98 protein-coding genes and 9 pseudogenes (2 of these 107 only partly in view) are annotated in these 114,345 nt (G+C 73.8%); 50 read left to right on the top strand and 57 right to left on the bottom strand.

Going from position 1 to position 114,345, the window contains the following annotated elements:
* A protein-coding gene (locus GEV43_RS38620; protein ID WP_206681578.1) for an AraC family transcriptional regulator crosses the window boundary here: on the top strand, positions 1 to 178 show its 3' end. 623 nt of this gene lie to the left of the window's left edge; only the last 178 of its 801 coding nucleotides appear in the window; its start codon lies off the left edge, out of view; the stop codon is at positions 176 to 178.
* Between the two features lie 12 nt (positions 179 to 190).
* Complete coding sequence (locus GEV43_RS38615; RefSeq protein ID WP_160825612.1) at positions 191 to 829, top strand: CoA pyrophosphatase; 639 nt, start codon at positions 191 to 193, stop codon at positions 827 to 829.
* Between the two features lie 36 nt (positions 830 to 865).
* Here the strand turns inward: GEV43_RS38615 and GEV43_RS38610 are convergent, their stop codons facing one another.
* A complete protein-coding gene (locus GEV43_RS38610; protein WP_160825611.1) occupies positions 866 to 1,627 on the bottom strand; it encodes an SDR family NAD(P)-dependent oxidoreductase in 762 nt (253 codons plus the stop codon).
* 281 nt (positions 1,628 to 1,908) lie between these two features.
* Between GEV43_RS38610 and GEV43_RS55500 the strand changes: the two genes are divergently transcribed.
* Entirely contained in the window at positions 1,909 to 2,580 is a 672-nt protein-coding gene (locus GEV43_RS55500) for an HNH endonuclease family protein (protein ID WP_309240162.1), read from the top strand.
* Here the strand turns inward: GEV43_RS55500 and GEV43_RS38600 are convergent.
* From GEV43_RS38600 to GEV43_RS38590, 3 genes are all read right to left on the bottom strand, one after another.
* The gene (locus GEV43_RS38600; protein ID WP_241684200.1) at positions 2,517 to 2,975 is read right to left on the bottom strand and encodes a MerR family transcriptional regulator; all 459 of its coding nucleotides are present in this window, start codon (positions 2,973 to 2,975) and stop codon (positions 2,517 to 2,519) included. The genes GEV43_RS55500 and GEV43_RS38600 overlap by 64 nt on opposite strands.
* On the bottom strand, positions 2,972 to 4,282 hold the full coding sequence (locus GEV43_RS38595; RefSeq protein WP_160825609.1) for an MFS transporter: 1,311 nt from the start codon (positions 4,280 to 4,282) through the stop codon (positions 2,972 to 2,974). The genes GEV43_RS38600 and GEV43_RS38595 overlap by 4 nt, the downstream gene beginning before the upstream one ends.
* Before the next feature lie 109 nt (positions 4,283 to 4,391).
* Positions 4,392 to 4,889 (bottom strand): HAD domain-containing protein, encoded by a 498-nt coding sequence (locus tag GEV43_RS38590; RefSeq protein ID WP_160825608.1) that lies wholly within the window; start codon positions 4,887 to 4,889, stop codon positions 4,392 to 4,394.
* 136 nt (positions 4,890 to 5,025) lie between these two features.
* On the opposite strand from GEV43_RS38590, the gene GEV43_RS52290 reads away from it, so the two are divergent.
* The gene (locus GEV43_RS52290; RefSeq protein ID WP_160825607.1) at positions 5,026 to 7,425 is read left to right on the top strand and encodes an amino acid permease; all 2,400 of its coding nucleotides are present in this window, start codon (positions 5,026 to 5,028) and stop codon (positions 7,423 to 7,425) included.
* Between the two features lie 206 nt (positions 7,426 to 7,631).
* Here GEV43_RS52290 and GEV43_RS38580 read toward each other — a convergent pair whose 3' ends face one another.
* Positions 7,632 to 8,168 carry a hypothetical protein gene (locus GEV43_RS38580; protein ID WP_375539141.1) on the bottom strand — a complete coding sequence of 179 codons (537 nt, stop codon included), beginning with the start codon at positions 8,166 to 8,168 and terminating at the stop codon, positions 7,632 to 7,634.
* A gap of 13 nt (positions 8,169 to 8,181) precedes the next feature.
* Positions 8,182 to 8,832, bottom strand: coding sequence for a hypothetical protein (locus GEV43_RS52285; protein WP_175250992.1), 651 nt, complete (start codon positions 8,830 to 8,832; stop codon positions 8,182 to 8,184).
* A 167-nt stretch (positions 8,833 to 8,999) separates the two neighbouring features.
* Here GEV43_RS52285 and GEV43_RS52280 point away from each other — a divergent pair, with 167 nt between their 5' ends.
* A complete protein-coding gene (locus GEV43_RS52280; protein ID WP_175250991.1) occupies positions 9,000 to 9,212 on the top strand; it encodes a hypothetical protein in 213 nt (70 codons plus the stop codon).
* 10 nt (positions 9,213 to 9,222) lie between these two features.
* Here GEV43_RS52280 and GEV43_RS52275 read toward each other — a convergent pair whose 3' ends face one another.
* Entirely contained in the window at positions 9,223 to 9,402 is a 180-nt protein-coding gene (locus GEV43_RS52275) for a hypothetical protein (RefSeq protein WP_175250990.1), read from the bottom strand.
* A gap of 157 nt (positions 9,403 to 9,559) precedes the next feature.
* Positions 9,560 to 9,922 (bottom strand): VOC family protein, encoded by a 363-nt coding sequence (locus tag GEV43_RS38570; protein ID WP_160825605.1) that lies wholly within the window; start codon positions 9,920 to 9,922, stop codon positions 9,560 to 9,562.
* Positions 9,923 to 10,147: 225 nt separating this feature from the next.
* On the opposite strand from GEV43_RS38570, the gene GEV43_RS38565 reads away from it, so the two are divergent.
* The 3 genes from GEV43_RS38565 to GEV43_RS38555 all read left to right on the top strand — a co-directional run bounded on the left by GEV43_RS38565 (position 10,148) and on the right by GEV43_RS38555 (position 13,694).
* Positions 10,148 to 11,551: a hypothetical protein gene (locus GEV43_RS38565; RefSeq protein ID WP_160825604.1), complete on the top strand. Its 1,404-nt coding sequence runs from the start codon at positions 10,148 to 10,150 to the stop codon at positions 11,549 to 11,551.
* A 296-nt stretch (positions 11,552 to 11,847) separates the two neighbouring features.
* On the top strand, positions 11,848 to 12,765 hold the full coding sequence (locus GEV43_RS38560; RefSeq protein ID WP_375539128.1) for a helix-turn-helix domain-containing protein: 918 nt from the start codon (positions 11,848 to 11,850) through the stop codon (positions 12,763 to 12,765).
* 110 nt (positions 12,766 to 12,875) lie between these two features.
* Positions 12,876 to 13,694: an SAM-dependent methyltransferase gene (locus GEV43_RS38555; protein ID WP_160825603.1), complete on the top strand. Its 819-nt coding sequence runs from the start codon at positions 12,876 to 12,878 to the stop codon at positions 13,692 to 13,694.
* Between the two features lie 125 nt (positions 13,695 to 13,819).
* On the opposite strand, the gene GEV43_RS38550 is transcribed toward GEV43_RS38555, so the two are convergent.
* Both GEV43_RS38550 and GEV43_RS38545 read right to left on the bottom strand, forming a co-directional pair.
* Positions 13,820 to 14,476: a TetR/AcrR family transcriptional regulator gene (locus tag GEV43_RS38550; protein WP_160825602.1), complete on the bottom strand. Its 657-nt coding sequence runs from the start codon at positions 14,474 to 14,476 to the stop codon at positions 13,820 to 13,822.
* 79 nt (positions 14,477 to 14,555) lie between these two features.
* Complete coding sequence (locus GEV43_RS38545; protein WP_206681577.1) at positions 14,556 to 14,999, bottom strand: PPOX class F420-dependent oxidoreductase; 444 nt, start codon at positions 14,997 to 14,999, stop codon at positions 14,556 to 14,558.
* A gap of 86 nt (positions 15,000 to 15,085) precedes the next feature.
* On the opposite strand from GEV43_RS38545, the gene GEV43_RS38540 reads away from it, so the two are divergent.
* Positions 15,086 to 16,849: a glycoside hydrolase family 15 protein gene (locus GEV43_RS38540; RefSeq protein ID WP_160825601.1), complete on the top strand. Its 1,764-nt coding sequence runs from the start codon at positions 15,086 to 15,088 to the stop codon at positions 16,847 to 16,849.
* A gap of 184 nt (positions 16,850 to 17,033) precedes the next feature.
* A complete protein-coding gene (locus GEV43_RS38535; protein WP_160825600.1) occupies positions 17,034 to 18,164 on the top strand; it encodes an enolase C-terminal domain-like protein in 1,131 nt (376 codons plus the stop codon).
* A gap of 516 nt (positions 18,165 to 18,680) precedes the next feature.
* Here GEV43_RS38535 and GEV43_RS38530 read toward each other — a convergent pair.
* From GEV43_RS38530 to GEV43_RS38515, 5 genes are all read right to left on the bottom strand, one after another.
* Positions 18,681 to 19,187 carry an inorganic diphosphatase gene (locus GEV43_RS38530; RefSeq protein ID WP_160825599.1) on the bottom strand — a complete coding sequence of 169 codons (507 nt, stop codon included), beginning with the start codon at positions 19,185 to 19,187 and terminating at the stop codon, positions 18,681 to 18,683.
* Between the two features lie 166 nt (positions 19,188 to 19,353).
* Positions 19,354 to 20,469 carry a SpoIIE family protein phosphatase gene (locus tag GEV43_RS52270; protein WP_309240161.1) on the bottom strand — a complete coding sequence of 372 codons (1,116 nt, stop codon included), beginning with the start codon at positions 20,467 to 20,469 and terminating at the stop codon, positions 19,354 to 19,356.
* Positions 20,403 to 21,479: a PAS domain-containing protein gene (locus GEV43_RS52265; RefSeq protein ID WP_241684199.1), complete on the bottom strand. Its 1,077-nt coding sequence runs from the start codon at positions 21,477 to 21,479 to the stop codon at positions 20,403 to 20,405. The genes GEV43_RS52270 and GEV43_RS52265 overlap by 67 nt, the downstream gene beginning before the upstream one ends.
* A 388-nt stretch (positions 21,480 to 21,867) precedes the next feature.
* Complete coding sequence (locus GEV43_RS38520) at positions 21,868 to 22,077, bottom strand: hypothetical protein (protein WP_160825598.1); 210 nt, start codon at positions 22,075 to 22,077, stop codon at positions 21,868 to 21,870.
* Positions 22,078 to 22,109: 32 nt separating this feature from the next.
* Complete coding sequence (locus tag GEV43_RS38515; protein ID WP_160825597.1) at positions 22,110 to 23,579, bottom strand: cytochrome b N-terminal domain-containing protein; 1,470 nt, start codon at positions 23,577 to 23,579, stop codon at positions 22,110 to 22,112.
* Positions 23,580 to 23,873: 294 nt separating this feature from the next.
* On the opposite strand from GEV43_RS38515, the pseudogene GEV43_RS52260 reads away from it, so the two are divergent.
* The 4 genes and pseudogenes from GEV43_RS52260 to GEV43_RS38495 all read left to right on the top strand — a co-directional run.
* Positions 23,874 to 27,214 (top strand): annotated as a pseudogene (locus GEV43_RS52260) (amino acid adenylation domain-containing protein); the annotation flags it as partial.
* Positions 27,203 to 27,643: a phosphopantetheine-binding protein gene (locus tag GEV43_RS56695; RefSeq protein WP_375539140.1), complete on the top strand. Its 441-nt coding sequence runs from the start codon at positions 27,203 to 27,205 to the stop codon at positions 27,641 to 27,643. The pseudogene GEV43_RS52260 and the gene GEV43_RS56695, both read left to right, overlap by 12 nt.
* 95 nt (positions 27,644 to 27,738) lie before the next feature.
* Entirely contained in the window at positions 27,739 to 28,485 is a 747-nt protein-coding gene (locus tag GEV43_RS38500) for an SDR family oxidoreductase (RefSeq protein ID WP_160825594.1), read from the top strand.
* Positions 28,486 to 28,573: 88 nt separating this feature from the next.
* Entirely contained in the window at positions 28,574 to 29,386 is an 813-nt protein-coding gene (locus GEV43_RS38495) for an SAM-dependent methyltransferase (protein WP_160825593.1), read from the top strand.
* A gap of 33 nt (positions 29,387 to 29,419) precedes the next feature.
* Here the strand turns inward: GEV43_RS38495 and GEV43_RS38490 are convergent, their stop codons facing one another.
* Positions 29,420 to 29,887 (bottom strand): hypothetical protein, encoded by a 468-nt coding sequence (locus GEV43_RS38490; protein WP_160825592.1) that lies wholly within the window; start codon positions 29,885 to 29,887, stop codon positions 29,420 to 29,422.
* Positions 29,888 to 30,408: 521 nt separating this feature from the next.
* On the opposite strand from GEV43_RS38490, the gene GEV43_RS38485 reads away from it, so the two are divergent.
* Positions 30,409 to 31,389, top strand: coding sequence for a GlxA family transcriptional regulator (locus tag GEV43_RS38485; protein ID WP_160825591.1), 981 nt, complete (start codon positions 30,409 to 30,411; stop codon positions 31,387 to 31,389).
* A 31-nt stretch (positions 31,390 to 31,420) separates the two neighbouring features.
* Here the strand turns inward: GEV43_RS38485 and GEV43_RS38480 are convergent, their stop codons facing one another.
* Both GEV43_RS38480 and GEV43_RS38475 read right to left on the bottom strand, forming a co-directional pair.
* The gene (locus tag GEV43_RS38480) at positions 31,421 to 32,560 is read right to left on the bottom strand and encodes a mandelate racemase/muconate lactonizing enzyme family protein (protein WP_160825590.1); all 1,140 of its coding nucleotides are present in this window, start codon (positions 32,558 to 32,560) and stop codon (positions 31,421 to 31,423) included.
* A 48-nt stretch (positions 32,561 to 32,608) separates the two neighbouring features.
* Complete coding sequence (locus GEV43_RS38475) at positions 32,609 to 33,667, bottom strand: LacI family DNA-binding transcriptional regulator (RefSeq protein ID WP_160825589.1); 1,059 nt, start codon at positions 33,665 to 33,667, stop codon at positions 32,609 to 32,611.
* Positions 33,668 to 33,804: 137 nt separating this feature from the next.
* Here GEV43_RS38475 and GEV43_RS38470 point away from each other — a divergent pair, with 137 nt between their 5' ends.
* From GEV43_RS38470 to GEV43_RS48580, 9 genes are all read left to right on the top strand, one after another.
* Positions 33,805 to 34,674 carry an ABC transporter permease gene (locus GEV43_RS38470; protein WP_160825588.1) on the top strand — a complete coding sequence of 290 codons (870 nt, stop codon included), beginning with the start codon at positions 33,805 to 33,807 and terminating at the stop codon, positions 34,672 to 34,674.
* 265 nt (positions 34,675 to 34,939) lie between these two features.
* Entirely contained in the window at positions 34,940 to 35,959 is a 1,020-nt protein-coding gene (locus GEV43_RS38465; protein ID WP_160825587.1) for an ABC transporter substrate-binding protein, read from the top strand.
* Between the two features lie 34 nt (positions 35,960 to 35,993).
* Positions 35,994 to 36,803, top strand: a complete 810-nt coding sequence (locus tag GEV43_RS38460; protein ID WP_206681576.1) for an ABC transporter ATP-binding protein — start codon at positions 35,994 to 35,996, stop codon at positions 36,801 to 36,803.
* Positions 36,804 to 36,854: 51 nt separating this feature from the next.
* On the top strand, positions 36,855 to 38,006 hold the full coding sequence (locus GEV43_RS38455) for a Gfo/Idh/MocA family protein (protein WP_160825585.1): 1,152 nt from the start codon (positions 36,855 to 36,857) through the stop codon (positions 38,004 to 38,006).
* A gap of 44 nt (positions 38,007 to 38,050) precedes the next feature.
* Positions 38,051 to 39,139, top strand: coding sequence for a dihydrodipicolinate synthase family protein (locus tag GEV43_RS38450; protein WP_194252552.1), 1,089 nt, complete (start codon positions 38,051 to 38,053; stop codon positions 39,137 to 39,139).
* Positions 39,136 to 39,936 (top strand): sugar phosphate isomerase/epimerase, encoded by an 801-nt coding sequence (locus GEV43_RS38445; protein ID WP_160825583.1) that lies wholly within the window; start codon positions 39,136 to 39,138, stop codon positions 39,934 to 39,936. The genes GEV43_RS38450 and GEV43_RS38445 overlap by 4 nt, the downstream gene beginning before the upstream one ends.
* 127 nt (positions 39,937 to 40,063) lie before the next feature.
* Positions 40,064 to 42,154 (top strand): sorbosone dehydrogenase family protein, encoded by a 2,091-nt coding sequence (locus GEV43_RS38440; RefSeq protein ID WP_160825582.1) that lies wholly within the window; start codon positions 40,064 to 40,066, stop codon positions 42,152 to 42,154.
* A gap of 59 nt (positions 42,155 to 42,213) precedes the next feature.
* Positions 42,214 to 42,672 (top strand): hypothetical protein, encoded by a 459-nt coding sequence (locus GEV43_RS48585; RefSeq protein WP_206681575.1) that lies wholly within the window; start codon positions 42,214 to 42,216, stop codon positions 42,670 to 42,672.
* Positions 42,654 to 43,208 carry a LamG-like jellyroll fold domain-containing protein gene (locus GEV43_RS48580; RefSeq protein ID WP_206681574.1) on the top strand — a complete coding sequence of 185 codons (555 nt, stop codon included), beginning with the start codon at positions 42,654 to 42,656 and terminating at the stop codon, positions 43,206 to 43,208. The genes GEV43_RS48585 and GEV43_RS48580 overlap by 19 nt, the downstream gene beginning before the upstream one ends.
* Before the next feature lie 128 nt (positions 43,209 to 43,336).
* Here GEV43_RS48580 and GEV43_RS38430 read toward each other — a convergent pair whose 3' ends face one another.
* Together GEV43_RS38430 and GEV43_RS38425 are read right to left on the bottom strand one after the other, a co-directional pair.
* Complete coding sequence (locus GEV43_RS38430; RefSeq protein WP_160825581.1) at positions 43,337 to 43,798, bottom strand: hypothetical protein; 462 nt, start codon at positions 43,796 to 43,798, stop codon at positions 43,337 to 43,339.
* Between the two features lie 303 nt (positions 43,799 to 44,101).
* Positions 44,102 to 45,376: an acyltransferase gene (locus GEV43_RS38425; protein ID WP_309240159.1), complete on the bottom strand. Its 1,275-nt coding sequence runs from the start codon at positions 45,374 to 45,376 to the stop codon at positions 44,102 to 44,104.
* A 160-nt stretch (positions 45,377 to 45,536) separates the two neighbouring features.
* Here GEV43_RS38425 and GEV43_RS52255 point away from each other — a divergent pair, with 160 nt between their 5' ends.
* Positions 45,537 to 46,181, top strand: a complete 645-nt coding sequence (locus GEV43_RS52255; protein ID WP_206681573.1) for a transglycosylase SLT domain-containing protein — start codon at positions 45,537 to 45,539, stop codon at positions 46,179 to 46,181.
* Positions 46,182 to 46,225: 44 nt separating this feature from the next.
* Here the strand turns inward: GEV43_RS52255 and GEV43_RS38415 are convergent, their stop codons facing one another.
* Positions 46,226 to 47,758 carry a CdaR family transcriptional regulator gene (locus tag GEV43_RS38415; protein WP_160826090.1) on the bottom strand — a complete coding sequence of 511 codons (1,533 nt, stop codon included), beginning with the start codon at positions 47,756 to 47,758 and terminating at the stop codon, positions 46,226 to 46,228.
* Between the two features lie 115 nt (positions 47,759 to 47,873).
* Between GEV43_RS38415 and GEV43_RS56690 the strand changes: the two are divergent.
* The 7 genes and pseudogenes from GEV43_RS56690 to GEV43_RS52240 all read left to right on the top strand — a co-directional run.
* Positions 47,874 to 48,299: pseudogene (locus tag GEV43_RS56690) on the top strand (DUF917 family protein); the annotation flags it as partial.
* Between the two features lie 74 nt (positions 48,300 to 48,373).
* Positions 48,374 to 49,030, top strand: coding sequence for a DUF917 family protein (locus GEV43_RS38410; protein WP_160825580.1), 657 nt, complete (start codon positions 48,374 to 48,376; stop codon positions 49,028 to 49,030).
* Positions 49,027 to 50,454, top strand: coding sequence for a hydantoinase/oxoprolinase N-terminal domain-containing protein (locus GEV43_RS38405; RefSeq protein ID WP_160825579.1), 1,428 nt, complete (start codon positions 49,027 to 49,029; stop codon positions 50,452 to 50,454). The genes GEV43_RS38410 and GEV43_RS38405 overlap by 4 nt, the downstream gene beginning before the upstream one ends.
* Positions 50,455 to 50,524: 70 nt before the next feature.
* The gene (locus GEV43_RS38400; RefSeq protein WP_160825578.1) at positions 50,525 to 51,994 is read left to right on the top strand and encodes a cytosine permease; all 1,470 of its coding nucleotides are present in this window, start codon (positions 50,525 to 50,527) and stop codon (positions 51,992 to 51,994) included.
* Positions 51,995 to 52,020: 26 nt separating this feature from the next.
* Positions 52,021 to 52,227, top strand: a pseudogene (locus tag GEV43_RS53445) (hydantoinase/oxoprolinase N-terminal domain-containing protein); the annotation flags it as partial.
* A gap of 74 nt (positions 52,228 to 52,301) precedes the next feature.
* Positions 52,302 to 53,597: a hydantoinase/oxoprolinase family protein gene (locus GEV43_RS38395; RefSeq protein WP_254715900.1), complete on the top strand. Its 1,296-nt coding sequence runs from the start codon at positions 52,302 to 52,304 to the stop codon at positions 53,595 to 53,597.
* A gap of 25 nt (positions 53,598 to 53,622) precedes the next feature.
* A pseudogene (locus GEV43_RS52240) lies at positions 53,623 to 54,557 on the top strand (DUF917 domain-containing protein); the annotation flags it as partial.
* A gap of 159 nt (positions 54,558 to 54,716) precedes the next feature.
* Here the strand turns inward: GEV43_RS52240 and GEV43_RS38385 are convergent.
* The 3 genes from GEV43_RS38385 to GEV43_RS38375 form a co-directional block, all read right to left on the bottom strand.
* A complete protein-coding gene (locus tag GEV43_RS38385; protein WP_160825577.1) occupies positions 54,717 to 55,160 on the bottom strand; it encodes a protein-tyrosine phosphatase family protein in 444 nt (147 codons plus the stop codon).
* Complete coding sequence (locus GEV43_RS38380; RefSeq protein WP_309240157.1) at positions 55,157 to 55,705, bottom strand: CGNR zinc finger domain-containing protein; 549 nt, start codon at positions 55,703 to 55,705, stop codon at positions 55,157 to 55,159. Before GEV43_RS38380 ends, GEV43_RS38385 begins: the two co-directional genes overlap by 4 nt.
* A gap of 352 nt (positions 55,706 to 56,057) precedes the next feature.
* Entirely contained in the window at positions 56,058 to 57,944 is a 1,887-nt protein-coding gene (locus tag GEV43_RS38375; RefSeq protein WP_160825575.1) for a hypothetical protein, read from the bottom strand.
* A 243-nt stretch (positions 57,945 to 58,187) separates the two neighbouring features.
* Here GEV43_RS38375 and GEV43_RS38370 point away from each other — a divergent pair, with 243 nt between their 5' ends.
* Positions 58,188 to 58,544, top strand: coding sequence for a PadR family transcriptional regulator (locus GEV43_RS38370; RefSeq protein WP_160825574.1), 357 nt, complete (start codon positions 58,188 to 58,190; stop codon positions 58,542 to 58,544).
* A gap of 1 nt (position 58,545) precedes the next feature.
* The gene (locus GEV43_RS38365; protein ID WP_160825573.1) at positions 58,546 to 59,478 is read left to right on the top strand and encodes an HD domain-containing protein; all 933 of its coding nucleotides are present in this window, start codon (positions 58,546 to 58,548) and stop codon (positions 59,476 to 59,478) included.
* Positions 59,479 to 59,537: 59 nt separating this feature from the next.
* Here the strand turns inward: GEV43_RS38365 and GEV43_RS38360 are convergent, their stop codons facing one another.
* Entirely contained in the window at positions 59,538 to 60,164 is a 627-nt protein-coding gene (locus GEV43_RS38360) for a YbaK/EbsC family protein (protein WP_309240156.1), read from the bottom strand.
* The gene (locus tag GEV43_RS38355) at positions 60,154 to 60,456 is read right to left on the bottom strand and encodes a helix-turn-helix transcriptional regulator (RefSeq protein ID WP_160825572.1); all 303 of its coding nucleotides are present in this window, start codon (positions 60,454 to 60,456) and stop codon (positions 60,154 to 60,156) included. Before GEV43_RS38355 ends, GEV43_RS38360 begins: the two co-directional genes overlap by 11 nt.
* Before the next feature lie 249 nt (positions 60,457 to 60,705).
* Here GEV43_RS38355 and GEV43_RS38350 point away from each other — a divergent pair, with 249 nt between their 5' ends.
* Positions 60,706 to 61,113, top strand: a complete 408-nt coding sequence (locus tag GEV43_RS38350) for a hypothetical protein (protein WP_160825571.1) — start codon at positions 60,706 to 60,708, stop codon at positions 61,111 to 61,113.
* A gap of 123 nt (positions 61,114 to 61,236) precedes the next feature.
* Here the strand turns inward: GEV43_RS38350 and GEV43_RS38345 are convergent, their stop codons facing one another.
* Positions 61,237 to 62,616: an FAD-dependent monooxygenase gene (locus GEV43_RS38345; RefSeq protein ID WP_160825570.1), complete on the bottom strand. Its 1,380-nt coding sequence runs from the start codon at positions 62,614 to 62,616 to the stop codon at positions 61,237 to 61,239.
* 211 nt (positions 62,617 to 62,827) lie between these two features.
* On the opposite strand from GEV43_RS38345, the gene GEV43_RS38340 reads away from it, so the two are divergent.
* Together GEV43_RS38340 and GEV43_RS38335 are read left to right on the top strand one after the other, a co-directional pair.
* A complete protein-coding gene (locus GEV43_RS38340) occupies positions 62,828 to 63,757 on the top strand; it encodes a 5'-3' exonuclease (RefSeq protein WP_160825569.1) in 930 nt (309 codons plus the stop codon).
* A gap of 620 nt (positions 63,758 to 64,377) precedes the next feature.
* Complete coding sequence (locus tag GEV43_RS38335; RefSeq protein WP_309240155.1) at positions 64,378 to 65,136, top strand: Crp/Fnr family transcriptional regulator; 759 nt, start codon at positions 64,378 to 64,380, stop codon at positions 65,134 to 65,136.
* A 40-nt stretch (positions 65,137 to 65,176) separates the two neighbouring features.
* On the opposite strand, the gene GEV43_RS38330 is transcribed toward GEV43_RS38335, so the two are convergent.
* Entirely contained in the window at positions 65,177 to 65,545 is a 369-nt protein-coding gene (locus GEV43_RS38330) for a co-chaperone YbbN (protein ID WP_160825568.1), read from the bottom strand.
* Between the two features lie 152 nt (positions 65,546 to 65,697).
* Here GEV43_RS38330 and GEV43_RS54260 point away from each other — a divergent pair, with 152 nt between their 5' ends.
* A complete protein-coding gene (locus tag GEV43_RS54260) occupies positions 65,698 to 67,161 on the top strand; it encodes an aminotransferase class I/II-fold pyridoxal phosphate-dependent enzyme (protein WP_160825567.1) in 1,464 nt (487 codons plus the stop codon).
* Positions 67,162 to 67,376: 215 nt separating this feature from the next.
* Here the strand turns inward: GEV43_RS54260 and GEV43_RS38320 are convergent, their stop codons facing one another.
* From GEV43_RS38320 to GEV43_RS38290, 7 genes and pseudogenes are all read right to left on the bottom strand, one after another.
* Positions 67,377 to 68,393, bottom strand: a complete 1,017-nt coding sequence (locus tag GEV43_RS38320) for an SDR family oxidoreductase (protein WP_160825566.1) — start codon at positions 68,391 to 68,393, stop codon at positions 67,377 to 67,379.
* A gap of 111 nt (positions 68,394 to 68,504) precedes the next feature.
* A pseudogene (locus tag GEV43_RS38315) lies at positions 68,505 to 71,269 on the bottom strand (DEAD/DEAH box helicase).
* Positions 71,270 to 71,344: 75 nt separating this feature from the next.
* Complete coding sequence (tatC, locus tag GEV43_RS38310; protein ID WP_160825565.1) at positions 71,345 to 72,229, bottom strand: twin-arginine translocase subunit TatC; 885 nt, start codon at positions 72,227 to 72,229, stop codon at positions 71,345 to 71,347.
* A 64-nt stretch (positions 72,230 to 72,293) separates the two neighbouring features.
* The gene (gene tatA / locus GEV43_RS38305) at positions 72,294 to 72,689 is read right to left on the bottom strand and encodes a Sec-independent protein translocase subunit TatA (RefSeq protein ID WP_160825564.1); all 396 of its coding nucleotides are present in this window, start codon (positions 72,687 to 72,689) and stop codon (positions 72,294 to 72,296) included.
* 27 nt (positions 72,690 to 72,716) lie between these two features.
* Positions 72,717 to 72,938: a hypothetical protein gene (locus GEV43_RS38300; protein ID WP_309240154.1), complete on the bottom strand. Its 222-nt coding sequence runs from the start codon at positions 72,936 to 72,938 to the stop codon at positions 72,717 to 72,719.
* Positions 72,939 to 72,961: 23 nt separating this feature from the next.
* Entirely contained in the window at positions 72,962 to 74,020 is a 1,059-nt protein-coding gene (locus GEV43_RS38295; RefSeq protein ID WP_160825562.1) for a YafY family protein, read from the bottom strand.
* A gap of 5 nt (positions 74,021 to 74,025) precedes the next feature.
* On the bottom strand, positions 74,026 to 75,108 hold the full coding sequence (locus tag GEV43_RS38290) for a YafY family protein (RefSeq protein ID WP_160825561.1): 1,083 nt from the start codon (positions 75,106 to 75,108) through the stop codon (positions 74,026 to 74,028).
* 73 nt (positions 75,109 to 75,181) lie between these two features.
* Here GEV43_RS38290 and GEV43_RS38285 point away from each other — a divergent pair, with 73 nt between their 5' ends.
* Entirely contained in the window at positions 75,182 to 76,264 is a 1,083-nt protein-coding gene (locus GEV43_RS38285) for a DUF3866 family protein (RefSeq protein WP_160825560.1), read from the top strand.
* Between the two features lie 50 nt (positions 76,265 to 76,314).
* Here the strand turns inward: GEV43_RS38285 and GEV43_RS38280 are convergent, their stop codons facing one another.
* From GEV43_RS38280 to GEV43_RS38225, 12 genes and pseudogenes are all read right to left on the bottom strand, one after another.
* A complete protein-coding gene (locus GEV43_RS38280; RefSeq protein ID WP_160825559.1) occupies positions 76,315 to 76,839 on the bottom strand; it encodes a DUF3291 domain-containing protein in 525 nt (174 codons plus the stop codon).
* Between the two features lie 33 nt (positions 76,840 to 76,872).
* Entirely contained in the window at positions 76,873 to 77,526 is a 654-nt protein-coding gene (locus GEV43_RS38275) for a metalloregulator ArsR/SmtB family transcription factor (protein WP_160825558.1), read from the bottom strand.
* Between the two features lie 123 nt (positions 77,527 to 77,649).
* Entirely contained in the window at positions 77,650 to 78,129 is a 480-nt protein-coding gene (locus GEV43_RS55495; RefSeq protein WP_160825557.1) for an FKBP-type peptidyl-prolyl cis-trans isomerase, read from the bottom strand.
* Positions 78,060 to 78,581, bottom strand: coding sequence for an FKBP-type peptidyl-prolyl cis-trans isomerase (locus tag GEV43_RS38265; protein WP_160825556.1), 522 nt, complete (start codon positions 78,579 to 78,581; stop codon positions 78,060 to 78,062). The genes GEV43_RS55495 and GEV43_RS38265 overlap by 70 nt, the downstream gene beginning before the upstream one ends.
* Positions 78,582 to 78,766: 185 nt before the next feature.
* A pseudogene (pafA, locus tag GEV43_RS38260) lies at positions 78,767 to 80,123 on the bottom strand (Pup--protein ligase).
* Positions 80,124 to 80,326: 203 nt separating this feature from the next.
* A complete protein-coding gene (prcA, locus tag GEV43_RS38255) occupies positions 80,327 to 81,070 on the bottom strand; it encodes a proteasome subunit alpha (protein ID WP_160826087.1) in 744 nt (247 codons plus the stop codon).
* Positions 81,071 to 81,091: 21 nt separating this feature from the next.
* A complete protein-coding gene (gene prcB / locus GEV43_RS38250) occupies positions 81,092 to 81,958 on the bottom strand; it encodes a proteasome subunit beta (RefSeq protein ID WP_175251116.1) in 867 nt (288 codons plus the stop codon).
* A 257-nt stretch (positions 81,959 to 82,215) separates the two neighbouring features.
* The gene (locus GEV43_RS38245; protein WP_160825554.1) at positions 82,216 to 82,425 is read right to left on the bottom strand and encodes a ubiquitin-like protein Pup; all 210 of its coding nucleotides are present in this window, start codon (positions 82,423 to 82,425) and stop codon (positions 82,216 to 82,218) included.
* A gap of 206 nt (positions 82,426 to 82,631) precedes the next feature.
* Positions 82,632 to 84,149, bottom strand: a complete 1,518-nt coding sequence (gene dop, locus GEV43_RS38240; protein ID WP_160825553.1) for a depupylase/deamidase Dop — start codon at positions 84,147 to 84,149, stop codon at positions 82,632 to 82,634.
* 296 nt (positions 84,150 to 84,445) lie between these two features.
* Positions 84,446 to 86,208 (bottom strand): annotated as a pseudogene (arc, locus tag GEV43_RS38235) (proteasome ATPase).
* A gap of 336 nt (positions 86,209 to 86,544) precedes the next feature.
* Positions 86,545 to 87,525 carry a tRNA (adenine-N1)-methyltransferase gene (locus GEV43_RS38230; protein ID WP_175250989.1) on the bottom strand — a complete coding sequence of 327 codons (981 nt, stop codon included), beginning with the start codon at positions 87,523 to 87,525 and terminating at the stop codon, positions 86,545 to 86,547.
* Positions 87,526 to 87,635: 110 nt separating this feature from the next.
* Positions 87,636 to 89,045, bottom strand: coding sequence for a site-2 protease family protein (locus GEV43_RS38225; RefSeq protein ID WP_309240153.1), 1,410 nt, complete (start codon positions 89,043 to 89,045; stop codon positions 87,636 to 87,638).
* An 85-nt stretch (positions 89,046 to 89,130) separates the two neighbouring features.
* Here GEV43_RS38225 and GEV43_RS38220 point away from each other — a divergent pair, with 85 nt between their 5' ends.
* From GEV43_RS38220 to GEV43_RS38200, 5 genes are all read left to right on the top strand, one after another.
* The gene (locus GEV43_RS38220; protein WP_160825552.1) at positions 89,131 to 90,396 is read left to right on the top strand and encodes a PD-(D/E)XK nuclease family protein; all 1,266 of its coding nucleotides are present in this window, start codon (positions 89,131 to 89,133) and stop codon (positions 90,394 to 90,396) included.
* A gap of 125 nt (positions 90,397 to 90,521) precedes the next feature.
* On the top strand, positions 90,522 to 91,739 hold the full coding sequence (locus tag GEV43_RS52220) for a sensor histidine kinase (protein ID WP_160825551.1): 1,218 nt from the start codon (positions 90,522 to 90,524) through the stop codon (positions 91,737 to 91,739).
* 124 nt (positions 91,740 to 91,863) lie between these two features.
* The gene (locus GEV43_RS38210) at positions 91,864 to 92,544 is read left to right on the top strand and encodes a response regulator transcription factor (RefSeq protein ID WP_160825550.1); all 681 of its coding nucleotides are present in this window, start codon (positions 91,864 to 91,866) and stop codon (positions 92,542 to 92,544) included.
* A 416-nt stretch (positions 92,545 to 92,960) separates the two neighbouring features.
* Complete coding sequence (locus GEV43_RS38205; RefSeq protein ID WP_160825549.1) at positions 92,961 to 93,755, top strand: ABC transporter ATP-binding protein; 795 nt, start codon at positions 92,961 to 92,963, stop codon at positions 93,753 to 93,755.
* Complete coding sequence (locus tag GEV43_RS38200) at positions 93,752 to 96,244, top strand: ABC transporter permease (RefSeq protein ID WP_241684197.1); 2,493 nt, start codon at positions 93,752 to 93,754, stop codon at positions 96,242 to 96,244. Before GEV43_RS38205 ends, GEV43_RS38200 begins: the two co-directional genes overlap by 4 nt.
* 78 nt (positions 96,245 to 96,322) lie before the next feature.
* Here GEV43_RS38200 and GEV43_RS47430 read toward each other — a convergent pair whose 3' ends face one another.
* Both GEV43_RS47430 and GEV43_RS38195 read right to left on the bottom strand, forming a co-directional pair.
* Positions 96,323 to 96,856, bottom strand: a complete 534-nt coding sequence (locus GEV43_RS47430; RefSeq protein ID WP_175250988.1) for an MFS transporter — start codon at positions 96,854 to 96,856, stop codon at positions 96,323 to 96,325.
* Positions 96,805 to 97,614, bottom strand: a complete 810-nt coding sequence (locus GEV43_RS38195; RefSeq protein ID WP_175250987.1) for a hypothetical protein — start codon at positions 97,612 to 97,614, stop codon at positions 96,805 to 96,807. Before GEV43_RS38195 ends, GEV43_RS47430 begins: the two co-directional genes overlap by 52 nt.
* A 66-nt stretch (positions 97,615 to 97,680) precedes the next feature.
* Between GEV43_RS38195 and GEV43_RS52215 the strand changes: the two genes are divergently transcribed.
* Entirely contained in the window at positions 97,681 to 98,679 is a 999-nt protein-coding gene (locus tag GEV43_RS52215) for a DUF5937 family protein (protein WP_160825548.1), read from the top strand.
* Positions 98,680 to 98,806: 127 nt separating this feature from the next.
* Here GEV43_RS52215 and GEV43_RS38185 read toward each other — a convergent pair whose 3' ends face one another.
* The 8 genes and pseudogenes from GEV43_RS38185 to metH form a co-directional block, all read right to left on the bottom strand.
* Positions 98,807 to 99,871, bottom strand: a complete 1,065-nt coding sequence (locus tag GEV43_RS38185; RefSeq protein WP_175251113.1) for an ABC transporter ATP-binding protein — start codon at positions 99,869 to 99,871, stop codon at positions 98,807 to 98,809.
* Positions 99,872 to 99,978: 107 nt separating this feature from the next.
* A complete protein-coding gene (locus GEV43_RS38180; protein ID WP_160825546.1) occupies positions 99,979 to 101,109 on the bottom strand; it encodes an ABC transporter ATP-binding protein in 1,131 nt (376 codons plus the stop codon).
* Positions 101,109 to 102,107 (bottom strand): ABC transporter permease, encoded by a 999-nt coding sequence (locus tag GEV43_RS38175; protein WP_164717262.1) that lies wholly within the window; start codon positions 102,105 to 102,107, stop codon positions 101,109 to 101,111. Before GEV43_RS38175 ends, GEV43_RS38180 begins: the two co-directional genes overlap by 1 nt.
* A gap of 90 nt (positions 102,108 to 102,197) precedes the next feature.
* Entirely contained in the window at positions 102,198 to 103,952 is a 1,755-nt protein-coding gene (locus GEV43_RS38170; protein WP_160825545.1) for an ABC transporter substrate-binding protein, read from the bottom strand.
* A 37-nt stretch (positions 103,953 to 103,989) separates the two neighbouring features.
* Positions 103,990 to 104,994 carry an ABC transporter permease gene (locus GEV43_RS38165; RefSeq protein WP_160825544.1) on the bottom strand — a complete coding sequence of 335 codons (1,005 nt, stop codon included), beginning with the start codon at positions 104,992 to 104,994 and terminating at the stop codon, positions 103,990 to 103,992.
* A gap of 529 nt (positions 104,995 to 105,523) precedes the next feature.
* Entirely contained in the window at positions 105,524 to 105,862 is a 339-nt protein-coding gene (locus GEV43_RS38160; protein WP_309240152.1) for a hypothetical protein, read from the bottom strand.
* A gap of 560 nt (positions 105,863 to 106,422) precedes the next feature.
* Positions 106,423 to 107,100: an HAD family phosphatase gene (locus tag GEV43_RS38155; RefSeq protein WP_309240151.1), complete on the bottom strand. Its 678-nt coding sequence runs from the start codon at positions 107,098 to 107,100 to the stop codon at positions 106,423 to 106,425.
* 96 nt (positions 107,101 to 107,196) lie between these two features.
* Positions 107,197 to 110,672: pseudogene (gene metH, locus GEV43_RS38150) on the bottom strand (methionine synthase).
* A gap of 176 nt (positions 110,673 to 110,848) precedes the next feature.
* On the opposite strand from metH, the gene GEV43_RS38145 reads away from it, so the two are divergent.
* The 5 genes and pseudogenes from GEV43_RS38145 to GEV43_RS38125 form a co-directional block, all read left to right on the top strand.
* Positions 110,849 to 111,304, top strand: a complete 456-nt coding sequence (locus tag GEV43_RS38145; RefSeq protein ID WP_160825543.1) for a universal stress protein — start codon at positions 110,849 to 110,851, stop codon at positions 111,302 to 111,304.
* Between the two features lie 181 nt (positions 111,305 to 111,485).
* Positions 111,486 to 112,339, top strand: a pseudogene (locus GEV43_RS38140) (PAC2 family protein).
* 192 nt (positions 112,340 to 112,531) lie between these two features.
* Positions 112,532 to 113,068, top strand: coding sequence for an RNA methyltransferase (locus GEV43_RS38135; RefSeq protein ID WP_160825542.1), 537 nt, complete (start codon positions 112,532 to 112,534; stop codon positions 113,066 to 113,068).
* 153 nt (positions 113,069 to 113,221) lie between these two features.
* Positions 113,222 to 114,223 carry a serine/threonine-protein kinase gene (locus GEV43_RS38130; protein WP_309240150.1) on the top strand — a complete coding sequence of 334 codons (1,002 nt, stop codon included), beginning with the start codon at positions 113,222 to 113,224 and terminating at the stop codon, positions 114,221 to 114,223.
* A protein-coding gene (locus GEV43_RS38125) for a hypothetical protein (protein ID WP_160825541.1) crosses the window boundary here: on the top strand, positions 114,220 to 114,345 show its 5' end (the start). It continues 471 nt past the right edge of the window; 126 of the gene's 597 nt are visible here — the first part of the coding sequence; it begins with the start codon at positions 114,220 to 114,222; its stop codon lies off the right edge, out of view. Before GEV43_RS38130 ends, GEV43_RS38125 begins: the two co-directional genes overlap by 4 nt.

Here is a 114,345-nt window from a genome sequence, read left to right as displayed (position 1 = left end):
CCCGAAGTGGGTGATCCGGCGGTTCCGGATGCTGGAGGCCGCCGGCCGGGCCGCCGCGGGCGGCGCCGACTGGGCCGCCCTCGCGTCCGAGCTGGGGTACGCCGACCAGGCGCACTTCGTCCGCGACTTCACCGCGTCCGTGGGGACCTCCCCGGCGAGGTACGCGCGGGACGCCTGAGATCATCGGACGATGACCGACCGCCTGCCGAGCCACCTGACCGACCTCGCCGCGTTCCGGGAGACGGCCGCCGCGCGGCTCGGCGCGTTCCGGCACACGACCGTGCCGGACGCGCCCGGGATGCGGCGGGCCGGGGTGGTGATCTGCGTCCTGGACCGCGGCGGCGTCCCGTCGGTGATGCTGATCAAGCGGGCGTACCGGGGGCGGAACGCGGGCCAGTGGGGCCTGCCCGGCGGGCGCGCGGAGGAGGGCGAGACCGCCGGCGAGGCGGCGCTGCGGGAGCTGGAGGAGGAGGTCGGGCTGTCGGTGGGGCCCGGCCGGGTGCTCGGCAGGCTGGACGACTTCCCGGCGGCGTCCGGGTTCGCGATCACGCCGGTCGTGGTCGCGCCGGCGAACCCCGGGCCGCCGCGACCGAGCCCGGACGAGGTCCACTCCGTCCACCACGTGAGCCTCGAACGGCTCGCGGCCGACGATACGCCGCACTGGGAGCCGCGGCCCGGCGGGACGCGGATGCTCCAGATGCGGCTCGGCCCCGGCTGGGTCGTGCACGCGCCGACGGGCGCGATGCTGTGGCAGTTCCGCGAGGTGGTGCTGTTCGGCCGGGAGGCGCGGGTCGCCGACTTCGTCCAGCCGGACTGGACCCGCACCTGAGGCGGCCGTACGGGCGGCCGTACGGGTGGCCGCCGGTCAGAACGTGCCGCCGTCCACGACCACCCGCTGGCCCGTGACGTACGAGGCGGCGTCCGAGACCAGGAACCGGACGACGGCCGCGACCTCCTCCGGCGAGCACACGTGCCCGTACGGGGACGAGGCGTCCTGCTCCCTGATGTCCTCGACGCCCATCGTGGCGCGGACGAGGCGGCGCCCCATGTCGGTGTCGACGAGGCCGGGCGCGACGACGTTGACGTGCATGCCGTTGGCGCGCTCCTCCTTGGCGAGGGTGCGCGCGAGCGCCTCCATGGCGGCCTTGCCCATCGCGTACGGGGCGCTGAACGGCGGGAACATGTCGGTGATCACGCTGGAGACGAACACGACGTCGCCCCGTTCGGCGCGGCGGAGCTGGGGCAGCACCGCCTGGCAGACGTGGTGGGCGCCGAGCGCGTGCACGCCGAGGACGCGGGCCAGCTCGGCGGGGTCGGTGTCGGCGACGCTCCGGCCCCGGCTCGCGATCCCGGCGCTGTGCACGAGGATGTCGATCCCGCCGAAGCCGTCCTCCAGGCTCGCCGCGAGGGCGCGGCAGTCGTCGGGCGAGTCCACCGACGCGCGGAACGCGGCGCCCCGCACGCCCGCCGCCTCGATGTCGGCGACGGTCTTGCGCGCGGCCTCCTCGTCGCGGCGGTAGGCGACCGCGACCCGCGCGCCGTCGGCGGCGAGGCCGAGGGCGACGGCGCGGCCGATCCCCCTGCCTCCTCCGGTGACGAGCGCGGCGCGGCCGGCGAGTGAACTCATCGGAACTCCTTCGTCAGGGGCACAGCGGCGCCCCCATCCTGCCGGGCCGCCGGGCCGCGACGTAAGCGGCCCCTGACGCACGTCCCCGGGCCGCCGACCGTCCCCTCCCCCGCCTCCGGCCCGTGCGGCGGGAGCCGGAGCGCGATCGAGCAGGGACGTACGTGACCGTGGCGGACCATTGCCGTTATCGAATTGTGATCTCCGCTTACCTAACGGACATGTCGGGTTTATTTACCTATCTGAGACTGGCGGCCCCTGCTCCCGAGCGAAAAGGAGTCTCCGTGAAGCGCACGGGGATCGTCGCCACCGCTCTCACGTCCACCGCCTCACTCGCCGCCGGGGCCGCCGTCGCCGCGGCCGTCGCGACCACCGCCGTCACCGCCACCGCGACCGCGGCGCACGCCGCGCCGCCGCCTCCGCCCGGCGCGGCCGAGGCCGGCCGGCACCTCACGGCGCTCAAGGTCGCCGCCGAGGGCTCCATGACCGGCTACAGCCGCGAGAAGTTCCCGCACTGGATCACGATCTCCGGCGCCTGCAACACCCGCGAGACCGTCCTCAAGCGCGACGGCACCGGCGTCCGGACCGGGTCGGACTGCGCGCCGACGTCCGGCTCCTGGACCAGCCCGTACGACGGGGCGAGGTGGACCGAGCCCGCCGACCTCGACATCGACCACATGGTGCCGCTCGCCGAGGCGTGGCGGTCCGGCGCGAGCGCCTGGACGACCGCGCGCCGCCAGGCGTTCGCCAACGACCTGGACAGCGCGCAGCTCTGGGCCGTCACCGACAACGTCAACCAGGCGAAGGGCGACAAGGACCCGGCGCTGTGGAAGCCGCCGCTCGCCTCGTTCCGCTGCATGTACGCCCGGTCGTGGATCGACGTGAAGTACCGCTACGGGCTCACCGTCGACTCGTCCGAGAAGTCCGCCCTGTCGGGGCTGCTCGGCGCCTGCTGACCCGCCGGCGCCCCGGCCCCCGGGCCGCCGAGGCGGCCGCGCACGCGGTCCATCTCGGCGGCCAGGCGGTCGCGCAGCCCCGCGAGCGCCTCGATCCGCCGGTCCAGCATCGCGAGCCGCTCGGCGTAGACGTCCAGCAGCGGCGCGCACTCCGGGCCGGCGCCGAGGTCCATGTGCTCCCTCCTCAGGCAGTCGCCGAAGCTCAGCACGTCCTCGGAGCTGAGCCCGGCGCGCAGCAGGCGGGCCACGTTGCGGACGAGGTGGACGGTCTCCGGGTCGTACACGCGGTAGCCGTTGCGGTCGCGCGCGGCCCGGACCAGGCCCTGCTGCTCGTAGTAGCGCAGGGCGCGCGGAGTCACCCCGGCGTACCGCGCCACCTCGCCGATCCGCATCATGACCGCTCCTCACGTTCGGGGCGCGCGCCCTCGTCCGGGCTCCGTTCGCCGTGGCGCAGCGCCACGGCGAACAACACCAGCGCGAGCGCGACGCATCCCGCCGCCGTCGCGGGAACGGCCACGGGCCCGCCCGCGCCGAGCGCCGCGCCGCCGATCCCGCCCGCGACCGAGAACCCGAGGAACATCGCGCTGTTGTTGAGCGCGATCAGCTCGTTCGGGGACCCGTCGTGGCGGCGCAGGAGCCACGCCTGGGTCGCGGGCGCGATCCCCCACGTCACCAGCCCGTACAGCACGAGCAGGACGGCCACGACGGCGACCGGGTACGGCCCGCCGGCCGCGCCGAGGACGGCGATCAGCAGCGGCGCGGCGAACACCCCGGCGAGGAACAGCACCAGCGCCCGTACGGGCCCGAGCGCGTCCACCGCGCGGCCTCCCGCGAGCGCCCCGGCGATCCCGGCGGCCCCGACGCCGGTGATGAGCGGGGCGAGGGCCGCGCCGCGCACGTCCCCGAGGTTCCCGGCGACCTCGCTGATGTAGACGTAGGTCATCATGCCGCCCGCGCCGCTCGGGACCATCGCGAGGAGCGCCGAGGCCGTCGCGACGCCGCGGAGCGGGGCCAGCCGGTCGCGCATCCGCCCCGGCGCGGCCCCGGGCAGGACCGGAAGGCTGGTCAGCAGCCCGAGCGCGGCGACGGCCGCGAGCCCGGCGACGAACAGCATCGTCGCCCGCCAGCCGAGCGCGTCGCCGATCCACGTGCCGAGCGGGACGCCCGCGACGAGCGACGTGGTGAGGCCCGCGCTGACCACGGCGAGGAAGCGGCCCTGCCGCCCCTCGGGCGCGGCGGTCGCGGCGACGGCGAACGCGGCGGGCGACGCGGTCGCGGCGGCGAGGCCGGCGACGATCCGCACGGCGAGCAGGAGCCCGTACGAGGGGACGGCCGCCGCCGCGAGGTTGGCGACGGCGAAGACGGCCGCCGCGCCGGCCAGCACCGCGCGGCGCGGCAGCCGCGCGGTGAGGAACGCGGCGAACGGCGCGCCCAGCGCGTACGCCAGCGCGAACGCGGTGACGAGCTGCCCGCTCGCCGCGACCGGGACGCCGAGGTCCCTGGAGATCTCGGGCAGGATCCCGGCGATGACCAGGTCGTCGGTGCCGAACGCGAACGCCAGCAGGAACAGCGTGAGCAGCCAGAACGGCAGGGCCCGCCCCTGGTGCGCGGCTCCGGCGGTTGCGGGCCCGGCGGGCGCGGGCGGGATGGCCGGGACTGTGGTGCGCGCCGCCGAGCGGGCGCGCGTCGTACGAGGTGCCATGCCGCGGACGCTAAGAGGTTGCCGTTAGCGTCAAGGTCAAGGCGGCGGGCGCGGCGTCGCGGCGGCCCGGGGCGGCGGGCGGCGCGCGGGCGCCGCGGCGGGCGGCGGGTCAGGGGCGGGCGGCGAGCCAGTCGGCGGCGGTCCGGATGTGCTCCTCGGTGAGCCCGGCGAGCGGGTCGATCGAGACGAGGAGATGGTCGCCGATCCCGGGCTCGGCCGCGACGCACTCGGTGGCGTCGGGCTCGTCCTCGAACCAGACGAACGGGCGGCCCTCCGTCCACGACGCCACGTGCCGGGCCTTCCACGCGCCGAGCGTGCGGCCCTCCTCGACTCCGGGGAACTGCGGGATGGGCACGAACGGCAGGCGCGGCAGCCCGACCCGGGGGGCGATCCACTCGTTGGCGTTGTCGCACCAGTAGCTGGCCCAGGCGAGCTCGGCGCCCGCGGCCTCGGCGAGGTCGAGCAGCATCCGGCCGTGCGCGGCGTTCAGCCACAGCCGGAACGCCACCCCGTTGGGCGAGCACCGGTGCCGCCGGTAGCCGCGATGGGGCCGTTCGAACGGATTGAGGACACCGTCAACGTCGAGCAGTACCAGCGGCGAGCCCATACCGGGACCGTACGGCATGAAGGGCCCGCGTTACAGCTCCCTCGTTTCGGGCAGCGTTTTGACACGTTTGGGGCCCCCGCCCCACACTGCTTCGGGCTCGGCACGGGAACCCACCGTGGAAAGGCGGTAACGACGCGTGAGCGAACGGGACCTGCGGACGGCTCCGGCCGTCGGCGCGGCGCACGTGGACGCGGGAGACGACGGCTACGACAAGTCGCTGCGCACCCGCCACGTCAACATGATCGCCATCGGCGGCGCGATCGGCACGGGGCTGTTCCTCGGCGCGGGCGGGCGGCTGGCGAGCGCGGGCCCGTCCCTCGCCATCGCGTACGCGGTGTGCGGGTTCTTCGCGTTCATGGTGGTGCGGGCGCTCGGCGAGCTGGTCCTGCACCGGCCCTCGTCGGGGTCGTTCGTGTCGTACTCGCGGGAGTTCATGGGCGAGAAGGGCGCGTTCGTCGCCGGGTGGATGCACTTCCTCAACTGGTCGACGACCGGGATCGTCGACATCACGGCGATCGCGCTGTACCTGCACTACTGGAAGGCGTTCGCGCCGGTCCCGCAGTGGCTGCTGGCGCTGGTCGCGCTCGCCGTCGTGCTGACCGTCAACCTGGTCTCGGTGCGGTTCTTCGGCGAGCTGGAGTTCTGGTTCTCGATCGTCAAGGTCGGCGCGCTCGTCGCGTTCATGCTCGTCGGGATCGGGGTGCTCGCCACCGGCCACCACGTCGCCGGGCACGCCTCCGGGCCCGGCCTCGTCCTGGACAGCGGCGGGATCTTCCCCAAGGGCGTCCTGCCGATGCTGGTCGTCGTGCAGGGCGTCGTGTTCGCGTACGCCTCGACGGAGCTGGTCGGCGTCGCCGCCGGGGAGACCGAGAACCCCGAGAAGGTCATGCCGAAGGCCATCAACTCGATCGTGTGGCGGATCCTGGTCTTCTACGTCGGGTCGGTCGTCCTGCTGGCGATGCTGCTGCCGTGGAACGCCTACAAGGACGGCGAGAGCCCGTTCGTCACGGTCCTGTCGGGGCTCGGGGTGCCCGCGGCGGGCGACATCATGAACCTCATCGTCCTCACCGCCGCCCTGTCGAGCCTGAACTCCGGGCTCTACTCGACGGGCCGCATCCTGCGCTCGCTCGGCGCGGCCGGGTCGGCGCCGCGCTTCACCACGTCGATGAGCCGGTCGCACGTCCCGTACGGCGGGATCCTGCTGACCTCGGGCTTCTGCGTCCTCGGCGTCGGGCTGAACTACTGGGTGCCGAAGGACGCGTTCGAGATCGTGCTGAACTTCGCGGCGGTCGCCATCCTCGCGACCTGGGCGATGATCATGATCTCGCACCTGCTGTTCGTCCGGCACGCGCGCGCCGGGCGGGTCGCGCGGCCCGCGTACCGGCTGCCCGGCTCGCCGGTGACCGAGCTGGTCACCCTGGTGTTCCTCGCCTCCGTCGTCGTGCTGATGTGGTTCGACCACGACGGCGCGGGCCACATGACCGTGACGGCCGTCCCGGCGATCGTCGCCGCGCTGGTCGCCGGCTGGTTCTGCGTGCGCCGCCGCGTCCTCGCCGTCCGCCTCGCCCGCGAGGAGGCCGCCGGAGGCCCGCCCGTCGGGCCGGACGGCCGGGGCCGGACGCGCCGGAGCGCTGACGGGGACGCCCGCCGCACCGGACTGTCACCCGGCCGCCGTAGGGTGGGCGGGATGGAGGACGAACTCACCCTGATGGCGGTGCACGCCCACCCCGACGACGAGGTGCTGGGCACGGGCGGCGTGCTCGCGCGCGCCGCGGCCGAGGGCATCCGCACCGTTCTGGTCACCTGCACCAACGGCGACGCCGGCGACGACTCGGGCGGCCTGAAACCCGGCGACGAGGGCCACGACGCGGCCGAGGTGGCCCGGCGGCGGCTCGCCGAGCTCCACGAGTCGGTCCAGCTCCTCGGCATCACCGATCTGGAGGTGCTCGGCTACCGCGACTCGGGGATGGTCGGCTGGGCCACCAACGAGCACCCCGAGGCGTTCGCCAACGTCCCGGTCGACGCGGCCGCCGGGCGGCTCGCCGCGCTCATGGAAAAGTACCGCCCGCAGGTCGTCGTCACCTACGACGAGAACGGCGGCTACGGGCACCCCGACCACATCCAGGCGCACCGGATCACGATGGCCGCCGCCGAGAGCACCGGCATTCCCGACAAGCTCTACCACGCGGCGATGCCGCGCAGCGGGGTGCGGCGGATGTTCGAGTACGCGGTGTCGTCCGGCATCGACCTCGGCTTCGACCCGGAGGAGGAGATCGGCGACCCGGCCGAGTTCGGCACGCCGGACGAGCTGATCACCACCGTGGTCGACGTCTCGCCCTACGTCGACCGCAAGCGCAAGGCCCTCCAGGCCCACGCCAGCCAGGGCGAGAACATCTTCCTGCTGCGCCTGCCCGAGGAGATCCAGGAGCTGGTCTTCGGCAGCGAGTCGTTCGTCCGCGTCCACAACCGCGCCGGCGCCCCCGACCGCGAAGACGACCTCTTCACCGCCCTGCGCCCACCCACCGCGCGCTCCTGACCCCGCCGCAAGCCGCCCCCTCAGCGACCCGCGAACGCCACGCCCTGCTTCCAGCGGCCTCAGCTACCGCGCGAGTGCGTTGACTGTCCGGGGGAGGCAAGGCCGAAGGCGAGCCTCCCCCGGACAGATCGCGAAGCGATGCAGCACTCGCAGAGCCACGGTCAGGTCGTGAGCCGCCAGGCGAGCGGCGTGGGCCGGAGCTTCAATCAACACAGTGACGCACGGTAGTGGTCGAGGATGTCCTGGCGGAGGAGGTGGCCGAAGCCCGCGCGTTCGAGGCGGAGGGCGACGGCGGCGGGGGTCTGGCCGAGACGGGTGGCGGCGGCCTGGAGGTTCCAGTCGCTCGCGGCCAGGCGTGTGAGCAGGTAGCCGCGGCGGACCTGGGCCTCCGACAGCCGGAACGTCTTGAGGTAGGCGATCCGCCCGTCCGCGCCGGTGATCACTTCGCCGATGTGGTTCTCGCGGCGCAGCGCGAACGACGGGAGGAACCGTCCGAGCTCGAAGCCGTTCAGGTGCTGGACGGTCGAGAGGGTGCCCGCGTCGTCGAAGAGCCGTCCCGCCATCACCTCGTCGTGGAACGCGGCCCATTCGGCCTCCACGCGGGCGGCCTGGGCGCGCAGGTCGTCCAGCGAACGCACCGAGCGGTCGTCGATCCCGGCCGTGAGGACGGGCGTGTGCAGGGTCAGCAGGCCGTACTGGTAGACGAGTTCGCCGAAGAAGTCCTCGACGAACGTCGCGTGCAGCGCGCGGTAGTCGTCAGCCGCGCAGCTCGCCGAGCCCGGCGCGGCCCTCGGCGAAGCGGGCGAGCTCGACCAGGGCCGGGAGCGAAGCGGGCGAGCTCGACCAGGGCCGGGAGGTCGTCGGCGGCGCGGATGCCCGCCGTCGGGACGGCCGGGTCGAGGCGGCGCACGTCGAAGCCGTCCGCGTCGTACACCGGGTTGAGGTGGGTGATCGCGACGCGGCGGTCCGGCCCGACAGCCACAGCGGCGTGTACGCGCCCGGCGCGGCGAGCGCTTCGAGCAGGTGGTGGCAGGCGAGCGCGACCGCGAGGGGACGGCGCCGCTTCTGCCCCGATCCGTACGTCGAGTGGCTGTCGTCCAGCACGGCGGTGACCTTGCCCCACGTGCCCGCGCGGGCCCCGGCGACGCGGCGCGCGGCCGTTCGGAACGCCCCGGTCGGCTCGGCGCGGCGGGCGGCCCGCTCGTCCAGGGAGAGGGACAGCGCGTACGAGGCGAGCCGGGTCGGCGGCAGCGCGGCGAGATCGGCGCGGTCGCGGACCACGCCCGCCTCGTGCCGGGCCCCCGCGCCCTGGAGGCGGAGCCGTTCGAGGCGGGTCATCCGGGGCCCGATGCGCTCCAGGAACGCCGCGCGCGGCACCCCGTGCTTGGCGGCGAACCTCTCGGCCACCGTGAACGGCAGGTCGTACAGGGCGGCCTGCTCGTAGTGGGCGCGGCGCCACGTCTCGAACAGCGGCGTCGCGAACCGGGTCCGCCCGGCGGGGCCGAACAGGAACGCGCCGAGCTCGCCGCCGAGCGGCAGGTGCGCGTGCCGGGCGGCGGCCTTGAGCGCGGTACTTGACCGCGTCGAACGCGGGGTCGCGGCGGGACGCGAGCCAGTCCCGCGTGATCGCGCGGGTGCGGCGCAGGTCGCCGAACAGCCGGTACACGCGCTGCCGCGGCAGCAGCTCCAGCCGCCGCGCGATCAGCCGCCCCTCGCGGCGCCGCTCCTCGACGTCCACGGCGGACGCGTGGACGAGCAGGTTCCGGACGATCGCGGCGGCGTTGTGATCGTTGATGTTCAGCGCAAGCGCCGCCGCGTACAGGCCGCGGTAGTTCTCCAGCATGTACGCGTGCAGGAAGCCGAGCGAGACCCGCTGGCCGTCCGCGCCGTCGTGGAACTCCCGCTGCCCGTGATCGCGGCGTTCACGAACATCAGCACGTCCTCGCACGCGACCAGGTCGGCGAGGGTCTCGGTCATGGCGGCCCCACGGGTCGGCGGAAGGGTCCGGGGCCGGCCGGGGGATGGGGGCGCGAACAGCGAATCATCGCTGGAAAGGCGGGTTCCGGAAGTCGCACCGGAGTCCCGCGGCCGGCCCCGGCACCGCAACACCGCCGATCTCCGCGCCGCCTCCCGATTACGGCCGGTACGTGCCGAAGTACCAGTCGTTGCCCTCGGGGTCGCGGGCGGCGTACTCGCGCGACCCGTACGGCTGGTCGGTCAGGCCCATCGTGATCTCCGCGCCGGCGGCCCTCGCCCGTTCGAAGTGGGCGTCGGGGTCGTCCACCGCGACGTACAGGCCGGCGCCGCCGCCCTGCGCCTGCGAGATCATGAGGATCCCGGTGTCGTACCGCATCTCGGCGTGCACGATCGCGCCGTCCTCGTTCCGCGAGACCTCGTGCGCCGCGAACCCGAACGCCTTCTCCAGCCACTCCATCGCCTTGGCCGGGTCGCCGTAGTTCACCAGCGGGTAGAAGGTCCGCCTGTCCTCGCGCGCCATATCGTCCTCCCTGGTCAACGAGCCGTCGTGCCGTTCACCCCCACTCTGCCCGGCGCGGCTCGCGGCGGTCTTGGACGAATGTCACCCGCCCCGCCCGGCGACCGCCCGGTCACGAGGAATGCCCGACTTGTGGCACATTTGCCGGGTCCAGTTTCATGATCTCGGCCGCGACCCGGGTCTCCACCCGGCTCCCGGCGCGGCCGGGAACGCGTGCGAGGAGATTTCATGACGCGGCACCTCAAGGTGCTGGCCCGGGCGTGCTCGGCGGCGCTGGTCGCCGCCGCGGCGCTGACCGCGGTGTCGGCGGCCCCCGCCCACGCGGCGGCCCAGCCGGCCCCCACGCTCGACGACTACTACATGCGCCCCGCCAACAACGAGGCGGACCTCGCGGACCGGGTGAAGAAGCTCGACGCGCAGCTTCCGAAGCTCGGCGTGAAGAACATCCTGGCGCAGGCCCCCCGCAAGGGTTCCACCGCCAACGGCAAGGCGTGCAACCCGAAGGCGATCCAGGACACCACGTCCACCCGTCCCGACATCGACTTCAGCTTCTGCTGGGACAAGTCCGACTCGGCCGCCTCCGGCGACTACGAGTGGACGCCGCAGGGCGTGACCACGGTGGCCGACGCGCACCTCAACAAGCTCTGGAACGGCACCCAGCCGTTCATCGCGAGCTGGTACAACTGCGAGCACAAGAACGGCGCCGAGAAGTGCACCGACCATAAGAAGGGCGCCCGGATCTCGTTCGTTGACCCGAACACCGGGAAGTACGCGCACGTGCTCCTGGCGTACCCGTTCATCAACAAATCCGGTAACGCCACTTACATGAGCCTGCGCACCAAGCAGACCGCGGAGGGCAAGTCGCTGCACGTGGGCGGCATGGCCTGGTACGGCAACTACCTCTACGTCGCCGACACGGGCCGCGGACTGCGCGTGTTCGACATGCGCTACATCTTCGACCTGAAGGCCGCCGGAGATAAGGGCGACACCAAGAGCAAATCGAAGATCGGCCGCCAGGACGGCGTCTTCTACGGCCACGGCTACCGCTACGTGATGCCCGAGGTCGGCGCGTACACCAACAACAGCCCGCGGCCCTCCACCGAGGCCGCGCGCTGCAAGAACACCGGCTCGCCGACGACCTCGTACGTCTCGCTCGACCGCAGCGGCATCGACCACCTGATCACCGGCGAGTACTGCGCCGGGCGCACTCCCCCGTCCGGCCACACCGGCGGCCGGGTGGCCGCGTGGCCGCTGAACGGCGACAACGGCAGGCCGAAGCTGAACGCCAAGTGCGTCTCCAACCTGCCCGGGCACTCCACGGTCCCCTGCTGGCACGCCGACGCCGCGTACGCCATGCCGGACGGGGTCGGCAACATCCAGGGGGCGACGCGCTACGGCGGCAACTGGTACCTGAGCCAGAGCCGGGGCAAGTCCGATGCCAGCGCGCTGATCAAGGCCGTCCAGCCCGGCGGCGCGACCGGCGCGCTGAGGGGCGTCGCCCCCGGCCACTACGGCGGGATCGGCACCGAGGACCTGTCGTACTGGCCCGGCTCCGACGCGCACCGCAGCGGCCTGTGGACGCTGACCGAGCACTGGGGCAAGCGCATGGTCTACGTGACCCCGAAGCCGTGACGCCGAAGCCGTGACCCGCACGTCCTGACCGCGGACCGGCGTCCCGCCGGCCCGGCGCGGGCCGTCCCCTCGCGTGGGGCGGCCCGCGCCGCCGTCCGGGCCCCGGCCGGAGCCGCGCGGCACCGAGGACGTTTCCGGAACGGGGGTGTCTGTCCTGTGAGCTGGTGGTTTGTTGCCGGGACTAAAACACCATCACCGGGGCGGGAGGGCCGGTGATGGTGGAACACTGGGTCACGGGCCGCGGACGGAGCGGCGGCGCGCGGCGGCGGGCGATGGTCCGGTTTCTTCTCTCGGGGGTGGCGGTGGAAGCGGTCGAGCCGAAGGGGGACCCGTGGTCGCCGGGGCGGGTGCGCGACCTCGCGCACAGCGGGCCCACGGTGCTGCGGATCCTGCTCGGCGGCCAGCTCCGCAGGCTGAGGGAGGCCAAGGGGATCTCCCGCGAGGACGCCGGGGAGGCCATCCGCGCCTCCGGTTCCAAGATCAGCCGGCTGGAGCTCGGCCGGGTCGGGTTCAAGCGGCGCGACGTCGCCGACCTGCTGACCCTGTACGGCGTGGTCGACGCCGACGAGCGCGAGGCGCTGCTCGGGCTCGCGGTCCAGGCCAGCACGCCCGGCTGGTGGCACCACTACGGCGATGTCCTGCCCGCCTGGTTCGAGGTCTACATCGGGCTGGAGGAGGCCGCGTCCGTCCTGCGGATCCACGAGACGCGGTTCGTCCCCGAGCTGCTCCAGACCGAGGCGTACGCCAGGGCCGCGGCCGCGCTCGGCCACCCCGGCGCCGGGCCGACGGAGATCGACCGCAGGGTGGGCGTGCTGATGCGCCGCCAGCAGATCCTCACCCGCCCCGACCCGCCGCAGCTCTGGGTGGTGCTGGACGAGGCGGTGCTGCACCGCCGCGTCGGCGGCGCGGAGGTCATGCGCGACCAGCTCGCCTCCCTGATCGAGGCGGTGCGGGCCGGGCGGGTGATCCTCCAGATCGTGCCGCCGCGGCACAGCGCGCTCGCCGCGTTCAGCGGGCCGTTCTCGCTGCTGCGGTTCGCCGAGCCGAGCCTGCCCGACATCGTCTTCCTGGAGCAGCTCACCAGCGCGCTCTACCTCGACAAGCCCGCGGACCTGGTCGTCTACAAGAAGAACCTGGACCGGCTGTACGTCAACGCGGCGCCGCCGACCGAGTCCGCCCGCATCCTCACCGGCATCCTCGGCGGACTCGGCTGACTCGGCTGAAGGGTCGGTTTCCTACCGGTTCGTCCCGTGCTTGCAGATCATTGACGGCCGGGCCAGACTGAGCGCGGTACCGCCGAGGAGAACGCGCGAAGGGTGACGCCGTGACCGGCAACACGTCCGTCCCCGGCCAGGAGCCGGAAATCGAGATCGACACCACCGTGGCGCACCCCGCGCGGGTGTGGGACTACTGGCTCGGCGGCAAGGACAACTACCCCGCCGACCAGGACGTGGGCGACCACCTCAACGAGACCATGCCCGAGGTCGTCATCTGGGCGCGCGCCGACCGGGAGTTCCTCGGCCGCGCCGTCCGGCACATGGTCGCCGAGGCGGGCCTGCGGCAGTTCCTCGACATCGGGACCGGCATCCCGACCGCCGACAACACCCACGAGGTCGCGCAGCGGCTCGCGCCCGAGAGCCGCGTCGTCTACGTCGACAACGACCCCGTCGTCCTCGCGCACGCGCGGGCGCTGCTCAACAGCTCGGCCGAGGGCGCGACCGACTACATCGACGCCGACCTGCGCGACCCGGACGCGATCCTGCGGGCCGCGGCGCGGACCCTCGACTTCGACCGGCCGGTGGGGATCACGCTGCTCGGCATCCTGGAGTTCGTCACCACCGACGAGGCGTACACGATCGTCGGCCGGCTCCTGGACGCGGTGCCGTCCGGCAGCCACCTCGCGATCGCCTGCCCCACGGGCGAGGTCAACGGGGACGCGATGCGCAAGGTCATCCAGGACTGGAACGACAGCGGCGCCACCCCGGCCGTCCTGCGCGACGCCGCGCAGCTCACCCGCTTCTTCGACGGCCTCGAACTGCTGGAGCCCGGCCTCGTCTCGCTCCCGCGCTGGCGTCCGGACCCGAACACGCTGTACGCCGACCGGGAGATCGGGTTCTTCTGCGGAGTCGGCCGCAAGCCCTGAGCGTCGCCGCGCGCCCGCCGCACGGGCCCGCGGGATCGGCCCCAAGCCCCGAGCCCCGAGTCGCGGGCCGCGCCGCGCGGTCTCCGGCCCGCGCCTGCCCCGCGCCCGGCGTCGGGCGGGGTGCGTCAGGTGGCGGCGTAGCCGTGCAGGAACGCCCGGACGCCGGCGGCGACGGCCGCGTCGACCTCCTCGTCGGACGGAGCGGCGGCGCGGTAGGACGGGTGGGCCGCGGAGATCAGCAGCAGCAGGTGCAGGGCGGCGCGTTCGGGATCGCCGGGGACGTTCAGCAGGCCGCGGTCGCGCAGGGCGGTCAGGCGTTCGGCCAGGGCCCGGCGCACCCGCAGCGGCCCGTTCTCCTGCCAGGTCTCGATGGCGGCGCGCGGGATGTGCCCGGCCTCGGCGTTGACCTGCCGGGCGAGGGCGAAGTGCTCGGCGTGCTCGGCCGTCGCGCGCGCCGCCCACTCCCTCCCGAAGTCGACCAGGTCGGCCTCCAGGTCGACGACCTTGCGCAGGTGCCGGTCGACGATCGCGATCTGGGCGTCGGCGGCGCGGGTGGCGCTGCTGTGGATGACGGCCTCGAACAGCCCGGCCTTGTCGGCGAAGTGGTTGTAGATCGTCCGGGTGGACACCCCGGCCCTGGCGGCGATCGCGTCGATGCTCGCGCGGGCGTAGCCGTCCTGCGCGAACACGCTCAGCGCGCCGGCGAGGATCGCGCGCCGCTTGTCGGCCAGCCCGCCGCGCGGCGGGGGCTTCGCCGTCGCCGTCTCGTCCTGCGAGGTCATCGCCTCCCGGGCCTCCGTCGTTCGAAGTCGTCGCCGTGCCGGTCGCCGTGCGTCGCCCGCACCCTAGCGAACGGGGCGGTCAGGCCGGCGGCCGGTGCTCGGCCCGGCGGGGGCCGAAGTCGTGGTCGTGGTCGGACCCGATCGGGCGGCCCTCCAGGTTCCAGCTCCACGACACGGTCGGCGTGATCCGCATGTACGGCGCCGCCCCGAACTGTCCCTCCCGCTCCACCAGGTCCGCGGTGCCGTAGATCCGCACGAAGCGCGGCGTCCAGGGGTCGACGGTCACGACGTCGTCGATGACGAGCGCGACCTGCCGGTTCCCGGCCCGCACGTTGCGGTACTTGCGGGTCTTCACCGGGTCGATGCCGCCGACGTAGAAGTACGTGCCGTCGAACTCGAACCCGACCGGCGAGGCGTCCGGCTGGCCGTCCGGGCCGACGGTGGCGATCCGGGCGAGGGGCTGGGTGCGCATGTACGCGATCTCTTCTTCGGTGAAGGACATGCCCCAAGGTACAACGTTCATGGCAACGAGTAAAACGCTGCCTGCAAATCGGCCGCCGTGAACGGGTGGTCCCCGGGCCGGGGCGTCCGCGGAACTATCGTCGTCCCATGCCACCTGTGACTCCCGCCGACGGGCTCTCCGCCGCGTCGACGATGCCGTGGGCCCTGCGCGACTACGCCTTCCTCGGGGACGGCGAACGGGGCGCCGTGGTCGGGCCGCGCGGGGAGGTGGTGTGGCTGTGCGCGCCGCGGTGGGACGGCGACGCGGTGTTCTCCGCGCTCCTCGGCGGGCCCGGCGAGTACCTGGTGCGGCCCGAGGACGACTGGCACGTGTGGGGCGGCTACTACGAGGACGGCACGCTGATCCGCGTCAGCCGGTGGGTCTCCGCCGACGCGGTCATCGAGTGCCGCGACGCGTTCGCCTCGCCCGCCGCGCCCGGACGGCTGGTGCTGCTGCGCCGGATCCGGGCCGTACGGGGCGAGGCGCGGGTGCGGGTGCGGCTCGATCCGCGTCCGGGGTTCGGCGGCCACGCCGTGGACTGGCGGCGCGAGGGCGGGCTCTGGTGCGCCTCCGGCGGCGGCCTGGACGTGCGGTGGGCGGGGGCCGCGGAGGCCCGCCCGGCGCCGGGCGGCGGCCTGCGCACGAGCCTCGCCCTGCGGGAGGGCGGCGCGCACGACCTGGTGCTGGAGGTGTCCGGGGACGGCGGCCCGCCGGGCGTCCTGGAGGCGGCGCCGCTGTGGGAGGCGACCGAGCGGTGGTGGCGCGCCGCGGTGCCGCGCTGCGCCGACCTGCCCGCGGACGCCGACGCCCGGCACGCCTACGCCGTCCTGAACGGGCTGACCAGCGCGGGCGGCGGGATGGTCGCCGCCGCCACGACGGCGCTGCCCGAACGCGCCGACACCGGCCGCAACTACGACTACCGGTACGCCTGGCTGCGCGACCAGGCGTACGCGGGCATCGCCGTCGCCGTGCACGGGCCGCATCCGCTGCTCGACCGGGCGGTGCGCTTCGCGGCGGCGCGCGTGCTGGAGGACGGCGGGAGGCTGCGGCCCGCGTACACGGTGAGCGGCGGCCGGGTCCCGCCGGAACGGAGCCTGTCCCTGCCGGGCTATCCGGGCGGCGGCGACCGGGTCGGCAACCACGCGGGCGAGCAGTTCCAGCTCGACACGTTCGGCGAGGTGCTCCAGCTCTTCGCCGCGGCGGCGGCGCACGACCGCCTGGACGGCGACGCCCGCCGCGCCGTGGACGTCGTCGTGGAGGCGGTGGAGGCCAGCTGGCTGGAGCCGGACGCGGGCGTGTGGGAGCTGGAGAGGCGCTGGTGGGCCCACTCGCGGCTGGCGGTGCTGTGCGGGCTGCGGTCGCTGGCGGGCGTCCTGCCGGGACGGGACGCGCGACGCTGGCTGGAGCTGGCCGACGGCGTCGAACGGGAGACGCGGCGGCGCTGCCTGCGCAAGGACGGCGCGTGGGCGCGCGCGGAGGACGACCAGGGCCCGGACGCCTCGATGCTCGCGCCGCTCGGCCGGGGCGGCCTCCCGGACGGCGACCCGAGCGTGGCGCGCACCCGCCGCCTCATCGCCCGGGAGCTGACGCGGGACGGGTTCGTCTACCGCTTCCACCACGAGGGCAACCCGCTCGGGGAGGCCGAGGGCGCGTTCCTGCTGTGCGGCTTCACGATGGCGATGGCGACCGTCCGCGAGGGCGACGCCCTCGGCGCCTACCGCTGGTTCGAGCGGACCCGTTCGGCGTACGGGCCGGCCGGGCTGTTCGCCGAGGAGTACGACGTCGGGCAGCGGCAGCTCCGCGGCAACCTGCCGCAGGCGTTCGTCCACGCGGCCCTGCTGGAGTCGGTCGCGCGGCTCGCGTCCGCCTGAACGGCGCGTCCCCGCGAAGCGCCCCGCCTGGCGGGCAACGGCAAACCCATGGTCACGGCGGCAGAGGCGGCCGTTTCGGTCGCGCCGTACGAGGTAGTTATCGCCTCGGGACCGCCCGCCGCCCGCCGTGCGCGGCCGGGCCGCAAGCCGAGGAGCCGAGGAGCCGATCGAACGTGACCGACCGATGAGCACCGTGCCCGAGGCGACCGTGGACGGCCTCGACGTGCACGCCTTCACGGTGCCCACGGACGGGCCGGACGGCGCCGAGGAGGACGGCACGCTGCGCTGGGACTCGACGACGATCGTCCTCGCCGTGGCGCGCGGGGGCGGCCGCGCCGGGATCGGCTACACCTACGGGGACGTGTCGCTCGCGGCGTTCGCGGAGTCCGCGCTCGCCCCGGCGGTGCTGGGCGGCGACGCGCTCGCGCCCGCCGCCGCGTGGCACCGGATGTTCGCGGCGATCCGCAACGCGGGACGTCCCGGCGCGGGCGCCATGGCGGTGTCCGCCGTGGACGTCGCGCTGTGGGACCTCAAGGCCCGGCTGCTCGGGCTGCCGCTGTTCCGGACGCTGCCGGCCTTCCACGACCGGGTGCCGGTCTACGGCAGCGGCGGCTTCACCAACTACCCGCTCGACCGGCTCGCGGGCCAGCTCGCCGGCTGGGTCGAGCAGGGCATCGGGCGGGTGAAGCTGAAGGTGTCGCGGTCCCCCGGGGACGACCCGAGGCGGCTGACCGCCGTCCGCGACGCGATCGGCGCGGGCCCGGAGCTGTTCGCCGACGCCAACGGCGCGCTGACCCGCAAGCAGGCGCTGTACTGGGCGCGGCGGCTGGCCGCGGAATGGGACGTGCGCTGGTTCGAGGAGCCGGTCGGCTCGGACGACGTCGAGGGGCTGCGCCTCGTCCGCGACCAGGGGCCGGGGCTGCTGGAAGTCGCGGCCGGGGAGTACGGGACCGTACTGGGAGATTTCACCGGACTGCTCCAGGCTGGCGCGGTGGACTGCCTCCAGGCCGACGTCACCCGCTGCGGCGGCGTCACCGGCCTGCTCCAGGTCGGCGGCCTGTCCGCCGCGCACCGCGTGGACCTGTCGGCGCACTGCGCCCCGGCCGTTTCCGCGCACGCGTTCTGCGCGGTGGAACGGCTCCGCCACCTGGAGTACTTCCACGACCACGTCCGCGTCGAGGACCTGCTCTTCGACGGGACGCTCGCCCCGCTGGGCGGCGCCCTGCGCCCCGACCCGGACCGTCCCGGCCTGGGCCTGGACGTCAAGTGGCCCGACGCCGAGCCCTACCGCGTCCACGGCGACCGCCCAGCCTGACACCCCACCCGACCCCTCCCGATCCCGCCGCCGCAGCACCAGGACGGCGCGGGATCAAGACGGCACGGGACCAGGACGGCGCGACACCAGGACGGCGCGGGACCAAGGCGGCACGGGACCAAGACGGCGCAGCACCAGGATGCCGCGGCACCAAGACGGCGCAGCACCAAGACGGCGCAGCACCAGGACGCCGCGGCACCAGGACGCCGCGGCACCAAGACGGTACGGCACCAGGACGGCGCGGCACCAAGACGGTACGGCACCAGGACGGCGCGCGTGCGCAACGGAGCGCCGGAACACTGGGGCACCCGGACCACAGGACGGCGCGGCGGCGTGTTCGGGAGGGCGCCGGAGCACCGGGACGCCGACACACAGGACGGCGCGGCAACAGGGCGCCGGGGCCATTGGACGCCGGGGCAGGGAAGCGCCGGGACGAGGAAACGTCCGGGGCGGCGGGTGGGTGGGGCGGCTCGGCGGTGGGGGTCGGGCGCTGCCGGGCCCGGGGCGCGGTGTTGGTCAGGTGGGCTCTGAGGGGTGGGAGGCCGCGGTCCTGGCGCGGCCGGCGGACTGGGAGATCTCCTGGTCGGCGACCGTCCGGTCCTGCCAGCCGCGCACGTCGCTGCTCTTCCCCGGTTCGAGGCTCTTGTAGATGTCGAAGAAGTGGCCGATCTCCGCGCGCACGTAGGCGGGCACGTCGTCCAGGTCGCGGACGGCCTCGTAGCGGGGGTCCCGGGCGGGGACGCCGAGGACCTTGGCGTCCGCGCCGCGCTCGTCGTGCATCCAGAAGACCCCGAGGGTGCGGATCGTGACCTGGCAGCCGGGGAACGTGGGCTCCTCCAGCAGGGCCATCGCGTCCAGCGGCTCGCCGTCCTCGGCGAGGGTGCCGGGGATGAAGCCGTAGTCGCACGGATACTGGGTCGAGGTGAACAGCATCCGGTCCAGCCGGATGCGGCCCAGTCCGTGGTCCATCTCGTACTTGTTGCGCGCCCCTCGCGGGATCTCGACCACCATCTCGATCTCCATCGGCACTCCTCCCCCTCACGGCCGGGCGCGGCCACCATGATGTGGCCGGCCCGTAATCACGGTCTCCCCCGCGGAACGGCGTTGAACATGCGTTCGCCCAGGTCTTCGCCGAATTCGATCGGCGGGGCCTGTGCCGTTCGGCCCGGCGACGCGCGGGCCCGCGGGGTCAGCCGCCGTGCGCGGGGGCGTGGACGGCGAGGATGGTCACGTCGTCCGACTGCTCGTATCCGGACAGCATCCGCAGGACGAGGTGGTCGACGAGCCGTTCGGGGTCGGCCGCCTCCTCGGGCGCGAGTTCGGCGGCGGCGGCGACCAGCTCGTCCAGGCCGGTGTCGACGCCGCGGCGGCGGTTCTCCACAAGGCCGTCGGAGTACAGCACGGCGGTGTCGCCGCGGTGGAGGGACACGGGCGCCTGCTGCCGGTGGCTCGGCCAGCCGAGCGGCGTCCCCGGCGGGATGTCGCTCAGCCGGGGCCGTCCGCTCGCGGGCAGCAGGAGCGGCGGCGGATGGCCCGCGCTGCTGTACATGCCCCGGCCCGTCGCGGGGTCGAGGACGAGGTAGGCGAGCGTGGTGAACTGCTCGAAGTCCTCGGTGGCGCTGAACATCCGGTCGAGCCCCGACAGCACGGCCGCGGGGCGCGGGTCGGTGAGCGCGAGCGCCCGCAGCGCGTTGCGGACGCGGCCCATGATCGCCGCGGCCAGCACGCCCTTGCCCATCACGTCGCCGACGACGATGGCCATCCGGTCGTCCGGCAGGGCGAACGTGTCGTACCAGTCGCCGCCGACCTGCACGTGCCGGGTCACCGGGTTGTAGCGGGCGGCGAGGCGCAGCGCCGCCGGCTGCGGGAGCTCGCTCGGCAGCAGACTGCGCTGGAGGTCCTCGGCCGCCTTGTGCTCCCGTTCGAACAGCAGCGCGCGTTCGGCCGCGAGGGCGCACTGGCCCGCGAGGGCCTCCAGGAACACCCGCTCCTCCTCGGTGATCTCCCTCGGCCGGGTGAACGAGAACCGCAGCGCGCCGATCGGCGCGCCCGCCGCCAGCAGCGGCAGGCCCACCCAGGCGCGTTCGGCGGAGTCGGGCGTCTCGCGTTCGTCGCGGCCGAGCTGGAGCCGCAGGCTCGCGGGGCTGTCGGCGAGGAACGGGCGGGCCTCGCGGACCGCGACGGAGATGACGGTCTGGTCGCCGACCGCGATGTCGCCCGGGCCCGCCTGCCGCGCGGTCAGCGCGGCGGCGCCCCCCGACGCCCCGCCCGCCGGGCCGGACTCCGGGCGACCAGCCGGAGCCACAGCTTGTCGTCGTCGAGCAGTGCGACCGCGCAGCGGTCGGCGCCGACGGCGGACTGGCCGACCTCGGTGATCACGTGCACGACCTGCGCGACGGTGAGCGCCTCGGCGAGCATCGAGGTGGCCTGCTGGAGGCGGGAGGTGCGCAGCGCCGCGGCCGAGAGCTGCTCGGTCAGCCGGCCGCGCATCTCCTCGGCCTCGCGCCGGGCGGTGACGTCGGTGTTGGCACCGACCCACTCGACGACCTCGCCCGCCTGCCAGATCGGGACGGCCCGCACCTCGAAGCGCCGCACGCCGCCCGAACGGATCCGCACCCGGCAGTCGGCGTCCAGGGCCGTACGGGTGCGGACGCTCTCCCGCCAGGCCGCCTCGACCCGGGGGCGGTCGTCGCCGTGCACGGCCGCGAGCCAGCCGTCCGCCGCGTACTCCTGGGGCGTCTGCCCGGTGAGGGCGCGCCACTGGGGCGCGTCGCCGCCGACCGCGCCGTCCGCGGTCATCACCCACACGATCGGCGAGGTGGTCTCGACGAGCGACCGGTAGCGCTCGGCCCGGCGCGCGAGGATCTCCTCGGCCGCGCGGTGCTCGGTCACGTCGACGGCGATGAGCGCGGCCCCGGCGGGCGCGCCGTCCGGGCCGTGCACGGGCAGGCACGAGCAGGCCCACGTGCGCGCCCTCCGCTCCCCCGCCGTCGCCCGGACGGGCACCTCCACCTCGGGCAGGGCCCGGCCGTCGTGCAGGGCCGTCAGCAGCGGCGCCTCTAGGGCGTTCGCGGCGCCGGCGTCGAGGACCTCGGCGAGCCGCCGCCCAACGACGGCGTTGTTCCCGCCGGTGCCCGCGCCGCCGCTCCCGCTCAGCATGGCGAGCAGGGTCAGGTTGGCCCGGCGGAACCGCAGCCCGCCGTCCAGGTAGGCGACGCCGAAGGGCGCCCGCGCGAGCAACGTCGTGAACAGGGCGGAATCGACCGCGTCCAGCTCCGCGGCGGGCGGGTTGGACGGGGAAGTGTTGACGCTCATCCTTGCTGCTCCTTGTGCACCCGGTTCCCGCTACGGCTCCGCACCCGTTCAGGGGGAACGCCCCTCCGGAGCACGCTCACCGCACGTACCCGGAGGCGGGACTCGCACACGGACCGGGAGCGGCGCCCGCGCGGCGACGCGGGAGCGCCGGGCCGCCGGGCGCGCCCGGCCGGGCCCTCGGCGCCGATCCCGTCGTCCACACGCGCCTCCCTGCCATCTCCTGACAGGGACCGTTGGCGGTACCTCCGCGGTTCGCCGGCGGGCCCCACCGCCGTCTGCCACGTCAACAGTAACCCCGCCGGGCCCGCGCCGTTCGTTAAGACACGGCGCCGGGCGGCGGGAACGGCGGGCCGGGCGGATGGAACGGCAGGCCGGGGGTGCGGGGCGGTCAGTTCAGGCTGAGGGTGCCGTCGTCCAGCAGGCGGCGCAGGTCCACCGAGGCGAGGTTGAGCGTGTCGGGGAGCGCCGCGCCCGGCGCGGCCGCGTTCCTCGCGGTCGCGCGGGGCTCGGCCGCGCCGGGGCGCGTGTCGCGCCGGGCGCGTTCCTGCGTGCGCTGGAGCATCCGCGCGACGCACCGGTGCAGTCGGTTGTTCCTCATGCCGTCCCGCCTTCCTCCCGGCCGTACGGGCGTCATCGCACCAGCTCGCGGGGTCCGCGCACCGGCTCGTGGATCTCGCTGAAGCCGCCGTCCGGGCTCATCACGACGCGTCCGGTCTCGCGGCCGTGCTCGGCCTCCCGCCGTTCCCGGTCCGCGAGGCCGAGGCAGATCCACCGGGTGACGGCGAACGCCAGCGGCGGCCCGGCGAACACGGCCACGCGGAAGAACCAGGTGACGCCGTACAGCGAGAGGTGGAAGTTGAACGCGATCTGGTCGTTGGCGGCCGCGGCCCACAGCAGGCCATAGAACGTGATCCCGGCAGCGCCCACGGCCGTGCGGTTCGCCGCGTCGCGCGGGCGGTCCAGGACGTGGTACAGGCCCCGGTCGCCGGTGATCCTGCGCTCGATCAGCGGGAAGGCCGCGAGGACGGTGAAGAACGCGCCGGGGACGAGGAGGGCGGGCACCAGCACCGCGAGCGTGAGGGGGTGGCCGGCCACGTCGAACTCCCAGCCCGGCATGATCCGCACCGCGCCGTCCAGGAAGCCCATGTACCAGCCGGGCACCGCCCCGGCGGTGGTGTTGCCCGGCTGGTACGGCCCGTACTGCCAGACCGGGTTGATCTGCGCGAACGCGCCGAACAGCGCCAGCACGCCGCACGTGGCCAGGAAGACGGCCGCCGCCGAGCCCGCCGCGGGCCCGATCCGGAACGGTCCGAGACGCGCCGCCCGCCCGGCGTCCGCGTCCGCCGCGCCGGGGAAGCGGGTGTGGCCGTGCCGCCGGAGGAGGCCGCGCCGCAGGACGAACAGGCCCACCACGGCGACCGGGATCACCAGCACGTGCAGCCAGTAGAAGCGGGTGACGATCTCGTCGCCGGGGATGTCGCCGCCGAACAGCCAGGACGTCAGGTCGGTCCCGACCACCGGGATCGACTGGGTCACGCCCTGGAGCAGCCCGAGGCTCCCGCCCGACAGCATGTCGTCCGGCAGGATCGTGCCGCTCCAGCCCGCCACCATGCCGAGCGGGAGCAGGCCCACCCAGACCAGCCAGTTGAGGCCGCGCGGCCGGCGGAACGCGCCGGTGAAGAACATCCGCAGCAGGTGCAGCGTGATCGCGGCGATGAAGATCAGCGCGGCCCAGTGGTGGACCTGCCGCATCAGCAGCCCGCCCCGGACGTCGAAGCTGATGTCGAGGGTGGAGGCGTACGCCTTGCTCACCGGGACGCCGCGCAGCGGCACGTACGACCCGTCATAGGGGACCCGCGTCATGTCGGGGTCGTAGAAGAAGGTCAGGAACGCGCCGGTGGCGACGAGCACAATGAACGAGTACAGCGCGACCTCGCCGAACAGGAACGACCAGTGGTCGGCCCGCGCGCGCCGCGCCCATCGCTGCCCCGCCGTGGCCGGCGGCCTCCTGCCGGGCGGTCCGACGGCCGCGCTCCGCGGGCCCCGGGCCGCGCCCCTCGGGCCCCGCGCCGTACCGCCTGGGGTTTTTGGTCCACGCATCGTTCGCATCCCCCTCGCCGTGTGCCGACATAAGGAAGACGCCTGCGCTCGGGCAGGTGTGACATGCAGGGGAACGAGATGTCGCTCGCTTCGACGGCCGCAGGACGATAAGCAGGGGAAATGGCGGGCGTGCGTGACACATCCCACGTCGGCGGCGCGTTGTGACAAAGCACACATGAGCGTGTCGGCGGGCGTCGCGTTGGCGGGGCGGCGACCGGACGTGCAGCGTCCCGACCGGAGGGTGAGGGGTTACGGCAATGGGTCAGCGAATTGACCGGGTTTTGAAGTTCGCCCATGTCCCTATTGCGCGGGCAACCAATTTCGCGGTGGGGGCCGCCGGTCGTTCGGTTTTCGGGCGAGGGGCCGTCCGAAAACTGTTGGCCGCGCCATTCGACATCGTGCCTGATCAGCACGGCGAGCAGCCGTTTTGGGGGCACCGACTGGTGGCCGGCGGTCAGGACGGCCCGTTCCGGCGGGAAATGCGGTCGCGTGCCGGCCGAATCAGTGCGGGCACGGATTCCTTCCCAACAGATCACCGGTTACGGGCCGCGGGCAACACCGGTGACCGTTTACGGCCAGCGGGCTGGCCGCCGGTTCGCTGATCATTATAGTTCGGGTGAAGCGCCGCAACCGATCGTGTCAAATCCCCCGCTCCCGATCGTCAAAGTGGCTCCAACGATGAACTCGATTCCAGTTCCGGAAGTGAATCGCTCCCTCCCGCCGCTCGCGGCGGCCGAACGGTCGTTCACGCCGCTGAGCCACCAGCAGGAATGGATGTGGTCCGCCGCCGCGCGCGGTGCCGTCCGGCCCACGCGTACGACGGTCCGGGTCGGCGGGCCGCTCGACGCCGCGGTCCTGCGCCGGGCCGTCACCGAGGTGGTCCGGCGCCACGAGGTGCTGCGCACGACGTGCCGCGAGGACGGCGGACGGGCCTACCAGGTGGTGCACCCGCCGGGGCCGGTCGACCTCACGGAGATCGACCTTGGCGGCGGCGGCGCGGCCCGTGCGGGTTGCGCGGACGGCCCGGTCCGTCCGGACGCCACGGTCCGTCCAGGTGGCGCGGAGCGGTCGGGTGGCGCGGAGCGTTCCGGCTGCGTGGCGCCGGGGCGGCCGTTCGACCTGGCGCGGCTGCCGCTGATGCGCTGGGCGCTGGTACGGCGGGGGCCGGACGAGCACGAGATCGTCGTCACCGGCCATCCGGCGGTCCACGACGGCTGGTCGACCGGCATCCTCCTGACCGAGCTCGCGGCGCTGTACGGCGCGTTCGCGCGGGGCGAGGGGCCGCCGCTGGACGAGCCGCCGCTCCAGTACGGCGACTACGCCGCGTGGCAGCGGGAGGCGGCGGGGTCGAAGGCGATGCGGGCCCAGCTCGCCTACTGGCGGCAACGCCTCGCCGATCCTCCGGCACCGCCGTACCTGCCGGTGCGCGACACGTGCCCGCCCGCCTGCGGCCCACGCCGGGAGACGATCCACGCCGTCCTGCCCGACGAGCTGCGCGCGGCGCTCTCGTGCGTGTGCCACCGGGAGGGGGCGGGCCCGTTCACGGTCGCGTTCGCCGCGTTCGCGGCGCTGCTGCACCGGTACGGCGGCGCGACGGACCTCTGCGCCGCCACGCGGTTCGCGGACCGCAGCGCCCCGGGGACCGAGCGCCTGCTCGGCGCGTTCGGCAACACGGTCGTGCTGCGCTGCGACCTCGGCGGCGACCCTCCGTTCCGGGAGCTGGTCCGGCGGGTGGACGCCGTCGTGCTCGGCGCGGAGGCCAACCGGGAGTTCCCGTTCCCCGAGCTGGCCAGGGTGGTGAACCCCCGCGAGCGCTCCCGCCCGCCGGCGCGGGTGGCGTTCAGCCGGAACGCGAGCCTGCCCTCGCGCGTCGACTTCGCCGGCAGGCCCGCGCGGGTCGCCGAACGCGCCGGGTCGGGCGCGCACGCGGACCTCGACGTGGTCCTGCGGGACGGGGGCGACGGGCTCTCCCTGCTCTGGGAGTACGACGTCGAGGCGTTCGACGCCGCCACCATGCGCCGGATGCTCGGCTGCTACCTCCGCCTGCTGGCGGGCGCGCTCGCCGATCCGGGCGTACGGCTGGCGGACCTGCCGCTGCTCGGCGCGGACCAGCGGCGGCGGATCCTCACGCGGTGGCGCGGCGACACGGCCGCTCCGCCGCCCGAACCTCTCGTGCACGACTCCGTGGAGCGCCGGGCGCGGGCCGTCCCGGACGCGGAGGCCGTCCGCGACGGGGACGGGGCGCTGACGTACGCGCAGCTCGACGGCCGGGCGGACGGGCTGGCCGCGTGCCTGCGGAACCTGGGGGCCGGGCCGGACCGGGTGGTCGGCGTGCTGCTGCCGCGCGGCGCGGCGCTGGTGGTGGCCGAACTCGGCGTGCTGAAGGCGGGCGCGGCGTACCTCCCGCTCGATCCGGACGATCCGCCCGCCCGGCTGACCCGGCTCTGCGCGGACGCGGGCTGCGGGCTCGTCGTGACGACGGCCGAACGCGTGCGCCGGGTCCCGGAGGCGGCGCGGCCCGTGCCTCTGGACCCGTTCGCCTCCGGCTCGTGCCCGACGGCCGCCACCGCGAGAACGGAGCGTGGCGGCGCGTGCTCGCGCAACCTGGCGTACGTGATGTTCACCTCCGGTTCCACGGGACGGCCCAAGGGCGTGATGGTCGAGCACGCGGCCCTGGCGAACTACACCGGCTGGTACAGGCGGGAGTACGGGCTGTCGCCCGGCGACCGGGTCGCCATGGCCAACGCGCCCGGCTTCGACGCCTCGGTCATGGACGTCTGGCCCGCGCTCACCGCCGGGGCGTGCGTGTGCGCCGCGGACGAGGAGACGCGCCTGTCCCGCGGCGGCTCCGGGACTGGCTGCTGGAGCACCGGATCGCGGTGGCGGCGCTGCCTCCGGCGCTCACCGCGCCGCTGCTCGACCTCCCCTGGCCGCGGGACGCGGCGCTGCGCTCGCTCCAGACCGGCGGCGAGGTCTTCCGGCGCCGCCCCGGCCCGTCCGTCCCGTTCACCGTGCGGCTCGCGTACGGCCCGACGGAGGACACGGTGATCGCGACGGCGGGCACCGTGCGGCCCCGCGGGCCGGGCGACCCCGGCGGGCCGGGCGAGCCGCCGCCCGACATCGGCAGGCCGGTGGCGTCCGCCGCCGTCTACATCCTCGACGAGCGGCTCCGGCCCGTCCCGCCGGGCGGCCGGGGCGAGCTGTACCTCGGCGGTCCCGGCGTGGCGCGCGGCTACCTGGGGCGGCCGGGCCTCACCGCCGAACGGTTCGTCCCGGACCCGTTCGGCGGGGAGCCGGGCGGGCGGCTCTACCGCACGGGCGACCTGGCCCGGTTCCTGCCGGACGGCCGGATCGCGTTCCTGGGCCGTACGGACGCGCAGATCAAGCTGCGCGGCAACCGGGTCGAGCCGGGCGAGATCGAGGCCGCGCTGGTCCGGCATCCGGCGGTCGGGCAGGCGCACGTCAGCGTCCGCGACGACGGGCCCGGCGGCGGGCGGCGGCTGGTCGCCCATCTGGCACCGGGCGCGGGCGCGGACGTCCCGTCGCCCACCGACCTGCGCCGGCACCTCGAACGGGAGCTGCCGAAGTTCATGGTCCCCGCCGCGTACGTGCGGGTGGACCGGATGCCGCTCAAGCCCAACGGCAAGATCGACGCCGGCGCGCTGCCGCCGCCCGCCGAGCCGTCCGAGCGGGCCACGCGCGAGCCCCCGGCGACGGACACCGAACGCGTCGTCGCGGGGATCTGGGCGGAGGTGCTGGACCTGCCGGACGTGGGCGTGCGCGACAACTTCTTCGACCTCGGCGGGCACTCCATGCTCGTCCACCGGGTGCGCGACCGGCTCGCGGAGGCGCTCGGGCACGCCCCTCCGCTCCTCGACCTCTTCCGGCACCCGACCGTCCGTTCGCTGGCGGGGCGCATCGACGGCGGCGAGCGCGCGGGCGACGCGTTCCGGCCGGACATGCCGGCGGCCGGGGACCGGCGCGCCGGACGCGCCCGGCTGGGAGCGGTGCGGGCGCGGCGGAACCGGCCGGACGGGCGAGACGGAACGGAGGGCACGCGGTGAGCGGCAGGCGCGGACGCGTCCGGAGGGGGAACGGCAGGAGGCCGTCCCGGACGAGGAGGATCCGCACGGCGGACCTGGCGGGCACGACGGCCCTGGTGACAGGGGCGTCGCGGGGCATCGGGCGGGCCATCGCCGAACGGCTGGCGGCGGACGGCGCCCGCGTCGCCGTCCACTACCGCAGCAGCGAGACGGCGGCCAAGGACACGGTCGCGGCGATCGAACGGGGCGGCGGCCTGGCGTTCGCGGTCCGCGCCGACCTCGGCGGCGACGACGGCCTCGACTCCCTCTTCGCGCAGATCGAGGAACGCGTGGACGCGCTCGACATCGTCGTCAACAACGCCGCCATGCTCAGCGCCGGACGGGAGGACATCGGCCCGGAGGAGTTCGACCGGGTCTTCGCCGTCAACGTCCGGGCGCCGTTCTTCATCGTGCAGCGGGCGCTGGCGCTGATGCCGGACGGAGGGCGCGTCGTCAACATCTCGTCGGGCTCCACGCGGATGGCGCTGGGCGACTTCGCGTACGCCATGTCCAAGGGCGCGATCGACGTCATGGGACGCGTCCTCGCCAACACCGTGGGCGAGCGCGGCATCACCGTCAACACCGTCGCGCCTGGCCTCACCGAGACCGGGATGACGAGCTGGCTGGACGACGGCGCCGCCGAGGCGGTCGGCCGGTTCACCGCGCTCGGCCGGATCGGGCGCGCCGCCGACATCGCCGACGTCGTCGCGTTCCTCGCCTCCGACGACGCGCGCTGGATCACCGGGCAGGTCATCGACGTCAACGGCGGCCTGTGGCTCGGCCTGAAGGGCCCCGGCAACCGCTGGCTCTCCCTCAGGCGCTGACCGGTCCGGGCCCGCGCGGGACGGACGGCGCCCCGGCTCGGCCATGATGGAGGCCGATGATCGTCCCCCCTCGTACGGGAGCAGCCTCATGTCCAACGACGCGCGGCCGGAGATCGACACGAGCGTGCCGCATTCCGCCCGGATCTGGGATTACTGGCTCGGCGGCAAGGAGAACTACCCGGTGGACCGCGAGGCCGGCGACGCGGTCCTGCGCGTGCTCCCCGGCATCGCGGTGTCGGCGAAGCAGGACCGCGCGTTCCTCGGCCGCGCGGTCCGGCACGTGCTCGCCGACGGGATCACGCAGTTCCTCGACCTCGGCACGGGACTGCCGACCGTCGACAACACCCACGAGGTCGCGCAGCGGGTGGACCCCTCCGCGCGCATCGTCTACGTCGACAACGACCCCCTCGTGCTCCTGCACGCCCAGGCGCTGCTGCGCGGCACGCCGGAAGGCGCGTGCGACTACGTCGAGGCCGACATCCGCGACACCGCGGCGGTGCTGGCCGAGGCGTCCCGGACGCTGGACTTCGAGCGCCCGATCGCGCTGATGCTCCTCGGCGTCCTCAACCACATCCTGGACGACGGCGAGGCCGCGCTGATCGTCTCCCGGATCGTGGAACGGCTCGCCCCGGGCAGCCGCCTGGTCATCTCGCACACCTGCGACGCCACCACCGACCAGCTCGACGGCGAGGCCATGCGCCGGGCCGTGCGGACCGTGATGGAACGCGGCGGCACCCCGATCTGCGCCCGTTCGCCCGAACGGATCGAGGCGCTGTTCGCCGGGACGCGGCTGGTGGACCCCGGCGTGGTGTCCTGCTCGCTCTGGCGTCCCGACCCGTCCCCCTGGCCGGAGCCGGAGGTCCCCCACTACGCCGGCGTGGCGATCGTCCCGGCCGCCTGACCCGCGAGCGGCGCGCCGTCCGGCGCGGCGGTGTCAGGCGCCGGTCGTGGACCCGGGGCGGACGATCATCAGGATGGTCACGACCGCCCAGAGCAGGTTGAACACGCCGGTCATCATCGCCAGCCGGGCGGTGGCGCTCCGCTCGACCGGCTCGCCGGCCCCGCCGAGCCCGGCGAGGATCGCGCTCTGGCGCGGCAGGACGAGCAGCGCGAGGACGCCCGCCGCCGCGGCGGTGAGCAGGATCGACGCGACCAGCCACGCGTCGCCGAGGACGCCGAGGCTGCTCGCGGTGGCGAACCCGAACGCCGGGACGGCCAGCCCGAACACCGCGTACACGACGCAGACGCGGTGCAGGAGCCGGACGGACGCCAGGGACGCGGCGTCCGGCCCGTCCGCCATCGCGCGGCGCGCCGCCGCGGGGAACATGCTGGCCGCCACGGTCACCGGCCCGATCGCGATGATGGCCGCCAGCACGTGCAGGACGAGAAAGAACTTCGTCATCGCTCAAACCCCACCCTCAAAACGACCGCCCCGCGCAGACGGCACGGCTCATGCGAGGGGACGGCTCGTGCGGGCGCCACGGCTCGCGCAGGCGCCATGGCTCGTGCGGGGGGTACGGCTCGTGCGGGGGATACGGCTCGCACGGGAGGCACGGCACGCGCAGGCGCCACGGCACGCGCGGAAGGCACGGCACGCGCAGGCGCCACGGCACGCGCGGAAGGCAGGGCTCGTGCGGGGGTACGGCTCTTGCGGGAGGCAAGGGTGCTGCGGGCATGGGGTGCTCCTTTTCTACGTTTGGTCGCGGGCCGGTTTCGGGCGCGCGGCCTCACCGCACGCCGGAACGCGGCGCGCCTGGGGCAGGGGGTCCGAAAAGGCTAGGGCGGGCGTTCGGGCGTTCCCCAGGGGCGGAAACGACAATTTCCAACGGATTCCGGCCAACGGTGCCACGCGGCCGGAACGCGAGGGCCTGATGGCCTGGCCAGCATGTCCGGCGATGGCGGTTTCCTGGCTACTGTGGCGTTATGCACACGGTGGCGGTTCTGGCCCTCGACCAGGTGGTCGCGGCCGACCTGGCGACTCCGATCGAGGTCTTCGGCCGGGTCCGGCTGCCGGACGGCCGCCGGCCGTACCGGGTGCGGGTGTGCGCGGCGGCGCCGCGGGTGGAGAGCGAGGCGTTCGCCCTGACCGCGCCGTACGGTCTGGAGGCCCTGCGCGAGGCCGACACGGTCATCGTGCCCGGCTGCTCGGAGCGGGCCGCGCCTCCCGGGCCGGACGTGCTCGGCGCGCTGCGCGAGGCGGCGGAGGCGGGCACCCGGATCGCGTCCATCTGCGTGGGCGCGTTCACCCTGGCGGCGGCCGGGCTGCTGGACGGGCTGAGCGCGACCACGCACTGGATCGCCGCCGCCCGGCTGGCGGAGCTGTTCCCGCGGGTGGACGTCCGGCCGGACGTGCTGTACGTCGACAACGGCCGGATCCTCACCTCGGCGGGGGCGTCCGCCGGGCTGGACCTGTGCCTGCACATGGTCCGGCGCGACCTCGGGTCGGCGGTGGCGGCGGACGCGGCGCGGCTGTCGGTGGTGCCGCTGGAACGGGAGGGCGGGCAGGCGCAGTTCATCGTGCACACCCGGCCGCCGGTCCCGCGGGGGTCGCTGCTGGAACCCGTCCTCGCGTGGATCGAGGACAACCTCGGCGGCGACCTCACCCTGGCGGCGATGGCCGCGCGCAGCGGCCTGAGCGAGCGGACGTTCAGCCGCCGGTTCCGGGAGCAGACCGGCAGCACGCCGTTGCAGTGGCTGCTGCGCGCCCGGGTGCGGCGGGCGCAGTTCCTGCTGGAGACCACCGACCACGGGGTGGAGCGCATCGCGGCGCAGGCCGGGTTCGGGTCGCCGACCGCGTTCCGCGAACGGTTCAAGCGCGTGGTCGGCGTCACGCCGCAGTCCTACCGCGCGTCGTTCCGCGGCGCCCCGGCGGCACCGCCCGAGCACTCCGCCGCGAACGCCTGAGCGGCAAACCGGTGGCGGCCGGGCGGCGTGCTCAGCGGGACGTCAGGACGTCCACGGACAGGCGGCGGACGGTCTTCTCGTCCACCTCGACGCCCAGGCCGGGGCCGTCCGGAACGCGGGCGACGCCGCCCTCGACCTGGACGGTCGCCGCCGCGTACGGCGACTCGACGAACTGGCGGCCGTTGAGGTCCACGGGCGTCCCGATCCCGTACGCCGCGAACAGGTGCAGGGACGCGGCGAGGCCGACGTCGGAGTCCGTCAGGCCCGAGCCCATCAGCTCGACGCCGCAGTCCTCGGCGAGCCCGCACAGCCGCCGCGACAGGGTGAGCCCGCCGCTGCGCTGCACCTTGGCGATGGCGACGTCGACCGCGTCGAGGCGGACGAACGTCGCGAGGTCGGACGGGTGCCGCAGGCTCTCGTCCAGCGCGACGGGGATCGGGCAGGCGTCCCGCAGGCGGCGCAGCCCGGCGACGTCGTTGGCGGGCAGCGGCTGCTCGAACGCCGTGACGCCGAGGCCGTCCAGGCGGCGGGCCATGCGCAGCGCGGCGTGCGCGGTGTAGCCCTGGTTGCCGTCCACCCACAGCGGCGCGGCGTCGCCCGCGCGGCCGCGCACGGCCGCGACGACGGCGGCGTCGGACGCCTCGTCCCGCAGCCCGACCTTGACCTTGAACGCGCGGTACCCGAGGTCGCGGCCCTCGTCGACGCCGTCCGCGACCTCGTCCGGGGACCCGCCGGACACGACCCAGGCGAGCTCGACCGCCTCGCGGCGGCGGGCGCCCCACAGCGTCCCGAGCGGGACGCCCGCCGCCCGCCCGAGCAGGTCGTTGAGCGCGACGTCCACGGCACTCTTGGCGAGCGGCGCGCCGATGCTGAAGCCGCGGTTGACGGCCCGGCCGAACGCGGCGTTCGCCCCGTCCAGGTCCCAGGCGGGACGGCCGAGGACGGCGGGGGCCAGGTAGCGGTCGACGGTGGTGACGATCGACTCGGCCGTCTCGTACGTCCAGGCGGGGATCGGGGTGGCCTCGCCCCAGCCGTGCGCGCCGTCCGCGCTGACCTTGACGAGCACGCGCAGGCTGGGCCGCCCGGCGACGGCGACGGCGCCGCCGGACACGCCGAACGAGCGGCGCGTCGGCAGCGCGACGCAGAACGTCTCCACCCGGTCGATCCTCATCGAACCTCCTCCAACGACGGGCACCTGCGCGGCGGGCCAGCGGGCGGGTCAGCGGGGCGGGGCGGTGCTGGCGCGCAGGACGACCTCGCCGTCGAAGCGCTCGACCCGGCTGCGGCGGCCGGGCTCGCGGAGCACGAGCCCCATCACGCGCTCGCCCATCGCGCCGAGCGGCAGCGCGACGGTGGTGAGCGGCGGGGTCAGGTCGCGGACGATCGGGATGTCGTCGAACCCGGCGAGCGACATCTCGCCGGGCACGTCCACGCCGTGGTCGCGGAACGCGGCGAGCGCGCCGATGGCCATCACGTCGGTGACGGCGAACACGCAGGTCGGGCGGGACGGCCCGCGCCGCAGCAGCTCGGTCGCCGCCTCGTGCCCGCCGTCGCGGGTGAAGGCGGCCTCGACCACCCGGTCGGCGGGCAGGTCCACGCCCGCGTCGGCGAGCGCGCCGGTGAAGCCGGCCAGCCGGTCGGAGACGGTGGTGAGGGCGCGCGGGCCGCTGAGGACGGCGAAGTCGCGGTGGCCGAGGGCGAGCAGGGCGCGGGCGAGGGCGGCGGCGCCCTCCCGGTTGCGCGGCAGGACGGCGTCGACCTTGAGGCTGCGGTGCCGGCTGAGGACGGCGACGCGTCCGCCGGTGCGCTGGTAGGGGGCCAGCTCGGCGGCCATCGAGGTCTCCCAGTCGCGGTCCTCGAAGCCCGAGCCGATGAGCAGGATCGCGCGGGCCCGCTGGGCGCGCAGCATCGCCACGTACTCGATCTCGCGGAACGGGTCGCGGAACGTGCTGGCCAGCATGACGAGCATCCCGTGCTCGGCGGCGGTGCTCATCACGCCGCGGGCGATCGCGGCGAAGTAGGGGTCGCTGACGTCGTGGCAGATCACGCCGACGGCGTTGCTGGAGGCGCTGGCGAGGGCCTGCGCGTGCGCGTTCGGCGTGTAGCTCAGCTCGGCGGCGGCGGCCAGCACCCGCTCGCGCAGGTCGGACCGCACCTGCGAGGTGCCGTTGAGGACGCGGGAGGCGGTGGCGAGCGAGACTCCGGCCGCCCCGGCGACGTCCTGCAAGGTCACGTACGCCCGGTCCCCGGCGCGGGGGCCCTGCGCCGCCTCGGTCATCGCCGCTCCCTCGATCCGCGGGCCGCGCGGCGGGTCTTCGTGGCAGACCCTCTTGACCGCGCCGCTCCGATGTTCCTACGGTACCCCAGAAAGCGCTTTCTGAAGGCGCTTTCCCAGCACCCGCCCCGGAGGAACCCATGGTGAGTCAGGGCACGACGACCGCGACGCCGGAGACGGACGCGGCGGGAGTGGTCGAGCGCGGCCGTCCCGGCGCGGGCGAGCGGCTCGCGGGCGTTCTGGAACGGACCTGGCGGCCCGTCGCGCTGCTGGCGGCGTGCTTCGCCGCCTGGTGGGCGATCACCGCGTTCAAGCTGGTCGAGGCGTACCTGGTGCCCTCGCCCGGCGCGACGCTGCGGCTGCTCGGCGACAAGTGGGGCTACATCTGGCACCACACGTGGGTGACCACGTACGAGACCCTGCTCGGCTTCGCGATCGCCGTGGTGGTCGGGGTCGCCGCCGCGGTGGTCATGGTGTACTCGCGCACCGTCGAGCGCACCCTCTATCCCGTCCTGCTGTTCGCGCAGGTCATCCCCAAGATCGCGATCGCCCCGCTGTTCGTGGTCTGGCTCGGCTTCGGCATCGGCCCCAAGATCGTCGTGGCGGTGCTGATCGCGTTCTTCCCGGTGGTGATCTCCATGGTCGCCGGGCTGAAGGCGGTGGACCCCGAGATGCTGGAGCTGTCGGCGACGATGGGCGCGAGCCCGATGGCGACGTTCACCAAGATCCGGCTGCCCGCGTCGCTCCCGCACCTGTTCTCCGGCCTGAAGGTCGCGGTGACGCTCGCCGTCACCGGCGCCGTCGTCGGGGAGTTCGTGGGCGCGAACCAGGGGCTCGGCTACGTGATCCTCCAGGCCAACGGCAACCTCGACACCCCGATGCTGTTCGCGGGGCTGCTGGTGATGTCGGCCATCGGCGTCGTGCTGTTCGTCGCGGTGGAGGTCGCCGAGAAGCTGCTGCTCCCGTGGCACGCCAGCCGCCGAGGCGGCTCGGTCACCACCACCTACTGACCGGCGCCGCCGCCCGGCGCCGGCCGCCCCCAACGGCGGCCGCCCCCACCGGCGGCCACCCGCCGGCCGGTCGCCCACCGGCGGCCGCCCCGGCGGCCGTCCCGCCCGGCGGCGGCCCCGCCGCAGACGGCCCCCCGCCCGCGCCCGCCGCTCGACGGCGGCCCGCGCCCTCCGAGTCCCCATCCACGACAGCCGCCCGCCGGTGAGACCGGCGGGGCGGCCCGACCAGCGGCCGAGACCATCCCCCACTTACGGAGGCCGTCCCATGAAACTCCGCACCTTCGCCGCCGCCGTCCTGGCCCCGGCCGTGGCGCTCGCGAGCGCCGCCTGCGGCGGGGACTCAGGCGAGACCACCAGCGCCTCGGGAAAGAAGCTGACCAAGGTCACGCTGACCCTCAACTGGTACCCGTACGGCGAGCACGCGCCGTTCTACTACGGCGAGAAGAAGGGCATCTACGAAGAGCACGGCATCGACCTGGAGATCAAGGCCGGGCAGGGGTCGCAGAAGACCGTGCAGGCGACCGGCGCCGGGCAGACCGACTTCGGCTGGGCCGACACCCCGGCACTGCTCGCGGCCGTGGACAAGGGCATGCCGATCAAGAGCGTCGGGGTCTTCCTCCAGACCACGCCCGCGTCGGTCCAGGCGTTCGCGTCCAAGGGCCTGAAGCGGCCCGCCGACCTGAAGGGCAAGAGGATCGCCGGAACGGCCGGGGACGCGCTGTCGCGCACGTTCCCCGTCTTCCTCAAGCGCAACGGGGTCGCCGAGGGCGACGTCCCGATGCAGAACACCGACCCCGCGGGGAAGATCGCCGCGGTGATGGCGGGCAAGACCGACGGGCTCGTCGGCTTCGCCAACGACCAGGGCCCGACGATGGCGCAGAAGTCCGGCAAGCAGGTGTCGTACCTGCGCTACTCCGACTTCGGGCTGAACTTCTACTCCAACGGCCTCATGGCCGGGGAGCGCAAGCTGCGCGGCGGCGACCTCGCCAAGCGGATGGTCGCCGCGACCAGCGAGGCGTGGGCGGCGGCCGAGGCCGATCCGGCCGGCGCGGTCGCGAGCATGGCCGGGGCGTCCGAGCAGCTCCCGCCGGCGCCGGTGCTGACCGAGCAGTTCAAGACGACGCTGACGCTGCTGCACACCGCGTCGACGCGGGGCAAGGCGCCCGGCGTCAACGCCGAGGACGACTGGAAGCAGACCATCGCGCTGTTCAAGCAGGCCGGGGTGATCGGCAAGGCCGAGGCGCCCTCGAAGTACTGGTCGCCGCAGGCGGCGGCGCGGGGATGACGGCGCGGGAAGGGCGGGACGAGCGATGAGGATCATGAGCAGGCCGGAGCCGGGGACGCGGGGGGCCGGGCGCGAGTCCGCCGTGCGCGTGGAGGACGTGGCCGTCCGTTTCCGCAGCCGCAGGCGCGACGTCACCGCGCTGCGGGACGTGTCGCTGGACGTCGCGATGGGCGAGTTCGTCGCGATCGTCGGCCCGTCCGGGTGCGGGAAGTCGACGCTGCTGAAGCTGGTGGCGGGGCTGCTGAAGCCGTCGTCGGGCACCGTGCGGCTGCGCGGCGAGGACGTCGCGGGGCCGCGCCACGACATCGGGTACGTGTTCCAGCGGGCGGCGCTGCTGGAGTGGCGCAGCGCCCGCCGCAACATCCTGCTCCAGGCGGAGATGCGGCGGATGCCGTCCGGGCGGGCGCGCGAGCGCACCGCCGAGCTGATCGCGATGACCGGGCTGACCGGCTTCGAGGACGCGCTGCCGCACGAGCTGTCGGGCGGCATGCAGCAGCGGGTCGCGCTGTGCCGGGCGCTGCTGCACGAGCCGCCCGTGCTGCTGATGGACGAGCCGTTCGGCGCGCTGGACGCGCTCACCCGCGAGCAGCTCAACATCGAGATGAACCGCATCTGGCGGGAGACGGGCACGACCGTCCTGCTGGTCACGCACTCGGTCGCCGAGGCCGCGTACCTGGCGAACCGGGTCGTGGTGATGAGCGACCGGCCGGGCACGGTCGCCGAGGTCATCGACGTCGGGCTGCCGGCCGAGCGGGACTACGCCGAGACCATGGCGCGCCCCGAGTTCGCGCGCGTGACCAACCGCGTGCGCACGCTGCTCGGGGCGGGCGCGGCGGCCGACTGAGTCCGAACGGTCGGCCGCATCCGAACACACGACAGGCTGGGAAGGAACGGGATGGCACGCAGGTCCATCGGGATCGTCATGAACGGCGTCACCGGGCGGATGGGGTACCGCCAGCACCTCCTCCGCTCGATCCTCGCGATCCGGGAGCAGGGCGGGCTGCGCGCGACGGACGGCACCGTGCTCTGGCCCGAGCCGGTGCTCGTCGGCCGGTCCGAGGCGAAGCTGCGCGACCTCGCCGAACGGCACGGGCTCACCGCCTGGACGACCGACCTCGCGGACGCGCTCGCGCGGCCGGGCGTCGAGGTCTACTTCGACGCGCAGGTCACCGGGGCGAGGGTCGGCGCGATCCGCGCGGCCATCGCGGCGGGCAAGCACGTCTACACCGAGAAGCCGCTCGCGGAGGACCTGGCGGAGGCGCTCGCCCTCGCACGGCTCGCGCGCGACGCGGGGGTGAAGCACGGGGTCGTCCAGGACAAGCTGTTCCTGCCGGGCCTGCTGAAGCTGAAGCGGCTCGTGGACGGCGGGTTCTTCGGGCGGATCCTGTCGGTGCGCGGCGAGTTCGGCTACTGGGTGTTCGAGGGCGACTGGCAGGAGGCGCAGCGCCCGAGCTGGAACTACCGGTCCGAGGACGGCGGCGGCATCATCCTCGACATGTTCTGCCACTGGCGGTACGTGCTGGACGGCGTCGTCGCGCCCGTGCGCTCCGTCCAGGCCCTCGGCGCGACGCACCTGCCGGAGCGGGTGGACGAGGAGGGCAAGCCGTACGCGGCGACGGCCGACGACGCCGCGTACGGGATCTTCGAGCTGGACGGCGGGATCGTCGCGCAGATCAACTCCTCGTGGGCGACCCGCGTGTTCCGCGACGAGCTGGTGGAGTTCCAGGTGGACGGGACGGAGGGGTCGGCGGTCGCCGGGCTGCGGCGCTGCCGGGTGCAGCACCGATCGATGACGCCGAAGCCGGTGTGGAACCCCGACCTGCCCGCCGCCGAGGACTTCCGCGCGCAGTGGCAGGAGGTGCCCGACAACACCGAGTTCGACAACGGCTTCAAGGCGCAGTGGGAGATGTTCCTGCTGCACGTGGCGGACGACGGGCCGTTCCCCTGGGACTTCCACGCCGGGGCGCGCGGCGTCCAGCTCGCCGAGCTCGGGCTGCGAGCGTGGCGCGAGGGCCGCCGCGTCGAGGTCCCGGAGCTGGCGCCGTGAGGCTGGCGCTTCCGGGCGCGGACGGGGCGCCCGCCCCGTACGCGATGGGCGAGCCGCGCGCGTACGGCCCGCCGCCCGGCCCGCCCTCCTCGCGGGTCGCGTACGCCGCCGCGCACGTGGTCCCCGACCCGTTCGGCGGCGGGCTCGACTGGGACGCGACCCTGGCGTTCCGCCGCCACCTGTGGTCGTACGGGCTCGGCGTGGCGGAGGCGATGGACACCGCGCAGCGGGGCATGGGGCTGGACTGGCCCGCGACCCGCGAGCTGATCGCGCGGAGCGGGCGGGAGGCGGCGGCCTGCGGCGGGCGGATCGTCTGCGGCGCGGGCACCGACCAGCTCCCGCCCTGCCCCGCGCCGCTCGGCGGGATCGTCGCGGCGTACGAGGAGCAGCTCGCGGTGGTGGAGGAGGCCGGCGCCGTCCCGGTCCTGATGGCCAGCAGGCACCTGGCCGCCGCCGCGCGCGGGCCGGACGACTACGCCGAGGTGTACGGGCGGCTGCTGCCGCAGGTCCGGCGCCCGGCCGTGCTGCACTGGCTCGGGCCGATGTTCGACCCGGCGCTGGAGGGCTACTGGGGCTCGGCCGACCCGGACGCCGCCGGCGACGCGCTGGTCGAGCTGATCGCCGCGCACGCGGACCGGATCGACGGGGTGAAGATCTCGCTGCTGGACGCGGACAGGGAGATCGCGCTGCGGCGCAGGCTGCCGCCCGGCGTCCGCCTCTACACCGGCGACGACTTCCACTACCCCGAGCTGATCCGGGGCGACGCGTCCGGGCACAGCGACGCTCTGCTCGGGGTGTTCGACCCGATCGCGCCCGCCGCCGCCGCTGCGCTCCAGGCCCTGGACAAGGGCGACACCGCCGCGTACGACGCGATCCTGGCCCCGACCGTCCCGCTCGCCCGGCACCTGTTCGAGGCGCCGACGTTCCACTACAAGACCGGAGTGGTGTTCCTGGCGTGGCTGGCCGGTCATCAGCGGCACTTCCGCATGGTCGGCGGGCTGGAGTCCGCGCGCTCCGTCCCGCACCTGGTGCGCCTGTTCCGGCTCGCGGACGCCGCCGGGCTGCTGCCCGACCCCGGCCTCGCGGCCGACCGGATGCGCGCCTGGCTCACCGTGCAGGGGGTCGCCCCATGATGTTCAGCCTCAACCAGTGGACGACCCGGCACTGGCCGCTGCCGGACCTCGCCGCGGGCTGCGCCGCGGCGGGCGTCGCGGGCGTCGGCCTGTGGCGCGAACCCGTCGCCGAGCACGGGACGGCCCGTACCGCCAAGCTCGTCCGCGACCACGGACTGGCGGTCACGTCCCTGTGCCGGGGCGGCTTCTTCCAGGAGCCGGACGCCCTGGACGACAACCGCCGCGCCGTCGAGGAGGCCGCCGCGCTCGGCGCGCCCGTCCTGGTCCTGGTGAGCGGCGGTCTGCCGCCGGGGTCCCGCGACCTGGACGGCGCGCGGAGCCGCGTCGCGGACGCCCTCGCGGCCCTCGCCCCGTACGCGGGCGAGCACGGCGTCCGCCTCGCGATCGAACCCCTGCACCCGATGTACTGCTCGGACCGGTGCGTGGTCTCCACCCTCGCCCAGGCGCTCGACCTCGCCGCTCCCCTGCCGCCCGAGCAGGTCGGCGTCGTCATCGACACCTACCACCTGTGGTGGGACCCGGCCGCCTGGGACGGCATCGCCCGCGCGGGCGCCGAGGACCGGCTGGCCCTGTTCCAGGTGGCCGACTGGGTGACCCCGCTCCCCGAGGGCGTCCTCACCGGCCGCGGCATGCTCGGCGACGGCTGCGTGGACCTGCGCCGCTTCCGCACCGCCGTGGAAGCGACGGGCTACACGGGCCCAGTCGAAGCAGAGATCTTCAACGACGAACTCTGGACAATGCCCGGCCCGAAAGCCCTCAACCTCACCCTGACCCGCTACAAATCCCACGTCCTCTAACCCGTTCCCACCCGCACCCGGCGATGTCCAGGAGAACCTCGCAGAGCGGAACAGCCATGCCGAGCGCGCTTACTGAAAGCGCTTTCCTGGCATTCGCCCCATCACCCACCCCTTGGAGACGGCTGGAATGACCAGACTGAGATGGTGCCTGCTCGCGACGCTCGCGCTGCTCGGCGCGCTGCTCGCCGCGCCGGCGGCGGACGCGCGGGTGCGCGACGACGCCCCGATCCTCGACCCGATCCCCGACGATCCCGCTCCGTCCGGCCTCGGCCTCGTCCTCAAGGAGGTCGCGCAGCTCCCGAAGTCGGAGCCGTCGGCCCCGCCCACCGACCCGCGGCTGAAGCGGTGGAACCGCATCAACCACGTCGGTGAGGTGCCCGACCGGTCGGGCCGGCTGTACGTGCCCGACCTGAACGGCAACCTGTACCTGCTGGACGGGAAGACCAGGACGCCGCGCGTCTACCTCGACGTCAAGGGCGCCTTCCCCGACTTCTACTCGGCGGCCGGGCTCGGGCAGGGCTTCGGGTTCGTCGCGTTCCACCCGGACTTCAAGCGCAACGGGAAGTTCTACACCGCGCACGTCGAGTCGGGCGAGGCGCTGAAGACCAGGACGCCCGACCTCACGCCGCAGCCGAAGACGGCCTACCACGGCGTGATCGACGAGTGGACGGCCGACGACCCGAGGGCGGGGACGTTCAGCGGGACGCACCGCGAGCTGCTGCGCATCGGATTCTCCGGGCGCGTGCACAACCTCCAGCAGATCGACTTCAACCCCAACGCGCGGCCCGGCTCCGCCGACTACGGCAAGCTGTACCTGTCGGTGGGCGACGGCGGCAACGGCAACGTCGGCGACAACGGCGGCGACCCGCAGAACCTCGGCGTCCCGCAGGGCAAGATCCTGCGCATCGACCCGGCGGGCCGCGACAGCGCGAACGGCCGCTACGGCGTCCCGAAGGACAACCCGTTCGCCGGGCAGGCCGGCCGGGTCGGCGAGATCTACGCGTACGGGATGCGCGACCCGCACCGGTTCAGCTGGGACACCGGCGGCTCCAGGCGGCTGTTCCTCGCGCACATCGGCGAGCACGAGATCGAGTCGATCCACGAGGTGAAGGCGGGCGACAACATCGGCTGGAGCGAGCGCGAGGGCGCGTTCACGTTCCGCAAGGACGACCGCTGCCACCTGTACCCGCTGCCCGCGGACGACGCGAAGCACGGCTACGACTACCCGGTCGCCGCGTACGACCACGACCCGCCCGCCGACTGGGACTGCAAGAGCGACACCGGCCACGCGATCTCCGGCGGCTACGTCTACCGCGGGTCCGCGCTCCAGGCGCTGCGCGGCAAGTACCTGTTCACCGACATCGTGGACGGGCGGCTCCTCTACACCGAGGAGTCGGAGATGAAGCGCGACCCGGCGGGACGGCACCGCGCGCAGATCTACGCCCTCTCCGCGTACGACACGTCCGGCAGGCCGGTCACGATGAAGCAGCTCGCGGGCGACGAGCGCGTGGACCTGCGGTACGGGTCGGACGCCGCCGGTGAGCCGTACCTGCTCGCCAAGGCCAACGGGAAGATCTGGAAGGTCGTCGGCACCAAGAGCGTCGCCGGGTGCCGTCCCGGCCCGGACCGGATCTCGCACGCGACTGGCGCCGCGGCCTGGGCGCCGGTGACGCCGTCCAAGTGGCGGTTCCCGGGCAAGGAGGTCGTCCTCGCGGAGAAGGGCGAGCAGCGTCCGGGGCCGCGCCGGCCGTTCGAGTACGCGGTGCTGAAGAAGGGGCCGGAGCTGGCCTCGGCCCGGATCGACGCGGAGGTGCGGCTCGACACGCCCGTCGCGCAGAAGGACCGCGACGTCATCGTCGTCTTCGGCTACCGGGACGACACGCACTTCTACTACGCGCACCTGTCCACCGACAACTCCGTCTACCCGCACAACGGGATCTTCGTGGTGAACGGCGCGGACCGGCTGCGGATCGACCAGCAGTGGAACGCGAACCGCTCGCACGGCGCGCCGCCGTCGATCACCGACGCGTCCTGGCACCGCGTCCGCGTGACGCACTGCGCGGGCACGGGCGAGATCGCGGTGTACGTGGACGGCGCGAGCCGCCCGGTCATGACGGCCCTCGACGGGACGTTCGGCTCCGGGCGGGTCGGCTTCGGCTCGTTCGACAACATCGGCAGGCTCCGCGACCTCACGGTCCGCGGAACCCCGGCGAACTGACGGCCACTTCCCCGGACGGGCGCCGCACGCGCCCGTCCGGGGACCCGCAAGGAGGACCCATGCCCATCCGCCGCGCCCCCGCCGCCCTAGCGACCGCCCTGCTCACCGCCGCCGCCCTCGCCACAACCACCGCCACACCCGCGGGCGCGGGCGCGACCGCACCCGCCGACGCGGCCGCACTCGCGGGCGCGACCGCACCCGTATCCGCCAACGCCGCCGTCTTCCCGCCGCTGAGGAAGCATCTGATCGCCTCGTACGACTTCGAGCACCCCGTGCGCGGCGACGCGGCGCGCGAACGCGACCTCGGCCGCTCCGGAACGGTCATCGACCTCGTCAACGGCGGCGCCGCGATGCGCGTGCGGGACGGCCGGGGCACGCCGTCCAGCTCGGGCAGCGCACCCCGGACGCGCCGAGCGCCGACGACTGGAAGGCCGGGGTCTACTCCGCGTCCGGCGTCCGGTCGCTGCGCGCCTTCGGGTCCGCGCGCGGCGCCACCGTCATGGGCTGGTTCAAGATGACCGGGACGAACCCGAGCCCCAACTCCAACACCGCGAGGCCGGACGACACGTACAACGCGGTGGGCCTCGCCGGGCTCCTCACGGGCGACTCCGAGGGCCACGCCGTCCGCGCCCTGCTGGAGGTCATCGAGGTGTCGGGCACGCTGCGGGTCGTCGCCCTCGGCCGCAGGCTCGACGGCGGCGCGTCCCAGACGTTCGCGGCGGACGAGGACTGGCGCAGCGTACTGCCGCAGAACACCTGGGTGCACCTCGCGGCCACGTTCGACTACGACACCGGCCGCATGGCCCTCTACAAGAACGGGCGGCCGTTGCCGGGCTTCCTGACGGTCGGCGGCGACCCGTGGAAGCTGGAGGGCGCGCCCGAACCCGACGCCGCGTCCTCCACCGTCCCCCGCGGCATCAAGATCGGCGGTAGCTACCCGCAGAACACGCGCGAGGGCAACCCGTGCAACTGCCGGATGGACGGCCTGATGTTCCTCGACCGCACCATCAGCGACCGCGAGGCCCGCCTCCAGTACCGCTTCGCCGGACGCTGAGCCGAGCGACGCCTTGCAAGCGCCGCCGGCGAACGTCCCCCAGCGAGCCAGACGCCGAACCGGACGGCACCCTACAAGCGGCCCCGGCGAACGTCCCCCAGCAGGCCAGACGCTGAACCGGACGGCCCCTACAAGCGGCTCCGGCGGACGTCCTCCAGCAGGGCGGCCACCTCGCCGATCTGCCGTTTGGGGAAGTGCAGGTGCGCCCAGGAGGCGAGGCCGAACCCGTCGTCGTCGGGCAGGAGGTAGACGTAGTTCTCCCAGGCTCCGGGGCTGGTCCAGCGCCGGAGCCGCCGCCCGTCGAAGGACGGGTGCGCGGCGAGGACCCCGAGCAGCTCCGACGCGTCGTCAACGGGCATCTTCACCCACGCCTGGCCCAGGTAGTAGCCGGAGTGGCGGGCGCGGACCTCCTCGGTCCACGTCCCGTTGGCCGCGATGGACTCGCCGAGGTCCTGGCAGCACCCGCCGGTGGCGAGGCCGAGCGCCCACACCGCGCGGACGAAGGGGACGATCTCCACGTCGATGTCGGCCTCGCCGCCACCGGGCAGCACGAGCCGTTCGCAGTCGTGAACGTTGGGCACCTCACTCATCGCACCGCCTCCAGATGTCGTCATGCCGCCGTACCGTCGTACCGCCGTGCCGCGCGGGGCGCCGCCGTCTCACCGTGCCACCGGTTCGCCGTACCGCCATGGTGTCGTGCCGCCGAGTCGTCGTGCCGCGTTTCGCCGCGTTGCCGTACCCCTAAGGCGGTTCGCAGCGTCGCGGCGTGGTCGGTTCGCCTTGTCGTCGTGCGTGCCGTCCGCCGGGGTGGCGTCCCACTGCCGTGGGCGGCGGTGCTCTGCACATACCCGTTCGGCGGGCGCGTCCGGCGGGCGGGACGCGTCCCGTACGGCTCAGTCCAGCGGCATCGCGACGGGGGCGGGCGGCGGGGCCTGTCGCCCGGACGGCGCGGAACGCGAGAGTCGGCGTCCCAGCCGTTGCGCCGGGGCCTCGATCCAGCGGTGCGCGGCCCAGGACGCCGCCAGCAGGACCACGACGAACACGGCCAGCGCCACCGGATCGTCCCGTCCGGTGGTGCCCGCGAACTGGATCGACACCATCAGCAGCAGCGGGTGCAGGAGGTAGACCGAGAAGCTCACGGTGCCGAGCCCGACCGCCCAGCGCGGGAAGCGCACGTCCCGGAGCCGCCAGCCCGCCGCGAACGTCACGGCGGCCATCGCCACCGCGCCCGTCCAGACCAGCCGGGCCCGCCAGAGCCACGGGCCGGTCGCGTCCGCGCCGGCGTTGAGCGCGCCCGCCGCGAGGACCGCCGCGAGGACGGCGGCGACGGTGAGGGCCGCCGCGCGCCCGGTGACCTGGCGGTGCTCGATCCGGTACACCACGGTGCCGGTGAACATGACCGCGAGGATGGCCAGCCCTTCCCAGGCGCCGATCCTGCTGTTCAGCGCCACGAGCGCGACGGCGAGGACGCCGCCCAGCAGCCCGCCCGCGGCGGTGGGGCCGGAACGGTCCGTCATCGCCGCGGCCAGCGTCGCCGAGAGCGCGGCGGCGGCGACGGCGACCACCGCCTCGGTCCGCCAGGCGCCGGACAGCAGCACCGTGGGCAGCGCACCGCCCGCCACGAGCGCCGCCACGGCGAGCCCGACGGCGGCCCGGCCCGTCCACGCGCGCCCGCCGACCACGAACAGCGCGACGACCAGCAGGTAGAACGCCATCTCGTACGAGAGGGTCCACAGCACGTTCATGGCGTTCGGAACGGCCAGTAGGTCCTGCAACATGGTCAGGTGCGCCAGCACGGCCGTGACCGGGTCGTACCGCTCCAGCCCGGCGCGCAGCCCCCGCAGGCCGAGCAGGAACGGCATGACCGCCAGCAGGCACGCCACCGCCAGCAGCGGGTAGATGCGGAAGAACCGGCCGAGCCAGAACCGGCGGACGCTGCCGTGCCGTTCCAGCGAGGCCGGCACGATGTACCCGCTGACCAGGAAGAACACCAGCACGCCGTACCAGCCGGGGTCGAACACGCCGACCAGCGCCGCCCGCGCGGACGGCAGGTAGGCGTAGCTCGCGTGGTGCAGCGCCACCAGCAGCGCGGCCCAGCCCCGCAGCGCGTCCAGCCACGCGAGCCGGACCGCGGGCGCGGCCGGCGCGTCGGCCGGGGGTGGAGGCACCGCGCCAGACTAGGCCGATCACCACAATCCGGACATAGCGAAACCTGCCCGAATTCGACGCCCTCCGCCGCGCCCCCGCCTGGGCCGTCCGTACGGTGGGAGGACGGGTTGACCGGCGATGGCGTCGGGCGGTGGGATGTGGGGAGCGCGAGGGGGGCCGGTGGCGGAACGGGAACGGCGTTGGGGCTGGATGGCCGTGCCGCTCGCCGCCGTGGCTCTGTGGGCCGTGACGTGCGGGAAGAACGATCCGGACGGGGACGGGCGGTCCGGAAGGCCGGGCGCGTCGGGGTCCCCCACCGCGTCCAAGACCAAGAAGCTCGGCGAACGCGATCCCGCCCGGTTCGCCGGGGACGTCCGCAGGTACGCGAAGAAGGCCGGTGTCAGCGCGCGCCTGCTGATGACGATCCTCTACAACGAGGCCGACAAGCCGCACGACCCGGAGCTGGAACGGGCCTGGCAGAAGTTCAAGCGGGACGCGGCGTTCGGCATCGCCAACATGCACCGGGCCGCGTTCGACGAGGCCAAGCGGGGGCGCTTCGCGGACCGGCGCTGGGAGGAACTGCCCGACGACCCGTCCCTCGCCGTCGAGGCCGCCGCCTGGTACCTGCACGACCTCGCGAGGGCGCTCCCGGCCGCACGGTCCGACGCGTACACCAGGAACGAGCTGCTGGCCATGGGCTACAACGCGGGTGCGGGCAACATGAGGGCGTTCGCGCGGGGCGTCGCGCCCGGCCGCGACGCGCGGTCGTACCTGGAGCGGTTCCGGGAGAACGGGCCCGCCGCCGAGAAGGCGCTGCGTTCCTGAGACGCGGGCGCGCGTGCGCCGCAACGGACCGTCCGGTGGGGCGGTCAGTGGTGGAGCGCGCGGCAGGCGAGTTGGAGGGCGAGGCGCTGCTCGGGGTCGTTGAGGTCGACGGCCAGGAGGGTGGACGCGCGTCGGATCCGGTCGCTGACGGCGTTGCGGTGCAGGTGCAGTTCCTCGGCGGCGCGGGCCGGGGACCCCTGGTGGTCCAGGTACGCCTGGAGGGTCCGCAGCAGGGGCCGGGCGCGGTCGGGGCCGAGCCCGGTGATGGGGGCGAGGAGTTCCTCGGCGGACGCGCGGGCGGCCTCGGAGGCGTACCACTCGCCGAGCATCCGGTCGAGGCCGGCGAGGTCGTGGACGGTGACGGGCCGCCCGCCGCGCGGACCGCCGCGGGCGAGCGCGGTACGGGCCTCGCGGGCGGAGGCGCGCAGCCCGAGCGGGCCCTGGTGCGCGCCGCCGACGCCGCAGCGCAGGTCGGCCCCGGGGAACCGGTCGCGCAGCCCGGCGAGGAGCCGTTCGGTGGTCTCGACGGCGGCGCGCAGCCCGGGGTCGCCGGGCTGGGACCGGATGAGCAGGAGCGCGTCGTCGGCGCGGGCGGAGTTCCAGTGCCCGCCGGTGGTCCGCAGGACGCGCAGCGCGGCGCGGTCGGCCGCGTCGAGCAGGTCGTACCGGTCGGCGCCGTGCAGCGCGGCGGGCTCGACGCGCAGGACGATGTGCCAGCCGTCCACCGGAAGCCCGAGGGCGCGGGCGCGGCTCAGCAGCCGCAGCGCCTGCCCCTCCGGCGCGATCAGCAGTTCCGACAGCAGCAGCGAACGGGACCGGACCGGACTGTCGCCGGTGTCGTCCGCGCGGGCGATGGCACGGGCGGCGAGCCGCACGGCGAGCGCGACGGCGCGATCGAGATGCCCGCCGCTCCGAGGCGCGGCCACGGCCACCTCACCCCCGTGACCATGCGCCACCGCGCCGATCTCGCCCGGCCCGGCCCGCCCTGCCCGCAGAGGAACACCGAGCGCGGCGGTGACAGCGGCGAGGACCCGGCGCGCGTCTCCATCCGCCCCTTCCACGCCGCCCCCACCCTTCGCGGCATCTAGGCCCTGCGTGCTGTGTGCGCCGTGCGTGGTGTCGCCGGCGTTCAGGAGGGCGTCGATCGCTGCGCTGAGGCGGACCAGGGCGTCTTCGGCGTCGCGGCCGATGACGCGGGTGAACGCGCCGGCCAGGGCGGCCAGGTCGAGCGGGCCGGGCAGGACGGGCGGGTCGGCGGCGGCGTGCAGGAGGGCCAGTCCGCCGCGTTCGGCGATCAGCCGGGCCGTGAGCGGGACGGGCGGGACGGTACGGGAGGTGAGCACCAGCGCGGAGCCGCCGACGGCGGTGAGGTCGCGGAGCGCGACGTCCAGGCGGTAGCCGGTGGCGCGCTCGGACGCCGGGCCGGTGAGGATGGCGAGCGAGCCGTCCGGGAGGGCGCTCAGGGACGTCGGGTCCTCGACGAGCCGGGCGCCGCCGACGGGACGGCCGGTGAGCGGTCCGGCCAGCGCGGTCAGGCGGGCGGGCACGCCGGGGGCGGCCAGCAGATCGGCCGGCATGGTCTCCACCCCCGCCAGCGTACCCGTCCTCGGCTGTGCGGCGAGCACAGTGACCTGCGATAACACGTGCCGGGAGCACAGAGAGTGCGGGGCGGGACACGCATAGCCTGGACGCATGCTGCTGGATGACGCCTCGCTGCCCGCGTTCGCGCGCGGGTGCGCCGTGCTGGGCTCGGGCGGCGGCGGGGACGTCGGGCCCGCGCTGTCCGCCGCCGCGCAGGCCGTCGCCGACCACGGCCCGGTGCGCGTCGTCCAGCCGGAGGAACTGCCCGCGGACGGCCTGGTGATGTCCTGCGGCCTCGTCGGGTCGCCGGTCGTCGCGACCGAGCGGATCGGCGGCGACGCCGAGGCGCGCACGCTGCGCGACACCGTCGAGCGGCTGCACGGTGTGCCGGTGGCGGCGCTGATGTCCAGCGAGATCGGCGGTTCCAACGGGTGCAAGGCGGCGTCGTGGGCGGCCGGGCTCGGGCTGCCGCTGGTGGACGCCGACGGGATGGGCCGGGCGTTCCCGCGCATGGACCAGATCGCGATGGAGTCCGCCGGGCTCGCGCCGACGCCGTGCGTGCTGGTGGACGAGCGCGGCCGTACGGTCGTCCTGGAGCACGTGGACGGGCCGTGGCTGGAGCGGCTGACGCGCGGGTGCTGGACGCCTTCGGCGGGCTCGCGGTCGCGAGCGAGTACCCGCTGCGCGCCGGGCAGGTGCGCGAGGCGGCCGTGGCGGGTTCGGTGTCGCGTGCCCTCGCGATCGGGGAGGCGCTGGCCGGGGGCGTGCCCGCCGAGCCGGGCGCGGGCCTGGAACGCCTGGTCACCGGGAGGGTCGTGGCGGTGGAACGGCCCGGCGGCGGCGCGACCGCCGTACTGGTCGAGGGCCTCGGCGGCGACGCCGGGCGGCTGCTGCGGATCGAGGCGCAGAGCGAGTACCTGGCCGCCTACGAGGACGGCCGCGCGCTGGCCCTCGTCCCGGACGTGGTCGCGGTGCTGGACACCCGTACGGCCGCGGCGGTGCAGGTCGACCGGGTCCGCTACGGACTCCGGGTGAGCGTCGTGACGACCCCGTCCGCCCCCGTGTGGCGCACCCCCGCGGGCCACGCCCTAACGGGCCCCACCGCGTTCGGACTGACCGACCCCGGAAAGAGCAGCCCCGACGCGCCCGGAGAGACCGGCCCGGGGAACACCGCCCCCGACGCGCCCAAAGAGACCAGCCCGAAAGAGACCAGCTCCGCCGCGCCCGGGGACGCCGGCTCCAGTGACGTCGGGGAGGGTGGGTCGTGATCGCCGGGATCGACGTCGGGCCCACCAACACCGATGCCGTGCTGCTGGACGGGACAGGAGCCGCTCGCGCGACGGCGAAGGTCCCGTCCGCGCCGGACGACCCGGTCGCGGCGGTGCGCGCCGCGCTGCGCGCCCTGCCCCGTACCGGGGAGCCGGTGTCGCGCGCGGCCGTCGGCCTGCGCGGGCCCGCTCGCGCGGTGGTCGAACGGCGCGGCCTGGCGCGGGTCGGGGTGCTGCGCATCGGCGGGAACGCCGCGCGGGCCGTCCGGCCGCTGTACGGCTGGCCGCCCGACCTGGTCGACGCCGTCCACGCGGGCTCGGCGATCGTCGAGGGCGGCGGCGGGTTCGGGCCGGGCGACTGGACCGCGCTGGACGAGGACGCGGTCGCCCGGTTCGCGGCCGGTCTCGCGGGCCGGGCGGGCGCCGTCGCGATCACCGGCGTGTTCGCCCCGGTGGACGGCGCGCAGGAACGGCGCGCCGCCGAGATCGTCCGGCGCGAGATGGGCGAGGCGCACGTCTCGCTGTCCGGCGAGCTCGGGCCGCTCGGCCTCCTGGAGCGCGAGAACACCGCCGTCCTGAACGGCGCGCTGCACCGGCTCGCCGGGGACCTCGCGGACGGCCTGCGCGCCGCACTCGCCGAGGCGTTCGGCCCGGACCTGACGGTTCTGGTCACGCGCGGCGACGGCAGCGTGATGGGCCTGGACCACCTGCGCCGCCACCCCGGCCTCGGGCTCGGCAGCAGCCTCGCCAGCACGCTGCGCGGCGCGGCCATCCTGACCGGGCGGGACGGCGCGGTCGTCGCGGACGTCGGCGAGCACCGGATCCGCGTCGGCGCGCTCGCCGGCGGCTACCCCCAGCAGGCGTTCGGGGCGCGCATCGGCGGGGTTCCGGTGGGATTCTGGATGCCGGACCTGATCCGGGTTCCGCGCTCGGGCCCGCGCACGCGCGCCGAACTGGCCGAGGCGGTCGACCGGATGCGCCCGTCCGCGGACCGGCTCCCGCTGGTACTGGTCGGCGGCGGGGCAGGCACGTTCGCCGAAGCCCGCGCACACGACCCCAGCCACCCCGACGGCACCGGCCGTTCGAACGGGCTTCTGGAGGTCGCCGGGGGCCTGGACGGGGTGGGGCTGCCGGGGGTCGGGGAGGTTCTGGTGCCCGAGCACGGCGGGGTGGCGGGGGCGATCGGCGCCGCGGCCAGTCCGGTCGGCGGCCAGGCCGAACGGGTCGTGCGCGTGGACACGGGCACCGACCTGGCGGCGGTGCTGGCCGAGGTCCGCGAGGACGCCCGCGCGAGCGCCGTGCGCGCCGGGGCCGACCCGCGCCGGGTGACGGTGTCCGAGGTGTCCCGGACGCCGCTGCCGTACCTGCCCGGCGCCACCCTGCGCCTGCACGCCCGGGCCTCCGGGCCCGCCCATCTCCTCTGACCTCCGGCCGCGCCCCGCCGCGCCCCGGAGACCCGCACGTCCCTGCCAACCCCCCGCCCGAAAGGCCCCGATGTCACAGAGCACCGATGAGGACTTCCCGCTGGAACGGGTCCCGCAGTCCGCTCGCTACACCTGGTTCAACGTGGCCGTCCAGCGCTTCGGGCAGCTCTCGGACCTCACGCAGTTCCTGCTCGGCGCGTCGCTGGGCGCGGGGCTGTCGTTCTGGGGCGCGTTCTGGGCGTTCACGCTCGGCTCGGTGATCCTGGAGGTGGTCTGCGTCTTCGTCGGGATCGCCGGGATGCGCGAGGGCCTGTCCACCTCGGTGCTCGCGCGCTGGACCGGGTTCGGCCGGTACGGGTCGACGCTGATCGGCCTGGTGATCGCGGTGAGCCTGTTCGGGTGGTTCGGGGTCCAGACGGCGGTGTTCGCCCGGGGGCTGCACTCGCTGGCGGGCGGGCCGCCGATGTGGGCCTGGTCGCTGCTGACCGGCCTCGGCGTGACGCTGCTGGTGCTGAAGGGCTTCAAGGCGATGGGCTGGACGGCGTTCGTGACCGTCCCGGCGTTCCTCGGGCTCGCCGGGTGGGCGATGAGCGTGCAGGTCTCCAAGCACAGCCTGGGCGACCTGGTGGCCTCGCCGCCGTTCGGCGAGCACATGTCGATCGCGACGGGCGCGACGATCGTGGCGGGCTCCTACATCGTCGGCGCCGTCACCACGCCCGACATGACGCGTTTCAACCGCAGTACGGGCGACGTCGTCAAGCAGACGCTGGTCGGCATCTCGCTCGGGGAGTACGTGCTCGGCCTCGCGGGCGTGCTGCTGGCGTACGCGGTCAAGACCTCCGACGTGATCGCGATCATCACCGCCTCGTCCGGCGTGGCCGGGGTGATCATCCTGATCTCCGCCACCGTGAAGATCAACAACTGGAACCTGTACTCCGCCGCGCTCGGCCTGATGAACGCGGTGGAGTCGCTGACCGGCGTCCGGCTGAACCGGGTCGCCGTCACCGTCGGCATCGGCGTGCTCGGCAGCCTGCTCGCCGCCGCCGGGATCCTGGACCGCTTCCAGGACTTCCTCACCCTGCTCGGCGTCCTCACCCCGCCGGTCGCGGGGATCATGGTCGCCGAGTACTTCGTCGCCCGGCGCTGGCGGCCCGTGCTGGACGCCTCGCGCGCCCGGGGCGAGCTGCCGGCGACCGAGCCCGGCTGGGTGCCCGCCACCCTGGTGCTGTGGGCGGCCGCCGCCACGGTCGGCTGGCTGTCGGACCACCTCCAGTGGCCCGGCGTCCCCGCCCTGAACTCGCTGCTGCTCGCCGCCCTCGGCTACGTGGCCGCCGCCCGCCTCGGACTCGTCAACGGCACCCGCGAACTCCCCGTCGACCAGCCCGCCCACCCGGCCGCCGCCCTCGAAGCCTCCGCGCCGCCCGATCCTTCCGCGCCGCCCGACCCTTCCGCGCCGTCCGACCCTTCTGCGCCGCCCGAACCGCCGGGACCGGCCGGGCCGTCCGCACCGCCCGGGCCGTCCGCTCCGGCCGCCGGCTGACCACCGTCCATCCAACGAGGAGAACCATGCGCATCGGCATCGACGTCGGCGGGACCAACACCGACGCGGTCCTGCTGGACGGCGACCGCGTGCTCGCCACGGTCAAGTCGCCGACCACCGCGGAGGTGACCGGCGGCGTGGTCGCCGCGATCGGCGCGGTGCTCGGCGCGTCGGGGGTGCCCCCGGCCGCCGTCACCGCCGTCATGATCGGCACCACCCACTTCGTGAACGCCCTGGTCGAGGGCGAGCGGCTGGCGCCGACGGCGGCCGTCCGGCTCGGGCTGCCCGCGACGGCGGCGCTGCCCCGATGGTCGACTGGCCCGGCCGGCTCCGCGCCGCCCTCAGCCCCGACGCGGACGGCCCGGCCGTCCACCTGTGCCACGGCGGCCACGAGTACGACGGCCGGCCGCTGTCGGACCTCGACGAGGACGAACTGCGCGCGACCGCCGCCGCCATCGCCGCGCGCGGCGTCCGCTCGGTCGCGGTGTCGGCGGTGTTCTCGCCGGTCAGCGCCGACGCCGAACGGCGCGCCGGAGAGATCCTCGCGGCCGAGCTCGGGCCGGACGTGCACCTGTCGCTGTCGCACGAGATCGGCCGCGTCGGGCTGCTGCCCCGGGAGAACGCCACGATCGTCAACGCCGCGCTCCGCGACCTCGCCGTCCGGATCGTGGCGGCGTTCGGCCGGGCGCTGGACGAGGCGGGCATCGGCGCGCCGCTGTTCCTGTCGCAGAACGACGGGACCCTGATGGACGTCGAACGGGCCCGCGAGCAGCCGATCGCCACGTTCGCGTCCGGCCCGACCAACTCCATGCGCGGTGCGGCGTACCTGTCGGGCCTGGCGGACTGCGCGGTCGTGGACGTCGGCGGGACGACCGCCGACGTCGGGATCCTCACCGGCGGGTTCCCGCGCGAGGCGTCCGGCGAGGCGGAGATGGGCGGCGTGCGCACCAACTTCCGCATCCCGGACGTGCTGTCGCTCGGCATCGGCGGCGGCTCGCTCGTCGACCTCGACGCCCCGTCCGTCGGCCCCCGCAGCGTCGGCTACCGGCTGACGGAGCGGGCGCTCGTCTTCGGCGGCGACACCCTCACCGCCACCGACCTCGCCGTCGCGGCCGGCCGCGCCGAGATCGGCGACCCTTCGCGGGTCGCCCGCCTCGACCGCGCGCGGGTGGAGGCGGCCCTCGCGCACACGGCCGGACGGATCGCCGAGACCGTCGACCGGATGCGCACCTCGCCCGAGCCGATCCCGGTGGTCGCGGTCGGCGGCGGCAGCGTCCTGATCGACGCGCTGCCCGGCTTCGCCGACGTCCGGCGCCCCGGCCACTACGCCGTCGCGAACGCGATCGGCGCCGCCATCGCGCAGGTCGGCGGGGAGGTCGACCGGGTCTTCCAGGTCCCGCCGGGCCGCCGCGACGCCGTCCTGGACGAGGCGAAGGCCGAGGCCGCCGCCCACGCCGAGCGGGCCGGGGCCCGTCCCGGCACCGTCGACGTCGTCGACGTCGAGGAGGTGCCGCTCGCGTACCTGCCCGGCGGCGCCACCCGCATCCGCGTCAAGGCCGTCGGCGACCTGGACCTGAACCGACTGGAGAACGACCGTGCGTGAGATCGGACCCGACCAGCTGGAGGACATGGCGCGCGGCGCGGGCATCCTCGGCACCGGAGGCGGCGGCGACCCGTACATCGGACGGCTGCTCGCCCAGCAGGCCATCCGCGAGCACGGGCCGGTCACGGTCGTGGACATCGACGAGGTCCCCGCCGACGCCACCGTGATCGCCGTCTCGGCGATGGGTGCCCCACCGTCTCCGTCGAGAAGATCCCGGCGGGCGACGAGGAGGTCAGGGCGCTGCGCGCGCTGGAGCGGACGCTCGGCCGCCGCGCCACGCACCTGATGCCGATCGAGGTCGGCGGCCTGAACTCGATGACCCCGTTCATCGCCGCCGCCCGCACCGGCCTGCCGCTGGTGGACGGCGACGCGATGGGCCGGGCGTTCCCCGAGGCGCAGATGGTGCTGCCCGGCCTGATCGGCGTCACGGTCGCGCCGATGGCCGTCGCCGACGACAAGGGCAACACCCTCGTCCTCCAGACCACGTCGAACCACTGGACCGAACGCCTCGCCCGGACGGCCTGCGTGGAGATGGGCTGCGCGGTCTCGTGCGCCGACACCGTCATGCGCGGCGACCAACTCGCCGCCGGGCTCGTCCCCGCGACGCTCACCCTGGCCGAGGACCTGGGCCGCGCCGTCCGCGAGGCTCGCGCCGCGCACGCCGACCCGGTCGCCGCCGCGGCGGACCTGCTCGGCGGCGTCCCGCTGCTCACCGGCAAGGTCGTGGATGTCAGCCGCCGCACCACGGGCGGCTTCGCCCGCGGCGACGCGCGCCTGGAGGGCCTCGGCGCCGACGCCGGCCGCGTCCTGGACCTGAGCTTCCAGAACGAGCACCTCGTCGCCCGCCGCGACGGCGAGGTGGTCGCGACGACCCCGGACCTGATCTGCGTCCTGGACACCGACGGCGGGGACCCCGTCACCACCGAGAACCTCCGCTACGGCCTGCGCGTCACCGTCCTCGGCGTCCCCTGCGACCCGCGCTGGCTGACCCCGGCCGGCCTGGCCCTGGCGGGCCCCGCTACTTCGGCTACGACCACGACCACGTCCCCCTCCCCCACCGACCTCCCGAGCCGGACGCCGGGGACCCGCGAACCACCGGGCCGGCCGGGGTCGGCGGTGTCAGCCGTTCCGGAAGCGGGTGACCCAGCGGCGCTGCCAGGGGGTCTCGACGGCGCGGGGGTGGTGGTGCTCCCGCGCCCAGGCGACGGCGTCCGCCGGGTCCACCCCGGCCAGGACGGCGAGGCACGCGATCACCGTTCCGGTGCGGCCGACGCCGCCCCCGCACGCGACCTCGACCGCCGCGCCCGCCCGCGCCCGTTCGTGCAGCGCGCGGATGTGCCGTACGGCCCCGTCCCGGTCGCGGGGCAGCAGGAAGTCGGGCCAGTCGATCCACTCATGCGACCAGTGCAGGTCGCCCTCGTGGCGTTCACGGAGGCGCCCCGACCCCAGGTAGAGCCCGAACTCGGGCGCCGGCCCCTCCGGAAGCGGACGGCGCAGCCCCCGGCCGCGGACCCACGAACCGTCCGGAAGCCGGAGCGCGCCCACCAGCGGCGAGGCGCTCACCGGGCCACGCTCCCCATGCGCCGCGCGCGGTGGTTGGCGACATTGAGCCGGTTGCCGCACAGTTCGGGCATGCAGTAGCGGCGGCGTCCCGCCCGGCTGATGTCGACGAACACGCCTCGGCAGTCCGGGGCCGCGCAGGCGCGGAAGCGCTCATGGCCGAGCGCCCGGACGACGCCGAACAGCCCGATGCCGATGAGCGCGGCAAGCTCGTCCGCGAGGGGCGCGTCCGGCGCGGTCGGGACGTACCACTGCCACCCGCCGTCCGCGTCGCGGCGCAGCACCGGAACGAGCCCAGCGCGCCCGGCCAGCACCGCCGCGCCCGCGACGGCCTGCTCCTCCGTCTCGGTCTCCACGATCGCCCGCACTTCCCGCCGCAGGAGAACGACCTGGAAAAGGTCGTCCTCAGTCAGCGCACGCCCGCCCGCCACGGCGTCGGGTCGCAGGTCGTGCTCGCCCAGGAACGCCGCCAGCGCGTCCGGCCCCAGCAGGGCCTCCCCTGCGGCGCCCCGTACGGTCGGCGACGTGTTGACCAGGTCGGTCGCCACCGCCGCCCCCACTCCGTAATCGTTGATAGCTATCTCCAAGCCTTACTCCCACCAAAGTAACCGGAGTGAGAATCTTACACCCATTACCCCCTCTTCAACGGCACTCCCAGGACATACCGCCAACGCCGAGCCGAAATGGCAGACCCATCCGGCGACACAGCAGACGAGCAACCAGTAAGCCGCAACGTTCAGCGGCACTCCCTCCCGGCAACAGACCGTCCGCTGACACAGCACTGAAGCGGCAGGCGCGCCCAGCGGCCAGGGCAACCAAGCACAGTCCGCCCGGCGGCAGAAGCACGCGACGGCACGGCCTACGGCGGCGAGGCGTACGGCGGCGAGGCGTCGGGGACGTTCAGACGAGCGGATCAGGGTCGGCGATGTCGTCGGCGCGATGCGCGGCCGCGATGCCGTCGGCGCGTTGCGGCGCTCGCTCCGCGCGTACGGCCGGGGACTGGGGCGCGGACGCAGCCGGGTCCGGCCTCCTGCCGGGGATGACGGCGAGGGCCGCCGCGAGGCAGGCGAGCGGCAGGGCGGGCAGAACGTAGCGATAGTCGAAATCGGCGGTGGCCACGGGAATGACCAGCAGGGCCGCAGCGGTCAGCCAGGGCAGCAGGATCGCCGCCCCTTCGGTCCTGGAACGGCGTTCGCCGCGCCGCAGGAGCCGAACGGCCGCGCCGGCAAGCCCGATTCCCAGCAGAACGGCCAAGGCCGGGCCGGGCACGTACCAGTGGGCCTGGTAGTGGCGTATCCACCGGGCGTACGGGTTCACGATCCGCGGGCGCGCGGTATCGCCCCCGTAGATGAGGGCGAGCCTCTTCTGGCGCGCGGCGGGCGGCTTGTCGAACGCCCGATTGACGACCGCCGGGAAGTGCAATTGCGCCTCCGTCCAGGTGGTCGGGTACGGAGAACGCCCCGGCGCGAACGTTTTCAACGTGTCCTTGATGACGACCCGCGCATAGTCGAGCGGCTGTGCCGTTATGGCCGTCCAGGCGAACCGTTCCGCCGGAGCGTTGGAATGCGGACCGTAGATTCCGCCGGGCAACCGCCTGAACGGGGAGTCGGGCGTGTACATGGCCGCGTACACCGGGGACGTCACGCGCGGATCGCTGGGCGGCCGCCGCGGACAGAGTACGGCGAGGTCCGGATGCCGTTCGGTGACCTGGGCGCAGTCGGCGAAACTCGCGGTCCGCCCGTACAGCCACACCGCGCCGTGCTTGCTCATCCCGAACTCGCCGTGATTGGCGCGGAACCAGCCCATGTACGCCACGACCGGCATCACAAACGCCCCCACCAGCACCGCGGCCCCCACCAGAGCCCCCGCCCACCGCCCAACACGGCCGCTCGCGCCACTGCCCGCACTCCGGCGCCGGCCCGACTCCCCAAGCCCGCCCACGCCAGCGTTGCTGCGAAGGTGGGCGGGGCCATCGAGCGGGGCGTGGACGGGCGTGTCGAGTGGGCCGTCCGTACGCTGCGCGGTGCGCGTGAACAGTCGTCGCCCCGGCCGGCCGTACACCGCCATCGCGACCAGCACCACGGCGATGAGGGGAACGCCCGCCATCCGAGTCACCGCAGCACACCCCAGCAAGACCCCTGCCACACCTACGCGCACGAGCAGACGTCCCCCGGACGCGGACCGCACAGGAGGCCACAGCAGAACGGCCACCGCCGCCATCACCAGGAACCCGAACAGCTCATCCGACAGCAGCAGATGCTCCAGCAGAAGCTGATTCCCGTCGAACAGAACCGGAACAGCCGCCACCACAGCAAGACACGCAGGCAACCACCCGAGCACCCGCGCCCGCACGCCCCCCGCACCTTCAGGAGACCGCCCCTCAGAGGGCGACGGTGCGAGCGGGCGTGGCCAGCGTGTTCGTGCCGTACGCCAGACCAGCGCGTACACCATCACCCCCGTCAGAACGCCCAGGGCCGCCTGGACGGTCAGGACCGCCGTGAAGCTATGGAAGGGGCGCAACGCCCAGAGCAGCAGCGAGTACCCGCTCGGACGGTTGGGCGATGGGGCGAGCGTCAGCGAACCGTTCAGGTACACGATCGAGTCGCCGGTCCACAGCACGGAGGGATGTCCCGCGATCGCGAGGGCCCGGAGCGCGATCGCGCCGGCCAGCACCACGGCGAAGAGCGCGTGCCGCCATACCCACCGCCCGCCCGCGTTCGCCCATGCGCGCACCGCCGCCCCCGCCGATGCGCCCGCCGATGATCTGGCCGTCGTCTTCCCGTCCACCGCTCCCCCAAGCGTCCGAGGACAGCAAGGAGGATCTTGGCCTGGACGGGAGGCCGTCCACCCCGACACGCCACCCGCGGCGCAGCGGCCCGACAACCCGGCCGCCATATCCCCGCAACAACCCCGATCACGCCCACCGGAACGATCAGCCGCTAGAGCTCGGTAAGCGTCGTCTCACCCGCGCGCCCATGGCCGACGGGCCGCCCCGCACCGCAGCATCGACATATGTCGGATAAGCCACGCATGACGCGTCCGACGCTGGACGTGATCCGAGTCTTCCTCGATGACCCAAACCGGGAGTTCTACGGGCTGGAGCTGCGGGCCGCCACCGGACTGGGAAACGGGACGCTGTACCCGAGGCTCGCCCAGCTCGAAGGCTACGGCTGGCTGGAGAGCCGCTGGGAGTACGCGGCGTCCGACGAACGGGCCGGACGCCCGCCCCGCCGCTACTACCACCTGACCCGCGAGGGCGCCCTACAGGCCCGCGCAGCGGCAGAACGAGCCGGACGCACCAAACGCGCCGGACGCACCCGCCGCGGAAGCGGCCTCCGCGGAAGCGGTCTCCGGACCGAGCCCGAGCCCGGCCCCCAGGGAGCGTGAAATGGACCGCCTCATCGCACCCCTACTCGACAGGCTCGCGGGCCGCCTAGGCGCGAACGACCTCGCACTCGTCCAGCGCGCCTACGCACGCGCCGCCGAACGACACGAGGGGCGCTTCCGGCACAGCGGCGCGCCGTACATCACGCATCCGGTCGAGGTCGCGTCGCTGGTCGCCGCGGCCGGCGGCGATCCCGCCACGGTCTGCGCCGCCCTGCTCCACGACACTCTCGACGAAACGGCGTTCGACGCCGGTCGGCTGCGCGCCGAGTTCGGCGGCGACGTCTCAGAGCTCGTCACGGGCCTCGCCGAGCTGAAAGACGGCGTCCCGGAAGCGGCCGACGACCGCGTCCTGCTCCTCAGGCTCTCCGACCGCCTCCACAACATGCGAACGGTCGAATACCTGGCTCCGCACAAGCAGAGGCAGAAGTCACTGCAAACACTGGAAACGTTCGTACCCCTGGCAAGGCGGCTCGGCCTGGCACCGGTCGCGGCCGAGCTGGAATCCATCGCCCGGAAACGCCTCGCCCCAGGGCCGGAATTCGCCGCCCTGCGCACGCTGGCCCTGATCCTGCCCGCGCAGGCCCGTGGCCGGTATCTCAGGGAGTGGGCCGCCGAACTCGCCGCGCTCCCCACCGGCCACCGCGCCTACGTCCTCGAACTGCTCCGCGGCGTTCCGGCCCTGGCCGTCGTCCTGTGGCGTCCACGGGCCCGCCGCCTCACACGGACGCTGCTGACCACCGTGCTGGCGAGCCGCGCCCGTCCGTGGCTCGCCCTCGCGCCTCCCCTCACCTGGCTCACCTACCAGCTCGCCCGGACGAGCCTCGCGGACGCGCTCGCGTTCGTCCTCAGCGTCCCTCCGGCCCTCTCCGCCCTCATCACCGGCGCCCGAAGGAGACTCGGCCTGGAACGAGACGACGACACCCCCCACGACTGACGTCACCACGCCCCCGAACGTCCAAAACAAAGGCAACGCGGCGCCCCCCGCCCATTCGTTCAGGACGAGGCGACGATGGGGACGACACGCGGATCGGCCAGCCGAACGTAGTCGTCGGTGGCGAGCGCGATCGAACGGTCCAGCCGCGCGGCGTTGAAGAAGAGTTCGGGCGCCCGCAGCAACGCCGGGTCCGCGATGACCTCCAACTGCGGGTGGTACGAGAAAGGCAGAACGGTGCCGCTCACGCTTCCGGCGAGTTCCTCGGCCTTGTCACGGCTCGCGAAGGCGACGTACGTGCCGTCCAGGAGCGTCTTGACCGCCTGGAGGTCCAGGCGGGCGTCACCGGGGACCACGGCCAGCACGTACCGGCTCCGCTTCTTGCCGACCTTGACCATCACGACCAGGCACTTGGCGGCGTGCGCGACGTCGTTCCCGCGCAGGGCGCTGACCAGGTCGGTCCGGCCCTCCGGCGCGTGGTCGATCAGCCGGTAGCGGGCCCCCGCCGCGTCCAGGTCCCCGATCAGCCGCCCGTACAGCCCGAGGTCCGCGTCCACACCCGCACCCGCGCCCACGTCCGCGTCCGACGGCAGGGCCGCACCCGCGCTCGCGCCCGACTCCGCGTCCGACTCCGCGTCCAGGCGCGGTTCCTCGGGCGCTGCGACGACGCCGTCCAGTTCACCACTCACCGCTCAGCAGCTCCTTCGCCTCGGCTATGCGTTCCTCGTCGCGCTGGTAGAACACCCACTGCTTGATCTTCTTGCCGCGCACCAGGCCCGCCTTCGCGAGCACCTTCAGGTGTTCGCCGCACGTCGGCTGGCTCACGCCGAGCTTCTGGGCGATGAACAGCGAGCAGACCCCGTCGCGGACGAGATCGCCGTCGCGCTGGGGCGGGAAGTGCCGTTCGGGGTCGCGCAGCCACTCCAGGATCAGCAGCCGCCGGTCGTTCGCCAGCGCCTTGATCAGTTCTACGTCGAGCACTCAGGGATTATGGCAATTAGCTAATTACCTGTCCAATCGTGAACGGACGCCGAGGTCAAGCCCCTGGGGGCCGGATACGGGTGACAATGACCCGTCCCTCACGCGGAGTCCGGGCCGACCACAGTTTCTCGGCCGGAGCGACACGGGCGCGTCACTGCGTCGCCAGAGCGCCGCCACGCTCCCGGTTGTTACATTTCGCAAACTCGTCACTACAAAAAGTGACGTTAGGTTCTTCTGCTCGGAGGAAACATGCACATCCCCTCACGCGCCCTCTTCACGGCGGCGCTCGCCCTCGGCGCCCTCGCGGCGTCCGTCCCCTCCGCCTCGGCGCAGTCCGCGTCCGTACCGGGCGGCCCGTCCGCGTCCGCCCGGGCGGCCACCACGCAGGCCGACCCGCTCGCGCCCCGCTACGTCTACGGCCGGGTCACCTCCTCGACCATCACCGTCCGCAGCAGGCCCACCACCCATTCCGCCGCCAAGGGCATCTACAAGCGCGGGTACCGGCTCCAGATCGAGTGCTGGACCCGGGGCCAGGCCATCCACGGCGACCGGACCTGGTACAAGCTCGGTCCCCGCAACCAGAACTGGCACGGCGTCGGCTACGTCGCCGGCCACTACGTCCGGCTGCTGGGCGCAAGGCCCGTCCGCTGCCGCTAGCCGTCCGACCGCGGGGGCCTCTGGGGATCGCACGACCCGCGCCACCAGAGGCCCCCGCACCCGCCCCCTCCGCCCGTGGCTCGGTCAGGGGGAACGGGGGACGGAGGGGGCGGAAGGAGGGGCTCAGTCGCGGCGGAGGGACAGTCCGCCGAATCCGCCCGCGGAACTGATCTCGCCCCACCACGCGTCCAGCGCCTCGGCGTCCATGGCCGTCCAGTCGGGTGCGGCGGGCACCTGCGCGTGGCCGAGGCGGCGGCCGAGGTCCACGATCGCGCGGGCGCCGGGCGCACGCGCGGAGTCGTAGGCGGTCCGCAGCTCGTCCCAGGTGGCGGCGGCGCGCCACGCGTCCTCCAAGGCCACGGCGTCCTGGAGCGCCTTGACCGCGCCGCCACCGGTGTGGGGACGGGCGCACGCCGCCGCGTCCCCGGCGAGCAGGAGGCGCCCGGAGGCGAGCGCGGGCAGCGACAGGTCGTAGATCGGCTGGACGTACAGCTCCCCGGGCGGCGTCAGCCGTACGATCCGGGCCCAGTCGGGCGGCAGGTGCTCCTCGACCAGACGCGCGAAGTGCGCCATCAGCTCGCCGGTCACGGAACCGGGCGGAAGCGTGGTCGGGTCCACGAGCCGCGCGGCCGACGGCGGCGGCACCGCGTACAGGCCCCAGTTGACGATGTCGCCGTCCGCGCCTGGAATGCGGAACGCGAGCGCATGGCCCCGCGGGATGCCGATCGTGATGGCGTCCGCGGCGGGCCACGCCGCCGCGAGCGGGCCGTCCAGCAGGGCGGCGGGGAACGTGCCGCGCCACAGCACGTACCCGGCGTACTCGGGACGAACGTCCGGGAACATCGCCCGCCGCACCACCGACCGATACCCGTCCGCCCCGATCACCAGATCGAACCGGCGCTCCTCCCCACCACCCCCGCCCGCGCCGCCGCTCGCGCCAGCACCACCCCCGCCCGCGCCGCCGTCCCCACCGCCGCCCGCGCCCCGGCCGCTCTCGGCCTCCCGGCCGCCGCCCGGGCCGCGTCCGCTCCCAACCTCCCGGCCGCCGCCCGGGCCGCGCCCGCTCCCGGGCTCTCCCCCTCCGCCCGTACGGGTCCTGACCACCGCGCCCCCGGGCTCCGGCACGACCTCGACGACCTCGGCGGAGGAGCGGTAGGTGACGCGCGCGGGGACGCGGGCGCGCAGGCCGCGCCACAGCGAGCCCCAGCGGTACGAGCGGATCACGAACGGCTGCACGGCGAACTCGCGCCCGAGCCCCGGCCCGGCCGAGAACCAGCGGCGCCTCAGGAGCCGTACCCACGGAATGTCGCCGTCCAGGTACCCGGCGGCGACCAGCTCGTCGAAGCGGTCGTCCTGGATGCCGAGGCCGACGCCGCGGTCCTGGAGCCCGCCGGCCGCCCGCTCGTACAGGACGATCTCGTCGGCGCCGCAACGTTCCGCGGCGAGCGCCGCCGCGCAGCCCGCGACGCTGCCGCCGACCACCGCCACCGTGCCGCCGCGCATGGGACCTCCACGCTCCGCGCCGCCGACCCTACGCCGCCGCGCCCGCCGGCGACGGCCCACGGCTCATTCCGGCCACCCCGCCAGGGACGACCCGCAGCTCGCTCCGGCCGCCCCGCCACGAACGGCTCGCGGCTCGTTCCGGCCACGCCGCCGCCGCGCGCGCACGCGTACGGCGGGCGGGGTCCCGCCCGGACGTGCGACGATGTGGGCCATGAGCGGGCTGATGCTGCTGGACACGCCGTCGTTGTACTTCCGCGCCTTCTACGGGGTGCCCGAGTCGGTGACCGCGCCGGACGGGACGCCCGTGAACGCGGTGCGCGGCCTCATCGACATGATCGCCCGGCTGGTCCAGGACCGCTCGCCCGAACGGCTCGTCTGCACGATGGACGCCGACTGGCGGCCCGCGTTCCGCGTGGACGCGCTGCCGTCCTACAAGGCCCACCGCGTCGCCGACGACGGCGGCGACCAGACCCCTGACGCGCTGGAGGCGCAGCTCCCGGTCATCGACGCGGTGCTGGACGCGTTCGGCCTGGCGCGCGCGGGCGTCCCCGGGTACGAGGCCGACGACGTGATCGGGACCCTCGCGGTACGGGGCGCCGCGGACGGACCGGTCGACATCGTGACCGGCGACCGCGACCTGTTCCAGCTCGTGGACGAGCGCGGTCCGGTCCTGGTGCTCTACACCGCGCGCGGCATCCGCAACCTCCAGGTGATGGGCGAGAAGGAGGTCGCGGCCAAGTACGGCATCCCGGGCCGCGGCTACGGCGACTACGCCACGCTGCGCGGCGACCCGAGCGACGGCCTGCCCGGCGTCCCCGGCGTCGGCGACAAGACGGCCGCGGCGCTGGTCACCCGGTTCGGCTCGGTCGACGGGATCCTGGCGGCCCTGGACGCGGGGACGGACGAGGGCTTCCCCGCCGGATCCCGTCGCAAGATGGAGGCGGCGCGCGACTACCTGGCGTCCGCCGAGACGGTCGTACGAGTCGTGACGGACATCGACGCCCCCGAACTGACCGCCCTCGACGACCGACTGCCCACGGGCCCCCGCGACCCGGCGGCCCTCATCGAACTAGCCGACCGCTGGAACCTCAGCAGCCCCGTCAACCGCCTCCTCAACGCCCTGTCCGCGAACTCCCCCTGACCCCGTCCCGCCCTATCCCCACACCACGCGGTCCACTCGGACCGTTCGGACCGGGGTGGGCCGGGCGGAGGTTTCTGACAAGGAGGGGGCTCTATGTGTCAGACGACGCAGACAAGGCGTGCCCGCGGGAGCAGCATCGTGATCAGTGACGGGCTTTGCTGGGTGTGCACACAAGCACGCACATCCAGCCGCGGGAGGCAGCATGACCACCGGGCCGGCCGCGGCGGTCCCGTGAGCGGGCCGGTACCCGTGGCACTGGGCCTCACCGCCCCACTCCCCCCATCTGCCACGGGTGCCGGCTCCCCCGCCGAACCGCGCCCCCACCCACCCCGCCCCGAGCAGGCGCCCCGTCCCGAGCGGGCACCCCATCCCGAGCGGGCACCCCGCCCCGAGCAAGCGCACCGCCCCGAGCGGGCACGCCGCCCCCACCGGGAGGGCCGGCCCGAGCGGGCACCGCACCCCGAGTGGGTGGGGCGTTCTGTGGGGGCGGGGAGTGTCGTTAGTGGGGCGGCACACAGGGCGCGGGGCTTGCCAGGGCCGTGCCCCGAGAGTGCACTGGAATCGTCTCCTCCCCGAAACGCGCGTCCGGTCCTGCGGAGGACGCGCAGAACGGACCCCCGGTGATCGAGAGGACGTCCCCGCCGCGCGGCGGCCGGCCCGCCGTCATGCTGACCGAGACCGCCTTCCCCGCACGGGGGGAGGGGTTCTGGGACGCGCTGGAGCGTCCCGAGCGCACGGCACTGCGGGAGGTGGCGCGCCCGCGCGGGTTCCCGCCGAAGATCCCGCTCTGCTACCAGGGCGAGGAGTCCGACCACATCATCATCATCGAGCGCGGCTGGGCGAAGGTGACCTCGTCCACCGAGGACGGCCACGACGTGGTGCTCGCCGTGCGGGGGCCGGGCGACCTGGTGTGCGAGAGCGCGGTGCTGGGCAGCCGGCACCGGTCGGCGACCGTGACGGCGCTGAGCCCGGTCCGCGCGCTGATCGTTCCGGCGGCCCGCTTCACCGGCTTCCTGGACGCGCATCCGGCGGTCTGGCTGCTGGTCAGCGGCACGTTCGTACGGCGCCTCGACGACGCCGACCGCCGCCTCCAGGCGCACGTGTCGGCGAAGGGCGCGCAGCGGCTGGCCCTGCTCCTCGCCGACCTCGCCGCGCTGTCGGCGCGCCACACCCCGCCCGCGGACGACGGCAGCATCGACATCGCGCCGCCGCTCTCGCAGGAGGAGCTGGGGAGCTGGATGGACGCCTCGCGCGAGACCGTCGCCCGGGCCCTCAACACCCTGCGCCAGCGCGGCCTGGTCCGCACCGGCTGGCGCAAGATCACCGTCGTGGACCTGCCGGGCCTGCGCGCCTTCGCCCAGGACCGCGCCCCCGACTGACCCCACCGCCCGTTCGGCGGCGGCCCGGCCGTCGCGTCCGTCAGGCGCCCGCGCCCTTGTCGGCGACCTGGCGGCGGACCTCCTCCATGTCCAGGCCGCGGGCCTGCGTGATGAGGTCCTCCAGGGCCTGCTCGGGGAGGGCGCCGGGCTCGGAGTACAGCACCACCTTGTCGCGGACGATCGCCAGGGTCGGGATCGAGGTGATGTCGAACGCGGCGGCGAGTTCCTGCTCGGCCTCGGTGTCGACCTTGCTGAACACGATGTCGGAGTGGCGCTCGGACACGCGCTCGTAGACCGGCGCGAACTGCCGGCACGGGCCGCACCAGGACGCCCAGAAGTCGATGAGGACGAAGTCGTTCCCTCCGACGGTGGCGTCGAAGGTGTCCTTGGTGAGCTCGACGGTCGCCATGCTCTCGTTCCCCCTTGCTCGAAGCCTGTGCTCCTGGGAGAACACCGGGAAGGGCCGCATGATTTCCCGCCGTCGCGTCCTGGGGGCCGGGGAGGGCGTGTCGTGGGCCGTTCCTGGTGTTAGGGGTGGCGGGACGTGGGAACCGAGTCCGCATGGATCACTCCGAAGCCCCCGTGCTGGCCGCGCTCGACGCCTACCATCGGGAGGGGCAGACGCCGTTCACGCCGCCCGGCCACAAGCAGGGCCGCGGCGCCGACCCCCGCGTACGGGACGCGCTGGGCGACGCGGTGTTCCGGTCGGACGTGCTGACGTTCTCCGGGCTGGACGACCGCCGCTCCTCCCACGAGGTGCTGGAACGGGCGCAGGAGCTGATGGCCGACGCCGTCCACGCCGAGAACACGTTCTTCTCGACGTGCGGCAGCTCGCTGTCGGTCAAGAGCGCGATGCTGTCGGTGGCGGGCCCCGACGAGGAGCTGCTGGTAGGACGGGACGCGCACAAGTCGGTCGTGTCGGGCCTCATCCTGTCGGGCGTCCATCCCGTGTGGGTGGAGCCGCAGTTCGACGCCGAGAGGCACCTGGCGCATCCGCCGTCGCCCGAGGCGTACGCGCGGGCGCTGGACAAGCACCCGACCGCGCGCGGGGCCCTCGTGACGAGCCCGACGCCGTACGGGACGTGCGCCGGGCTGTCGGCGATCGCCGAGGCGTGCCACCGGACGGGCCGACCGCTGATCGTGGACGAGGCGTGGGGCGCGCACCTGCCGTTCCACCCCGACCTGCCGTCGTGGGCGATGGACGCGGGCGCCGACGTGTGCGTGACGAGCGTCCACAAGATGGGCGCCGGGCTGGAGCAGGGGTCGGTGTTCCACCAGCAGGGCGGGCTGGTCGAGCCGGCGGTCCTGAAGGCACGCGAGGACCTGCTCGGCACCACGAGCCCGTCCGTGCTGATCTACGCGGGCCTGGACGGGTGGCGGCGGCAGATGGTCGAGCACGGCCGCGAACTGCTCGGCGGCGCCCTGGACATCGCGTACGGGCTCCGCGAGAAGATCGCCGGACTGCCCGGCCTGGCGGTGGAACGGGACGCGTTCCTCGCGCCCGGCATGGCGTACGACCTGGACCCGCTCCAGATCGTCATCGACCTGACCGGGCTCGGCGTGTCCGGGTACCGGGCCGCCGACCGGCTGCGCGAGTCCCACCGGATCAACCTGCACCTCGCCGACCACCGGCGGGTCAGCGCCCAGTTGACGTTCGCCGACACCCAGGAGACCGCCGAACGGCTCCTGGACGCGCTGTCCTCCCTGGTCGAGCAGGCGTCCGAACTGCGCGGCGCCCCGGCGGTGCAGGTGCCCGACCCGCCGGAACTGCGGCTGGAGCAGGCGATCAGCCCCCGCGACGCGTTCTTCGGCCCGGCCGAGCAGATCCCGGCGGACGACGCGGTCGGACGGATCAGCGCCGAGATGCTCACGCCGTACCCGCCGGGGATCCCCGCCGTCGTGCCGGGCGAACGGCTCACCCGGCCCATCCTGGACTACCTGCGCAGCGGCGCCGCCGCCGGAATGGTGATCCCCGACGCGGTCGACTCCACCGCCGACACGATCCGCGTCCGCATCCAACGCTGACCCGCCCCGAACACTGATCCGCCCCGAACGCTCACCGGGCCGGACGCTGACCCGGGCGGCCGCAGACCGGACGCCCACCCGGACCGGACGCCCACCCCGGACCGGGCGCCCACCCCGGACCGGGCGCCCACCCCGGACCGGGCGCGCCAATTCAGATCGGACGCCGACCCGGGCCGCCGCGGACCGGACACCGATCCGGGCCGCGGCGCGGGTGGTCAGCGTTTGCGGCGGGCGAGCGCGCCGGCGGCGGCCGCGGCGCCCACGGCCGCGGTCGCGCCGAGGGCCCGGCGGTGCCGGGACGCCCACATCTCCGGGCTGCGCGAGTGCGCCTCGTCGTCGAACGAGCCGTGGGCGCCGTGGTCGGCGCCCTCGCGGCCGTCCTCGGGATGCCACAGGTTCGCGGGCTGCTCGCCCTTGCGGCGGGGGCCGGTCTGCTGGGACGAGTAGCCCGTTCGGGCGAGGTAGCGGTCGAGGAGCGCGGGCGCGATCCGGTTGCCGAGGATGGTGCCGACCGTGCTGGCCCCGACCCAGTACTCGCGGCGCGGGTGCGCGGCGGCGTGCACGAGGGCGTCCGCGGCGACCTCAGGCTGGTAGATCGGCGGAACGGGCTGCGGGTGCCGCGGGAGCCGCGACAGGACCCAGTCGAACTGCGGGGTGTTCACGGCGGGCAGGTGCACCATCGTCATCCGCACGCCCGTGCCCTGGTGCAGCATCTCGCAGCGCAGCGACTCGTAGAACCCCTGGATGGCGTGCTTGGCTCCGCAGTAGGCGGACTGGAGCGGGATCCCGCGCCGGGCGAGGGCCGAGCCGGTCTGCACGATCACGCCCCGGTCGCGGGGCGTCATCCGGTCGAGGGCGGCCTTGGTGCCGTGCACGAACCCGAGGTAGGTGACCTCGGTCGCGCGGCGGAACTCGTCGGGGTCGATGTCGCGGAACTCGGCGAACACGGCGCTGAACGCCACGTTCACCCACACGTCGATCGGGCCGAGCTCCTCCTCCGCGCGGTCGGCGGCGCGCTCGACCTGGGCGTGGTCGGCGACGTCGGTCGGGATCGCCAGGGCGGTCCCGCCCGCCTCGCCGACGTCGCGGGCGGCGGCGTCCAGGCCCTTGCGGCCGCGCGCGAGCAGGGCCACCTTGGCGCCGCGTTCGGCGAACCGCCGCGCCGCCGCGCGGCCGACGCCGCCCGTGGCGCCGGTCACCACGACGACACGGCCGGTGAAGTCGTCAGTCATGATCTCGCCCTACCCGCGAGAACGCGCCTCTATCCGCCGCGCCGGAACGGGCCGCGACGGGCAGCGCCGGGCAGCGCCGGGCAGCGCCGGAACGGGGAGCGCCGGGACGGGTCAGGCGACCGACGAGTAGGCGACGACGCCGCGGCGCATGGAGTCCATCGCCCGGCGGGCCGTCTTGCGGATGTGGCTGTTCGGCGGGGCGGCGTCGGCGACCTGGCCGAGCAGGTCGAGGAGCTGCTTGACGGCCCGGACGAAGTCGCCGGCGGTGAGGTCGGATTCGAGCAGGACCTCGTCGAGGTCCTCCCCCTTGGCCCACCGGTACGCCGTCCACGCGAACCCGAGGTCGGGCTCGCGGAGGAACGAGACGCGGTTGTCCTTCTCGACGGCGTCGAGGTCGCCCCACAGCCGGACCATCGCGGCCAGGGCGTCCTGCGCGGCGCCGGACGGCGTCCGGGCGGGGCGGCCTCCTCGGGCTGCCGCGACTCGTACACCAGGGCGGACACGCAGGCGGCGAGCTCGGCGTGGTCGAGCCGCTCCCACAGCCCGGCGCGCAGCGACTCGGCGGTGAGCAGGTCCAGCTCGTTGTAGATGCGGCCGAGGCGGCGGCCCTCCTCGGTGACCGCGCCGCCGTCGAGGTAGCCGAGCTGCTCCAGCACGGCGCAGACGCGGTCGAACGTGCGGGCGATCACCTGCGAGCGGCCCTCGACGCGGCGGCGGAGCTGCTCGGTCTCGCGTTCGAGGCGGAAGAAGCGCTCGGCCCAGCGGGCGTGGTCCTCGCGCTGGTCGCAGCCGTGCACCGGGTGGCGGCGGAGCCGGGCGCGCAGCTCGGCGATCTCCGCGTCGTCGACGGCGGGGACGTCGCGGCCCCGGCGGCGTTCGCGGGCGTCGTCGGGGACCTTGTTGCGCAGGGTGGAGGCGAGGTCGCGGCGGTGCTGCGGGTTGCGCGGGCTGAACGACTTCGGGATGCGGATCCGCTCCACGGGCTCCACCGGGCGCGGGAAGTCCTGGATCGACAGCCGCTGCACGGAGCGCGTGACGGTCAGGACGAGCGGCGCGGGCCCGTCGGAGCGGCGGCCGATGCCGGGGTCCAGGACGACGGCGAGGCCGGAACGGCGCCCGGACGGGACGAGGATGACGTCACCGGGCCGCAGGTGCTCCAGGGACCGGGCGGCCTCGGCACGGCGGGCCGAGGACCGCTCGCGGGACAGCTCGGCCTCCCGGTCGGACAGCCGGCGGCGCAGCGCCGCGTACTCCATGAAGTCGCCCAGGTGGCACTCGGCGGCCTTGGCGTAGCCTTCGAGGGCCTCCTCGTTCTTGTGCACCTGCCGGGCCAGGCCGACGACGGCGCGGTCGGCCTGGAACTGCGCGAACGACTCCTCCAGCAGCGTGCGGGCGCGTTCGTTGCCGACCGCCCCGACGAGGTTGACGGCCATGTTGTACGAGGGCCGGAAGCTGGAGTTGAGCGGGTAGGTGCGGGTGCTGGCGAGGCCCGCGACCGAGCCGGGGTCGACGCTCGGGCCCCACACCACGACCGCGTGGCCCTCCACGTCGATGCCGCGGCGGCCGGCGCGGCCGGTGAGCTGGGTGTACTCGCCGGGGGTGAGGTCGACGTGCGCCTCGCCGTTCCACTTGTCGAGCTTCTCGATCACGACGGTGCGGGCGGGCATGTTGATGCCGAGCGCGAGGGTCTCGGTGGCGAACACGGCCTTGGTCAGCCCGCGGGTGAACAGCTCCTCGACGATCTCCTTGAACGTCGGCAGCATCCCGGCGTGGTGGGCGGCGACCCCGCGCTCCAGCCCCGCCACGAAGTCGTCGTAGCCGAGGATCCGCAGGTCCTCGCGGGAGATGTCGGACGTGCGCAGGTCGACGTGCGCGCGGATCTCCTCGGCCTCCTCCTTGGAGGTGAGCCTGATCCCGGCGTGCAGGCACTGGAGCACGGCGGCGTCGCAGCCCGCCCGGGAGAAGACGAACGTGATCGCGGGGAGCAGCCCGGCGCGTTCGAGGCGCTCGATGACGTCGGGGCGGGCGGGCGGCCGGTACCGCTGCGGGCGGGGCGCGCGGCGGCGGCCGGTGCGGCGGCCCTGGTTGACCTTGGCGCGCCTGACCTCCTCGACGGCCATGCGGGTGAGCTGCGGGTTCAGCCGGGCCTGCCGGTCGCCGCCCCTGCCGGTGTCGACGAACAGGTCGTACAGCCGGGTCCCGACGAGCATGTGCTGGAACAGCGGGACGGGCCGGTGCTCGTCCACGATCACCGCGGTGTCGCCGCGGACCTCGTGCAGCCACTCGCCGAACTCCTCGGCGTTGCTGACCGTCGCCGACAGCGCCACGATCCGCACCGAGTCGGGGACGTGGATGATCACCTCTTCCCAGACCGCGCCGCGGAACCGGTCGGCGAGGTAGTGCACCTCGTCCATGACCACGAACGCGAGCCCGCCGAGGGTCTGCGACCCGGCGTACAGCATGTTGCGCAGCACCTCGGTCGTCATGACGACGATCGGGGCCTCGCCGTTGACGCTGTTGTCGCCGGTGAGCAGCCCGACCTTCTCGGGCCCGTACCGGCGGACGAGGTCGGCGTACTTCTGGTTGGACAGCGCCTTGATCGGCGTGGTGTAGAAGCACTTGGCGCCGCCGGTGAGGGCCAGGTGGACGGCGAACTCCCCCACCACGGTCTTGCCGGATCCGGTCGGCGCGGCGACCAGGACGCCGCTGCCGCCCTCCAGCGCCCGGCACGCCTCGATCTGGAACCGGTCCAGGTCGAAGTCGTACAGGGTCTGGAAGTCCAGCAGGGCGGGGCCGTTGCCCTCGGTGCGCTTGCGGTACGCCGCGTAGCGCTGCGCCGGGGTCTGCTCGGCCGACATCGCGTCGGGGGTGGTCATGGAATCGAGCCTACGGTTTCGCCCGGCCCGATTCCCAATTCGGGCCGGGGAACCGTGATCCGTTTTTACCGAACGCTATTCGGAACGGGCCCCGGGCGCGGGGTCGCCCTTCTCCAGCTCGGCGTCGATGCGCTCGAGGTCGAGCGGGGCCGCCTCGTCGTCGGCGAGGTCCGCGTACGGGTCGGGGCGGCGGGCCCGGCGCCGGTCGTTCACCATGGCGATCACCACGGCGGCCTCGAACAGCACGAGCGTCGGCACGGCGAGCGCCAGCATCGTGAACGGGTCGGCGCTCGGGGTGGCGACGGCGGCGAACAGGAAGATCAGGAAGATGCTGATCCGCTGGGTCTTCCTCAGCCGCTCGAACGTCAGCACGCCGGCCAGGTTGAGGATCACCACGAGCAGCGGCAGCTCGAACGCCAGCCCGAACACCAGCAGCATCGCGCTGGCGTAGCCGAGGTAGCTGGTGACGGTGACCAGCGGTACCGCGCCGTCGGGGACGAACCCGAGCAGGATGCTGAGGCCCTTGTCGAGCGTGATGTACGACAGCACCGCGCCGGCGAGGAACAGCGGCACCGCCGCGCCCATGAACGTGTAGGTCCAGCGGCGCTCGCGCCGGTACAGGCCCGGGGCGACGAACGCCCAGATCTGGTACAGCCAGATCGGCGAGGAGACCACCACGCCGATCATGAACGCGATCTTCAGGTGCAGGAAGAAGCCCTCGGTGAGCCCGTTGGTCACCAGGGCGCAGCTCTGCCCGCCGGTGACCCGGTGGGCCTCGGGCAGCTTGCAGTAGGGCTTCTGGAGGAACGTCCAGACCGGATCGAAGACGATGAATCCGACGATCGTCCCGGCGGTGAGCCCGAGGATCGCCTTGATCAGCCGGTTGCGCAGCTCACGGAGGTGGTCCATGAGCGGCATCCGGCCGTCGGGGTCGGCCGCCTGCCGTGTCGTCCGCTTCATCGTGGGCATTCTTCAGATCGGGTTCTCGGGGTGGATGACGCCGGTCCGTTCCGGAAGGGGGCGGTCAGGAGGTGGTCTTGCGGTTCCCGTAGTCGGAGACCGGCACGCCCTGGATCGGCTCGCCGGACGGCAGCGCGCCCCGCTGCCGCTGGGCGTCCTGGGCGGACTGGGCGGCGGCCTCGCGCTCCAGCCGGGCGGCCTCCTCGCGGAGCTGCGCGGCCCGGTCGCGGGTCGCGCTGCCGGAGTCGGCCTGGGGGGCGGCCGCGGGGGCGGCGCCGTTGGCGGCCGCGGGGGCGGCCTTGTCGTCCTCGTCATCGCTGCGCAGGCCCTTGGTCTCGGCCTTCAGGATGCGGGCGGACTTGCCCAGCGACCGTGCGAGCTGGGGCAACTTCGCCGATCCGAAGATCAGCACGACGACCAGCAGCACGATGAGCAGCTCGGGGGTCCCGATGTTCGGCATGAGCGAGTCCTCTTCAGCGGTTGGTACTTACGACGATCGTACGCCGTCATCGGGTTCTTGTGACGCGCGCGTGTCCTGGAGGTACCGGAGTTCATCGTTCAGGGCGGATTGTTTCGGTCCAAGCCGCCGGCGGGCCCGCTCCAGTTCACGCCCGAACCGCCGCACGCCGAGGTAGACCTTGAACGAGCAGAACGCCAGGACGGCCAGGCCGACGAAGCCCAACGCCACCGACACCGGAACCCATGCCACGCCAGCCACCGTAGCCGACCCCGTCACGCCATGCCGTACCGGGCGAGCGCCCGCGCGGCGTCGCCGCGGATCGCGGCGGCGAGCCCGGCGGGCGCGACGACGTGCCCCTCGTCGCCGAGCCGCAGCGCGAGGCCCCGCACCCAGCGGGTGTCGGGGGTGCGCAGCACGATCCGCAGCCGCCCCTCCCCCAGCTCCTCGACGCTCTCGCACGGGTAGTAGTCGGCGACCCACCGTCCGCTCGCGGTCAGGTCGAGGGTGACCCGGACGTCGTCCGGGGACGGCCGGAACAGGCCCGCGTCCACGTCGATCGGCTCGGCGGTGTCGGGCACCTCGGCCGCGACGTCCAGCACCGACAGCTCGCTGATCCGGTCGAGGCGGAACAGCCGGACCGCCTCGGCCCGGCGGCACCAGCCCTCCAGGTAGGTGTTGCCCTCCACCACCAGCAGCCGCATCGGGTCGACGTCGCGCTCGGTGTTCTCGTCGCGGGCCGGCACGTAGTAGGCGATGTGGACGCGGCGGCCCGCGCCGATCGCCTGCCGCAGCCGCCCGAGGGTGTCGCCGCGCACGTCGACCTCGACGGCGACCTGGCTGCTGACCGCGGCGGCGGCGCCCGCGGCGGTCTCCAGCTTGGCGATCACCCGGGACAGCGCGTCGCGGTCCTGGAGATCGGGGATGCCCGCCAGCATCCGCAGCGCGACCAGCAGCGCGCTCGCCTCGTCCACCTTGAGCCGCAGCGGCCGGGCGATCGACTCGGCCTCGGTGACGATGATCTCGCCGCCCTCGTAGGACAGGTCGATCGGGCAGTAGGGGTCGGGCGCCCGCAGCTCCACGCACCACAGCAGGTTGAGGTCGTCGATGAGCTGCTTCTCCGACACCCCGAACGCCGCCGCGGCCTGCCCGAGCTCGACCGAGTCGCGGCTCACCACGTACGGCACGAGCGCGAGGAGCCGGGCGAGCCGGTCGGTCGAGTTGGACGCCGCCGCCTTCGCGGAGGCGGCCTTCCCCGCGGCCCTGCCCTTGGCGCCCGCCGCCGCGGCGGGGGGCGCCGCGGCGGCTCCGGGAGGCGTCTCATCGGTGGTCATGTCCGTCATCGTCCCCTCGCCTCGCCGGTCGCTCCGGCCGCCGCCCCACCGGAGGCCGCCCCGCTGGAGGCCGTGGTGCCGCCGGGGACGTCGCAGCCCGCGAGGACGGCCTTGAGCTGCTGGATCACGGCGTCGCGCAGGTCGGGCGGGTCGAGGACCACCACGTCGTCGGCGAACCGCGCGAGGTAGGGCGCGAACCGGTCGACGTCCTGGAACGTCAGCGTCGCCTCGTCCCAGCCGTCCCACTCCGAGGCGTCCGCCGAGCCGGCGGCGCCCGCGGCCACCGGGCGGAGGTCCTTGGCCCAGCGGCGGGGGCCCTGCGCGGCGCCGGCCCGCAGCCGCACCGTCGCGGGGCGCGGCTCGGTGACCGGGCCGCTCCAGTCGAACGCGATGCGCCGCACGTCCACCCCGTCGGGGACGGTCACCGTGCCGGGCCGCCCGTCCTGGACAACCTCGCCGGTGATGCGGCTGAGCCGGAACACCCGCTCCTCGCCCCGGTCGCGGTCGTGGCCGACCACGTACCAGCGCCCGCGCCGGCTGACCACGCCCCACGGCTCCAGATGGCGGCGCGACACCGACGTGCGGCCGATCGCCTGGTAGTCGAACGCGACGGGCCGCCCGTCGCGGACCGCCTCCCACAGCGCCGGGAACGCCGGGTCGCCGGTGTCGACGCGCGGCTCGATCCCGGCGGGCGTCGCCGCGTCGGTCTCGACCCCGGCGGCGCGCAGCTTCAGCAGCGCCCCGGACGCGGCGTCGGCCATGCTGGCGCGCTGCCACACCCGCGCGGCCAGGCCGAGCACGGCCGCCTCGTCGGGCGTCAGGTGGATGTCGGGCAGCTCGTACGCCTGCGGGGGGATCCGGTAGCCGGTCTCCTCTCCCCCGCCGCCCTGCTGGTCGCTGCCGACCTCCAGCGGAACGCCCAGCTCCCGCAGCTCCTCCTTGTCGCGTTCGAACATGCGTTTGAACGCCTCGTCGGAGTCGGGATAGCCGGGCACGGCCCGCCGGATCTGCTCGGCGGTCAGATAGCGCCTGGTGGCGAGCAGGCAGACCACCAGATTGAGCAGGCGCTCGGTCTTGCGCCGCGACACTTCGCCACCACCTCTTTGCTCGGTGAACCTGATCGTCCCCGCACACTGTCGTGGAGGACGCTACCGTTCCGGTGTGATCCGATGGCGCAAAGGCACGGTAGAAAACGTCCGCCGGGAGTGGCCGGGGGCGGTCGAGCTCGACGTCACGATCGGGGGCGACGGCCCGCACCGGGCCCTCGCCTACCCCGCCCTGGTGGGGCGGCCCGAGCCGGGCGACACCGTCCTGCTCAACACTACGGCCTTGGCGATGGGCCTCGGGACGGGCGGCTACGCGATGGTCGTCGCCGTTCCCGACCGGCTGCCGCCCGACCCGTCCGGACCCGGCCATCTGGTCAAGGCCCGCTACACCCCGCTCCAGGCCACCGTCCTCGGCGCCGACGAGCAGGACTCCCCGCACCACGAGCTGCTGCGCGACGCCGACTCGCTCGGCGGCGTCCCCGTGGTCGTCGCCGACCTGCACTCGGCGCTGCCGCCGATCCTGGCGGGCCTGCTCGCCGCCCGGCCCGGCGCCCGCGCGGTCTATGTCATGCCGGACGGCGGCGCGCTGCCCGCCTGGTTCTCGATGTCGATCGCGCACCTCAAGGAGGCGGGGGCGCTCGCCGCGTCCGTGACGGTCGGGCAGGCGTTCGGCGGCGACCTGGAGGCCGTCACGGTCCACACCGGGCTGCTCGCGGCGCGGCTCGTCCTCGGCGCGGACGTCATCGTCCTCGCCCAGGGCCCCGGGAACCTCGGCACCGGCACCAAGTGGGGCTTCTCCGGCGTCTCGGCCGGCGAGGCGATCAACGCCGCGGCCGTGCTGGACGGCCGGCCCGTCGGCTCCCTGCGGGTGAGCGAGGGCGACCTGCGCGAACGGCACCTCGGCGTCTCCCACCACAGCCTCACCGCGTACGGCCGGGTCGCGCTCGCCCGCGCCGAGATCGTGGTGCCCGAGCTGGGCGGGGAGTTCGGCGCCCGCGTCGCGGCCGCCGCCGCGCCGCTCGGCGACCGCCACACCCTGGTCCCCGTCGGCGTCGAGGGCCTGCACGAGGCGCTGCGCGACGCCGAGAAGGAGTGGGGCGTCCGCCTGTCCACCATGGGCCGCCGCCTGGACGCCGACCTCGCCTACTTCCTCGCCGCCGCGGCGGCGGGCCGCCACGCCGCCGCCCTCATCCCCTGACCGGCGAACGCCCCGTCCGGGCAGCCCGCCGCCCCTCCGGGCCGTCCGGGCTATCCGGGCTGAGCGATCTTCTCTGGCTCGCCGGCGGCCCCGGCCCCGGGCTCGCGTGAACGTTCCGCCTCGGCGGCCTCTTCGGCGGTGTAGGCGGAGTTGAAGGTGAACGCCCGGGGCGAGGGGCCCTCGGCCCGCAGGAGCGCGAGCCGTTCGGCGGCCTCCTCGACGGTCGGGACGTGCCCCGCCGGGATCCACCACAGCACGCTGTGCGCCTCGGCGTGCCGCTGGAACCACTCGCGGCGGCGCCGCAGCAGCTCCAGGTGGCCGCTGCGGTAGGCGAAGTCCCACAGCGCCTCGCGGTCCTCCCAGACCGAGAAGTTGATGATCACGTCGTCGCCGAGGGGCCGCAGGCCGGTCGCGTCCGGCCGCCCCTCCTCGGTCAGCCGCCAGACGAAGCCCGGCGCGCCGTCCGCCGCGGCGTTGACCGGGTCGAGCCGCGCCACGAACTCGGCCAGCCGAGGATCGTCCAGGGGGAACCGGAGGGTGGCGACGTTGAACTGCGCGAGATGGGAACCGCTCATGGGCCCCACCCCACCACGGCCCCGACTTCTATGTCAATCCTGATTGTTTTTAGAAGGCACGGCCACGGTGCAGCAGTGCCCCGGCCTCGGATCCATGCGGACGCCGACGTCCGGAACGTCCTCCAGCAGCCCTTCGAGCAGCGCGAGGTTCATTCCGCACACCAGGGGCGGGAACCGTTCGGACAGCGCGTGGAAGGGGCAGTTGCGCATCCGCAGCGTCCCGTCCTCGTCCGGGCGGGGCTCGTAGCCGCGCTCGGCCAGCAGCGCCGCGACCTCCTCCATGCCCGCGGGGGGCGGCTCGGCGCGGAGCGCGCGGCCGCGGCGGCGGGCGGCGGCGCGCAGCTCGTCGTCCAGGCCCGCGGTCTCGGCGGCCTCCGCGAGCAGCCCGGCGGCCGTCCGGTAGTCGCGGGCAGGCAGCGACACGCCCCGTTCGGCGCCGGACCGCCGGTACAGCTTCGCGGGACGGCCCGCGCCCGGCCCCGACCGGCCCGTCAGGCGGCGGCTCGCCGTCTCCAGCAGCCCCGCCGCCACCAGCTTGTCGAGATGGAACGCGGCGAGCGTCCGGCCCACCCCGGCGGCCTCCGCCGCCTCGTTCCGGCCGATCTCGTGGTCGCGCGCCGCCACGTACTCGTACAGCCGCCGCCGCACCGGGTCCTGGAGCAGCGCGATCGCCTCGATGTCCTCCACCCGGACAGTCTAAGAACAACCGCGACCGCTTTTAGAAACCCGCCGACCGGGACGCGGAACGGTGACCCGGCCTGGTGACGCGGTCTGGCGACGCGGTCTGGCGACGCGGTCTGGCGACGCGGGTCAGTGGGCGCCGAGGAGGTCGATGACGAAGACCAGGGTGTCGTCGGCCTTGATGCCCGCTTGGGCGAGGCCCTTGGAGCCGTACCCGAGCGCCGGCGGGACGACCACGAGCATCCGGCTCCCGACGGTCTGGCCGACGAGCGCCTGGTCCCAGCCCTTCATCACCTGTCCGGTGCCGATCTGCGCCGCGTAGGGGCCGCCCGCCGCCCACGAGGAGTTGAACACCTGGCCGTTCCGCCAGAACACGCCCTCGTAGTGCATCGCCAGCAGTTGCCCCTTGCGGACGGCCGGGCCCTTGCCCTTCACGAGCGTCCGCACCTGGAGCGTCTTCGGCGGCTTCGCGCGCGGAACCGTGACGGGCGGCGCCTGCGCGCCCGACCGCGGCCCGACCTTCGGCAGCTTCGGGTCGTTCAGCGGACGGTTCGCGCCCTGCGCGGTCGCGTCGCTCGGATAGACGGTGCGGACGTCGAGGACGTACACCAGGGTGTCGTCGCCGCCGACCTGACGCCCCGAGTCGCCGCTCGCGCCGTACCCGTCCTTCGGGGGATCTTCGCGACGACGCGCGCGCCCGGCCGCGCGCCCTCCAGGGCCTTCTCCAACCCCGGGACGAGCGAGCCCATCGGGAACGCGCCCGGCTGCCCCGACGAGAAGCTGCTGGCCAGCAGCTTCTTGCCGTCCTTGTTCCACCGGTACCCGACGTAGTCGGCGATCACCAGGTCCTTCTTGCGCGCCCGCGGGCCCTTGCCGCCCGTCAGCGTCTTGACCGCCAGCCCGTCCTCGGGCTTGCCCTTCGGGAACGACACCTCGGGCCGGCTGCCGTACGCGCCCTTCACCTTGACCTTCACGTCCTCGCCGCTCGAACACGCGGCCAGCATGAGCGGCGCGGCCAGCACGGCGGCCGCGGGCAGGGCGATGAGACGACGACGGCGCATGCGGATCCTTCGAGGCGGTGAGCGCTACTGGGCGCTCACCCTACCGTTCCGGTGACCCGCCGGTAGCCCCCTGTGCCCGGCGCGTCCGGGCGCCTTTGCGAGAGCTTTCCCATGCCGTCCCACCTGGGATCACAACATCGCGGACGTTCCTGACGGCACCCGGGCGGAGCGGACGGGACCGCCCGTCACATCCCCGCGATGAGCTTGTCGACGCGTTCGTCGACGGAGCGGAACGGGTCTTTGCACAGCACGGTGCGCTGGGCCTGGTCGTTGAGCTTGAGATGGACCCAGTCGACGGTGAAGTCGCGGCGCTTCTCCTGGGCCTTGCGGATGAACTCCCCGCGCAGCCGCGCCCGCGTGGTCTGCGGCGGCACCGACTTGGCCTCGAAGATCGCCAGATCACGGGTCACCCGCTCCACCGACCCCCGCTTCTCCAACAGGTAGTACAACCCCGATCACGATGCACATCGTGATAGGCCAGATCCAGCTGCGCCACCCGCGGCGAGGACAGCGGCAGGTCGTACTTGCGGCGGTACCGCTCGATCAACTTGTACTTGGTCACCCAGTCGATCTCCCGCGACACCATGTCCAGATCCCCGGTCTCCACCGCCCGCAACGTCCGCTCCCACAGATCCAGCACCCGCTTGGACGTCGCATCACCACCCCGCGCGTCCACGAAATCCTTGGCCTTGCCGAAGTACTCCTTCTGAATCTCCAACGACGACGCCTCACGCCCGTTGGCCAACCGCACCTTGCGCCGCCCGGTCATGTCATGACTGACCTCACGGATCGCCCGGATCGGATTCTCCAACGTCAGATCACGCATCACCACCCCGGCCTCGATCATCCGCAACACCAGATCCGTCGCCCCCACCTTCAACAACATCGTGGTCTCACTCATATTCGAGTCACCCACGATCACATGCAGCCGCCGAAACCGCTCGGCGTCGGCGTGCGGCTCGTCCCGCGTGTTGATGATCGGTCGGGAACGCGTCGTCGCGGAGGACACGCCTTCCCAGATGTGCTCGGCCCGCTGCGACACGCAATAGACCGCGCCACGCGGCGTCTGGAGCACCTTCCCGGCACCGCAGATGATCTGCCTGGTCACCAGGTAGGGAATCAGGACGTCGGCCAGCCGCCCGAACTCGCCGTGTCGGCCGACCAGATAGTTCTCGTGGCAGCCGTAGGAGTTGCCGGCCGAGTCGGTGTTGTTCTTGAACAGGTAGATGTCACCGGCGATGCCCTCCTCGCGCAACCGCCGCTCGGCGTCGACCAGCAGCCCCTCCAAGATCCGCTCGCCCGCCTTGTCATGCGTCACCAGATCGACGACGCTGTCGCACTCCGGCGTGGCGTACTCGGGGTGGCTACCCACATCGAGGTAGAGCCGCGCACCGTTGCGCAGGAACACATTGCTGCTACGACCCACGACACCACCCGCCGGAACAGATACCGCGCCACCTCATCAGGCGACAACCGCCGCTGCCCACGGAAGGTACACGTGACCCCGTACTCGTTCTCAAGCCCGAAAATGCGCCTGTCCACACCATGACCCTATGCGGCCGGGCCCCGTCTTGGCAGTCTCTGATGCCCCTGGTTTCAGCGGGACCCATGAGCCTGGCCGTACGGGCATACAGGGCTGACCGGCCGCCCGCCTTTACGTTGTAGATCATTTGGCGGGCCGAGCAAAGGCCCGCCGCGGTCCGCGACCGCGACGGGCCCGCCGGTCAGCTCCCGGACGGCTCCGATCAGCTCCCGGACGGCTTGGACGGCCCCGACGGCTCGGCCGGCTCCGAGGAGTCCTCGCTGGACGGCTCGCCCAGCAGCTCCTCCACCCGCCGCTTCGCCAGCGCCTTGAACAGGCGGTGCTCCCGGTTGCGGTCGAGCACCGCCACCTCCAGCGACTTGGCCTCCAGGCGCCGGTCCGAGTCCTGCGCCTCCAGCGACGCCACCGCGGCGCGCAGCGCCTCCGTCAGCGTCATGCCCTCGCGGTAGCGGTCCTTCAGCGCCTGCGCGACCGCCTCGGCCTGGCCGCCCATCGCCACGTAGCCGTGCTCGTCCGCCACCGACCCGTCGAACGTCAGCCGGTAGATCTGGTCGGTCTCGGCGCTCTCCCCGACCTCGGCGACGACCAGCTCCACCTCGTACGGCTTGTTGGTCTCGGTGAAGATCGTGCCGAGCGACTGCGCGTACACGTTCGCCAGGCCCCGCGCCGTCACGTCGCGGCGGTCGTACTGGTAGCCGTTGATGTCGGCGTAGCGGACGCCGCCGAGCCGCAGATTCTCGAACTCGTTGTACTTGCCCACCGCGGCGAACGCGATCCGGTCGTAGATCTCACTGATCTTGTGCAGGGCGCGCGACGGGTTGTCGGCGACGAACAGGATCCCGTCGTCGTACTGGAGCACGACCACGCTGCGGCCGCGCGCGATCCCCTTGCGCGCGTAGTCGGCCTTGTCCTTCATCTGCTGTTCGGGCGACACATAGAACGGCATGGACACCGGTCAGGATCCCTTCTATCGCAGCGGGGCGGTCGGCCCGCCCGGCGAGTCGTAACGTGCGTCCACCACGGCCCGCGCGATCGCGCCGACCTCGTCCTCGCCAAGGCGGCGGTAGCCGTCCGACGTCACCGACGCCACCACCGGGAAGATCCGCCGGGTCAGGTCGGGGCCGCCCGTCGCCGAGTCGTCGTCGGCCGCGTCGTACAGCGCCTGCACGCACATCACCGCCGCGTCCTCCGCCGAAGCGTCCGCGCGGAACAGCTTCTTCAGGGCGCCGCGCGCGAAGACCGACCCCGATCCGATCGAGTGGAAGTCGCGCTCCTCGTAGCGTCCTCCCGCCGGATCGTAGGAGAAGATCCGGCCCCCGTCGCGTTCCTCGTCGTAGCCCGCGAACAGCGGCACGACCGCGAGGCCCTGCATCGCCATCGGCAGGTTCTGCCGGACCATCGTCGCCAGCCGGTTGGCCTTGCCCTCCACCGACAGCGTGCGGCCCTCGCGCTTCTCGTAGTGCTCGAGCTCCACCTGGAACAGCCGCACCATCTCGACGCCGAGCCCCGCCGTGCCCGCCACGGCGACCGCCGAGAACTCGTCGGCGCGGAACACCTTCTCGATGTCGCGCTGGGCGATCACGTTGCCCGCGGTCGCCCGCCGGTCGCCCGCCATCACCACGCCGCCGGAGAACGTCACCGCGACGATCGTCGTGCCGTGCGGGATCTCGTCCCCCACCGGGGCCGCCGGCGGGGTCCGCCGGCCGGGCAGCAGCTCCGGGGAGTACGCCCCCAGGAACTCCGTGAACGAGGACGTGTCCGGGCTGCCGAACAACCCCGGCAGACGTCCGGTGTGCGAATCGTGGGACGCCACGCGACTCCTTCCCTCCACCATGTCGCCGGCCGACCGCACCGGCGCGGAACCACTAGAACCCTACTGTTCGAGCGCTGTCCGCCGCATGCCGCGGGTACCCGTCCCGATCAGCCCGTGGCGAACCCCGCCCGGACGGCCGACGGCCGCGCTCCGTGGAGCGCGGCCGTCGGCGACTGCTGCGTGCGTATGGCTTGTGGGGGCTCGGCTCGATCGTCACGTTCGCGGTGCCGGGCACGGGCGTCCCCCGCTCGTCCGCCCGGGAGCCCGGCCGGGGAGGGCTACTCTCCGCCCTTCTGGACGTAGCTCCTGACGAACTCCTCGGCGTTCTCCTCCAGCACCTCGTCGATCTCGTCCAGGATCGCGTCGACGTCGTCGGTGAGCTTCTCCTGGCGCTCCTGGACGTCGTCGGTGGTCGCGGCCTCGGTCTCCTCGACCTCTTCGGTGCGACGCGGAGACTGCTTCTGACCGCCGGTGTCCTTCGTGGCCATCCCGTACCTCCACTCTGCCGGTACCCCCAACCCTATCCCCGATCACCGACGGCGAGCGGGTTTCGTCACCCGTTTCACCTGGGCGGGCGCGGGGGCCTGGTGGGGTTATCGCCCGTCCGCGAATCCTCGAAACGGGCGAACCGGTCACAAAGAGCACGGGCCGCAGGGGCGGCGCGGGGCGTCCGCACCGCCCCGCGCCCCTCAGATCAACTGTGGCCGGTGAGGGTGGCGACGAGGTCGGCCGCGGTGCGGCAGCGGTCCAGCAGAGCGCCCACGTGCTGCCTGGTGCCGCGCAGGGGCTCCAGCGTCGGGACGCGCTGGAGGGACTCGCGGCCCGGGACGTCGAAGATGACCGAGTCCCACGACGCGGCGGCGACGGACTCGGCGTACTGGCGCAGGCAGCGGCCCCGGAAGTAGGCGCGGGTGTCCTCGGGCGGGTCCTCGACGGCGGCGTCGACCTCCGCCTCGGTGGCGACGCGGTCGATCCGGTCGCGGTGCACCAGGCGGTTGTAGAGGCCCTTGTCGGGGCGGATGTCGGTGTACTGGAGGTCGACGAGCTGGAGGCGCGGGTGCGACCAGTCGAGGCCGTCGCGCTCGCGGTAGCCCTCCAGCAGGGCGAGCTTGGCGACCCAGTCGAGCTCGCGGCTCAGCTGCATGGGGTCCTCGCCGAGGCGGTGCAGCACCGACTCCCAGCGGTCGAGCACGTCCTTGGTCATCTCGTCGACGTCGGCGCCGAAGCGGTCCTCGACGTACTTGCGGGACTGCTCCAGGTACTCCATCTGGAGCTGGACGGCGGTCATCTTGCGGCCGTCGCGCAGGGTGAGCAGGTGCTTGCAGGACGGGTCGTGGGAGACGGCGCGCAGCGCGGCGACGGGCATGTCGACCGACAGGTCGGCGGTGAGGAACCCGTCCTCGATCATCGCGAGGACCAGCGAGGTCGTGCCGAGCTTGAGGTAGGTCGACACCTCGCTCATGTTGGCGTCGCCGATGATGACGTGCAGGCGCCGGTACTTCTCCGGGTCGGCGTGCGGCTCGTCGCGGGTGTTGATGATGGGCCGCTTGAGGGTGGTCTCCAGCCCGACCTCGACCTCGAAGAAGTCGGCGCGCTGGCTGACCTGGAAGCCGTCGCCGCGCCCGTCGACGCCGATGCCGACGCGGCCGGCGCCGCAGACGACCTGCCGGGAGACGAAGAACGGGGTGAGGTGCCGGACGATGTCGGCGAAGGGCGTCTCGCGCTTCATGAGGTAGTTCTCATGGCAGCCGTACGAGGCGCCCTTGTTGTCGGTGTTGTTCTTGTAGAGCTGGATCGGGTGCGTGCCGGGGACCATGGCGGCCCGGCGCGCGGCGTCGGCCATGACGCGCTCGCCGGCCTTGTCCCAGATGACCGCGTCGCGGGGGTTGGTGGTCTCGGGCGCGGAGTACTCGGGGTGGGCGTGGTCGACGTAGAGCCGGGCGCCGTTGGTGAGGATGACGTTGGCGAGGCCGAGGTCCTCGTCGGTGAGCTGGGTCGGGTCGGCGACCTCGCGGGCGAGGTCGAACCCCCTGGCGTCGCGGAGCGGGTTCTCCTCCTCGAAGTCCCACCGGGCTCTCCGGGCCCGTGCCGCCGATGCCGCGAGGTAGGCGTTGACGACCTGCGAGGAGGTCACCATCGCGTTGGCCCCTGGCTGTCCGGGTACGGAGATGCCGTACTCGGTCTCGATGCCCATCACCCGCCGAACGCTCATATGGTCGAGCCTATCGGGGCCGGGAGGGTGGAGCCATGGGGCTCCTCTCCGTGATGGCGGGGTGTCGGCCCGGGCGGGGCCCTCGCGCGCGTGTCGTTCGCGTGCGGGCCGGGAGCCTGCGGTTCCGCTGCGGCGGGGCGCGCGAGCGGGCGCCGGGGCGTGTCGGGCGGCCGGGTCCGGCCGCGGGGCGCCGCGGAACGCCTGGGGACGCCTCGGAACGCCGCGCGACGTCATGAAACGCCGCGCGGCGGCCACCCGCTCGGGATGGCCGCCGCGTGCCGTCGGCGCGTCGCGCGCTACAGGTACTGGCCCGTGTTGGCGACGGTGTCGATGGAGCGTCCGGCTTCGGCGCCCTGCTTGCCGGAGACGAGCGTGCGGATGTAGACGATCCGCTCGCCCTTCTTGCCGGAGATGCGGGCCCAGTCGTCGGGGTTGGTGGTGTTGGGCAGGTCTTCGTTCTCGCTGAACTCGTCGACGCAGGCGGCGAGCAGGTGGTTGACCCGCAGGCCCTTCTGGCCGGTGTCGAGGAACTGCTTGATGGCCATCTTCTTGGCCCGGTCGACGATGTTCTGGATCATGGCCCCGGAGTTGAAGTCCTTGAAGTACAGGACCTCCTTGTCACCGTTGGCGTAGGTGACCTCCAGGAAGCGGTTCTCCTCGGTCTCGGAGTACATCCGCTCGACGACGCGCTGGATCATCGCGTCGACGGTGGCCGCGTCGGAGCCGTCGTGCTCCTTGACGTCGTCGGGGTGGAGCGGGAGGCCGCTCAGGATGTACTTCGAGAAGATGTCCTTGGCCGCCTCGGCGTCCGGACGCTCGATCTTGATCTTGACGTCCAGCCGGCCCGGCCGCAGGATCGCGGGGTCGATCATGTCCTCGCGGTTGGAGGCGCCGATGACGATGACGTTCTCCAGGCCCTCGACGCCGTCGATCTCGCTGAGCAGCTGCGGGACGATGGTGTTCTCGACGTCGGAGGACACGCCGGAGCCGCGGGTGCGGAAGATGGAGTCCATCTCGTCGAAGAAGACGATCACCGGGGTGCCGGCGGACGCCTTCTCCCTCGCCCGCTGGAAGACCAGGCGGATGTGCCGCTCGGTCTCGCCGACGTACTTGTTGAGGAGCTCGGGGCCCTTGATGTTGAGGAAGAAGCTCTTGCCCTCGGCGCCGGTCTGCTCCGCGACCTTCTTGGCCAGGGAGTTGGCGACGGCCTTGGCGATGAGCGTCTTGCCGCACCCGGGGGCCCGTACAGCAGCACGCCCTTCGGGGGGCGGAGCTGGTGCTCGCGGAACAGGTCCGCGTGCAGGTACGGCAGCTCCACGGCGTCGCGGATCATCTCGATCTGCGATCCGAGGCCGCCGATCTCGTCGTAGGAGATGTCGGGGACCTCTTCGAGGACGAGCTCCTCGACCTCCGCCTTGTGGATCTTCTCGTACGCGTATCCGGACCGCGGTTCGAGCATCAGCGAGTCGCCCGCCCGGAGGGGGACGCCGCGCAGCGGCTCGGCCAGCTTGATCACGCGCTCCTCGTCGGCGTGCGCGATCACCAGGGCCCGTTCACCGTCGTCGAAGAGCTCCTTGAGCATGACGACCTCGCCCTGCTCCTCGAACTCCAGGGCTTCGACGACGTTCAGTGCCTCGTTGAGCATGACCTCTTGGCCACGCTGAAGTTCGTCCACGTCGACGGCCGGGCTGACGTTCACGCGGAGCTTGCGCCCGCCGGTGAAGATGTCGACCGTTCCATCGTCGCGGGTCTCCAGGAAGACCCCGAATCCGGAAGGGGGTTGCGCCAGCCTGTCGACCTCCTCCTTGAGCGCCACGATCTGTTCGCGAGCCTCTTTGAGGGTCGCTACGAGACGCTCGTTCTGACCCGTCACTGCGGCCAGGTTGGCCTGTGCCTCATGGAGGCGTTCTTCAAGAACCCTTACTTGGCGCGGGGATTCCGCGAGCTTCCGGCGCAGCACGGAGATCTCCTCCTCCAAGAAGGACATCTGCGTCTGAAGGTCCTTGACCTCCTTGTCGTGCTGCGCCCTGCGCGCCCCAGCATCGTCACGAGCGGCCACGCCCCGTCACCTCCTCACGAAGAGAGCCGACGACCTACTGAGACCCTACCTATCTGGAGGGCTTCCGTAACCTGCCCATTCGGTACTCGTGTCGTGGCGGGCCTCCCGCGAGGGCGTGCGCGGGCGCGGGCCTGCGGCGGAGCGGGCGGGCTGCGGGTACCGGATGGCATGGAAAACGCCTGTTCCGGGCGGGGCGCGGTGGATGTTCCGGCGCCTCCGGGGCAGGCGGGGGTCCGGTTCGGCGGGGTGGCCGCCGCGTTGTGAATTCGTTGTCACGGCGCGGTCGCCGGGGGCGGGCGGGGGCGTGGCCGCCCGGCCCGCCCGCGGCGATGTGATCTAGAACTCAGCGACGCCGTCGGGCGCGGCGTCCTCGGCGGCGGGCGCGGCGGCCGCGGCACCGGCGGCCTTGGCGGGCGCGGCGGGTTCGGGCTGGGCGCCCTTGGCGGGACGGCGGCGGCGGACGGGCGGGGTGACGCCGTCGGCGAGGCGGCGGGCCGTGACGAGGAACCCGGTGTGGCCGACCATGCGGTGGTCGGGGCGGACGGCGAGCCCCTCGACGTGCCAGGACCTCAGCATGGTCTCGAACGCGTACGGCTCGGCGAACGCGCCGTGGGCGCGCAGGTCCTCCACCACGCGCGACATCTGCGTGGTGGTGGCGATGTAGGCGCAGACCATGCCGCCGGGGATGAGCGCCTTGGCGACCGCGTCGAGGCACTCCCAGGGCGCGAGCATGTCGAGGACGACGCGGTCGACCTCGTCCTCTGCGAGGGAGTCCTCCAGGGCGCCGACGGTGAGGCGCCAGGACGGGTGGGGGCCGCCGAAGAACTTCTCGACGTTGGAACGGGCGACCTCGGCGAAGTCGGGGCGGCGCTCGTACGACGACAGCAGGCCGTGCTCGCCGACGGCGCGCAGCAGGAAGCAGCTCAGGGCGCCGGATCCGGCGCCGGCCTCGACCACGCGGGCGCCGGGGAAGATGTCGGCCATCGCGACGATCTGGGCCGCGTCCTTGGGGTAGACGACGGCCGCGCCGCGCGGCATCCGCACGGCGAAGTCGGCGAGCAGGGGCCGGAAGGCGAGGTACTCGGTGCCGCCGCTGGAGCGGAAGACCGACCCCTCGGGGCTGCCGATGATCGCGTCGTGGGGGATGGAGCCCTTGTGGGAGTGGTAGTCCTTGCCGGGCTGGAGCGTGATCGTGTTGATCCGGCCCTTGGGGTCGGTGAGCTGAACCTGGTCTCCGGGACGGAACGGGCCGTGCGGGATGCGTCCGGTGGAGGGTGCGGGGTCGGTCCGGGTCGGTTCCCGCTGGGGTTCGCTCATGAGCCTCAAGGCTAGCGGCGGCGGAGGCGTCCTCAGGCCGGTGCCGGAGCCGCCTCGGGCCCGTCCGGTAGCCGCCGCGGCCGCGTCGGGAACGCGGGCGGCGGCGGTGGTCAGACGCCCGCGAACGCCCGGTCGACGTCGGCGACGGCGAGGACGCCGTAGACGCGGCCGTCGGGTTCGACGAGCAGGTACTCGGAGGCGGGCGCGCGGCGGAGCGCGACGATGAGCTCCTCGCCGGACAGGTCGGCGGGGAGGGACAGGTCGGGTTCGAGCCCGCGCGACAGGTCGCCGACGGAGACCCAGGGGCGGCGCTGCGCCGGGGTGGCGGTGACGGCCTTCTCGTTGACGAGGCCGAGGGGGCGTCCGTCGTGGTCGACGATGACGATGGCTCCGGCGCGTTCCTCCTGGGCGCGGCGCACGGCCTCGGCGAGCGGGACGTCGGCGGTGACGAGGGTCGCGCGGCGCGCGAGGCGGCGGGCCTGGAGGAGCGGGATGCGGTCGCGGACCCGTTCGGCGCGGATGGCCTGCGTCGCGCCGACCCAGATGAACGAGGCGACGAGCGCGGACCACAGCAGCGCGAGCCAGCCGAAGCCCGCGCCGGAGTCGGTGTCGGTGCCCGCGCCGCGGTCGGTGGCGAGGTAGGCGCCGGCGACGAGGCAGAGGACGGCGACGCCGCGGCCGACCCAGCCGGCGAAGACGGCGCCGTTGCGGGCGCGGCCGGTGACCTTCCAGACGGCGGCGCGGACGAGGCGCCCGCCGTCCAGGGGCAGGCCGGGCAGCAGGTTGAACACGCCGACGAGCAGGTTGGCGAAGGTGAGGGCGTCGACGAGCAGCAGCGCGACGTCCGACAGCGGCAGGACGGCGTGCGCGAGGAGGCCGAGCCCGGCGAGGACCAGGTTGGTGAGCGGCCCGGCGAACGCGATGAGGAACTCGCGGCCGGGCGTGGGCGCCTCGCGCTCGATGGACGTCTCGCCGCCGAGGATGTGCAGCGTGACCGAGCGGACGGGCAGGCCGAGGACGCGGGCCGTGACGGCGTGGCTGAGCTCGTGCACGAACACCGAGCCGTACAGCAGGACGGCGTAGGTGAACGCGACGAGGTAGCTGGCGGGCCGGTCGATGACGCCGTTGACCTGGCCCTCGAACATCACGGTGACGAGGACGGCGACCAGGAACCAGCTCGGGGACACGAAGACGGGGACGCCGAACACGCGCCCCATGGACAGGCCGGGACGCCCCGCGGGACCGCCGCCGTCCCCTCGGCCGCCTCGGCCGGGGCCGCCGGGCCCGTTCCCTGCCGGGCTCGTCCCGCCCGGTCCCGCGCCCTCCGGTCCGCTGCCGTCCGGGCCGGAACGGTCCGGGCCGGGGCCGCCGGGCCCTCCGCCGCCGGGCGCCGTACCGCCCGGGGGCACCCCGGCGGGGCCTTCGGTGGCGGGCACCGCGGCGTCGCGGGGAACGCCGTCGTCGTGGCGCCGGTCGCCGGCGGGCCTGCCGCCCTGGGTCGGAGGTGCGCTGTCTGTCACGTTGTCGATGCTACGGCCCCGGGCCCCCCGCCCGCCGGGGGCGGGGTGCGGGCTTTCGTCGGAGGCGTCGCCTACGCTGCTGCCCATGACGACCACCGAGGCCGGCAGCGAGGCGGGCGCGCAGACCATCGGCAGCGGCGGCGTGGAGGCGACGGGCTCCCTGTCGCCGTCCCGGGCGGGCGACTTCATGACCTGCCCGCTGCTGTACCGGTTCCGGGTGATCGACAAGATCCCCGAGCGGCCCAGCCCGGCGGCGGCCCGCGGCACGCTGGTCCACGCGGTGCTGGAGCGGCTGTACGACCTGCCGACCGGCGACCGCACGGTGGCGGCGGCGCTGGATCTGCTGGGACCGCAGTGGGACCGCCTGCTGGAGGCCGAGCCGGAGCTGGCGACGCTGTTCGAGGACGGCGCCGAGGGCGAGGCCGAACGGGCCGGATGGCTCGACGAGGCGCGGCGGATGGTCGAGCGCTACTTCACGCTGGAGGACCCGACCCGGCTGGAGCCCGCCGACCGCGAGCTGTTCGTGGAGACGGTGCTCGACTCGGGGCTGCGGCTGCGCGGCTTCATCGACCGGGTCGACGTGGCGCCGACGGGCGACGTGCGGATCGTCGACTACAAGACGGGCACGGCCCCGCGCGCCGACTTCGAGGCGCGGGCGCTGTTCCAGATGAAGTTCTACGCGCTGGTGCTGTGGCGGTTGCAGGGCCGCGTGCCGAGGCTGCTCCAGCTCATGTACCTGGGCAACGGCGAGGTGCTGCGCTACGAGCCCGACGAGGCCGACCTGCGGGCGACCCGGCGCAAGGTCGAGGCGCTGTGGGAGGCGATCCGGCGGGCGATGGACACCGGCGAGTGGCGCCCCCGTACGAGCCGCCTGTGCGACTGGTGCGACCACAAGTCCCGCTGCCCGTCGTTCGGGGCACTCCCCCGCCGCTCCCCGTCGTCCCGGTCGTCCGCCCGTCCCCGCCGACCTGGAGACCGCCGCCCGCGAACGCGACGACCTCTAACCCCAGCCCCGCCCCCCTCGAACCACACGGCCCGCCGACCGCCCCACCCCCTGCCCGCGACAAGCGCCGACCGCAAGGGCCGCCGACCGCAAGGGGCGCCGACCGCAAGGGGCGCCGACCGGATAGGACGCCAACCGCCGGGACCGCTCGCCGCACAAAGCGCCGACCACACGGAGCGCCCGCCACGACGGCCGGTTTACGCCGCGGAGCGTAGGGGGCACTGGCCGCACGGGACGCTGAGGGTTCGCTGGCCGGACGGAGCGCTGACCGTGTGGATGGTCTGTCGTGACGGTCGCCGGCCGCGGGGAGGGTCTGGCGCGGGGGCTCTGATTGTGGGGGGGCGCTGAGCGGGAGGGGTGCTGGGCGGGGGGCCGTATGGCCCGTGCGGGTGGAATGGGTCCTCCTTGGGGAGGATCGCAGATCCGCGTTCAGGAGGGCTCGCCACCTGGCACGACCTCCTAGGGTGAGAATTGTGTCACCCCGCATCCGTGGTCTCCACGCATTCCGTGCCTGGCTCCAGGTACGTCCGCAGGTCACCGACGCGCTCATCGCGGCGGGCCTGCTGCTGGTGGGGCTCCCGCAGCACTACCTCCAGGATGCGTCCGACGGCTCGCCGCGGTTCACCGATCCGGACCTGGTCAACGGGCTGCTGGTGGCGGCGGTGACGATGGCGCTGACGTTCCGGCAGCGGTACCCGGTGACGGTGCTGCTGTTCATCATCGCCGGCGAGATCGCCATGGCCGTCCGGGACTACCCGCCCTCGATCCCGGGGGTGGTGGCGTTCCTGGTGGCGGTCTACAGCGTGGCGGTGCACCGGGGGCTGGCGCACAGCGCGCTCGGCGGGATGGTGGCGTTCGTCTACTTCTTCGTGACGCTGGTCGCGATGCCGGGGCACCTGTCGCTGATCGTGATCGTGACCAACTGCGCGCTCGTGGCGGGGGTGTGGGTGCTCGGCCGCAACCTGCGGCTGCGGCGGGCGTACTTCGCGGAGTTGGAGCACCGCGCGGCGCGGCTGGAGCGGGCGCGCGGCACCGACGCGCGCGCGGCGCGGATCGAGGAGCGGTCGCGGATCGCGCGGGAGCTGCACGACGTGGTCGCGCACCACGTGAGCGTGATGACGGTGCAGGCGGGCGCGGCGCGGCGGATCATCGACCGGGACGCGGGCAGCGCGCGGGAGGCGATGTCCACGATCGAGGAGGTCGGCCGTACGGCGCTGAGCGAGATGCGGCGGATCGTCGGGGTGCTGCGCACCGACCGCGACGCCGAGTCCGCGGGGCGCGAGCTGGCGCCGCAGCCCGGCCTCGGCGACCTCGGGGAGCTGCTCGACCACGTCCGGGAGACGGGCCTGGCGGTGCAGCTCTGGATCGAGGGCGAGGCACGGACGCCGTCGCCCGGGGTGGACGTCGCGGCGTTCCGGCTGATCCAGGAGGCGCTGACCAATACCCTCAAGCACGCGGGGTCGCAGGCCCGCGCGTGGGTGCGGCTGTACTACACCGACGCGGACCTGACGGTCGAGATCGAGGACGACGGGCGCGGCACCGCGACGATCATGGCCGACAACGGCGACAATCCGGGGCACGGCCTGGTCGGGATGTACGAGCGGGTCGCGCTGTACGGCGGCGAGCTGAGGATCGGCCCGCGGGTCGGCGGCGGGTTCGGCGTGCGGGCGAGGTTCCCGCTGGAGGCGTAGCGGGCCCTCGGGGCGCGGGTGCGGCCCGGCGGGCATAGATTGGCCATGAGCGGCGCGAGCGAGGAGCGGGAACGATGATCACGAGTGGGGACCGGTTCCCGGCGGGCCGGGGCGGGGCGAGTCGATGACGACCGTGCGGGTGCTGCTCGTGGACGACCAGCCGCTGCTGCGGACGGGCTTCAAGCTCATCCTGGAGGCCGAGCCCGACATCGCGGTGGTCGGCGAGGCGGGCGACGGCGCGGCGGCGGTGGAGATGACCCGCTCGCTGCTGCCGGACGTGGTGCTGATGGACATCCGGATGCCGGGCGTCGACGGGATCGAGGCGACGCGGCGGATCATCCGCGAGGAGGCGGCGTCGCACGACCCGAGGGTGCTGATCCTCACCACGTTCGACCTGGACGAGTACGTGATCGAGGCGGTGCGGGCGGGCGCGAGCGGGTTCCTGCTGAAGGACTCGCCGCCGGAGGACCTGGTGACGGCGATCCGCATCGTCGCGCAGGGCGACGCGATCGTCGCGCCGTCGGTGACGCGGCGGCTGCTCGACAAGTTCGCCACGCGGCTGCCCGCCGTCCGCGACGCGTCGCCGCCGCCCGGCCTGAGCACCCTCACCGAGCGCGAGCGCGAGGTGCTGTCGCACGTCGCGCGGGGCCAGTCGAACGCCGAGATCGCCGCCGAGCTCGTCGTCAGCGAGACGACGGTCAAGACGCACGTCGGCAACGTCCTGGCGAAGCTCGGCCTGCGCGACCGCGTGCAGGCCGTCGTGTACGCGTACGAGACGGGTCTGAGCCGCCCCGGCCAGAGCTGACCCCCCCGCCGCGGGAGCGACACGTCCTCCCGCAGCGACTCCCCCTTCCCCTTCTGGGTGAGCCGGTGGGTTTCGCGTGTCCTCTGCGCGGCCGGGCCCTGAGGCGGCGGGGCGCGTTCCCCCGAGTGGTGACGTGGCGGCCTCGCAGGGTGGACGACGCGGAGGACGGCGGCCGTCCCTGAGGCGGCGGCCGGAACGTCCCTGAGGCGACCCGGACCACAGTCATAGGCCCCCTACTCCAGTAGGACGATCGCGGGTGGGGGCCCTCATGCGGAGGGTGGAGCGGGAATCCGGTCCCCCGGGTGCATCCTTCTGGCATTTCGGACTTCTACTGTTCTGGGTTAGGGATCGCGGCGGGGGAAACCGCGGTCCCCCGTCCACATCTTTCGCGTTCTACCGCAGACAGGGGAGTTCACGTGACGAACACCGCCCCACCGACCGCTGACGCGCACCCCGCGCCCGGGGCGGGCGACTTCGCCGCACGGGCCCATCAGGTCGCCAAGGTCTACGGCCACGGCGACGCCCAGGTCGTCGCCCTCGACGGGGTGACCGTGGGCATCCCCCGCGGCCGCTTCACCGCGATCATGGGCCCGTCCGGGTCCGGCAAGTCCACCCTGATGCACTGCATGGCCGGGCTCGACTCGGTCGACTCGGGCCAGGTGTTCATCGGCGACACGCAGGTCACCGGGCTCAAGGACAAGCACCTGACGCGGCTGCGCCGCGACAAGGTCGGCTTCGTCTTCCAGGCGTTCAACCTGGTGCCGACGCTGACCGCGCTGGAGAACATCACGCTGCCGATGGACATCGCCGGCCGCAAGCCCGACAGGCAGTGGCTCGACCAGGTCATCGACACGGTCGGGCTGCGCCCGCGGCTGAAGCACCGCCCGACGGAGCTGTCGGGCGGGCAGCAGCAGCGCGTCGCGTGCGCGCGGGCCCTGGCCAGCCGGCCGGAGATCATCTTCGCGGACGAGCCGACCGGCAACCTCGACTCGCGCTCGGGCGCCGAGGTGCTCGGGTTCCTGCGCGACTCGGTGCGCCGGATGGGCCAGACGATCGTGATGGTGACGCACGACCCGACGGCGGCGGCGTACGCCGACCAGGTGCTGTTCCTGACCGACGGGCAGATCGTCGACACGATGACCGAGCCGACCGCCGAGCGCGTGCTGGAGCGCATGAAGGGCTTCGAGCTGCCGGGGGTCGGCGCCCGATGATGGGGAAGGTCACGCTCCGCAACCTCGCGGCGCACAAGATCAGGCTCGTCCTGACCGCGGTGGCGGTGATCCTCGGCGTGGCGTTCGTCGCCGGGACGCTCATCTTCACCGACACGATGAACCGGCAGTTCGACGACCTCTTCGACGACATCGGCAAGAACGTCGCGGTGGACGTGCGGGCCCAGAAGGTCGTGGACGCCGACGACGACGGCGCGGCGGCGCGGCCCGTCCCGGCGTCGGTGCTGGAGAAGGTCAAGGCCGTCCCGGGCGTGAAGAACCCGGTCGGCAACGTCAACGGGTACGCGGCGGTCGTCGGCCGGGACGGCAAGCTGATCGGCGGCGGGCAGGGGCCGCCGCAGCTCGGCACCTCCTGGACGCCCGGCAGCGGCACCTACGACATGAAGTCGGGCCGGGCGCCGAACGGGCCGGCCGAGGTGGCGCTCGACACCGGGACGGCCGAGAAGGGCCGGTTCGCGGTCGGCGACACCGTCAAGATCGTGACGGCGGGGCCGCCGCAGCGGATGAGGGTCGTCGGGCTGATCGACATCGGGAACATGATGGGCGCGACCGTCACCGCGTTCGACACCCCGACCGCGCAGCGGCTGCTGCTGAAGCCCGGCTACTTCAGCGACATCGAGATGGGCACGACCGGACCGGGCGAGGCCGAGCTGCGCGACCGCGTGGCGAAGGTGCTGCCGGCCGGGATGGAGGCGGTCACCGGCGAGAAGCTCCGCGAGGAGAGCAAGAGCGACGTCGCCGAGTTCATGGGCTTCTTCCGGACGTTCCTGCTGGTGTTCGCGCTGATCTCGATCTTCGTCGGGGCGTTCATCATCTTCAACACCTTCTCGATGCTGGTCGCGCAGCGCACCCGGGAGCTGGCGCTGCTGCGCGCCATCGGCGCCGGGCGCCCGCAGGTGACGCGGGCGGTGATCGGCGAGGCCGTCGCGGTCGGTTTCGTCGGCTCCACGTTCGGCCTGGCGGCCGGCGCGGGCCTGGCGGCGCTGCTCCAGAGCCAGATGGGCGACGCGTCGCTGGTGTTCACCGCGACGCCGGTGGTCTCGTCGTACGCGATCGGGATCCTCGTCACGGTGGCGTCGGCGTACTTCCCGGCGCGGCGCGCCGCGAAGATCCCGCCGGTCGCGGCGATGCGCGACGACGTGGCGCTGCCGCAGCGGTCGCTGCGGATCCGGGTGGCGCTCGGCGGGCTGCTCGTCCTGATCGGCGCGGCGCTGGTCGGCGTCGGCCTCGGCGGGGGCGGCGGCAACCCGGTCGCCCTGGTCGGCGTCGGCGCGTTCCTGGTGTTCATCGGCATCGCGATGCTCGCGCCGGTGATCAGCGTGCCGGTGGTGCGGGTGCTGTCGGCGCCGTTCGCCAAGGTGCTGGGCACGCCGGGACGGCTCGCGCAGCAGAACGCGCTGCGCAACCCGCGCCGCACCGCCGCGACCGCCGCCGCGCTGATGATCGGCCTCGCGCTGATCACGGTGGTGAACGTGATGGGCGCCTCGATGCGCACCTCGATCGAGTCGCAGGTCGACAAGCAGTTCGGCGCCGACTACCTCATCCAGCCCGACGGCGGCGGAGGCATCGGCGAGGAGGTCGCGAAGAAGGTCGCGGGCACGCCGGGCGTGGACGACGCGACGCCGATGTTCGCGGGCGACGCGAAGATCAACGGCAGGAAGGCGTCGTACATCGCGGGCAGCGCCGCCACGATCAAGTCGGCCGCGAAGCTGGAGGTGAAGTCGGGGACGGCGACGCTAGGCCGCGACGGGATGATGGTCGACGAGGATTCGGCCAAGAAGCAGAAGTGGACGGTCGGGAGCAACGTGCCCGTGCAGTTCACCGACGGCCGGACGCAGATTCTCAAGGTCACCGGGATCTACGCCAAGAGCGACATCATCGGGCCGCGCGTGATCCCCGAGTCGGTGTACCGGGCGCACACCGCCCGCCCCGAGGTCGACGTCGTGATCGTCAACGCGGCGAGCACCGACGCGGCGACCAAGACGGCGATCGAGAGCACCCTGAAGGACTACCCGAACCTCAAGGTGTCCGACCAGGCGGCGCTGAAGAAGGACGCCCGCAAGCAGGTGGACGCGTTCGTGTCGTTCCTGACGATCCTGCTGGTCATGTCGGTGATCATCGCGGCGGTCGGGGTGGTCAACACCCTGGCGCTGTCGGTGATCGAACGGACCCGGGAGATCGGGCTGCTGCGCGCGATCGGCATCAGCCGCCGCCAGCTCCGCCGGATGATCCGGGTCGAGTCGATCGTGATCGCGGTGTTCGGGGCGGTGCTCGGCATGGGCATCGGCGTCGCGTTCGGCGCGGCCGTCCAGCAGTCCCTGAAGGACGACGGGCTGAGCGAGCTGGCCGTGCCGTACGGGACGCTGGTCGCCTACCTGCTCGTCGCCGCGGTCATCGGCGTGCTGGCCGCGCTGTGGCCGGCGTGGCGGGCCGGGCGGATGGACGTCCTGAAGGCCATCTCCAGCGAGTGACCCGGGAACGGGCCCAGGGCTCCCCGCCGCCTCCGCCACACCGGAGCGGCGGGGAGCCCTGCCGCTTCCCCGGACCGTTCACGACGCCTCGCGCGGCTCCACCGTCGCAGGGGCCGGCGCGGGTTCAGGCTCGGGCGCCGGGACGGTCCGGGCGCGCGTGAGCGGGGCGCGGAGGAGCAGCGCGATCACCAGCGTGCACGCGCCCGCGACGGCCAGCGTCCCGCCCACGGGGACGAACTCCGCCACCCCGCCGAGGACGAGCGGGCCCGTTCCCTGCAACGTCATCAGGCCCGTCGACAGCAGGCCGAACGCCTGGCCCCTGCCGTCCTCGGGCAGGGCGTCCACGAAGGGCCGCTGGATCCCCAGCTCGTACGCGAAGCCCGCGCCCGTCAGCAGCATCAGGAGCGCCGCGAGCGCCGCGGGGACGTCCAGCGCCAGCGGCAGCAGCGGCACGCCGAACATCGCCATCAGGGGGACGACGAGCCGTTCCCTGGCGGCGGGGGTGAGGAGCCGGGCGCCCGCGACGTTGCCGAGCAGCATCCCGCCCGCCGAGCAGCCCATCAGCAGCGCCGCCGTCCCCTCCGGGTAGCCGCGCACCGCCGCGTACGGCACGAGGAGGCTCTCCGCGCCCGCCACGAACGCCGGGGGCAGCCACTGCGCCAGCAGCAGCGCGCGGACGGCCGGGTCGGCGAGGAGCCGCACGCTCCCGGTGAAGCTCTCCCCCACCAGCGACCGCGCCTCCGCGCGCGGGGGCGCGGGCAGGTCCGGCAGCCCGAACCGGGCCAGCAGCGCCGCCAGCAGGTGCGCCGCCCCGGCGGCGAGCAGCGCGTGGCGGGGGCCGAGCGCCGCGACCGCGACTCCCCGAACGCCAGCCCGAGAAGCTGCGCCGCCGCCGACGCGATCGTCATCAGCGACCGGCCCAGCACGTACGCGTCGCCGGTGAGGACGTCGGCGACCAGCCGGTTCGACGCGCCCGCGAACAGCGGCGTCGCGCAGGCGATCAGCGCCACCAGCGCCAGCGCCGCCGCGACCGGCGGGTCCAGCAGCGCGAGGACCAGCGCCGCCGCGGCCTCCAGCGCGTACGCGGCGGCGATCAGCCGCCGGGGCCGCATCCGGTCGGCGAGCGCCCCGAGCAGCGCCCCGCCCGCGAGCTGCGGCAGGAAGCCCGCCGCGAACGCCGCCGACGCCAGCAGCGGCGAGCCCGTCCGCCCGTACACCAGGACCGACAGCGCGAGCACCCGCAGCGTGTCCGCCGCGATCGCGACCGTGCGGGTCGCGAACAGCACCCGGAAGCGCGGCTCGGCGAGCGCGTCGCGGTACGTGGCGCGGCGCGGTGCGCGGCCGGGAGCGCCCGGTTCGGTCGTCACCATCCGGCCACTGTGGGGCCCGGGGCCCGCCGGGCGCCAACGTTACGTCCCACGGCGTAGGGTCGGGGCGTGATCCGTTTCGAGGCGGGCGCCGAGGACCTGCTGCACAGCCGGTTCGCGCTGTCGCCGCTGTTCGAGCTCGACGGCCTGCTGCGCGCGCTGTCGGGCGTCGGCTCGCACTCCCTGCCCGCCGCGTGGAGGAGGCGGCTGCTGCCCGCGTACCGGCGGCTGCGGGCGGGCACCGACCTCGACGCCGTCCTCGCGCTCCAGACCCCGCGCACCGGCGCCGCGTTCACCGCCCCTCCCCCGGACGGCCTCGCGCAGAGCGTCGACGGCGACCTCGCCCGCGTCCGCGCCACGCCCCTGGACGTCGCGCGGCGGGAGATCGCCGAGGCCCTCGCCGGGCGCGCGGTCGCCGACCGGCGCGTGCTGGACGTCCTGGAGTCCCCCGACGTCACCGCGCGGGCCGCGGACGCGCTGGAGGCCGCCTGGGACGCGCTGCTCGCCGCCGACTGGCCGCGGCTCCGCGCGCTCTGCGAGAGCGACGTCCTGCACCGCGCCGGGCGGCTCAGCCGCGGCGGCTGGGAGGCCGCCCTCCGCGACCTGCACCCCCGGGTGCGGTGGCGCGACGGCGGGATCGAGCTGCTGCGCACGAAGTCCGGCGCGCGGGTCCCGCTCGGCGGGCGCGGGCTGCTGCTCGTCCCGTCGGTGTTCGTGTGGCCGCACATCGCCGCGTACACCGAGGAGCCGTGGCCGAACGCCCTGATCTATCCGGCCCGCGGCATCGCGGCCCTCTGGGAGGCCGCGCCGCCCGTGCCGCCGGGCGCGCTCGCCGACCTGCTCGGGCGCGCCCGCGCGCGGATCCTGCTGGCCCTGGAGGAGCCCGCCGGAACGACGCGTACCGCGCGGGCCCTCGGCATGGCGCCCGGCGCCGTCGGCGACCATCTCGCCGTCCTGCGCCGGGCGGGGCTGCTGGAGAAGTCGCGGAACGGCCGCGAGGTGCTGTACCGCCGCACGCCGTTGGGCGACGCGCTCGCCCAGACGACGCCCGCCGAGGCCGGCCGCTGAGCGACGGCGGGGCGGCGCGACGGCGGGGCGGCGCGAATACGGGTCGGGCCCGGACCTCGCAGGTCCGGGCCCGTACGGCGCGGGAGGCGCGCCGGGCGCCGCCGTCAGAGGCGGCGGCGCGGTCCGCTCAGCTCTCCGCCGGCGCGTCGTCGGCGGGCGCGGCCGGCGCGGCGGCCGTGCCGGGCGCCACCGCGGCCTTGGCGACCTCGTCGGTCGCGCTGACCGTGGTGTTCTCCGGGAAGTGGCACGCGGCCTGGTGCCCCGGGCTCAGCTCCACCAGCGGCGGCTCCACCTGCTTGCAGATGTCCTGCGCCTTCCAGCAGCGGGTGTGGAACCGGCACGCGGGCGGCGGGTCGAGCGGGCTCGGCACGTCGCCCTGGAGCCGGATCCGGTTGCGCTCGCCCCGCTTGGACGGGTCGGGCACCGGCACCGCCGACAGCAGCGCGTTGGTGTACGGGTGCATCGGCCGCTCGTACAGGTCGGTGCGGTCGGCGATCTCCACCAGCTTGCCGAGGTACATGACCGCGACCCGGTCGGCGATGTGCCGCACCACCGACAGGTCGTGCGCGATCACCACGTACGTCAGGCCGAGCTCGTCCTGGAGGTCCTCCAGCAGGTTGACGACCTGGGCCTGCACCGACACGTCCAGCGCCGACACCGGCTCGTCGGCCACGATCAGCTTCGGCTTGAGCGCGAGCGTGCGCGCGATCCCGATGCGCTGCCGCTGGCCGCCCGAGAACTCGTGCGGATAGCGGTTGTAGTGCTCGGGGTTCAGGCCGACCATCTCCAGGATCTCCTGGACGGCCTTCTTCACCCCGTTCTCGGTCTCGATGCTCTGGAGCCGGAACGGGGCCCCGACGATCGCGCCGACCGTCTTGCGCGGGTTCAGCGACGAGTACGGGTCCTGGAAGATCATCTGGAGGTCGCGGCGGAGCGGCCGGAGCCGCCCCTGCGACATCGAGGTGATGTCGTTGCCCTCGAAGGTGATCTTCCCGAAGCTCGGCGCCAGCAGCCGCATGATCATCCGGCCGGTGGTGGACTTGCCGCAGCCCGACTCGCCCACCACGCCGAGCGTCTCGCCCTTGCGGACCGAGAACGACACCCCGTCGACGGCCTTCACCGCCGCGACCTGGCGGCGCAGGATCCCGGCCGTCACCGGGAAGTGCTTGCCGAGGTTCTCGACCTCCAGCAACGGCTCGCCGGTCGGCTTCGGCGCCGGCTTCCCGGCCGCGGACGCGGCGGTGTCGGCGCCCGAGGCCGCCGTCTTCGATTCGCTCACAGTGTTCCCACCCGTGCTCGTCACAGCTTCGGCGCGATCTCGTCGTTCCAGATCTCCCGGCGTCTTTCCAGCGGGAGATGGCACGCCGCCTTGTGCCCCGGTTCGAGCTCGCGCAGTTCCGGCCGCTCGGTCGTGCTCTTGCCGTCGTTGAGGTCCCGGTAGGCGCACCGGGGGTTGAACGCGCAGCCGTCCGGCACGTTGATCAGGCTCGGCGGCGTCCCCTTGATCGGCAGCAGCCGCTCGGTCCGCTCCCGGTCCAGCCGCGGCATCGAGCCGAGCAGACCCCACGTGTACGGGTGCAGCGGCCGGTGGAACGCGTCGTCCACCGAGGCGTACTCGGCGCAGCGGCCCGCGTACATCACCAGGATGTCGTCCGACAGCTCGGCGACCACGCCCAGGTCGTGGGTGATCATGATGATCGCGGAGTTGAACTCCTGCTGGAGGTCGCGGATCAGGTCGAGGATCTGCGCCTGCACCGTGACGTCCAGCGCGGTGGTCGGCTCGTCGGCGATCAGCAGCTCGGGGTCGCAGGACAGCGCCATCGCGATCATCGCGCGCTGCCGCATGCCGCCGGAGAACTGGTGCGGGTAGTCGTCCACCCGCTGGTCCGGCTTCGGGATGCCGACGCGGCCGAGCATGTCGATCGCGTGCTTGCGCGCGACCTGCTTGGAGACGTCGTTGTGCACCCGGTACGCCTCGATGATCTGGTGGCCCACCGTGTAGAAGGGGTGCATCGCCGACAGCGGGTCCTGGAAGATCATCGCCATCTTCCGGCCGCGCAGCCGCCGCACCTCGTCCGGGCTCGCCTGGACGATCTCCTGGCCGTCCAGCCAGATCTCCCCGGACACCTTCGCGTTGCGCCGGTTGTGCAGGCCGAGGACGCCGAGGCTCGTGACGCTCTTGCCCGAGCCCGACTCGCCCACGATGCCGAGCGTCCGGCCGCGCTCCAGCTGGAACGACAGGCCGTCGACGGACTTGACCAGCCCGTCGTCGGTCGGGAAGTGGATCTTCAGGTCCCGGACCTCCAGGAAGGCCGACGGCGCGCCGCGCCCGCCGCCCTCCTCGCCCGGGACCGCGTTGATCAGCTCGGCGGCCTTCGCGTCGCGCTCGGCCCCGGCCCGCTTGCCCGCAGCGTGCTTGTCCGCCGCCATCAGCTGTGCCTCACCCTCGGGTCGACCACGCCGTACAGGATGTCCACGACCAGGTTGGCGAGGACGATGAACAGCGCGGCGGTCATGGTCGCGCCCAGCACGACCGGCAGGTCGCTCTGGAAGATGCCGTCCAGCGCGAGCTGGCCGAGACCCGGGATGGAGAAGGTCTTCTCGGTGATGATCGCGCCACCGAGCAGCAGCCCGAGGTCCAGGCCGAACACGGTCATGATCGGCGTGAGCGACGCGCGCAGGCCGTGCTTGACCACGACCGTCCGCTCCGGCAGGCCCTTCGCGCGGGCCGTGCGGATGAAGTCCTCGTTCATGGTCTCCAGCATGCCCGCGCGGGTGAGCCGCGCGTACAGCGCCGCGTAGAGGAACGCGAGGCAGATCCACGGCAGCAGGAGGTTGAACGGGTTGTCGCCGAGCCCCCGGTAGTTCACCTCCGGCAGCAGGTTCCAGCTGTGGACCACGAACGCCAGCGACAGCAGGCCGGTGAAGAACACCGGCAGCGACACGCCCGCCAGCGCCACGCTCATCGCGGCCCGGTCGAAGATCGTGCCGCGCTTCAGCGCGGAGATCACGCCGATCGACACGCCGGCCAGGATCCACAGCACCGCGGCGCCGAGCGTGATCATCAGGGTGACCGGCGCGCGGTCGAGGATCTGGTCCAGCACCGACTGGTTGGTCCGGAACGAGTAGCCCAGGCAGGGCGCCGGACAGTCGATCTTCTCGGTGCCGGTGTCGTAGGTGTCGCCCGCGACGATCGACTTGATGTACTTCCCGTACTGGACCGGGACGGGGTCGTCCAGCCCGAACCGGTCCTTGATGGCCGCCAGGGTGGCGGCGTCGGGCTGCCGGCCCGCGAAGCGACCCGCGAGGTCGTCGCTGGTGACTCCCGCGGCCTTCGGCACGAGGAAGAAGATGGCGAACGTCACCGCGCTGATGATGAGGAGCAGCCCCACCGCGCCCAGCAGGCGGCGAACAATGAATGCGACCACAGTGTCCGGCGCGGGCGGCCGCCGGGGGATCGACCCCGGCGGCCGCCCTATGCCTTCACCTGCCTTCTCTCAGGTAGTGCGGAACCGCGCTCAGCCGGTGACGCCGAGGTTGGCGTAGTCGTACATGCCGTAGCCCTGGTGGAAGTACACGTTCGTCAGGTTCGGCGGACGGACCAGCAGCGACTTGGCGTAGACGTTCGGCAGGATGTACGCCTGGTCCCGGATGCGGGCGTCGATCTGGTTGTAGACCTTGGCGCGCTGCGCCGGGTCCGCGATCGCCGTCACGTCGGTCCACATCTTGTTGATCTGCGGGTCGTCGATCTCGGCGTTGTTGGCGTTGCCCGTGGGCACGATCGCCTTGACGTCGGAGATCGGCTGGAGGTAGCCGTAGCCGGTGCTCCAGTCGGGCTGCCAGCCGTAGGTGCCGATGCCGACGTTCTCCTTGGCGACGAACTTCGGCGCGCCGAGCTGCTCGTTGGTGTAGGTGCCCGACGGGTAGCCCTTGAGCTCCAGCTTGATGCCGACCTTGTCGAGGGCCTGCTTCAGCGCCTCGGCGGTCGCCTTCTCCTTCGGCCGGTCGCTGCGGAAGGTCATGACCGTGGAGAACCCGTTCGGCTTGCCGCACTTGGCGAGGGCGGCCTTGGCCTGCGTCGGGTCGCCGGTGAAGTTCGGGTCGGCCTTGGTGAACATGTCCGTGCCCTTGTCGCGGCCGGGGATGGCCGGGGGCTGGATGGACGTGGCCATCACGCCGCCGACCTCACCGCCGTAGGCGCGGTACATCGCCGAGCGGTCGGCCGCGTACACGATCGCCCTGCGGCAGTCGACGTTCGGGATGTTCTTGGTGTTGATCGGCAGGTACCAGTGGAAGCCCGCGACCGGGTTGTCGGCGTTGGCCTTCAGCTTCGGCTTGGTCAGGATCTCCTGCCGCGCCGCGGCCTGGACGCCCGAGCCCGGCAGGTCGACCTGCACCGTGCCCGCGAGCAGGCGGCTGTCGATCTCCTCGGCCTTCAGCCCGGACTGGACCTCGATCTTGTCCGGGAGCTGCTTGCGGTTGGGGTCGGTCGACGGGTCCCAGTTGGAGTTGCGGACGAGCGTGCCGCCCTTCTTCGCCTGGTAGTCCGCCTCCAGCTTGTACGGGCCGCTGGACACCGGGTGCATGCCGTAGCGCACGCCCTTGTCCTTGTCGGCCGGCACCGGGGCGGTCTGCCCGCTGAAGCCGACGACCTGGTCGAACTCGCTGAAGGGCCGCTTCAGCTTGAACACGACCGTGTAGTCGTCGGGGGTCTCGACGCCCTTGAAGGCGTCGAGGTTCTTGTCCTTGAACGGGCCCTTGTAGCCCTCGGCGGCCAGGAGCTGCGAGAAGTAGGACGGGCCGTTGTGCAGGACGCCGCGGTCGAAGGTGCGCGCGACCGCGTACTTGATGTCCTTGGCCTTGATCTCGGTGCCGTCCTCGTACTTGACGCCGCGCTTGAGCTTGTAGGTCCAGGTCTTCTGGCCGTCGCTCGGAACGCCCTTGGCCTCGGCCAGGTCGGGGACCATCTCGGTCCCGGCGATGCCCGGCTTGGACGAGTAGGTCATCAGGGTGCGGGAGAACAGCCTGACGAAGTTGAGGCCGTAGGCGTAGTAGATGTTGGCCGGGTCCAGCGACTCGAAGTCGTCCGGCTGGGCCATCTTGAGCACGCCGCCCTTGTGGTCGGACGGGTTCGCGACGGCGGTGGCGCCGGCGTTGAACTTGCCGCTGCCGCCCTTGTCGTCGCCGTCGTCGCCACCACCGCAGGCGGACAGCCCCAGGCTCAGTGCGACGAACCCGGCCGTCGCGCCTGTCACCACCTTGGGAGATCTCATCAGTTCCCTTTCGCTAATACCGGACGTTCGCCGGGGGTCAACGGGCTCGTGGGTCCAGGGCGTCGCGCAGGCCGTCGCCGAACAGGTTGAAGGCGAGGACCGTGACGAAGATCGCGAGACCGGGGACGATCACGAAGTGAGGAGCGACCGAGTACAGCTCGGTGGCCTGCGACAGCATCCCGCCCCACGAGGGGTCGGGCGGGTTGATGCCGACGCCGAGGAACGACAGGGCGGCCTCGAAGAGGATGTTGGTCGGGATGAGCAGCGTGGAGTACACCAGGATCGGCGCGACCAGGTTCGGCAGGATCTCCTTGAACAGGATGTAGGAGTTGCGGGCGCCCATGCTGCGGGCCGCGTCCACGAACTCCCGCTCCCGCAGCGACAGCGTCTGCCCGCGGATGATCCGGCCGATGTAGGGCCAGTTGAAGAAGCCGATGATGAACACCAGGATCGCGATGCGGAGGTTGTTGCCCTCCAGCCCCCACAGGTCGTTCGGGATGACGCCGACCAGCGAGATCGCGAACAGCACCAGGGGGAAGGCGAGGAAGACGTCCATCGTGCGGGCGATCAGGGTGTCGACCCACCCGCCGAAGTAGCCGGCGATGATCCCCATCACGGTGCCGATCACGACCGAGACCAGGGTCGCGAGGACGCCGATGAGGATCGAGACCCGCGCGCCGTACAGGATGCGGCTGAACAGGTCGCGGCCGTTGATGGGCTCGATGCCGAAGATGTGGTCGGCGCTCACGCCGCCGAACGGCTTGGTGGGGCTGCCCAGCGTCGCGTCCACCAGGTTCTGGTGGAACTCGTTCGGCGGGCTGCCGAACCAGCCCGCGAGCAGCGGGGTCACGCCCGGCAGGGACACGATGATCAGGAGCAGGACGACGAAGCCGCCGCCGATGGCCACCTTGTCGCGCCGCAGCCGCATCCACGCGATCTGCCCGAGGGATCGTCCCTCGATCGCCTTGCGACCGACGCCCTCAAGGACGGCGTCCGGCTGTGCTTCGGAATCCGAGCCGGACACCTCGATCGGTGCGGTCACGCTCCGTACCTCCTACCCCTTCGGCCACGCTGCCGCCGGCGCAACGCCAGGCGGCCGCGGAGATCGTCCGCTCCCCCGTGCCCGTTACGCCGCGTTTGCTGGAGGGAAACCTAGTACTTCGGGCACGACTGTCCATCCGTGAAGCGACTCTCGCCAGTACCCGTTTCTGACTTGTGATCTCGTCGTCATCTTGGGCACACGTGATACGGACAACACATCGGACAAAGCGCCCGAATAGTACGTAGGCGGACGGGGTGCTCGGCAAGCCGAAACCGGTCTAGACCAGGAACCTTTACCGGACTGAGTCCGTTCTGAGACCGATCATCCGCAGGTCAGCGAGGTTCCGCGCACAAAAGACGGGCCGGGACGCCCCCCGCCTCGCGCGGAGAGGTCCCGGCCCGCGGCATGGCCGGAAAGGTGCGCGGCGGCCCCGCCGGCCGCCGCGCCGCTCGTCTGGAGGTCACCGCCGAGCGGCCGCCGGACGGCCGTCCCGCGGCCGGTCACGGACGCGCCGGTCAGTGAACGCCGGTCACTGGATCCCGCGGTCGCGGAGGATCTTCTCGATCTCCGCGAGGTCCGGGTCCATGCCCGCGGGCGCGCCCTGCCCGATCTCGCCCTGGGACCCGCCGCCGCCCTTGCGCTTGGCGGCCTTCGGCTCCTTCGGCGCGGGCGCGGCCTTGCCGCCCTTGCCCGCGCCCGGGTCGCGGCGGCTCAGCATCGCGCCGGACGTCAGGTACAGCAGCACCGCGAGGCCCGCGACCGTCACGCCCGCCCACTTCACGGGGCTGAACGCCAGGTCGACGAAGAACTCGGTCACCCCCGTCATCGCGGCGGCGACCGGGACCAGCGACCACGCCGCGCCGCGCATCCCGGACGCCGCGCCCTTGCGGCGGTAGACCCCCCAGCTGGCGAACAGCCCCAGCAGGGTGACCCCAGGCTGATCGCGAAAATGACTCCGTCGCTCATGCCGGCCCCTCAATCCGTACGATGCTGCTCCCATGGTCAGCTGCTCCCCATGGTCACACGTATCCCGCCCGATGCCGCTCCTACCGGCGGACGGTTTGTGGCGCGCACCGCCTCCTCCCTGCGCGGTACCCGCCCCTTAGGGTCCGCCCCCTAGGAGGCAGGGCCCGTCCGGTACCCGCCTCCCGGCGGCGCGGACCGGCGCCCTCCCCCTGACGCCCGTAACACCCGCGATGCCCGCACCCTTCCCCCGGCCGAGACCGCGACCGCGGCCGTCCGAGGGGCGCGTGCCCGCCTCGCGGGCAGATCAACGTCCCGCAACGGTTCGACGTCGAAGCGGTAGAAGATCATGGAAGGTGGGAACTTTCCCGGCCCCGCCGTTTCCGGAACGCCGCGCGGGCCGCGCGGGGCCGTCCGGCGGGGCCCGTACGGCGGGCCCGTACGGCGGGCCCGTACGGCGGCGCCTCAGGCCGCGCCGGGGGCGACCAGCGACGCGAGCCGTGCCAGGTCGACCTCGCGCAGGGACGCCACGACCGTGCGGCCGGGGGCCTCCGGGATCGGCAGCATCCCCGGCACCGCGACCGTGCGGCATCCGGCGGCCTCGGCGGCGGCCAGGCCGTTCGGGGAGTCCTCCAGCACCACGCAGCGGCCGGGGTCGGCCCCGAGCAGTCCGGTGGCCTTCACGTACGGCGCCGGGTCGGGCTTGGTGCGCTCGACCTCGTCGCCCGCCACCGACAGCGTGAAGTGCTCGCGGCCGATCGCGTCGAGCACCGGCTCGATCAGCCGCCGGTGGCTGGAGGACACCAGCGCCGACGGCATCCCCGCCGCGCGGACCTCGGCCAGCAGCTCCTTCGCGCCCGGCATCATCGGCACGCACGCGCTGAGCCGCTCGACCATGCCGTCCACCATCCGCCGCGCGACCTCCTCAGGCGGGACGTCCGCGCCCGTCAGATCGAGCATCAGCCGCGCGGCGATCCCCACGGACCCGCCGACGAGCTGCTCCTGCTGCTCGGGCCCCCACGTGCCGCCCAGCCAGGCCATGACCTCGGTCTCGACCTCCAGCCAGAGCCGCTCGGAGTCGATCAGCAGCCCGTCCATGTCGAACAGGACGGCCTGGAGTCCCCGGCCGGTGTCCTCGCCCACGCTCACGTTCCTCCCCCACAGACGAAAGAACCACAGAGGATACGTCACGTTCCGCGGCGGGCCCCCGGCGGCTTCCAGGGGCCCGCCGCGCGGCGGTCACGTGTTGAAGTACTTCGCCTCCGGGTGGTGCACGACCAGCGCGTCCGCCGACTGCTCGGGAACGAGCTGGAGCTCCTCCGACAGCGACACCCCGATCCGCTCCGGCCTCAGGAGGCGGACGAGCTTCGCGCGGTCCTCCAGGTCGGGGCAGGCCGCGTACCCGAACGAGAACCGGGCGCCGCGGTAGCCGAGCTTGAAGAAGTCCTCGACGTCGCCGGAGTCCTCGGAGCCGAACCCGATCTCGGCCCGGATCCGGGCGTGCCAGTACTCCATCAGCGCCTCGGTGAGCTGCACCGACAGCCCGTGCAGCTCCAGGTAGTCGCGGTAGGCGTTCTTGGCGAACAGCTCGCCGGTCGCCTCGGCGATCCTGGACCCGACCGTGACGAGCTGGAACGCCGCCACGTCCGTCTCGCCCGACTCGCGCGGGCGGAAGAAGTCGGCCAGGCACAGGTGCCGGTCGCGGCGCTGGCGCGGGAAGGTGAACCGCTCCCGGTCCGAGCCGTCCTCGTTGAGGATCACCAGGTCGTCGCCCTCGGACACGGCCGGGAAGTAGCCGTAGACGACGGCCGCCTCGATCAGGCCCTCGGTCTGGACGCGGTCGAGCCACATCCGCAGCCTCGGCCGCCCCTCGGTCTCGACCAGCTCCTCGTAGGACGGGCCGTCGCCGCCGCGGGCCGGCTTCAGGCCCCACTGCCCCATGAAGGTGGCGCGCTCGTCGAGGAACGCCGCGTAGTCGTTCATCGGGATGCCCTTGACGATCCGGTCGCCGAGGAACGGCGGCGCGGGCAGCGCGTTGTCGACGGCGACGTCGGAGCGGGCGGGCATGTCCTCGGGCTCGGTGACCTTGAGCGTCGCGCCCTTCTTCACCCGCCGCTCGCGCAGCGGCGGCAGCTCCGCGCCGGCCTCGCCGCGCTTGACGGCCATGAACGCGTCCATCAGCCGCAGCCCCTCGAACGCGTCGCGGGCGTAGCGGACCTCGCCGTCGAACAGGTCGGCGAGGTCCTGCTCGACGTAGGCGCGGGTGAGGGCGGCGCCGCCGAGCAGGACGGGCCAGGTGCCGGCGAGCCCCCGGGAGTTCAGCTCCTGGAGGTTCTCCTTCATGATCACGGTGGACTTGACCAGCAGGCCCGACATCCCGATCACGTCGGCGCGCTCGTTCTTGGCCGCCTCCAGGATCGACGACATCGGCTGCTTGATGCCGATGTTGACGACCTCGTAGCCGTTGTTGGACAGGATGATGTCGACGAGGTTCTTGCCGATGTCGTGGACGTCGCCCTTGACGGTGGCGAGGACGATGCGGCCCTTGCCGCCGTCCTCGGTCTTCTCCATGTGCGGTTCGAGGTAGGCGACGGCGGTCTTCATCACCTCGGCGGACTGGAGCACGAACGGCAGCTGCATCTGCCCCGACCCGAACAGCTCGCCGACGGTCTTCATGCCGTCCAGCAGCACGTCGTTGACGATCTCCAGGGCGGGCCGCTCGGCGAGGGCCTCGTCGAGGTCGACGCTCAGGCCGTCCAGCTCGCCCTCGACGATGCGGGCCTTGAGCCGCTCCCACAGCGGCAGCCCGAGCAGCTCGGCGGCGCGGTCGGCCTTCAGCGCGGCGGTGTCGACGCCCTCGAACGCCTCCATGAACCGGTGCAGCGGGTCGTAGCCCTCCGACCGCCGGTCGTAGAGCAGGTCCAGCGCCATCTTGCGCTGGTCCTCCGGGATCCGCGCCATCGGCAGGATCTTGGAGGCGTGCACGATCGCCGAGTCGAGCCCGGCGTCGGCGCACTCGTGCAGGAACACCGAGTTCAGCACGACGCGCGCGGCCGGGTTGAGGCCGAACGACACGTTCGACAGGCCGAGGGTGGTCTGCACGCCCGGGTGCAGGCGCTTCAGCTCGCGGATCGCCTCGATGGTCTCCAGCGCGTCGCGGCGCGACTCCTCCTGGCCGGTGCCGATGGTGAACGTCAGGCAGTCGACGATGATGTCCTCGACCCGCATGCCCCAGTTGCCGGTGAGCTCGCGGATCATCCGGTCGGCGACGCGGACCTTCCACTCGGCGGTCCGGGCCTGCCCCTCCTCGTCGATGCACATGACGACGATGCCCGCGCCGTGCTCCTTGACGATCGGCATCAGCCGCCGGAGCTTGGAGTCGGGCCCGTCGCCGTCCTCGAAGCTGACCGAGTTGACCACGGCGCGCCCGCCGAGCATCTCCAGCCCGGCCTGGATCACGGGGGTCTCGGTGGAGTCCAGGACGATCGGCAGCGTCGCGGCGGTCGCGAACCGGAACGCCAGCTCCTTCATGTCGGCGACGCCGTCGCGGCCGACGTAGTCGACGCACAGGTCGAGCATGTGGGCGCCGTCGCGGGCCTGGTCGCGGGCGATCTTGACGCAGTCGTCCCAGCGCCGCTCCAGCATCGCCTCGCGGAACGCCTTGGACCCGTTGGCGTTGGTGCGCTCCCCGATGGCCAGGTAGGACGTGTCCTGCCGGAACGGGACGTGCTGGTAGAGGGACGCCGCGCCCGCCTCGGGGCGCGGGCGGCGCTCGGCGACCTCGCGGCCCCGGACCCGCTCGACGACCTGGCGCAGGTGCTCGGGCGTGGTGCCGCAGCAGCCGCCGACGAGCGACAGCCCGAAGTCGCGGGTGAACGTGTCGTGCGCGTCGGCGAGCTCGGACGGCGTCAGCGGGTACCGGGCGCCGTCGGCGGTCAGCTCGGGCAGGCCGGCGTTGGGCATGCACGACAGCGGGATCCGCGAGTGCCGGGCCAGGTAGCGCAGGTGCTCGCTCATCTCGGCGGGACCGGTGGCGCAGTTGAGGCCGATCAGGTCGATGCCGAGCGGCTCCAGCGCGGTCAGCGCCGCGCCGATCTCCGAGCCCATCAGCATCGCGCCGTTCTGCTCGATCGTCACCTGGCCGATCAGTACGGTGCCGGTGCCGGCGGCGTCGATCGCGCGGCGCGCGCCGATCAGCGCGGCCTTGGCCTGGAGCAGGTCCTGGCAGGTCTCGACGAGGATCGCGTCGACGCCGCCCGCGATGAGGCCCTCGGCGTTGCGCCGGTAGGCGTCGCGGAGCTCGGCGAACGGCACGTGCCCGAGGGTCGGCAGCTTGGTGCCGGGGCCGACCGAGCCGATCACCCAGCGGGGGCGGTCGGGGTGGCGTACTCGTCGGCGACCTCGCGCGCGAGGCGGGCGCCGGCCTCCGACAGCTCGTGGATCCGCTCGGTGATGCCGTACTCGCCGAGGTTGCCGAGGTTGGCGCCGAAGGTGTTGGTCTCGACGCAGTCCACGCCGGCGTCGAAGTAGGCCGCGTGGACCGACCGGACGATGTCGGGCCGGGTGACGTTCAGGATCTCGTTGCAGCCCTCGTGCCCCTCGAAGTCGTCGAGGGTGGGGCCCGCGTCCTGGAGCATCGTCCCCATACCGCCGTCGGCCACGACGACGCGTTCTTTCAGGGCCCGGCGCAAGGACTGCGGTGTGGGATTGCTCATGGGGCACCACTCTATCCGGGGCGCGCCCGCCTCCCCTTGGGCGTCCGCATCGTGGAAAGGCCGCCCGAACGCCGTTCGGGAGGGGTCCGGCGGCCACCGCGGGTGCGATCCCGGTGACGGATGGGGCGCCGGAACGCTAACGTTCGTCCGGAAACTACTCTCCGGTAAGGAGCGGCATGAGCGCGTACCGCACCATCCTCGTCGGCACCGACGGCTCGGACACCTCGTTCCGCGCGGTCGACAGGGCCGCCCAGCTTGCCGCCGCCACCGGCGCCACGCTGCTGCTCGCCTCCGCGTACAGCCCGATGCCCGCCCGCGAGCGCGAGAGCGCCGCCGACCGCCTCGGCGACCTGGCCTACAAGGTGCAGGGCTCCACCCCCGCCGACGACGCCCTGCGCGCCGCCCGCGAGCGCGCGGTCGCGGCGGGCGCCAAGGACGTCGAGCAGGTCGCGGTGGAGGGCGACGCCGTGGACGTGATCTCCAAGCTCGCCAAGGAGCGCTCGGCCGAGCTGGTCGTGGTCGGCAACCGCGGCCTCAACAGCCTCGCCGGACGGCTCCTCGGCTCCGTCCCGGCGAACCTGTCGCACCGTTCGCCGTGCGACGTGCTGATCGTCCACACCACCGGCAAGTGACCCCTCCCGTTCCGCCGCCGCGCCGGGGCCGCACGCGGCCGCGAAAGGTCTGGCGGCGGAACGGTGGGGTAGGCCACTGTCAGGACGTAGGCTGGCAGCACCGATCATGAGCGGGGCCCCCGACCCCGGGAATGACGGCTCCCGCGGTGACGCTGTACCCGACGTCGGAAGGAGGCAGCGCGTGGTCGAGCTCGAAAGCGTGCCGGAACTCGTCGATCCGGTGCTCGTGGCCGCCTTTGAGGGGTGGAACGACGCGGGGGAGGCCGCCAGCGGGGTCATCCAGCATCTCGAGTCGACCTGGGACGCGGTGCCCATCGCCGAAGTCGACCCCGACGACTACTACGACTTCCAGGTCACCCGCCCGATCGTCGAGATGACCGACGGCGAGACGCGCGGGATCACCTGGCCCACCACGCGGGTCTCCTGGGCCCGGCTGCCCACCGGACGCGACGTGGTCCTCGTGCACGGCATCGAGCCCAACATGCGCTGGCGCTCGTTCTGCCGGGAGCTGATCGGGCTGACCCTGGAGCTCGGCATCCGCGACGTCGTCCTGCTGGGCGCGCTGCTCGCCGACGCCCCCACACCCGCCCCGTCCCCGTGACCGGCGCGGCGTCCGACGCGGGGCTCGTCAACACCCTGCACCTGGAGCCCGCCCGCTACGAGGGCCCCACCGGCATCCTCGGCGTCCTCCAGGACGCCTACGCCAAGGCCGACCTCAGCACCGTCTCGCTGTGGGCCGCCGTCCCCCACTACGTCGCGCAGCCCCCCTCCCCCAAGGCCACCCTCGCGCTGCTCCGCCGCGTCGAGGACGTCCTCGACGTGACCGTCCCCCTCGGCGAGCTCCCCGAGGAGGCCCGCGCCTGGGAGAACGGCGTCAACGAGCTGGCCGAGGAGGACTCCGAGGTCGCCGAGTACGTCCGCACCCTGGAGGAGCAGAAGGACGCGACCGAGCTCCCCGAGGCCAGCGGCGACGCCATCGCCCGCGAGTTCGAGCGCTACCTCCGCCGCCGCGACGCGGGCGGGCGCAGCGACTGAGCCGATCCGCGCGAAAGCCGCGCACGGCTTTCGGCGGGCGGACGGCTTTCGGCGCGCGGACGGCTTTCGGCGGGGGGTCGCCGGGCGTACACTCGATCACCGTCCGACCCCGGTGATGGCCCGCGCGCGCCGACAAGCGCGCCCTCTCATGATCTTCTCCGTTCCCCCGACGGGCGGTCGCGCCCTCCCGCGGTGAGCCGCCGCGCGCCCGGCCCGCCCGCCATCCGGGTCCGGCCGCCCCGCGAGATCCGCCGGTCCCGCCGCGGCCGCCGGCACTCCTGCTGGGACCATCTCGTCGCCGCGCCGCTCTGGCCGCTGCACGGCGCCAACCTCGGCACCCTTCTGCGCACCTGCGACGCGGTCGGCGCCTGCCTGGCCGTCCCCCGGCACCCGTGGGTGCCCGAGGCGCTCGAACGCGGCAACACGCTGCGCCGCCCCGCCTGCGTGCACTGGGTGAACGACCCGTGCGGCTGGCTCGGACGGCAGCGCGACGCGGGCGCCCGCGTCGTCGGCGTCGAACTCGCCGACGAGGCCGTCCGGCTCGCCGACCTGCCCGCGGCGCGGGTCCGCACCGTCGCCGTCCTCGGGCACGAGCGGCACGGGATCCCGGACGAGGCGCTCGACCTGCTCGACCTCGCCGTGGAGATCCCCATGGTCGGCGGCGGGCACAGCCTCAACGTCGCGGTGGCCGGGTCGCTGGTCCTCTACAAGCTCGCCGGGCTGCTGTGACCGCGGCCCCGGCCCCGCCCCGGCCCCGGCCGCGCGCGGGCGGGCGGCCGCGGCGGCCCGCCCGCGAACTTTACGGCCGCGAACGGCGCGAGCACCGACGTTTGATGGCATTATGCGTAGTTCCCATGATGTCCGGGACGGAAAGGAGGGGGCGTGCCGGAGGCGCAGCCGCTGCGGCCCCACGACCCCCGCCGCCTCGGCTCGTACGAGCTGACCGGCCGCCTCGGCGCCGGCGGGCAGGGCACCGTGTTCCTCGGCGCGGCCCCGGACGGCGCGCCGGTCGCGGTCAAGCTGCTGCGCGTGCAGTTCGACGACGACGACACGGCGCGGAGCCGGTTCGTCCGGGAGGCGGCCGCCGCGCGGCAGGTCGCCCGGTTCTGCACGGCGCAGATCCTGGACGCCGACGTGGCGGGCGACAGCCCGTACCTGGTCAGCGAGTACGTGCCCGGCCCGGCGCTCAGCCGGCAGGTCTCCCGCGAGGGGCCGATCTCCGGCGGCGCGCTCGACCGCCTCGCGGTCAGCACCGCGAGTGCGCTCACCGCGATCCACCGCGCCGGGATCGTGCACCGCGACCTCAAGCCCCACAACGTGCTGCTCGGACCGGACGGTCCCCGGGTGATCGACTTCGGGCTGTCGCGGGCGCTGGACGCGGCGAGCGCCGTCACCAGCCGCGCCGTCGGCACCCCCGCCTACATGGCGCCCGAGCAGGTGGCGGGCGGGGACGTCGCCGAGCCGTCCGACGTGTTCGCGTGGGGCGCGACGATGACGTACGCGGCGACCGGGCGGCCCCCGTTCGGCGCCGACTCCATCCCGGCCGTGATCTACCGGGTGCTGCACCACGAGCCCGAGCTGGGCGACCCGGCGGACGGCCTGGACGGCGAGCTGCGCGGCCTCGTGGAGGCGGCGCTCAGCAAGGACCCCGCGCACCGGCCCACCGCCGCGCAGCTCCTGCTGCGCCTGGTCGGCCACGAGGAGGCGTTCGCCCCCGCCTCCCCGGCCCCGTCCCACCGGGGCCGGGCCCCGTCGCGCCCAACGCCCACGCGGACGGGGCCGGAGCCCCCGGCCTGGACACCCTGCCGCCCGCCGCGACGCAGCCCGGCGCAGGGCACAGCGACGCGGCGGACGCGGCGGACGCGGCGCCGCCGGCCGAGGTGACGACCGACGACGTCCCGCCGCCCGGCCCCGGCCCCGGCCCCCGCCGGCGGCACGGGAAGGGGCTGGCCGTGGGCGTCGCGGCGGCCGTCGTCGCGGCGCTCGCGGGCGCGGGCGGCGCGTAC

The organism is Actinomadura sp. J1-007, from assembly GCF_009793335.1.
In the GTDB taxonomy this organism is placed as follows: domain Bacteria; phylum Actinomycetota; class Actinomycetes; order Streptosporangiales; family Streptosporangiaceae; genus Spirillospora; species Spirillospora yumaensis.
The sequence above is the reverse complement of the archived record's forward strand: the minus strand, read 5'-3'. Positions and strand labels throughout refer to the sequence as shown.

Bases quoted from the DNA above. Each gene is read 5' to 3' on its own strand.
- GEV43_RS38320 (WP_160825566.1), bottom strand. From the start codon at position 68,393: ATGACTGACGACTTCACCGGCCGTGTCGTCGTGGTGACCGGCGCCACG.
- GEV43_RS52265 (WP_241684199.1), bottom strand. From the start codon at position 21,479: ATGAGCGTCAACACTTCCCCGTCCAACCCGCCCGCCGCGGAGCTGGAC.
- GEV43_RS38440 (WP_160825582.1), top strand. From the start codon at position 40,064: ATGACCAGACTGAGATGGTGCCTGCTCGCGACGCTCGCGCTGCTCGGC.
- GEV43_RS38200 (WP_241684197.1), top strand. From the start codon at position 93,752: ATGATGGGGAAGGTCACGCTCCGCAACCTCGCGGCGCACAAGATCAGG.
- GEV43_RS56695 (WP_375539140.1), top strand. From the start codon at position 27,203: ATGCCGCTCAAGCCCAACGGCAAGATCGACGCCGGCGCGCTGCCGCCG.
- GEV43_RS38280 (WP_160825559.1), bottom strand. From the start codon at position 76,839: ATGAGCGGTTCCCATCTCGCGCAGTTCAACGTCGCCACCCTCCGGTTC.
- GEV43_RS38430 (WP_160825581.1), bottom strand. From the start codon at position 43,798: ATGAGTGAGGTGCCCAACGTTCACGACTGCGAACGGCTCGTGCTGCCC.
- GEV43_RS38345 (WP_160825570.1), bottom strand. From the start codon at position 62,616: ATGCGCGGCGGCACGGTGGCGGTGGTCGGCGGCAGCGTCGCGGGCTGC.
- GEV43_RS38245 (WP_160825554.1), bottom strand. From the start codon at position 82,425: ATGGCCACGAAGGACACCGGCGGTCAGAAGCAGTCTCCGCGTCGCACC.
- GEV43_RS54260 (WP_160825567.1), top strand. From the start codon at position 65,698: ATGGATCACTCCGAAGCCCCCGTGCTGGCCGCGCTCGACGCCTACCAT.
- GEV43_RS38330 (WP_160825568.1), bottom strand. From the start codon at position 65,545: ATGGCGACCGTCGAGCTCACCAAGGACACCTTCGACGCCACCGTCGGA.
- GEV43_RS38545 (WP_206681577.1), bottom strand. From the start codon at position 14,999: ATGAACGTTGTACCTTGGGGCATGTCCTTCACCGAAGAAGAGATCGCG.
- GEV43_RS38370 (WP_160825574.1), top strand. From the start codon at position 58,188: ATGACGCGTCCGACGCTGGACGTGATCCGAGTCTTCCTCGATGACCCA.
- GEV43_RS38445 (WP_160825583.1), top strand. From the start codon at position 39,136: ATGATGTTCAGCCTCAACCAGTGGACGACCCGGCACTGGCCGCTGCCG.
- GEV43_RS38590 (WP_160825608.1), bottom strand. From the start codon at position 4,889: ATGGGCTCGCCGCTGGTACTGCTCGACGTTGACGGTGTCCTCAATCCG.
- GEV43_RS38195 (WP_175250987.1), bottom strand. From the start codon at position 97,614: ATGGTGACGACCGAACCGGGCGCTCCCGGCCGCGCACCGCGCCGCGCC.
- GEV43_RS38615 (WP_160825612.1), top strand. From the start codon at position 191: ATGACCGACCGCCTGCCGAGCCACCTGACCGACCTCGCCGCGTTCCGG.
- GEV43_RS38265 (WP_160825556.1), bottom strand. From the start codon at position 78,581: ATGCGCCGTCGTCGTCTCATCGCCCTGCCCGCGGCCGCCGTGCTGGCC.
- GEV43_RS38540 (WP_160825601.1), top strand. From the start codon at position 15,086: ATGCCACCTGTGACTCCCGCCGACGGGCTCTCCGCCGCGTCGACGATG.
- GEV43_RS38600 (WP_241684200.1), bottom strand. From the start codon at position 2,975: ATGATGCGGATCGGCGAGGTGGCGCGGTACGCCGGGGTGACTCCGCGC.
- GEV43_RS38465 (WP_160825587.1), top strand. From the start codon at position 34,940: ATGAAACTCCGCACCTTCGCCGCCGCCGTCCTGGCCCCGGCCGTGGCG.
- GEV43_RS38495 (WP_160825593.1), top strand. From the start codon at position 28,574: ATGTCCAACGACGCGCGGCCGGAGATCGACACGAGCGTGCCGCATTCC.
- GEV43_RS38570 (WP_160825605.1), bottom strand. From the start codon at position 9,922: ATGGCGCGCGAGGACAGGCGGACCTTCTACCCGCTGGTGAACTACGGC.
- GEV43_RS38455 (WP_160825585.1), top strand. From the start codon at position 36,855: ATGGCACGCAGGTCCATCGGGATCGTCATGAACGGCGTCACCGGGCGG.
- GEV43_RS38470 (WP_160825588.1), top strand. From the start codon at position 33,805: ATGGTGAGTCAGGGCACGACGACCGCGACGCCGGAGACGGACGCGGCG.
- GEV43_RS38480 (WP_160825590.1), bottom strand. From the start codon at position 32,560: ATGAGGATCGACCGGGTGGAGACGTTCTGCGTCGCGCTGCCGACGCGC.
- GEV43_RS38610 (WP_160825611.1), bottom strand. From the start codon at position 1,627: ATGAGTTCACTCGCCGGCCGCGCCGCGCTCGTCACCGGAGGAGGCAGG.
- GEV43_RS38485 (WP_160825591.1), top strand. From the start codon at position 30,409: ATGCACACGGTGGCGGTTCTGGCCCTCGACCAGGTGGTCGCGGCCGAC.
- GEV43_RS38180 (WP_160825546.1), bottom strand. From the start codon at position 101,109: ATGGCGGCGGACAAGCACGCTGCGGGCAAGCGGGCCGGGGCCGAGCGC.
- GEV43_RS38530 (WP_160825599.1), bottom strand. From the start codon at position 19,187: ATGGAGATCGAGATGGTGGTCGAGATCCCGCGAGGGGCGCGCAACAAG.
- GEV43_RS48580 (WP_206681574.1), top strand. From the start codon at position 42,654: ATGGGCTGGTTCAAGATGACCGGGACGAACCCGAGCCCCAACTCCAAC.
- GEV43_RS38230 (WP_175250989.1), bottom strand. From the start codon at position 87,525: ATGAGCGAACCCCAGCGGGAACCGACCCGGACCGACCCCGCACCCTCC.
- dop (WP_160825553.1), bottom strand. From the start codon at position 84,149: ATGAGCGTTCGGCGGGTGATGGGCATCGAGACCGAGTACGGCATCTCC.
- GEV43_RS38520 (WP_160825598.1), bottom strand. From the start codon at position 22,077: ATGAGGAACAACCGACTGCACCGGTGCGTCGCGCGGATGCTCCAGCGC.
- GEV43_RS38340 (WP_160825569.1), top strand. From the start codon at position 62,828: ATGAGCGGGCTGATGCTGCTGGACACGCCGTCGTTGTACTTCCGCGCC.
- GEV43_RS38490 (WP_160825592.1), bottom strand. From the start codon at position 29,887: ATGACGAAGTTCTTTCTCGTCCTGCACGTGCTGGCGGCCATCATCGCG.
- GEV43_RS38220 (WP_160825552.1), top strand. From the start codon at position 89,131: ATGACGACCACCGAGGCCGGCAGCGAGGCGGGCGCGCAGACCATCGGC.
- GEV43_RS38460 (WP_206681576.1), top strand. From the start codon at position 35,994: ATGAGCAGGCCGGAGCCGGGGACGCGGGGGGCCGGGCGCGAGTCCGCC.
- GEV43_RS52275 (WP_175250990.1), bottom strand. From the start codon at position 9,402: ATGACCGAGACCCTCGCCGACCTGGTCGCGTGCGAGGACGTGCTGATG.
- tatA (WP_160825564.1), bottom strand. From the start codon at position 72,689: ATGCCGAACATCGGGACCCCCGAGCTGCTCATCGTGCTGCTGGTCGTC.
- GEV43_RS38535 (WP_160825600.1), top strand. From the start codon at position 17,034: ATGAGCACCGTGCCCGAGGCGACCGTGGACGGCCTCGACGTGCACGCC.
- GEV43_RS38395 (WP_254715900.1), top strand. From the start codon at position 52,302: ATGGTCGACTGGCCCGGCCGGCTCCGCGCCGCCCTCAGCCCCGACGCG.
- prcA (WP_160826087.1), bottom strand. From the start codon at position 81,070: ATGCCGTTCTATGTGTCGCCCGAACAGCAGATGAAGGACAAGGCCGAC.
- GEV43_RS38400 (WP_160825578.1), top strand. From the start codon at position 50,525: ATGTCACAGAGCACCGATGAGGACTTCCCGCTGGAACGGGTCCCGCAG.
- GEV43_RS38350 (WP_160825571.1), top strand. From the start codon at position 60,706: ATGCACATCCCCTCACGCGCCCTCTTCACGGCGGCGCTCGCCCTCGGC.
- GEV43_RS38145 (WP_160825543.1), top strand. From the start codon at position 110,849: ATGAGCGCGTACCGCACCATCCTCGTCGGCACCGACGGCTCGGACACC.
- GEV43_RS38160 (WP_309240152.1), bottom strand. From the start codon at position 105,862: ATGCGCGGCGCGGCGTGGTCGCTGGTCCCGGTCGCCGCCGCGATGACG.
- GEV43_RS38365 (WP_160825573.1), top strand. From the start codon at position 58,546: ATGGACCGCCTCATCGCACCCCTACTCGACAGGCTCGCGGGCCGCCTA.
- GEV43_RS48585 (WP_206681575.1), top strand. From the start codon at position 42,214: ATGCCCATCCGCCGCGCCCCCGCCGCCCTAGCGACCGCCCTGCTCACC.
- GEV43_RS38295 (WP_160825562.1), bottom strand. From the start codon at position 74,020: ATGACCACCGATGAGACGCCTCCCGGAGCCGCCGCGGCGCCCCCCGCC.
- GEV43_RS38565 (WP_160825604.1), top strand. From the start codon at position 10,148: ATGACGCGGCACCTCAAGGTGCTGGCCCGGGCGTGCTCGGCGGCGCTG.
- GEV43_RS38210 (WP_160825550.1), top strand. From the start codon at position 91,864: ATGACGACCGTGCGGGTGCTGCTCGTGGACGACCAGCCGCTGCTGCGG.
- GEV43_RS38475 (WP_160825589.1), bottom strand. From the start codon at position 33,667: ATGACCGAGGCGGCGCAGGGCCCCCGCGCCGGGGACCGGGCGTACGTG.
- GEV43_RS38595 (WP_160825609.1), bottom strand. From the start codon at position 4,282: ATGGCACCTCGTACGACGCGCGCCCGCTCGGCGGCGCGCACCACAGTC.
- GEV43_RS38170 (WP_160825545.1), bottom strand. From the start codon at position 103,952: ATGAGATCTCCCAAGGTGGTGACAGGCGCGACGGCCGGGTTCGTCGCA.
- GEV43_RS38450 (WP_194252552.1), top strand. From the start codon at position 38,051: ATGGGCGAGCCGCGCGCGTACGGCCCGCCGCCCGGCCCGCCCTCCTCG.
- GEV43_RS38415 (WP_160826090.1), bottom strand. From the start codon at position 47,758: ATGCCGGCCGATCTGCTGGCCGCCCCCGGCGTGCCCGCCCGCCTGACC.
- GEV43_RS38515 (WP_160825597.1), bottom strand. From the start codon at position 23,579: ATGCGTGGACCAAAAACCCCAGGCGGTACGGCGCGGGGCCCGAGGGGC.
- prcB (WP_175251116.1), bottom strand. From the start codon at position 81,958: ATGGTGGAGGGAAGGAGTCGCGTGGCGTCCCACGATTCGCACACCGGA.
- tatC (WP_160825565.1), bottom strand. From the start codon at position 72,229: ATGAAGCGGACGACACGGCAGGCGGCCGACCCCGACGGCCGGATGCCG.
- GEV43_RS38550 (WP_160825602.1), bottom strand. From the start codon at position 14,476: ATGACCTCGCAGGACGAGACGGCGACGGCGAAGCCCCCGCCGCGCGGC.